The organism is Thermoflexus sp. (assembly GCF_042408815.1).
Classification (GTDB): domain Bacteria; phylum Chloroflexota; class Anaerolineae; order Thermoflexales; family Thermoflexaceae; genus Thermoflexus.
This window is the reverse complement of the sequence record NZ_JBHOQR010000002.1, coordinates 230,446-345,788: the sequence shown is the minus strand read 5'-3', so window position 1 is coordinate 345,788 and position 115,343 is coordinate 230,446. Positions and strand designations below refer to the sequence as shown.

Genomic DNA, 115,343 nt, shown 5'->3' with positions numbered 1-115,343 from the left:
CACTCGGCGACCATTGTGTCAAAGGCCAGGCCCTCGACTTCTACTCCATGGCGGGCGAGGACCAGCATGTCGAACTTAGCGTGATGGCCGACTTTCGGCCGCCCCGGATTCCGCAGCACAGGCCCCAGGGCCTCCAGGACGCGGGGGAGGGGCAGCTGGGGGGATCCATCCCGATGGCCCACCGGGACGTAATAGCCACGGCCTTCCTCCACAGCGAAGGAGAGCCCAACCAGGCCGGCGGACATCGGCGATAAGGCGTCGGTCTCCACGTCGAAAGCGAAGCGGGGCGCCCGTTCCAGCGCCTCCCGGAGCGCGGCCAGCCCCCTCTCATCCGTGACCACCGTTGCCGCGGTCGGGCAGGGGAGATGTTCGATCCGCAGCGGAGGCACTGCGAGGGGCTGGATCACCGCCTGCCCCATGGGCTCCGGGAAGAGGGTGGGCTGGCTGGCTGGCCACGATGCCTCCTCAGCGGCCGATGTGGCTCCCGGAGAGGCCGCCCCGTTGGGGAGCCGGTTCATCAGGCTCCGGAACTCCAGCTCATGGAAGAGAGCCAGCACCGCCTCCCGATCGTATCGCCCGACCCGACAGGCCTCCCAATCCACCGTGATGGGGACATCCACGCGGATCCGGACCAGCTGCTGGCTCAGGAACGCCTGCTCCCGCCCCGCTTCCAACAGGCGGCGAATCCGCTCCGGCTGGATCTCCTCCAGATGCGCGTAGATGTTCTCCAGCGAACCGTAGCGCTTTAGCAGCTCTGTGGCCGTCCGCTCCCCGATCCCCCGCACCCCGGGGATGTTGTCGCTCGGATCGCCCGTGAGGGCCTTGAGATCCACCAGCTGGTGGGGCTCCAGGCCGTAGCGCTCGCGGATCGCTTCCACATCATAGATCACGATGTCGTCGAAATGGCGGCGCGAGGTGAGCACCCGAATGCCCGGCCGGATCAGCTGGAAAGCGTCGGTATCGCCAGTGACGATCAGGACCTCCATGCCGCGCTGGAGGGCCTGGTGCGCCACGGTGCCGATCACATCATCCGCTTCGTAGCCCTCGGCGGTCAATTTCGGGATCGCGAACGCATCGATGATCTGATGGATCCGGGCCATCTGGGTGTCGAAATCCGAAGGGCGCTCCGCCCGGGTCGCCTTGTATTCTCCGAAGGCCTCGTGGCGGAACGTCCGTCCGACGTCGAAGGCTACCGCCATATAATCCGGGCGGTGCTCCCGCCAGACCTTCAGGAGCATCGATGTGAAGCCATAGACTGCATACGTGGGTTCCCCCTGGCGGGTCTGAAGCCCCTGACGGAGCAGCGCGTAATAGGCCCGGTAGGCCAGGGAATGCCCGTCGATCAGCACCACCAGCGGAGCCATCGTCTCCTTATCCCATTCAGAATCCGATCCCTTCCCCGGCGGAGTCCCCCCGGAGGGATCGGCCATGCCGTTCCTGAGGGATTCCCCAGGCCGGGACATCCGCCTTGGGTGGCCATTCCACCTCGAAATCCTCAAGAGGAAGTCCGCTGCGTAATTCCTATGAGGTTATTATAAAACTCCCGGGGCCTGTGCGACGGGGCAAAGTTGAGGTCCACGCCCCTTCTCCTACCGGTAGGAGCCGCCTGAGCGATAAGTCGGGGCGGAAGCTTCTTAGCGGTCGTTGGCGGGTTGCTCCCACGGGCCGACGGGAACCGGCGCGAAAGGCGGTGGAGAAAACCGCCTGCTTGTAGCGATGATCGCGCGAGGTCGCAGACGGAACGAACGGATCCCTCCTCCTAACCGATTTTGGCATCTGGATCCACATCGAGATCCAGGGATGCAAAGTGACCGGCCCGGGCATGCAGCGCCGCTGCCGCGCCGATCATCGCCGCGTTGTCGGTGCAGAGCCAAGGAGGTGGGGCGTAAACCGGAACCGGGGCGCGGCAGGCCATCTCCTCCCGGAGCCGACGGTTGGCGGAGACACCACCGGAGATCAGGATGGCCCGGGCTTCATAATGGCGCAGGGCCTCCAAGGTTTTCACGACCAGCTGCTCGATAACGGCTGCTTGGAAAGAGGCGGCCAGATCCGCCACCGGAAGCGGTTGCCCTCCGAACCGCTCCACGATCCGGAGGATCGCGGTTTTCAGGCCGCTGAAGCTGAACCAGAGGGGATGATCCACCCGGGGGAGCGCCGGAAGGGGAAATGCCTGTGGATCGCCTTGCTGGGCCATGCGCTCGATAGCGGGCCCGCCCGGGAATCCCAGGCCCAGGAGGCGCGCCACTTTATCGAAGGCCTCCCCGGCAGCGTCATCGATGGTCCAGCCCACCCGACGGTGATCCAGAAGATCTCGCACCCAGATCAGCTCCGTGTGGCCCCCGGAGACGATGAGCGCCAGGAAGGGAAGGGGGAGATCTTCGGTGGGGTTTCCTTCCACCCGAAGGCGATGGGCGTAGAGATGGCCTTCCAGGTGATGGACGGCGATCAGGGGCTTATGGCGGGCGAAGGCCAGGGCCTTGGCGAAACTCACCCCCACGACCAGGGAACCCGGCAATCCTGGCCCGTAGGTCACCGCGATCGCATCGATATCCTCCCATGAGCGGCCGGCCTGGGCCATGGCCTCCCGGGTTACCGGCACGATCGCCTCCACATGCATGCGGGCGGCGATCTCCGGGAAAATGCCGCCGTATTTCGCGTGAAAGGCGGCCTGAGAAGCCACCACGTGGCTGAGCAGGATACGGCCGTCTTCCACCACTGCGGCCGCCGTTTCATCGCACGACGTTTCAATGGCCAGAATCCGCATCGGTCGGGATCCCTCCGCGCGATCGATCTGCCAACGGGGCGTTCCTCCTGCTCCCTCTCCGCGCGACGGAGAGGTGGGGGAAGAGGATACCGGTCAGGAGTTCTCCGGTTTCCGGGCCTCCTCTCCCGGCGTTGCTTCCACGGTGAATTCGGCCACCCGGCCGCCGGTGATGCGCACCAGATCCTGAAAAGAGATGGGGAACAGGGCGTTGCGGGCGCCCGCTGCCGCCCAGAGGGTTTCATAACGGGCGAGCGAGGCATCGATCCAGACCTTTAGGGGCATTGCATGGGCGACGGGAGGCACCCCGCCGACCTCATAGCCGGTCACCCGCAACACGGTCTCCGAGTCCGCAATCCGAATGCGTTTGCGGGAGATCCCCCACAGGGCGGCCAGGAGACGCTGATCGGCCTTTCGATCCCCGGCCACCAGCACCAGTCGGGGATCTTCCCCCGCGATGAACAGCAACGACTTGACGATTGCCCCCAGTGGGCATCCCACCGCCGCTGCCGCTTCTACTGCGGTCGCGGTGCTTTGATCCAGAATCCGCACCAGGGTTCCGGGAAGATGTTGTTCCAGAAACGCCTGCACATCCTGAGGGCCACGGGCGGACACGGATGGCCTCCTGGAGCCTCGAATATCCCTGCGGCAGCTCCGGGCTGCTGCTCCGCTATTCTAACGCAGGGCTCACCCCGAGGAGAAAATGGATGTCCAAACCTCAGCTCGGAATGTCCTTGACGGGCTTTTATAATTAAGCAAGCTCTGGGAAGTCGCCCAGAACCCAGCGTCCTTCCAAGGTCTCCTTGCGGGGCATGTATTGACCTCCGCGCACTTCGAGTTTCGGGGGTAGTCCGGGATGCCATCCGAGCATCGAATGGAAGAAGCCAGCGAGGCCCGGGCGGTTCAGCTCGCGGGCGTCCGCCTGGAATCCTTGATCGCGAACGAGGCGATTTGTGCAGGCACGGCGGTCTCCCATCTGGCGGCCAATCGGATCCAGGCTCAGCGCTCCGCGTTTGGGATCGCTCGCGGTGTGCATGCGGATCTCTGGCGGAGTGCGGTCGGCCTGGCCTCCTCCCGGGAGGCGACGCTGAGGGAAAGCCAAGTGGGGGTGGTGTGGGCACGGATCGTCCGAATGGAGGGAGGACGAGCGGGTTTCATCCTGGCTCACACCATAGAGGGGAAACCGATGGGGATCCTGACCTCCTGGGTCGGGTTGCTGATCGGGGTGATCCTGGGTATGCTTTTAAGCTGGTGGATCCGGCGATTGCAGCGCTGATCCTCAGCAAGGGGCTTTGGGAGGCTGGGGATGGTCGGAAGTGGCGCGGCTGGCCCTCGAGGTTCTCTTCCTCCTGCAACGCGGTGGGCCGCGCAGAGAAGCAAGAAGGTGGAAGGGATCTTGTCTCCATCGATTTCAGATCGCGAGAGGTGGAACGATGGCGGAGCTGGTGTTAAACGCGAGGCTGAGGACAGTAACAGGAAAGCAGGTGAAAACCCTTCGCCGCCAGGGGTGGATCCCGGCGGTGCTTTACGGCCGGCATATCCAGCCGATGCCCATTCAAGTTGAAGGCAAGGAGCTTCAGCGGGTCCTGGCCCAGGCTCGCGGTGGCGCCCATCTGATCACCCTCCACGTGGATGGCGAGACCCACCTGGCCCTGATCCGGGAGGTGCAGCGGGAGCCGATCCATCGGGAGGTCCTTCATGTCGATTTCCAGGCGGTGGAGATGACGGAGAAGATCCGCGTGGAAGTCCCCGTGGTGTTTGTGGGGGCTTCCCCCGTGGTGGAACGCGGGGAGGGCATTCTGGTGCATGGGCTCACCCATGTGGAGATCGAATGTCTCCCGAAGGATCTCATCGAGGCCATCACGGTGGATCTGAGCCGCCTGGATCGTGGGGATGCGGCGATCTATGTGCGAGATCTCCAGGTGCCGCCTGGGATCACGGTGGTGAGCGATCCGAACGAGCTGATCGCCCTGGTGACGGCGCCGGCCGCGGAAGCTCTGGAAGAGGCAGCGCTGCCGGCTGAAACCCCTGAGGTGGAAGTCATCGGCCGTGGGAAGAAGGAGGAAGAGGAAGAAGAGTGAAGGCCTTGTCCTGAGGCATTTAGGACATGGATGGGCCAGAACCTGGGGGAGCTCTGGCTCCTCCCGCTACGGCTCTCTGGTCGGGGGGAAGGCGAACGATCCTTTCCCGGGCTGCGAGGGGTATCGAAGGGGCCCCCGCAGCCCGGGCACTCTCTATACGTTCCCTTATTCTCCTCGCACGATACGCCGTGCGATCTGATTGTGCCGCTCGATGAGACGCCCCTCTTCCACCGGCAGCAGCGCGCCATCCTCAATGATCACCTTCCCATGGACCACCACGAGGTCCGCTGGGCGGGGCTGGCAGAACACCAGGGCAGCCACTGGATCATGGAGGGCGCCCGCGTAATCCAAGCGATCCAGCCGCCATCCGGCGAAATCCGCGGCTTTCCCGGGGGATAGCTGCCCGATGTCGTCTCGCCCCAGGACCGCTGCGCCGCCTCGGGTGGCCAGCCAGAGGGCTTCCTCCGCCGTGAGGGCATCGGGCCGTTCCAGGGCAACCCGTTGGAGGAGCATGGCCTGTCGCGCCTCCGCCAGCATATGGGAAGCATCATTGCTGGCGCTGCCGTCCACCCCAAGCCCCACCTTCACCCCGCGGTCCAGCATGGCGCGGATCGGAGCGATGCCGGAGGCCAGGCGCATATTGGAGCTGGGGCAATGGGCAACGCCGGCGCCTGCCTGGGCGAGGGAGGCGATTTCCTCGGCGCGGACGTGCACCACGTGTGCGAACCAGACATGGGGGCCCTCCCAGCCCAGCTCCATGGCATAAGCCACCGGCCGCTTGCCGAAACGCGCCAGGCAGTATTTCTCCTCGTCCCGGGTCTCTGCCAGATGGGTGTGGAGCATCACGCCATACTGGCGGGCCATCGCCGCCGCCTCCCGCATGAGGTTGGGGGTAACGGAGAAGGGGGAACATGGGGCCAGGGCCACGCGGCACATCGCATAGGGCCGGGGATCATGATAGGCTTCGATAACCCGCTGCATGTCCTTCAGGATGGCCTCCTCTTCCTCCACCACCGCATCCGGCGGGAGGCCGCCTTTCGATTCGCCCAAGGACATGGCACCGCGGGTGGCGTGAAACCGGATTCCGATCTCCTGGGCGGCCCGGATCTCATCGTCGAGCCGCGCGCCGTTCGGGAAGAGATACAGGTGATCGCTGGTGGTGGTACATCCGGAGTGGAGGAGCTCAGCCATCCCCACCATGGAGCTGATATAAACCGCCTCCGCATCCATGCGTGCCCAAATGGGATAGAGGGTACGCAGCCAGTCGAACAATTTCGCGTTCTGAGCGATCACCCGAGTGAGGGTCTGGTAGAGGTGATGATGGGTGTTCACCAGGCCCGGGATCACCACCATCCCGCGAGCGTCGACGATGAGATCTGCGTCGGGGGGAAGCGTATGGGTGGGGCCCACCTGTTCGATCACGCCATCTCGAGCGAAGAGGCCGCCGTCGGGGATGCGGCGCCGTGCATCATCCATGGTGACCAGCACCTCTGCATTGCGCAGCAGCAAGGTCGGCATCCACAGGCCTCCGGCAAGGGAGTCGTTAAGAGGTTCCAGCGTCGGGACCGAAACCCGAGCGGATTGTATACGGGCTAGGCATCGGACTGCAATCGGGCGGGAGATGGCGGCATCGATCCGGTTCCTTTCCCTTTGCGTATCATTTTTAGGGTTGACATCCCTCGCAGGGAAAGGAGGCTCAAGATGCTGCGCCCGTTATGGTTCTCCCGAGTGCTCCTGTTTCTGGGGATCACGGCCTGTGCGGCGCCGGCGGCACCTTCCACCCCGACCTCCCTGCCTCCGACGCCGGCTCCGAGGCCGACCGTCTCGCCCACCCCGGTCAGCGGCCCTCCGCAGGTCATCCTCAAGAACTTCGCCTTTCGGCCGGCGGAGCTGGAAGTCGCGGTGGGGACTACCGTGGAATGGATCAACCAGGAGGAGTCCGCCTCGCATACGGTGACCAGCGGGACGCCGGATTACCCCAGCGGGGTTTTCGATTCGGGTCGGTTGCGCCCGGGGGATTCGTTCCGCTTCACGTTTCAGCAGCCAGGAACCTATGAATATTTCTGCGCGATCCATTCGCGCATGCGCGGGCGGATCATCGTGAAACCGGCGCCATGAGCGATCAGGGGAGGGGCTCTATCCCGTCTCCCGTGCGCCGATGCCGGGACTGCCGGTGAGCCGTAGCGCTTCCCAGACCTCCAGCTTGCGGGTCACCCGACGGATCACCTCATCCGTGAACTCGGTGGTGGTCGCCGATCCGCCCAGATCTGCCGTGGCGATTCCATCGTAGACGCTTTCGAAGACCGCCTCATAGATGGCGCGGCTGGCCCGCTGGGCGGATTCGTCTTCAATGAATGAAAGCAGGGCGGCTCCTGCCAGGATCATCGCCATCGGGTTGGCGATGTTCTTCCGGTAAAGGGCGGGGGCGGTGCCGTGGGGGGCTTCCGCCATCACGACCCGGATCTGGAGGCGATCGTCGAAGGAGAGCAGCAGCGACTCGCTCCCTGCGATAGAGCCGAACATCTGGAGGATCAGATCGCTGAGTAGATCTCCGTCGCGGTTGAGGCATGGGATCACGAGAGGCTCGGCTGCCCGGGTGAAAAGCAGAGCCAGTGTGGCATCGATCAGCTGGGACTCGTAGCGCACGTCCGGGTAGCGACGGGCCGCCGCATCCAGCTCCTCCTTGAACATTCCCTCATATACCCGGCTCACCGTCCACTTGGGCCCTCCGAAAACCTTCGCTCCGATGCGCCGGGCGTACCAGAAGGCGAACTCGGCCACCGCCCGGCATGTCCCCCGGGTGATGCGATCCAGCCGATAGGCGACCTCCTCCAGCCCTTCGCCTTCCCGCCATTCCTGCGCGTTGTAGGCGTCCTCCACCGCCATGCGCACAATGGCCACCGGCCCCACCACCCCGCCGATCGGCCGCACCCCTGAGATGCGGCGGCCAACCCGGAGGATCACTTTCCCATCGATGTGCTCCCGAAGGAGGGCATTGGGGCTGCCCACATCGGAAGGATCCTCCGGCGTGATGGTGGCGGCCTTCAGGCCCAATCCCGTCTCCTTCATGGCCTCCGCCGCTTCGATCACTACTCCGTTGCGGGTGCGCCGCCGGTTTTCCAGGCTCAGGTCGAACCGGAGAAACCGCAGGGGCACGCGGACGACCCCGGGATCCAGCACCCGCAGCGCTTCCTCCAGGAGCTCCTGCCCCGTCTGATCTCCTTCCATCACTACAATCGTCCATGGGCTCTGCCGGTTCCAATGCATCGATGGGCTCTCCGGATTCACGAAGGAAGAAGTTCTCCGAATCAGATGCCATTATGCGGCCGAATCCTCCGCGCCTCCAGGCGCCCCCGGCCCTGAAAGGCGACCGCCACGCGATACACTCCGGGCCCTGCCGCGGTCGCTATGATCGGCCGTCCTTCCCAGCGCAGGTCGAAATCCGACGCTGGGCTGTAGATCCAGATCTCTCCCTCTGTCCATGGCCTCCGAAGGAGCTCCCAGTATCCTCCTTCCTCTCCCTCCTCCAGCTCAATGATCTCTTCCCCCGGCGGCAGACGGAGGGTGGATCCGATCCACTGGAACCCCGGCCGGATGGGCCGCAGGGTCCAGAGGGCCGCGCTGTGCGGAGACAACACCATGGAAAGTTGTCCATCCAGCCGTTGCATCCTTCGGGACCAGCATTCGAATCCCCACACAGCCTCCGGAAGCCCTAGAGCCTGGAGAGGGATCTCCGCCCGCCACGGACGATCTTCCGGATTCAGCAGGCCGATCCATACCACCGGCGCTCCGGCGAGTTCCCGGCGCAGGAGAAGGACGCGGGGGAGCTCCCGCTCCAGCAGATCGATCACCTCCGGCCGCTGTCCATGGGGGGGGAGCATGGCGGACCACCATGCCAGGCGATCCTCCTTCAGTTTGAAGACCGGATCGCTGTCGATCACCATCCCACCGCTCATCGCGATGGCGGTGATCAGCAGGCAGACTTCCTCTTCAGAAAGGCGCGTGGGTTCCGAACGCAACAGCAGGCAATCGGGATCGTTCCACCACCAGCGGCGATGCATCCAGGCCCGCGTGAGGGTGTTGCGGACAGCGTTGCGAACGGCGGGGAGGCTGCGTTCGTGGCGGAAAGGGAAGCTCAGGCCAAACATCCGGGGCGCCCAGTGGGGAGCGACATCCGGACCGATCCGCATGCCGTCGACCAGACCGATGGCCGGGCCCAGGGGGCATCCGCATCCCAGCAGGAAGGCTTCCTCGCCGGCCGCCTCCCGGATGGCCTTCAGGCCCCGCCGGAGGGCCTGGGCCCGCGTGGCTCTGGGATCATAGCGACGCCCGGGCAGTGCGGCCGCATAGAGGAAGTCCAGCTTGAGATAGGGAAACCCCCACCGGTGGACCACTGTGTGGATGAGCTCCCGGAGCCATTCCTCGACGCCCGGATGGGTGGGATCCAGAGCGCGAAGCCAGCGATACCAGTTGAAGCCGGCGGAGATCAGCCGTCCACGGGCATCCCGCAACAACCAGTCCGGATGCTCCTGGGTGACCCGGGCCTCCGGCCAGGCGAGGAAGGGAGCCAGCCACAGCCCCGGGGTGAAGCCAGCCTCCTGGATCGCATGGGCCAGGGGAGCCACTCCCTCCGAGAAGCGAGGGCTGAACTGCGTCCAATCCCCTACCGCCGCCTGGAATCCATCGTCGATCTGGATCAGATCTACGGGAAGTCGATTGCGATGCTCAATCAGCATCTTCAGATTCTCCAGAATATCTTGAGCCTGCACGCCGGTGTAGTAAAAATACCAGGAGCACCATCCGGAGGGCGCCTGCGCCCGCGCCCGGGGGCGCATCTCGCGGGCGACCGCCTCCGCATAGCTCCCGAACGGGTCCGGGTCCGTGGCGTCCCGCCATTCCACCCAGATCCACTCCGAGGCGATCTCCTCATCTGGGCCGATCGGGATCCCATCCAGCTCGGCGTAAACGCGGAGACGGGGAGCGCCTCGCAGATCCAGCTCGATCTTTACGAACTGGTCCGCCGTGGTGATTTGACCGAGAATGAGTACGCGCTCGCCGATGATCAGGGCAGCCACCAAATCGCTCCGGCGGACCCCTCGAGGTCCTGGGGGGAGGGCGACATCAAAGGCCATCGGCGCACCCAAAGGTCCCCATCGCGTACCGAAGTCTGAGGCGGCCGCGGGGGTGGTCCCGCTGAAGCTCCAGGAGTGGAATCCGTTCTGATAGAACCGCCAGCGGGGAGGGGGGAGGGGAGCCTGGAGATCGCCGGTTAAAATCACCAAGCGGCGCATAAAGACATGGGACCTCTCCGTTCGACGGATCTGCACTCGGACACCCGTGGCCCCCGCGTAACGACGCACGATCCGCACCGCTTCCCATCCGTCCGCCTGAAGGATCTCCTGCTGTTCCTGAAATGCCCCATGAAGATCCTGCCCGGCGGTGGAAGACCCCCCGATCATGCGCCATGCTGAAGGAGGCCACGTAGCGCCATCGGTCGCTTCCAGGGCCATCCCAGTGGACCAGTGGATGCCAGAAGGGTCTGTGAAGATGAGCATTCTTTATCTCCGTGGCTCGAAGGGCCCGGGAAGGGGAAAGAAGAAGGAGGAAGGATCCCGGTCTTCCCCCTTCGTGACCGGCCGTGCAAGTTCTATGGGATCAAGAGCACCTTGCCCACGGTCTGGCGGGATACCAGCCGGCGATGGGCGTCTGCAGCCTGTTCCAGCGGGAACGTGGAGTCGATGAAGACCTTCAACTGTCCTGTGGCCACCAGATCGAGCACCTCTCCAGCCCGCCAGAGAAGCTCCTCGCGGGTGAGCAGATAATGCCACATAGAGGGCCGGGTCAGGAAGAGCGAGCCTTTCTGGTTCAGGATCTGCGGGTCTATCGGGGGAACAGGGCCGCTGGATTGTCCGAAGAGCACCATATAACCCCGTGGTCGGAGACAGTTCAGGCTCTTCTCGAAGGTGTCTTTGCCCACCGAATCGTAAACAACATCAACCCCGCGGCCCTCAGTGAGGCGTTTGACCTCCGCTTCGAAATCCTGTTCGGTGTAGATGATCACTGCGTCGGCGCCTAGGGAACGGACGATCTCGGCTTTGGTGGGAGAGGAGACGGTGCCAATCACCCGGGCGCCTCGGCGCTTGGCCATCTGAACCAGCAGCGTCCCCACCCCGCCGGCGGCGGCGTGGATGAGACAGGTCTCGCCCGGTTTCAGGGGGTAGGTGCTCTGGGTCAGGAACTGGGCCGTGATCCCCTGCAGAAGGACGGCGGCGGCCTGAGGGAAATCCATGGCTGGGGGAAGTTTCACGAGGCGTTCCGCAGGGACAACGATGTATTCCGCATAGGATCCGGAGACGCCGGCATAAGCGACTCGATCGCCTTCCCGGAACTCCGTGACCCCCGGGCCCACCGCGACCACCTCGCCCGCTCCTTCCTGGCCGGGGATGAAGGGAAGGGAGATCCGGTAAAGGCCGGTTCGGTGATACGTGTCGATGAAATTCACCCCAATGGCGCGCAATCGGACCAGCACTTGGCCAGGGCCGGGGGCAGGGGTAGGGATTTCATCGACCTGAAGGACCTCGGGACCACCGAATTGGTGAATGCGGACGGCGCGCATGGTCTTCAGCCTCCAGGGTAGGGGTCCGAAGGGCTGGGATGCGGAGCATCCCGACTCCTCCAGACGGGAGCGGATGGGAATCGAACCCACCCCGGGCCGTCCCGCGACCCGACACCGGTTTTGAAGACCGGGGGCCTCACCAGAGGCCAACCGCCCCCTCACCCATAGAGATTATACCGGCTCAAAGCCCTGAGGGAAGCGCGCCTGCTGCCATCCGGGGAGAAGAAGATACAAGCCTGAATAAAAATCGGGGCGGGAAAGGATCTCCCGCCCCGATGATGCCCTGGCCCAACGGATCGCCCCGCATCTCACTGCGGCTTCGCCGGCGGAACGTTGGTCTTGATCGTGCCGTCCTTCAGCCCTTTCTCGATCTCCGCCAGCTTCTGACGGACCTCCTGGGGCACCTGGCTCTCGAGATCATGGAAGGGTGCGAGGCGGACTGGCCCGATAACGTTTCCGCCCTGCCAATTCCCTTCGTAAGCCGCCTTGATCAGATTGAAGGTCCCCTCGGTGAGATCCTTCATCGCGCTGGTGAGCAGGACGCTCTTGGCTTCGGGGACGGTGTAATACTGATCGACATCCACACCGATGGCCAGACACTTCTTGGTCTCTGCGCAGGCGATCAGGGCGCCGTTGCCGGTCTTGCCGCCTGCCCCGAAGATCACATCCACGCCTTTATCCACCAGGGAGAGGGCGGTGGACTTCCCCCATTCGGGGTCGGTGAACGTCTTATCTAGGCCAACGTCGTTGTGATAGACCACCAGCACCTCGACGTTCGGGCGAGCATACTTGGCGCCCGCTCGGTAACCTTCGCCGAACCGCCAGACGGGCGGCACAGCGTCCGTGCCCAGCACAGCGCCGATCTTGCCTGTCTTGCTCATCATGGCGGCCAGGGCCCCGGCCATGAAACCAGCCTTATCCTCCTCGAAGATCAACCCGGCCACATTCGGAATGGGAGTCTCCTGGAACTGATCCACGCCGATGAATTTGACGTTGGGATACTTCTTGGCTGACTCGCGGGTGGCCTCTCCGAGGGCGAACCCAACGGTGACGATCACATCAAAGCCGGCGTCGGCGAATTGGGCGATATTCTTCATATAGTCGTTGGGATCTTGGGTCTCGATATATTTCGCCTCCACGCCCAGCTCCTTCACCGCTTTCTGGACGCCTTCCCAGGTGCCTTGGTTGAAGGATTTGTCATCGATCTTCCCAACATCCGTCACCAGGCCGACCCGAAAAGCTTTCTTGGCCGGTTGGGTGGGAGCTGGTCCGGCCGGCTGCGCGCAGGCGGCCAGCAACAAAGATAGGACAACCGGGATCAGCATCAGGATCTGTGTTCTTTTCGACATGGGAGCCTCCTCTCCTCCTGCTTGAGGTCGAAGGGCCAGGGCTCATGCGGGATTATAGTGGAGGCATCAGAGCCCGGCAAGCCTCCCAGCATCCCCAAAAGTCCATGGGGCAAAAAGCCCGCCCGATTTTCAATATCCTCGGTAACCCGGGAATGAGGGGATGTTGTGATTTTAGGCGTGAGAAGAGGTGGCGGTGGCCATGCTGGAGGAGCCCCGGATCATCCTGCGGGCGGTCGTTCCGGATTTCCAGGCGATGACCCCTATATGCTGGACGTGAAGCGGGATCTCACCCCATGCCGAACCGGCGGCGGAGGAATTCCCAGGCCACCCGGTCGAGGCGATCCCCTGGCTGCCAGCGTTCCTCCAGGTTTTCGATCCCGAACAGGGTCTCCAGGGCGCGCCGTGTGGCTTCATCGTAAACCCCCGTGATCTCGCCAGAATAGTGGCCAGTGTGTCGCAGCAAACGCTGGATCTCCCGGGCCAGGGCCTCGTCGATGGGGAGGAGGTCTTCCGGCCGGGGGGTCCCGAAATAGAGATGATGCAGCTCCACCAGATCCCTTAGCTTCACCACCGGATCCGGGTCATCATCGACGCGCAGATCCATGTAGCGATCGTTGAAGCCGCCGTAACCGCCCCCCTCGCGGACCACCAAGATGGCGGCGGACTGGCGGCCACGCCGGTCGCCGCCAGCGCGGTCTCCGGCCAGCAGGGCGGCCACCAGGCGATCGGCGAGCTCCCCGGAAGCTTTCACGAAGGCCTCGGCCATCGCCTCCAGGGTGCGTTCATCCACCAGTAGGTTCCCCTGACAGCAGAACCCCTCGCCGATCCGATGGCCGGCCCACGGCAGGCACTCGGAGCCGGTGAAGGCCGCGGCACGCCCTTGGCGATCCACCAGGCCCACCTGACGCTTCTCCCGCTCGGGATCTTCCGCCAGAAGGGCGGCCAGTGTCTCCTCGGCGGAGAGCCCCTGGGCCATCCGCGTGAGCCCCTCCGGCCCAAAGCGGGTGTTGGCGTAAGACTGCGTGGCGATGGCCCCGGCGCCGGCGCGGGCCCAGGGCACCACCGCTCCGGCTGCCAGGAACTTGGAAGCCACGGCCACGCCCCACTCCTGGCGGGCAGGATCAAAGGCGACAATGGAGAAGGTCGTACAAGCGCGCATCCGCACCTCCGGCAGGGGAGCTGCTCTTCGTATTTTAGCGCATGGCGTGTTGGATCCCGTGGAGATCGGGCAACCCAGGTTCAGAGGAAGATCATGGGGATGCGGAGCTGAGCCAGATACCGGGTGAGGCGGAACATCGGGAGCTCTGTTGCGGAGGGAAATGGATAGGTGCGTTAAAATGGATATGGGATCTTCGTGATTGGGGGAGACCCTCAATGTTTTCTGCGCTCGTTGAAGCAGCCATGGAAAGGGCGCGTTACCGCCAACTGGAAGATGGCACCTACTATGGGGAGATCGAGGTTTACCCGGAGGTCTACGCCACGGGGCGGACCCTCGAGGAGTGCCGTCAGGAGCTGGAGGAAATCCTGATCGAATGGTTGCAGGATCGCCTGTCCCGACCGTGAGCTTCCCGACCGCCTGCTGGCGCTTGCTCTGGTCGCCCCCCGCGGATGGGGCGACGAACATGGCCATCGATGTGGCGATCGTGGAGGCGGTGGCGGAAGGCGAGGCGCCGCCCACCCTGCGGTTCTATCGCTGGGATCTGCCCTGCCTGAGCCTGGGGCGTCGCCAGCCGATCGATGAAGTGGATATCGCCCGCTGCCGGATGGATGGCGTGGAGGTGGTCCGGCGGCCCACCGGCGGACGGGCGATCCTTCACGCGGGCGAGCTGACCTATAGCGTCGTTTTCCCCGAGACGGATCCCCGCGCGGCGGGTGGGGTGCTGGAGACGTTCCGCCGGTTTGCGGAGGCCTTCGTTCAGGCCCTGTGCGATCTGGGGATCTCGGGGGTCGCCTTAGCTCCCCGCCTCGATCCAGCCGCCCGGGGGGATGGCTTTGTGTGTTTCGAGGTGCCCACGGATTATGAGCTCATGGTGGAGGGGCGGAAGATCATGGGAAGCGCCCAGTGGCGTCACCGCGGCGTGGTCCTTCAGCACGGCTCGCTTCCTCTGGAAGGGGATCCCGGCGCGATCGCGGTCTATCTCAAGAACGGGCCGGATCCCGAGCGACTTCGACGCCGAGCCATCACCCTTCGGGAGGCCGCTGGCCGTCCTGTGACCTTCGAGGAGGCGGCGGCGGCGATCGTGGCGGCGTTCCGACGCCTCCTCGCCATCGAGGCGCAGCCCGGGGCTCTAACCCCCGAGGAGCGACGCCGGATCCCGGAATGGCGGGAGCGCCTCAGCATTCTCCGGTAGGCTGGGGTCCGGTTCCCTGCACCATATTTGAGGATAGGTCCCATGGTCGTCGGCACGTGCACCGTGGATCTGCATCTACCGAGCGCGCTGTCCCTGAAGGACAAGCGCAGCGTGATGAAGTCCCTGATCGCTCATCTGCGTCAGGCCTTCAACGTGGCGGCCGCTGAGATCGACCATCAGGACTTCCCACAGTCGGCTCGCCTGGGCCTGGCGACGATCTCCACAGATGCTGGGCATACCCACGCGATCCTGGAAAGCGCGGTCCGCTGGATCGAAACCAACCGGCCGGATGTGATGGTGGTGGATTGGGAGATCGCGATCATGTAGAGGGCATTCCCCGCGAAGGGGGAGCCCTGAAGGCATAGGCTTCCCGATGAGCTTGCATGGGCTAGAAAGGGAACGGACATGGCGCGCGGTAAGATGGAGATCCGGGAACCCGCCGTGGCGGGAGCCTTCTATCCAGCGGATCCGGAGGCACTGGCTGAGATGGTGGATCGCCTGCTCGCGGAGGCTCCGCGCTACGACCCAGAGCCCGCGGCCCTGATCGTCCCCCACGCCGGCTACATTTATTCGGGCCATGTGGCTGCGTGGGGATTCAAACAGCTCGCGGGCCGATCCTACAATGGGGTGGTGGTTCTGGGCACCAATCACGTGGAGCCCTTTTTCCACGAGATCTCCGTCTGGGCCCGGGGGGCATGGCGGACCCCCCTGGGGGAGATCCCCATCGATGAGGAGCTGGCCCATGCCCTGCTGGCCGCCGGCCCGCCCCTTCGTTTCGTCCCCGAGGTGCACCTCGAGGAGCATTCGATTGAGGTCGAGCTTCCCTTCCTCCAGCGCCTGTTCCCTGATCTTCGCTTCGTCCCGGTGATGATCGGGGAGCCTTCTCTGGAGAACATCGAGGCCCTGGCGGAGGCCTTGGCCCGGGCCCTCGCGGGGCGTCGCGCAATCGTCATCGCCAGCAGCGATCTCTCCCACTACCCGCGGGATGAGCATGCCCGCCAAGTGGATCTCAACGCCATCGGCGCTATTCTCTCCCTGGACGACGATCTGCTCCGTCACACCATTGCGGAATGGATGGCCCGCCGGATCCCTGGGCTGGCGACGCTGATGTGCGGCGAGGGGCCCGTGCGCACCGCCATGGCCTACGCCCAGCGCACAGGCGCGGTTCACGCCAGCCTGCTGAAGTACGCCAACTCCAGCGATGTTCCCTACGGACGGAAGGATCACGTGGTGGGCTACGCGGCCATCCGCTTCGCCCGCGTGCCGGATCCCTCGCTGGGGGAAGAGGATCGACAGACGCTTCTGGAGATCGCGCGGGAGGCGGTGGCCCATGCCGTACAGGGGAAGCCGCTTCCCGATCTTCAAGTGGACTCCCCATGGCTATGGCTGCCCCGGGCCTGCTTTGTGACCCTCACGAAGGGCGGCCACCTCCGGGGATGCCGGGGGGAGATCTGGCCGCGCTCGGACCTGGCCCATGCCGTGCAGCGGGTGGCGGTGCTCTCCGCCCTGGATGATCCACGTTTCCCTCCCGTGACCGCTGAGGAATTGCCCCATCTGAAGTATGAGATCAGCATCCTCTCCCCGCTGCGGCCAGTGACTGATCCCGCAGAGATCGAGATCGGGCGGGATGGCCTCTTCATCTTGGCCGGAGGGCGCACCGGGCTGCTGCTTCCCCAGGTCCCGGTGGAGCAGGGGTGGGATCGGGAGACCTTCCTGCGGGCCCTCTGTCTCAAAGCCGGCCTTCCAGAGGATGCCTATCGCTGGCCGGACGCTCGCCTCTTCCGCTTCGAGGCCGAGGTGTTCGGGGAATCTTAGGGTGTGTACGCTGGAGGTGATTCCGCCCATTCGATACCCCTCCAGCTTGGCGTGAACAATGCCTGGGGATTCTCTGTGGTTGCCTATCTTTCAGAGACCGAATTATACTCATTCCCTGTATCCCATCGAGGGATGAGGAGGCGGCGCCATGCGATGGGGCAGATGGCTGATCCTGACCCTGGTCTGGGTTCTCAGCGGGCTTCCGGGTGCTGGCTTGTGGCCTCCTGCGCCCGACGCTTCGGCAGCGCCGGATTGCTTTCTCCCCCTGGAAGATGGCCGGTGTCTTCCCCCACCGACCCCGGCGGTTTCGGCGGCGCGGTCCGCCGCACAGCCCCGGGCCGCTCTGGCTTCTCGCGGCCCCTACGTCCTGGTGAAGCGCAAAAGCGATGTTCCCCCCGGCGCTTTCCGCGCGGGCCTCATGGCAGCCGGCTTCCCCGGCGCCGAGGCCCTCGCTGTCCCCCGCTGGTGGCGGATCCCGGTGCCACCGGGGCAGGAGCCGGAGGCGGTGGTGGAACGGCTGCGCCAGCGTCCTGACGTCGAAACCGCCGAGGTGGACCGGGAGGTCCGCATTGCCCTCACCCCCAACGATCCCTACTATTACGAATACCAGTGGAATCTGCCCAAAATCCGCGCTCCACAGGCCTGGGATGTGAGCACTGGATCCTCGTCCGTGGTGATTGCCATCGTGGATACAGGGGTGGATTACACCCATCCCGATCTCACCTCGATGCGGCTGAGATTAGGATGGGATTTCGTACATAACGACAGTGATCCCATGGATGACGAAGGCCACGGCACGCATGTGGCGGGGATCGCCGGGGCGAACACGAACAACGGGGTCGGTATCGCTGGCGTGTGCTGGGGATGCGATCTGCTTGCGGTGAAGGTTCTGGCTGCGACAGGAAGGGGCTGGGACAGCTGGGTCGCTCAGGGGATCCGATATGCCGCCGACTGGGGGGCGGCCTCTGGGAAGCGCACAGTCATCAACCTGAGCCTGGGAGGACGGGATCCCAGTCGCATCCTCGCGGATGCCGTCGCCTACGCCCAGGGCAAGGGCGCGCTGATCATCGCGGCGGTGGGGAACGATGGCCAGAACCAGCTGGTCTACCCAGCGGCCTATCCCGGGGTGATCGGCGTCGCCGCCACGGATTCCGACGATCAGCAGGCGAGCTTCTCGAACTCCGGCGCGCACGTGGATCTGGCGGCGCCGGGGGTAGATATTCTGTCCACGTTTTGGGGGGGTACGGGATATATTTTTGCAGACGGCACCTCGATGGCCACGCCCCACGTGGCCGGGGTGGCGGGGCTGGTATGGTCCGCCCGCCCGGCGCTGACGGCGGACCAGGTGTGCGGGATCCTGCTCCGCACCGCCGTGGATCTGGGGAGCCCTGGCCGGGACGATATCTACGGATACGGTCGGGTGAATGCGGAAGCGGCGGTCCGCAGCCTCGTTCCATCCCCCGGACCCCCTCCGGGGCCATATCGAGTATATTTGCCGCTCGTCCTCTCCGGACCGTTCCGCTGCCCGTAGGGAGGACTCCGCCGGGGGATCCTTGGGATCGCTGGCTTCTAAGGGGGAGGGGCGTGGGCTCCGGCGATCCGTGGAGAAGCGGGCGGAGGATGGCTCGAGCGGCTTCGGCGCCGATGTCCCCGTCCATCTCATTCCAGGCCGATGCAGAGGATGTCCCAGGTCTCTCGGATGCCACGACCGGTTCTCGTCGTTCATGGCGGTGCAGGGACCATCCCCGAGGAGCGTCAGGCGGCGGCGATCGAGGGATGCCGCCGCGCGGCCCGGGCGGGATGGGCCGTGCTGGCCGCCGGCGGCTCCGCTCTGGATGCGGTGGAGGCCGCCGTGCGCGTCCTGGAGGATGATCCCACCTTCAACGCCGGGCGGGGCAGCGTCATGACCCGTGCGGGAACGGTAGAGATGGATGCCCTGATCATGGACGGCGCCACGCTGCGGGCCGGAGCTGTGGCCGCCGTCCGCCGGGTCCGCAACCCCATCACGCTGGCCCGGGCGGTGATGGAGCGCACGCCCCATGTCTTGCTGGTGGGGGCCGGCGCCGAGGCCCTCGCGGAGCTGCTTGGGCTGCCGATGGCCGACGAGGCGGAGCTGGTCGCCCCCCGAGACCGCGAGCGATGGGAGGCCTTGCAGCGGAACGGCCCCCCGGACCTCCGGGAGATCCTGAGCCATGCCCTGGCCGAGCCGATGGATACAGTGGGCGCGGTGGCGATGGATGCGGCGGGCCATGGGGCGGCAGCGGTCTCCACCGGCGGGATCTCCAACCAGTGGCCCGGTCGGGTAGGGGATTCGGCGCTCATCGGCTGTGGTGCCTATGCGGACGATCGGGTAGGGGCGGTGGTCGCAACCGGATGGGGGGAGACCCTCATGCGGGTGGTGATCTCGAAGACCGCCTGCGATTTCATGGCCCTGGGGCTCACGGCCCAAGCAGCGGTGGAAGCCGCGATCCGTCTGCTCGAGGAGCGGGTGCAGGGCCGCGGCGGCCTGATCGGTGTGGATCGGATGGGGCGGATCGGGATCGCCCACAACACGCCGCACATGGCCTGGGCGTGGACGAATGGCGAGGACGAAGCCGCCGGAATTCGGGGGTAGTCCCTACCGATCAAGCCCCATGGAGGCGACCGCTCCGGCGCCAGCGTCGTTCCATCTCCACGCTCAGGCGCAGGGCAACGCCGCTGAGGACTCCGGTGAGGTGCGCGGCGAGGTAGGGGAAGATCTCGACCTCATGCCCCAATACCCGGGTTTGATAGAAATAGGGCGCCCAGGCCAGCACGCCCAGATAGATCAGGAGGCGGCTGAGCCACCGCCGCCGACGGCCGATCTCCCAGGCCGTCGACGCGCTCCCCTCCATTGTGGCCGCCCGGGCCCGCAACTGCCATCCCCCCAGCACCCCTGTGAGATGCGCGGCCAGAAAAGGCAGGAATGGCCAGTCCTCCCCCATCGCCATAGCGATCAGGAAAGGGGCCCAGACCAGCACTCCCAGCAGGATCAACCCGTTGCCCAGCCAGCGCCACTCCGAAGGGGTCAGAGCGATCCGCATTCAACCTCCACATTCTTCTGCGATTTTCGCAATGATTATAACATGCCGTTTTGCCCATGATGGATCCCAGCCTCCCAGCCACAGGCCGGCCTTCGGGAAGCGAGGGAATAGTCGCTTCGTCTCTCCCCGCTCCTGGAGATCCCCGGATGGGTTCAGGAGGCTGCGCTCCATGGCGGGTTCTTCCGGATCCGCCTTCTCATTCTCCCCGTATAATGGGTAACCGCTGGGCGTGGCTTCCCGGCCGGCCTCGGCCCGTTGCTGCTTCCGTGCGGGAAGAGGGATTCCCGTCGGGAGCGGGAACGCTCGCTCATCGTCGGAAGCCGTTCATCCCGAATGGGGGAAGAGAGATCATTGATGCGGCGATGGAAGGGCATCCTTGCAGCGATCGGCCCGATCCTGGTGTTCATCGGGCTGCCGGTGTTACTCCTGGGCCCGACGCTGACGGGGGCCAGGACGTTGGTCCCGGCGGACAACCTTTACGAGTGGCAACCCTGGCGGGCGGCCGCGGAGCGTTTCGGGATCACCATCCCTCATAATGCGTTGCTTTCCGACCTGGTGCTGGAGAATTACGCCTGGAAGCGGTTTCTGGTGTCCGCCTTTCGGCGCGGGGAGCTCCCCCTGTGGAACCCCTATCTCTTCGCCGGGGCGCCCTTCCTGGCGAACGGCCAGCATTCCGCGCTCTACCCGTTCACCCTCCTCTTTCTGATCTTCCCGATCCCTCAGGCCTATAGCCTCTTCAATGCCCTGCAGCTTTTCCTGGCTGGGCTGGGGATGTATGGGCTGGCCCGGGCGTGGGGGCTGGGCCGGGCGGCCGCCACGTTTGCAGGAGTGGCTTATGAGCTGAGCGCCTTCATGGTGGTCAGCCTGGTGTTCCCGATGATCGTCGCCGGCGCGGCATGGCTCCCTTATCTGCTTGCGGCGCTCCACGCGATGATCGAGCGGCGCCCTCTGTTCGGTCGCCCCGCAGCGCTGCCGTGGGCGCTTCTATCAGCCATGGCCCTGGGGATGAACATCCTGGCCGGCCATGGGGAGATCACTTACTACACCGTCCTGATCGGCCTCGGCTATGGCCTGTGGGGGGCATGGCGTGCCCGGGCCCGGATCCGGGCCGCGCTGGAGACCCTGGGATGGATCGGCCTGGCGGTGGGCCTGGGGTTCGCCCTGGGTGCTGCCCAGTGGATGCCTTTCTATGAAGTGGTGCGGGAGAACTTCCGCGAGGGAACTGCGACGCTGCAGCAAGTGCTGGGCTGGGCGTATCCCTGGCGGCATCTGCTGGTCTTTCTGATCCCGGATTTTTACGGCAACCCGAGCCACCACGGAGTGCGGGATGTGTTCAGTGGAGCCTGGGTGCCCTTCACCGTGAACGCCTATGGCCAGCCCAACCCTAACGGAGCCTTCACCAGCCACTGGGGGATCAAGAACTACGTGGAGGGAGGAGCCTATCTGGGGCTGCTGCCTTGGAGCTTTGCGCTCCTGGCGCTGCTCCGCTGGCGATCCCTCACCCGCTCCCGCGTTCCCATCCCGTTCCTGGCGCTCCTCGCGGCCCTCTCCTTCTCCTTCGCCTTCGGACTGCCCACCTACGCACTGCTGTATTACGGCCTGCCGGGCATCAACCAGCTGCATTCCCCCTTCCGCTGGATCTGGCCCTTCACCTTGGCGATGGCCGGCCTGGCAGGGGCTGGGTTCGAGGCGGCGCTACGGGAAGCGGGGAAACTGGTGCGGGGGATGGCTCTGGGATGGATGGGTGTGGGATTGTTCACCCTGTCCGCCCTAGCTCTGGCCCGTTGGGGGATGCCGGAAGCTGCCCTGACCCTTTCGGAGCGTGCCCTCCATGTGCTCGCCAAGGCGCCGGAGGCCTTCCCGGATGGCCGGACCTTTTTCTCTTATCAGTTTTGGAACCTGCTTCGCTTCGCCGGGGCGGCGCTGGGGAGCGGCTTCGCCCTCTGGCTGTTCCGGTCCCGCCCGGTTCGCAGCGCCTTGCCCATCGCAGTGCTGGCCCTGGATCTGCTCCAGGCGGGGGCAGGCTTTAACCCGGCGGCCGATCCCCGCTGGCTGGCTTACGAACCGCCGGTGGTGCGCTTTCTAAAGCAGGATGCCCGTCTGTGGCGGTTGACCACCTTCGATCCCCATGGGCGGAAAACTTTCAACGCCAACGGGCCCTGGCTGTATGATCTCCAGGACATCCGCGGCTATGACTCCATCATCCTGAAGCGCTATGTGGCCTATCTCTCGGCCATCCAGCCCCAGCATGAGCTTCCGTTCAATCGCATCGCCCCGATCACCGATCCGGGTGCGCTGGATTCCCCCTTGCTGGACGCCATGAACGTGAAATATGTGATCACTGAGGAAACCATCTCCTCGCCGCGATACACCCTGGTTTATGAAGGGGAAGTGCGGGTCTACCGCAACGAGGGCGCCATGCCCCGGGCGTGGACGTTGCCCTTGACGGCCACCGTCTTCCACCGAGATCCCTTCACGGCACTGCAGCAGTTCGATCCCCGCTTCTATGTCGTGGTGGATCGCCCGGTCCCAGGAGTGGAGCGATTTGGGGAGCGGGGATCGCCGCGACCGGCCACGGTCACCGTTTATGGGATCAACGAGGTGTGGGTGGACGTGGCGGTGGAGGAACCCTCCTGGCTGGTGCTGGCGGACACTTTCTTCCCAGGCTGGGTGGCATATCGGCGGCCGATCGGTGGAGGCGAAAGAGAAGAGCAGCCGCTGGAGATCTACGCGGCCAACGGCCTGTTCCGAGCGGTGGTCCTTCCCCCAGGCCGTTGGACAGTGCGGTTCCGCTACAGCCCTCTTTCAGTGAAGTTGGGATTTTTCACTACCTTCGTCGGTGGGATGGGAATGATCTTCCTGGCGGCCCTCTGGCTATGGGGGCGTCTGTATCGGGAGGAGCTGGAGCGCTCCACCGCCCGCCGCGTCCTCAAGAACAGCCTCACCGCCATGGCCCTTAACCTTTTCACCCGCTCCATCGACTTCGGTTTCGCCGCCCTGATGCTGCGTGTCTTAGGCCCGGAGGCGGCCGGGAAGTATTACTTCGCTATCGTCCTGGTCAGCTGGTATGAGATCCTCTCGAACTTCGGCCTGAACGTTTGGCTCACGCGGGAAGGGGCAAAGCGCCGCGATCAGGTGAACCGTTATTTCGTCAACAGTTCTGTCCTGCGCCTCCTCCTGCTTGTGGCCTGGCTGCCGTTGCTGCTTATGGTCACTGGCCTCTGGATGGGCGTGTTCCGGCTCACCGGCGATACCGCCCTGGCGATCCTCCTCCTGGCCCTGGCCCAGGTGCCCGCCAGCCTCGCCACGGGGGTCACCGCCCTCTTTTACGTGTATGAGAAGGCAGAGATCCCTGCTGCCCTCACGGTGGTAACCGTCCTCATGAAGGCGAGCTTCGGGGTGCCCATCCTCCTGCTGGGGGGCGGGTTCGTCGGGCTCGCGGCCGCTTCGGTGTTCATCAATGGGATCACCCTGGCTCTCCTCAGCGCCATTGCTTTCCGAACCTTCTTCCGCCCACGTTGGGAGGACGATCCGGCCCTGCGCCGGGAGATGATCCGCGAATCCACCCCCTTGATGCTCAACCATCTCCTGGCCACATTGTTTTTCAAGATCGATGTGCCCATCCTCCAGGCGTTGAAAGGGGATGTGCAGGTAGGATGGTATAGCACGGCCTACAAGTGGCTGGATGCGTTGAACATCATCCCCGCCTATACCACTTTCGCTGTGTTCCCGGTGATCTCCCGGCAGGCGGCGGATTCGAGGGAGGCCATGCGGCGGTCGGTGGTCCTTACCCTGAAGGGACTGGCGGCGGCCGCCGTCTTCACCGCGGTGCTCTTCACCTTCCTGGCCGAGCCTCTCTCGTATCTCCTGGGGGGCGCCCAGTATCTCCCCCACGCGGCCATCGCCCTGCGCATCATGATCTGGTCCATCCCCGTCGGGTGGATGAACAGCTTGATCAACTACGTTCTGGTGGCCCTGGGTCGACAGCGTTACCAGACCCGAGCGTTTCTCATCGCCCTGGGGTTCAATGCTTTATCGAACCTGTTGGCGATCCCTCTTTTCGGGTATGTGGCGGCGGCGGTGATCACCATCCTGTCCGAGATCGTCGAAGGGCTCGCCTTCTATTACGATCTGCGGCGCACAATGGGGCCGTTGCCTTGGGGAGCGATTTTGGGGCGGCCGCTCATCGCCGGGGCTGTCATGGGCGGCCTGATGACGGCCTTCTGGGGGGGCGCCCCGGCTCTCGCCCTGCTGCTCGGGGCCATCGGCTACGGGCTGGCATGGTGGGTGCTGCGTCCCTTCACCGCGGAGGAGTTGGACCGCCTCCGCGAGATGCTCCCCCCATCATGGCCGCAATCCAGGGCGCGTGTCCATGAATCCGGTCCCCCCTCGCGACGCTGATGCCTCCAGGACGCCGGAGCGGTCATGCGTCTTCGAAGGGATCCCGTGCGGGGTTGGTATACGCCCACCGGCAATGGATGTGGTCGTTCGCGTTGCAGATCAGATCGTGAGAGCACCGACGGGCGAGGACCCGATAGGCCATGTCGGAGATGTGGTCGCTCCGCGGATAGATCCGCTGTTCGAACAGCTCCACTTCGGTCTTTAGAATCGGGCAGTGATAGGTTGCCACCAAATACCAGGGCATGGAAGCCTTCCCTCGTCCAAGTCCTCCGCTCTGATCCTAATCCAGGGGGCTCGATGGCTGGAGTGCTTTCCCTCCTGTTTGTGAGATGAGGTCCTTCCGGGTCCCCAAGCCAAGAACGGGGTCTTCGATCCGTAACATCGTCGCCGAATCCTCCACTGGGAACCCATCGCGATCAGCCCCTCTGTCGCGGCCATCCCCAGGCCGATCTGCCGGCTTCCCGCCAGCCGGAGTAGGCAGGGTGGGAACGTTCGTCTCCGCATCCACGATGATCTCGTTCGGGTTGTAATGAACGACCTCGATATCCCCTCGGCCTTCCCCGTGGAGCAGGAGGCCGTTCTCCACGACGGCGACTTCCTCCGGGCGGAAGCGGTGGTCCAATACCCGTTCCAGTGTCTCTCTGGAGGGGCGCACACCCTCGGTCCGGTAGACCAGCCCGGTGCGGAGCAGGACACGAGGGTGGAGGTGGAGGTCAAGGGTCGGGTCCTCCGCAAAGACCGGCCGCATCCCCTTGCTGCCGGGAGGAATTCCCATTGGGCGCTCCCTATGGGAGGTGCGCCAGGGCCTGCTCCAGATCGGCCAGCAAATCGTCTGGGTCCTCGATGCCCAACGAGAGACGGACCAGGTTGTCTGTGATGCCGATGGCGGCGCGATCCTCGGGGTCCATTTCGTAATAGGACATGAGGGCGGGTTGCTCCACCAGACTCTCCACCCCGCCCAAGCTGGGCGCGATGTAGGGGAGGCGCAGAGCGTCGATGAAGCGGGAGGTCCCCTCGCGGTCCGCTGCCACCTCGAAGGTGACCACACCGCCGAACCCACGCATCAAGCGGCGGGCGATGGTGTGATCGGGATGGGAGGGCAGCCCCGGATACCAGACCCGACGGATGCGGGGATGGGTGCTGAGGAACTCCGCCACCCGCATGCCGTTCTCGTTCTGTCGTTGCACCCGCAGGGCCAGAGTCTTCAGGCCCCGCAGGACCAGATAAGCGGCATGGGGATCCAGGATGCCACCGATCATCGCCTGCATCTCCCGCAGCCCGGCGATCAGGTCGGCCGATCCGGCTACCACCCCTGCCATCACATCGTTGTGACCCGAGAGATATTTCGTGGCGCTGTGGACCACGAGGTCGATCCCGTAATCCAGGGGGCGCAGGTTGATGGGGGTCGCGAAAGTAGCGTCCACCACGGTGCGGATGCGGCGCCGATAGGCGATCTCCGCCAGCCGCTCCAGGTCCATCACCCGAAGATAAGGGTTGGTCGGGGTTTCCGTGAAGATGAGCCGGGTGTTCGGCCGGATCGCGGCCTCGAGGGCTTCGAAGTCTCCGATGGGCACGACCGTGGTCTCCACCCCGAAGCGCCGCAGGAACTGGAGCACGAACTGGCGGGTGCGTCGGTAAGCATCTTCGGTGATGATCAAATGGGCTCCGCTGCGCAGGGAGGCGAAGAGGATGGCGGTCACCGCGGCCATGCCAGTGGAGAAAGCCGCGGCGGCCTCCGCCCCCTCCAGAGCCGCCACCCGGGCCTCGAGGGCTGCCACCGTGGGATTCCCGTAGCGGCCGTAATCCACCCGGTCACGGGCTTCCCCCCACAGCCGGGACTCCTGGAAAGCGATCAGATCGGCCGTGTCCCGAAAGGCGTAGGTGGCCGTCTGGACGATGGGGGGGACCACCGCATGGTAGGGGTTATGGCGTGTTTTCCCTCCGTGGACGGCGAGCGTGGACGGCCCGCGTGTCTCGATCCGGGCATCGCATCCGGTTTCGGTCTGCACGTCCATCGCCGGCACCTCCTGGACTCTTTTTCGGGAATCCCTCCCTGGGGTTTTGAAAGCCATCGATTTCCGCTCATTTCCCTCCCGCAGCCCTCAGGGCCCTAGCGGGGGCGGTGGAGCAAGGAGAGGCCTGGAAGATAAACAAAAAGGCCCCTTCTGGGAAAAGGGGCCTTGGGATCAGGCCACCCTTATCTCCCAGAAGCGCGGCGAACGCTTCTGCCGGACTTGGCACCTTACCCGCGCGACCGTTCGCCGATCGGCCGCGGACTTCGGCGGGCAGGTTGCCGGGGCTTCATCGGGCCGGGTCCCTCCACCCACTCTGGATAAGAGCGGCGCTCTTATTCAGTTGTCGAGGCAGCTCCAGGGCTCCGCGCAGCGAAGGCAAAGCGCTACCCTGAGCTTTTCTCCCAAGTATAACAAGGGAAATTCATTCGCGCAACCATGAGGCTGAGGAGAATATGCGCTCTTTTCTCTTCCCCGCGCCGCGGGACGATGCAGAGGGGGAGGTGCGTTTCCTGGGCTTTTTCGCAATCCCCTGAGCCGTCCGTGGGATGTCGTCCCACCCGTCAGGAGGGCAGTTCTTCATGGAGAAGATCATCCATGGCATCCTCGAAGGCGACTTCTTCCTTCCCCTGAAGCTTTTCCATCACCTTATCCACGATCAGGCGCAGATGGCGGGGATGCTGAACGAAATCCAGCCGGTCAGCCGGGATGGTGAGGACCGGGCACAGATCGAAGCGCCGGATCCATTCCTCGTAGAGATCGTTCAGGCGCGCCAGGTAATCCGCTGAGATCGCCCGCTCGAAGGCGCGGCCCCGCAGGGCGATGCGGCGCTGGAGGGTCGGAACAGAGGCCCGGAGATAGAGCACGAGGTCAGGAGGTGGGAGGAACATCAACAGCGTTTCATAGAGCTCCCGGTAGACCCGCCAGTCGCGCTCGCTCAGATCCCCCCGTTCATACAGGTTTCTGGCGAAGACCTCGGCATCCTCGTAGATCGTGCGATCCTGGATCACCGAGTGAGGCCGTTGCAGGAGAAGGAGATGGTGCCGGAGCCGACGTCCCAGGAAGAAGATCTGGGAGTGAAACCCCCAGCGGGCCATGTCCTGATAGAAATCCGCGAGGTAAGGATTGTCGTCCACCGCCTCGAAGAACGGCTCCCATCCGAGCGCCGCGGCGAGCCGTTCGGTCAGCGCGGATTTTCCCACCCCGATGTTCCCCGCAATGGCAATGAACTTTTTTCCAGGGATCGAAGGGTCAGGCACCCTCTTGCTCCATTCAGGTGGATTTCATCAGCGAGCGCTTGTTGCCGATTCGGGCGGGATCCGGCGTGGCGCCTCCCCCCGGTCCCTTCGCCCCCCGGGCGGAGCGTTCCCCGTGGCGCTCCTTGCCCTCACCTCCAACCACGCCCTTATCTCCCGCTGGGGTCAAGCCTGGTCATCCAGATAATAGGTCATTTGCTGGAGATGGATAGCGGGATCGATATATTGCACCAGGATCCCGTGTGGGACTTTCAGGTGGATCGGGGCGTAGTTCAGGATCGCACGGATGCCGGCCTCCACGCAGAGATCGGCCACCTGCTGGGCGGCGGAGGCCGGAACAGCGATCATGGCGATCTGAATGCCATACTCCCGCACGAAGGCGGGGAGCTCCTGCACATCCCGAATGATGTGGGGCCCGATCGGCCGTCCGATCTTCTCCGGATCGTTGTCGAAGATCGCCACCAGCCGGAACCCCCGAGGGGTGAAGCCCTGATACTGGGCCAGGGCGTGCCCCAGGTTGCCCGCTCCGATCAGGATCATATCCCACGTTCGATCTACTTTCAGAATGCGCTTCAGGTGTTCAATCAGATCCGGGATACGATATCCGGTTCCCTGCTTGCCGAAGGTGCCAAAATACGAGAGGTCCTTCCGGATTTGCGCCGAGCTGATCCCCAGGCGTTCCCCCAGCTCCTGGGATGAGGTGATCTCCCGACCCTCGGCGGCCATCACCTGAAGGGCCCGCAGATACACGGGCAGCCGCCCCACCACAATATCTGGAACCTTTTGCACGGTAGCCATTTCACCGACCCCCGCCTCTATGCTGTTTCCTCATTTCTAATATATCCACAATTTTGTGAAAAAGGGAATTTGGACTTTGGAAAGCCATGAGGGGGGCAAGGGGATGTTTTGCGGGACTCGATCCGGATGAGATCACCCCGGCGAATCCATCCGCTTTCCACCACTCGGGCGAGCATGCCGCGGCGGCCGCGGAGAGCCTCCTGCAGCCCGGGCCGGATCTCCTCCATACGCGAACAGGGCGTGCAGGGTTGGGTGATCTCCAGCAAAGCCTCGCCGACCCGGAGGTGCTCTCCAGACTGAAGGTCGTGAAGAGGGAGGCCCCGCACGGTGATGTTCTCCCGCACCGCTCCTGGCGGAAGATCCAGGGCGTCCAGGGTTTCCTGGTCCATCAGCAGGATCTGACGGAGGGATCCCTCCCGGGCATGGGAGTCGCCCACGATGCCATAGCCGGCTTCCACGCGAAGAGCGGAAACGGATTCCATGGGGATCCGGTGGCCTGGGCATCGGAACAATGCAACCACAACCCCATAGTCCATAGGGTTCGCTCCTTCTTTCCTGCGGGATTGGGAAAGCGATGCGCTTCCCAGCCCTCATCGAGCAAAAGGCCGGAGGGCGGCTGGGCCCCCCGGCCCTCACGGATATGGCGTCAGAGATTGGCCACGACAGCGTCGGCGAACTCGCTGGTGCGGACCTGGCGGGCGCCTTCCATCAAGCGGGCCAGGTCATAAGTGACGATTTTCTGCTGGATGGTCCGGGTGAAGGCTGCCTCGATGGCGTCGGCCGCTTCGTTCCATCCGATGTAGCGGAACATCATCACCCCGGAGAGCAGCAGCGAGCCCGGGTTCACTTTGTCCAGCCCCGCATATTTGGGCGCGGAGCCGTGGGTGGCCTCGAAGACGGCCAGGGCATCCCCGATGTTGGCGCCGGGGGCGATACCCACCCCACCTACCATGGCCGCCAGAGCCTCGGAGAGATAATCGCCGTTGAGGTTGGGGGTGGCGATCACGTCGTATTCCTCGGGTCGGAGCAAGACCTGCTGGAACATGGCATCGGCGATACGATCCTTAATGATGATCTTTCCATCAGCGGGCTTGCCTTCGGCGATCTCGGCTTCGGTGATGGTCATGTCGCCGAACTCTTCCTTGGCTACCTCGTAACCCCAGCGGATGAAGGCGCCCTCCGTGTATTTCATGATGTTGCCTTTGCCGACCAGAGTGACGCTGCGCCGGCCGTTCTCCAGGGCGTAGCGGATGGCCTTGCGCACCAACCGCTTGGTGGCCCCCTCGCTGATGGGTTTGACCCCAATGCCGGTGTTGGGCGGGAGGGTGATCCGGAAGGTCCGCTTCAGATAGGCGGCCACTCGCTTAGCCTCCGGAGAGCCGGCTTCCCATTCGATCCCGGCGTAAACGTCTTCTGTGTTCTCGCGGAACACCACCATGTTGACCTTATGAGGTTCCTTCAGGGGAGAGGGGACCCCCGGATACCACTTGACCGGGCGCACACATGCGTAGAGATCCAGTTTCTGGCGGAGCTGCACGTTGACACTCCGCCAGCCGTAGCCCACCGGGGTGGTGAGAGGACCTTTGATGGCCACGACAAACTCCTGGATCGCGCGCAGGGTTTCCTCGGGGAGGCGTTCCCCATACAGCTCCTCGGCATCCTCGCCGGCATAGAGGCGGACCCATGCGATCTTCCGCTGCCCCCCATAAACCTTTTGCACGGCGGCGTTCCAGACCTTCATCGCCGCCGGCATGATGTCCCGCCCCGTCCCATCGCCCACGATGTAGCCGATGATCGGGTGATCCGGGACCACCAGCTGACCGTTCCGTACCTCGATCTTCTTCCCATCTTCCGGGACACGCACGTGAGTGAACATGGCTGCACCCTCATGCGAATCTTTTCACGGACATTATATCTGAAGAAGGGAAAAGCCAGCCCGGTTCCTCGTTATGGATCCCAGGTTGTAAGAGATGATCACCGCAGGCTGTTGGAATGCGGATCCTGCTCAGAAGCAGGGAATCTCGTCCATCCGGAAGACGGAGTCGTTCGCCTGTGTCTGGCCGGTAGAGGCCGGTCCCAATCTCGTAGAGACCCGGCGTCTCCGGCTTCATCCGCAACGGGTAGGTCTCCGGATACACCGCTTCCACCAACTCAACGCGATCGCCGAAACGATCAGAGACAGGGTTTAGATATGGGCCGGAGCTGGATGGCTCCGAAGGAGACCGCGCGCTCGCTGTTGGTCTGCCCGATAACGGGCATGCGCTCCTACGTGCGCAGGTCGGAAAAGCCCATCTTCAAGAAAAGGCGAGCCGGGGCCACGGCGGTCTCGGGCACCCATAAGCGGTACAGCACCGGTTGACACGGGCTTCCGGCCGGGCCTATAATCCCCACGCAACCATGTGCGCCGAGGGGGCCCTCATGTTGGTCCGGAACTATATTAATGGGAAATGGGTGGAATCCCATTCGGAGGCTCGCTATCTGGACATTAACCCGGCTACGGAGGAGCCGGTCGCCGAGGTGGTGAAATCCGATGAGCGGGATGTGGAGGCGGCCGTGGAGGCGGCTGCGGCAGCCTTCGAGAAGTGGCGGAAGGTCCCCGCGCCCAAGCGGGCGGAGATCCTCTATCGCGTGGGGCAATTGCTCGTCGAGCGGAAGGAGGAGATCGCCCGGCTGCTGACTCAGGAGATGGGGAAGGTGCTCCCGGAGGCCCGGGGCGATGTCCAGGAGGCCATCGACATGGCCTTCTACATTGGAGGGGAAGGCCGCCGGCTTCTGGGTTATACCGCCCCCGTGGAGCTGCCGAACAAGTTCGGCATGGCCATCCGGGATCCGATCGGGGTCGTCGCCTGCATCACCCCCTGGAACTTCCCCATCGCCATCCCCTCCTGGAAGATCTTCCCCGCCCTGGTCGCCGGCAACACCGTGATCTTCAAACCCGCCACGGACACGCCCGCCACCGCTGCGGCGTTCGTGCGGATCTTCGAGGAGGCAGGGCTTCCTCCGGGTGTCCTGAACTTGGTCATCGGCCCTGGCCCCACGGTGGGCAATGCCTTGGTGGAGCATCCCATTGTGAAAGCCGTTTCCTTCACCGGCTCCACCGAGGTCGGCCGGGACCTCTACGCCCGGGCGGCCCGACACCTCAAGCGGGTGTCCCTGGAGATGGGCGGCAAGAACGCCATCATTGTGATGGAGGATGCCAACCTGGAGCTGGCCCTCGAGGCCACCCTGTGGGCGGCCTTCGGGACCACTGGACAGCGCTGCACGGCCTGTTCCCGGTTGATCCTCCACAAGCCCATCAAGGAGAAATTCACCGAGATGCTAGTGGAGCGGGCGAAGGGGTTGCGGCTGGGGAATGGCCTGGAGCCAACCACGGACGTGGGGCCGCTGATCAACGAGGCGGCGGTGCGGAAGGTCCACTCCTATGTGGAGATCGGGAAGGCCGAAGGGGCCCGGTTGCTATGCGGCGGCAACCCGGTGAAGGTGAACGGAAAAGGGTTCTTCTACGAGCCGACGATCTTCGATCAGGTTCGGCCTGACATGCGGATCGCCCAGGAGGAGATCTTCGGCCCGGTGCTCTCCATCATCGAGACGGAGAGCCTGGAGGAAGCCATCCGCATCAACAACACGGTGAACTACGGCCTCTCCAGCAGCCTCTTCACCCAGGATGTCAATAAGGCCTTCCAGGCGATCCGGGACATCACCACGGGCATCGTCTACATCAACCACGGCACCACGGGGGCGGAGATCCAATTCCCCTTCGGCGGCACCCGGGGCACGGGCAATGGCCATCGGGAAGCTGGGCTGACGGCCATCGAGTTCTTCACGGAGTGGAAGGCTGTCTATGTGGATTACAGCGGCCGGCTCCAGCGGGCCCAAATCGACACAACCGCCTTCGGCCAGGTCCCGAGCCAGTAGGGAGCGCTTCCGGTGTTGTGCCAGGGCTTCTCGCCTGGGGCTTTTTCAAGGGACCTCCGGCCTCTCTCAGGCCCAATGGCCTCCATCCGATTCGCGAGCAGCCCGTAGGCCGCCGGGAGCGCGCGGAAAGGGATCCCCCTCATCGCTAGGATGCCCCCTCGGGGGTTCCGATGGGGATGCCAAGAATTCGCCAAATCCTCCCACATTGTGCTAAGATTCACATGATGCCGCTTTACTGGGAAGACGCCTATCCGATTGCCCTGGCCCTGCGGGCCGCCCATCCCGAGGTAGATCCCCTTTCTGTGGATTGGGAGACGTTGCATCAGTGGGTAGTGGCCCTGCCAGAGTTCGCGGACGATCCGCGCCTGAAAGATCCTCTGCGGCTGGAGGAAATCCAGCGGGAATGGCTGGAGGAGGTGCTCGCCCATGGATGAGCTACGCGATCTGAACACCATGCCGGTTCCTTCCGAGCTCCGCAACAATGTCTTCGTCACCACCATCGATCGGTTCGTGAGCTATCTTTACAACTGGGGGCGCAAGCGCTCGGTCTGGCCGATGATGTTCGGCTTGGCCTGTTGCGCCATCGAGATGATCTGCGCGGCGGCCAGCCGTTTCGATATCGCCCGGTTCGGCTCGGAGCTGATGCGCCCCAGCCCCCGTCAGGCGGACCTCATGATTGTCTCCGGGACGGTCACCAAGAAGATGGTTCCCCAGATCGTTCGCCTCTACAACCAGATGCCGGAGCCCAAATATGTGATCTCGATGGGGGCATGCGCTACGGGTGGCGGTCCCTTTAAGGAGGGGTATAACGTGGTCTCCGGCATTGACAAGTTCATCCCCGTGGATGTCTACGTGCCGGGCTGCCCGCCGCGGCCGGAGGCCCTCTTGCACGGCCTCCTCAAGCTCTACGCCAAGATCGAACGCCAGTCCGTGCGGGAGGTTCCCTGGTATCAAAAAGGGGAGGCCGAGGCCATCCCGGTGCCCATTCTGGGGCCAGACCTCATCGATCCGCGTCGCCTGCCGGAGATCCGGGCCCGTCTGGCGGAATTACGGGCCCAACAGAAGGCATCCGCGGAGGCCGCCTCGTAACCCTCTCTGGGGGTGAATGAGTGGGGGCTGGGAGGACCTTCCGCCCCTTTTTCCATAATCCCGAGGGCGCAGGTTCTGCCTGAGCCAGCGTTTTTCCAGGAGGAGGGAAGGGATGACCACGCCGACCAAAACCAAAGCGGCGCCGCTGGCGGAATTGAAAGGCGATCTCGCTGTGCTGAAGGAGAAATTCGGCGATGCGGTTCAGCCCGCCGAATATGAGGGCGTAGTGATCGCCAATGACGTCTTGGTGGAAGCGGCCCGCTTCATCCGGGACGAGCTGGGTTATCGCTATCTGTCTAGCGTGACGGCCGTTGATTACATCCAGGCAGGCTATTTCGAGGTCGTCTACCACGCCTATCGCCTGGAGGGAGGCGGCCCGCTGGTCTTCAAAGCCCGCACCCCCCGGGATGTGGCTACGGTCCCCTCGCTGGTCTCGGTGTGGCCGGGTGCGGACTTCCAGGAGCGGGAAGCGTGGGATCTCATGGGGATCCGTTTCGCGGGCCACCCGAACCTCAAGCGGATCCTGTTATGGGAGGGTTTTTACGGGCATCCCTTACGAAAGGACTGGAAGGAGCCTTATTACGAGGAGGAGCACAAACCCTTCAGCAGCCGCTGGCCCTCGGGCCATCACATCCGGGCGGAGGATCGGGTCTTCTGGCACGATAACGTGCAGTATCCCCTGGACTGGGATCCGGACCAGGCGGAAGACGCCTCGGACGAGCTGCTTTACATCGGCATGGGACAGTTCGCCCGGGCCGATACGGGAGAGCGGGTGGAGCCGAAGAGCCTGCGCACTGAGCGGCTGGTGGTGAATATGGGCCCCCAGCATCCCAGCACCCATGGGGTCTTCCGCATGGTGGTCACCCTGGATGGCGAGACCATCGTGCGCCTGGAGCCGGTCATGGGTTACCTCCACCGCAACCACGAGAAGATCGGCGAGCGCAATATGTATCTCCAAAACATGCCCTACACCGACCGCCTTGATTACATCTGCTCGATGAGCAATAACCTGGGATATGCCATCGCGGTGGAGAAGCTCCTGGGGATCAAGCCGCCGGAGCGGGCGGAGTATCTGCGGGTGATCATGGCCGAGTTCACCCGAATTGTGAACCACTTGTGGGCCATCGGTTTCCTCCTCAACGACCTGGGCGCCTTCTTCACCCCGGCCCTCTATGCCATCGAGGAGCGAGAGCTGATCCTGGATCTCTTCGAGGAGGCTTCGGGCTCCCGGATGATGTGCAATTACATGCGCTTCGGCGGCGTGGCCCACGATGTCTCCGATGACTGGATCGCCCGGGCAAAGGAGCTGGTCTACAACCGTCTCCCCCGGGCCATTGAGGAGCTGGATCGTTACCTCACCCACAACGAGCTGATCAAGGCGCGCTGTCAGGGGGTGGGGGTGCTTCCGCCGGACCTCGCGGTGGCTTACAGCACGGCGGGGCCGGTGCTGCGCGCCTCGGGCATCCCCTACGATGTGCGCCGGGCGGAGCCTTACAGCATCTACGATCGCTTCGATTTCGATGTGGCGGTCCGCTACAACGGGGACGTTTATGATCGCTATCTGATCCGCATCGATGAAATGTGGCAGTCCCTGCGCATCCTCCGCCAGGCGTTGGATCAGATCCCGAAGGGGGAGATCCAGGCGGGCAAGAAGCAATACATGATCCGCGTGCCTGCCGGACAGGCCTATGGGCGGGTGGAGAACCCGAAGGGGGAGCTGGGCTTCTACATCGTCAGCGACGGCAGTCCCAACCCCTACCGCTACCACATCCGGGCGCCGTCCTTCATCAACCTGACGGCCCTGAACGAGATGTGCAAGGGCCACAAGGTGGCCGACGTGGTGGTCATCTTGGGCAGCATCGACATCGTGCTAGGCGAGGTCGACCGTTAGCCTGGGAGCGGGAGGCGATCGGCGATGATCTACGGTCTTGGAATTCTTAAGGGCCTCGGCGTCACGCTGAAGCATTTCATCTACTCTTACATCGAGGATGTCCGCTACCTGTTCGAGGGCGGGCGCTATCAGCCTCAACATCTCCCGGCCCGCCAGGGCCCGCGAGCCCGCGGCGTGTTTACGGTGCAGTATCCGAAGGAGAAGCTGCCGCTGCCTGAGAACTTCCGCTACATCCCCTTCCTGGTCTATGACACCCAGGAGAACAAGATCAAGTGCACCTCCTGCGGGATCTGCGCCAAGGTCTGCCCGCCCCAGTGCATCTGGATCGTGCGGGGCACGGACCCCCAAACGGGCCGCCCGAAGCCGGAGCCCGAGGCCTTTTACATCGATGCCACGATTTGCATGTCCTGTGGCTTCTGCGCAGAGTTCTGCCCCTTTGACGCCATCAAGATGGACCACGACTACGAGCTCTCCGCCTACGAACGCTATGAATCCTTGCTCTTCGACCTGCCGCGTCTGCTGAAGCCGGACACCTACCATGCGCAGATCCACCCTTCGGATTGGGCCCGGGAGCTGGCGGAGAAAGAGGCGGAAAAGGCGAAGAAGGGGGAGAAGTCGGCAGTCCGCTCATAGGTCCGGTCCGGCAAGGGAGGAGGCTCGGATGCCAACTGTTGAACAGATCATGCAGGCGCTGCGCCGGGTGATCGATCCAGAGCTGGGGCGGGACATTGTCTCCCTGGGAATGGTGCGGGATGTTCAGGTGGAGGGGGATCGGGTCTCCCTGACCGTGGTGCTCACTACTCCAGCCTGCCCCCTCACCGAGCGCATCGAAGCGGATATCCGCGCTGCTCTGCAGGCCCTGCCCGGGGTGCGGGCGGTGGACCTGCGGCTGTCCGCCCAGGTGCCTGCCCATGCCCGTTTGCAGACGATCGAGGGATTATCCATCAAGAACATCGTGGCGGTGGGCAGCGGTAAAGGCGGGGTGGGCAAGAGCACGGTAGCGGCCAATCTGGCGGTGGCCCTGGCGGGGATGGGAGCGGTGGTGGGATTGATGGACGCCGATGTCTACGGGCCGAATATCCCGGAGATGCTGGGGGTGAGCCGCATCCCGGCGCCGAGGGACAACAAAATCCTCCCGGCGGTGGCCTATGGGGTGCGGGTGATGTCGTTGGGGTTCCTGCTGCCGCCAGATCAGCCGGTGATCTGGCGGGGGCCGATGCTGCACAGCGCGGTGCGGCAGTTCCTGACCGATGTGGACTGGGGGCTGCTGGATTACCTGGTGGTGGACTTGCCGCCGGGGACGGGGGATGCGGCCATCTCCCTGGCCCAGCTGGCACCGGTGACCGGGGCGGTGGTGGTGACCACGCCCCAGGGGGTGGCCTTGAGCGATGTGGGGCGGGCGGTGCGGATGTTTGAGCGGCTGGAGGTGCCCGTGCTGGGGGTGGTGGAGAACATGAGCGGGTTTGTGTGCCCCCACTGCGGGAACGTAACAGAGATCTTCGGGAAAGATGGTGGGCGACGGTTGGCGGAGCGGATGGGGGTGCCCTTCCTGGGGAGTGTGCCCCTGGACCCGCGGGTGGTGGAGGGGGGCGAGAAGGGCCGGCCCATTGTCATCGCCGCGCCCGACAGCCCGGCCGCCCAGGCCCTGCGGGCCATCGCCCAGCAGGTCGCTGCCCGCATCAGCGTCCTCCATTTCGGCGAGCCTGTCTCCTCGCGGATCTCCCCCGCTGGCTGATAAGGGATGTCCGGTTCGGGAAGCCCAATCGCGGGGAGGGCAACGGCTGCCCTCCCCGCCGTCTTTTCTGGGGCCATCGCCCAGGGGCTACGCCTGCACCCGGGGCCCTTTGTTCTGGAGCACGGCGTAGGTGTTGAGGAGGGCGGCCCCCATCCGGAGTATGAGGCAGGCAAACTCCCGAGGTTGGCCAGGGAGCGCGGGGCCTCGCTGCCCGAGGCGCCGGAGATGAGCATAAACAAGTACCGGAGAGGCCTTCGGCCGGTGGCCGGCCTGCGGTCGGCGGAGGCCGAGCGGGGCGCGGAGCGCCTTCCGAGGCCGATTTCAATCGGCATCATAAACGCGAACCCGAATTTTTGACGACCTCTCCTCCCGCGCATAGACTCAAAACGGTTCTTCCCTTCAAGAGCCATCATCTTCCTCCCAGGAGGCATCCTCGATGAGTGAGCATGAGATCGTGATCACCGCGCAGAATTTCGAGCAGGAAGTTTTGAAATCCGAGAAGCCGGTCCTGGTAGATTTCTGGGCGGAGTGGTGCGGGCCGTGCAAGGCCCTGGAGCCCATCGTGGCCCAGATCGCCCGGGAATACGCTCAGGTTCTCAAGGTCGGCAAGCTGAACGTGGACGATCACCCGGAGCTGGCCATGCAATATGGGGTGATGGGCATTCCGACCCTCATCCTGTTTAAGAACGGCCAAGAGGTGGCCCGCATCATCGGCTATCAGCCCCGAGAGCGCTTGCTCCGTCAAATCCTTCCCCATCTCCAGCCCCAGCCTCAGCGATAACGGGCAGAGCCTGCCTGGGGACTCCCGAACTTCCTGTGCGGGTGGGCATACTCCCGGCGCGCCCGCCCGCACAGGAAACTGTTTCCCTCCTGGATCCCCCCGATCCTCACCCTGCCGCCCGCTGGGGATGTATGCTCCTCTTGAATTCGCCGCATGGGTTCGCATAATAGGCCATAGAAGGCTCCGGCCGGGAACGGGGACCGGCCGCGGATCTCACGATCGAAACTCCATTTCCGGCAGCGGAAGGAACGTCCGTGGAGCATCCCGTGAAGGAACCCCCCCTGGCCTATCGGGCGGTCTGGGGAGGGATCTGGGTGGCGCTGAGCGCCTACTGGACCCTGGCCGTTGGCTTTGTCGCTAACATCCTCCTCACACGGATGCTGTCCCCAGAAGCCTTTGGGACTTTCGCCCTGGCGATGTTCTTTGCCCAGCTGCTGCGGCTTCAGACCAAGCTGGGGTTGGGCTATGCGTTCGGGCAGTATAAAGAGACCACGGGGGCATCTGTTGGAACCTATGTGGCTTTGGAAGGGATCGCCGCCCTCAGCGGCGTGATCCTGATGGGGCTTGCCTTTCCCGGGTTGCGCCTTCTGGGATATGACGAATCGATGTTGCGGGCCGCCCTGGTGCTCTCGGTCGCTGCCTGCCTGGAGGGGATCGCCAGCATTGCGGGCACATTATTAGAAAAGCACCTGCGCTTCGAGCTGACCAGCCTTTACCAGAGCCTGATCTTCCCGATCTCTTATATTCCCGCCTTCTGGCTGGCGATGCATGGAGGTGGGGTATGGAGCTTGGTGGCGCAGACCACCGTTTACAGCTTCCTCGGGCTCGGCCTGTGGTGGGTTCTCTGGCGTCATGGATCCACGCTGTGGCGGGATCCATGGCGGTTCCGTTTCGATCTGGCGGCTCATTTCCTGCGGTTCGGAACGGCCACCGGCCTGGGGCAGATGGCCGGGATGCTCTTCGCCCAGCTGGACAATTTCCTGATCGGCACCTTCGCCGGGGTGACGGCCCTGGGCTACTATGACCGGGCCTACCGGATGGCCCAGTGGCCGGGGTTGTTGTTCAACGCCGTGCTGGCGCGGCCGGCCTTTTACACCTACGCTCGTCTGCAGGACGACCGGCCCCGGCTGGAGAAGACCGTGACAATGGTGACCTGGGCCATCGGGATGATCGCGATCCCGTCGGCGATCGCCGTCTTCATCGCCGCGCCGGAGATCGTTGTCTTGCTCTACGGGGAGCGGTGGCGGCCCAGCGTGCTCTTTCTGCAAATCCTCATCGCCTTTTTTGTAGTGCGGCCCCATCTGGAGAACGCAGGGGTGTTGTTGAACGCGATGGGGCGGCCTGTCCGTGCGGCAACCCTGCTTTGGAGCCAGGTAGGGGTGTTGGGGATTGCCGGAATCCCCCTGACCATGCGCTGGGGCGCCCTGGGCACCTGTGCAGCCGTAGGGCTGGCGCTGCTGGTGGGCATCGGATGGGCCTACCGATACATCCGCCAGGAAGTATCGGTGAACCCTGGCTCCGTGCTGGGGATGCCCTTGCTGGCCGGTGTAACGGTTCTGGCCGGCTATGCTTTTCTCCTGCAGTTTGCCCCGGTGGACCGTCTGGGGCTGCTGGCGCGGCTTCTGATTAAAACCGCATGGACCTTTCTGGCCTTCTATGCGCTGTCCTTTGCCCTGCAACCCCGGGGAGCATGGGGGCGAGCGAGGTATGTGTGGAAGCTGATGAGGAAAGCATGATCATGAAGCATGGGCCCCGTATTCCGTCGCGAAGGTTATTTCTCAGACTGCTCCTCGCCGGATGGGCGTTGCTTGGAATAATCCGCATGGCATATTTCCTTCGCCGGTTCGGAGAGGAAAGTTTGCAAATGGACTTCGCGGCTTTCTACACCGCCGGTGAAGCTCTCAACAACGGACTCTCGCCTTATGTGAACTATATAACCCGTGATCCTCCGATCTGGGACGGCGTGGATGTTTTCCAGCACAGCCGATTCTTGTATCCGCCTCTTGCTGCAGCCCTGTTTCAGCCCATCGCTTTGCTCCCTTACGCCGTGGCGAAGTACCTTTGGATGCTCCTAAATCTGATATCTATTGGATGCTCCTTGTTCATTACAGTGAAAACGATAAATTTCGAAATTGATCTAGAATCCATGCTGATTCTGGTCGCTTTTTCGATCACATTTCATCCTTTGCTCGCTCTTCTCGAACGAGGGCAAATTGATGGTCTTACATTGCTCATGGTTACACTGGCTATCGGGTTAATGGTTACAAGGAACAGCTCTCATGCTGATGTAGTCGCAGGATTCCTTTGGGGAATGGCCACTCTGATCAAATTGCATTGCGTTTACATCGTCCCATTCCTGCTGGTGCGGAGGAGGTGGGCAGTCGCTGGAGGTTACGCTCTTGGCTTATCAGGCATAGCGCTGCTTTCGTTGATCATGAGCCCTTATCTCTCCCTGGAGTATCTACAGAAAGAATTGCCCAGAATTGCCCGATTTGGGGAAGGTGGGACGGAAGCGATGAAATTGCCTGCCGAGGTCATACAGGCCCGACGTGCTTGGCTTCCGGAGGGATATACCCAAAAAGATGGAGTGGTGTATCGGGTTGAATCCCTTCGCGCGATCTCCAACGCAAGTCTTGCTCGTGGGCTGGGTGCCGCCCTGCGGAGGATAGGGTTGGAGCTCCACCTTTCTGTTCTCTCCGCGCTGATCTTCCTGGGTTTCTTTACTGGAATATGGAGGTGGCAAATCTGCCGTCGCCTTCCTTCGAGGCTGGAAATCCTTGGGGAAGGGATGTATTGGCAAAACGCCTTGGTGCTGATTCTTTTGTCTGCGCCGCTGACTTGGGTTATGAATACAGTATGGCTATTGCCCATCGCAGCCAGCATCTTGTGTGCATATGCTGCCTCAAGAGACAGAACATCCGATGCTGGGAGAGACCTCGCCCTGATCCTCGGTGCCCTGGGGCTCCTGATGGCTTGGGCGCCCGATTTTATTCCGTCGCTTCTAATGGGCACACAACTGGCTCAGGCCAAATACCTGATTTCAGAGGCTCTTGTGGTCGTGTCACTGATCTTGATGATTGAGACGGGTTTGAACCGCACCATCGATTGCCATGGGCAAGCGAATGCGCCTGCTTTTCCTCAACCATAACTATCGCTACCTGGGCACTTACGAGCGGGCCTGGAATCTGGCGAGGGGCCTAGCCCGTCGTGGGCACCAGGTCACCCTGATGACGGTCTCCCGGCAGCATCGCTGGAAACCCACCTGGTCCGTCGCCAGCGGCGTCCGGGTAGCTGAGATGCCCAACCTGGGCCAGAGCTACAGCGGGGAAGGGTATGGGCCGCTGGATAATCTGCTCCGGTGCCTGCATGCCCTGGCTCATCGTTACGAGATCATCCATATGTTTGACCACAAGCCCAACGCCTCCTTCCCCGGTTTCGTCGGACGGTTGCGGGGCGCGAGGCTGGTGGCCGACTGGGCGGATTGGTGGGGTGGACCGGGAGGCATCAACGACGTCCCCAAACGCCGTGTGCCTGCTATTGGCAGGTTCGAGGAATGGTGGGAAGTGCGGTCCAAATTGTGGGCCGATGGGGTGGTGACGATCAGCACGGTCCTCCGGCAGCGGGCGCTGGATGTGGGTGTCCAGCCGGACCGTGTGGTCCACATCCCGAATGGCGCAGCCACCGACCTGATCCGCTGCATCCCCGTCCATGAGGCCCGCCAGCGTTTGGGCGTCCCCCTGGATCGCAAGATCATCGGCTTTTTGGGCATGGGGCAGGGAGATCTGGAGATCGTGATGCCGGCGATCTGTCAGTTGCCCGATGTGTGGTTTATGGTCATCGGCCCCAAAAACCCGCGGGTTTTCCATCAGGCCCAATCTTTCGGCATCGCAGATCGCCTCTGGCAGACTGACTTCGTCCCCGATGAAGAGCTGAGCTGGTATCTGGCATGTGCGGATGTGATGTGCCTGCCCCTGACCGATCGAGCTGCGAACCGGGGGCGTTTGCCGGGCAAAGTGATGTATTACATGGCGGCTGGCCGCCCTACCGTGGCAAGCCCGGTTGGCGATGTGGCGGATCTGATCCGGAAATATCAAGCGGGTCTCCTGGCTACGGATAGCGATCAATTTGCGGAAGCTCTCCGGCTTTTGTTGAACGATGCGACGTTGCGAGAAGAGCTCGGGCGCAATGCGCGTCGGGCCGCTGAGACCGATCTGAACTGGGAGCGCCGGGTGGAGGAGTTGGAGGCTTTCTATTGGCGCATATTACATATAAGCCGGGAATGACATGGCCGGTCTCCTTCTCCAGGGTCCACAGTGCCCTGAGAAGAGGGGAACATCCTGTACTTCCTGGTGAAAGCTTCACCGCGTAAGCGCTGATTTCGCACATAAGGGGAGGCAGGAAATGACTTTCTGGGTGAATCGCAGGGTTTTAATCACGGGCGGGGCTTCTTTTATCGGCTCCCATCTCACCGACGCCCTGGTGGAACGTGGAGCCAGGGTGCGCATTGTGGATGACCTCTCCAGCGGTAAACTGGAGAACATCCAGCACCATCTCGCCCGGGGAACGGTGGAATTTATCCAGGCTGATCTTCGGGAGCCCGGGGTCGCCCGGATGGCCATGCGGGATATCGAGATCGTGTTCCACCTGGCCGCCGATCACGGCGGGCGCGGCTATGTGGATCTGCATCAGGCCGGGCCCGCTTCCAACCTCTTCTTGGATGGTTTGATTTTCTGGGAGGCCCTGAAAGCGGGGGTAGAGAAGGTCGTCTTCGCCTCTTCGGGCTGCGTCTACCCCAATTACTTGCAGGGCGATCCTCATCAGGAGATCTACCTCACTGAGGATCTGGTGAAGCCGCCCTACGATGCGGACAACATGTATGGGTGGGCCAAGCTCATGGCGGAGCTGACCCTGAAGGCCTACCATCGGGAATACGGGCTGAAGTCTGTCTCCTGTCGCTATTTTACGGTTTATGGGCCTCGCGGGGTGGAAAACCACGCCATTATCGCGCTGATTGCCAAGGCGTTCATCGGCCAGAACCCGATTGAGGTCTGGGGAGATGGCACCCAGGTTCGCAACTGGACTTACATTGACGATATCGTGCGGGGGACGATCCTGGCGGCGGAGAAAATTGACGACGCCACAGCGATCAACCTGGGGACGATGGAACGGATCCGGGTGATCGATGCGGTGAAGATGATCCTGGAATACACGGGGCATAAGGCGGAAATCGTTTTCCGGACCGATATGCCTGTAGGTCCCCTGAACCGGGTGGCCGATAACTCTTTGGCCAAGAAGCTCCTGGGCTGGGAACCCCAGGTGCCTTTCCGGGAAGGGTTGAAGCGCACCATTGACTGGTACTTTGCCACCAAGGATCGGGAACAGGTGCGAAAGATTCTGGGCCGGATGCTCACGGAGCGATGAGCCGTCGGTGGTGGGGCCTGGGAGCCAAGCGATGGCCGTCCGCTACATCCGACCAACCCGTTACAAGTTCGAGGTTCTGGGGCGGCATGGCTTCCTCGTGGCCGAACAACAGGTCATTGGGGTTCTGATGAAACCGGATCGGGTGAGACCCCAGCCGGGAAACCGATACATTGCTCAGAAACATGTTACAGAAGGACCCGTGTTGCGAATGATTTACCGGCAGGAGGGCGAGGACCTGGTGGTCATTACTATCCCATGAGGAGGGAGCGGTGTGGATGTTGCAAGACATCAAGGATCATGCGGGATATGGGGATGCCCTCATCGCGCACCGGACGGCGGAGGGGCGGCTGGTGGTCCTGGAAATCCTGGATGCCAGTCGCTTTCTGGGCGTGGTCTTTCAGGCGGCATTACGCGGAGAAGGGGGATCGATATAGAGCGATGCGCGTCGCCCTGGGCTACCGCTGGTTTCCCACCGCTGCCGGCTACCATATGGAGCGGGCCCTCCAGGCCCTGGGCCATGAGGTCATCTATGTGGGCCTTCCCGGCGCCCAGCGCGCCGGCTATGACACCACGGTCCCTGTGGATGAGCTCATGGCCGCCCTCCCTCAGAAACCCGACCTTTACCTATGGATCGATCCAGCTGGCCGCTACTTCCCACCTGGGATCGAGCGCTTGCCCATCCCCACCGCTTGCTACCTGATCGATGTCCATTTAGGGCGCTGGCGGGAACAGGCTGCCCGCTTCTTCGATGCAGTCTTCATCGCTCAGAAGGATTACCTGGAGCGCTTCCGACGCGCCATGGGTCACGATCAGGTCTACTGGCTGCCGCTGGCAGCCGCCCCCGACGTCCATTACGATCATCAGCTTCCTCGCATCTATGAGGTGGGCTTTGTGGGCAACATTGCCCGGGCCCATCGCAGGACCGCCCGCGCCCGGAGGCTCAAACGGATCGCTGAACGGTTCCACACCAATGACTTCGATCGGACCTATGTGCCGGAGGAGGTAGGGCGCATTTACAGCCAGTCCCGCATCGTCTTCAACTGCAGCATCGCGGGCGATGTGACCATGCGCATCTTTGAGGGGACCGCATGCGGGGCGCTGGTTCTGACCGATGCCATCGCCAATGGATTGGATGAATTGTTCGAGATCGGGCGGGAGATCGTGGTGTATCAGGACGACGAGGACCTGTTGAGAAAAATCGCTTACTACCTGACCCATGACGAGGAGCGGGAAGCCATCGCCCGGGCCGGCCAGCGGCGAACGCTGCGCGAGCACACGTATCTTCATCGGATGCAGAAGTTGATTGAGATCGTCTCCGCACCGGGCTTCCGCCGCCTGGCTCCCATGCGCGCAGCGTCGGAGGAGGAGCGCTGGCGGGCCCGACGGGAGGTCTTCATCCACCTCCATATGTTGGATGCCCTGCTGGATCAAGCACGGGACCTGGGGTTCAGCCCGCTCCGTCGGATGTGGTCGGCTTTCCCATGCCTGGTTCGGAGGTTGATCCTGTGAATGAGCGTGCCGCCTGTCCCATCTGTGAATGGTCTGAAGGGAACACTTGGATGATCCGTCGACGGGAGTTTTCATATGTGCGTTGCCGTCGCTGTGGGACGATCTATCTCACCCCGGTGCCTCCGGTCGAGCAAATCAGGGCCATGTACCAGAACCCGGGCTATTTCGCAGGGGACGAAGATACGGGTTACCGGAATTACGAGGCGATGCATAAAGCCCTGGCCCCTCACTTTCGCCGGCGCCTGAGGGTTTTGTCAAAGCGCTTGCCTCAGCGGGGGCGTTTGCTGGATATCGGCTGCGCCGATGGATATTTCCTGGAACTGGCCCGGGCCGGTGGGTGGGAGGTGATGGGCGTGGAGATCTCGGAGGAGATGGCCGCAAAAACATCGGACAGACTGAGTATCCCCATTGCGACTTCCGTGGATGGGCTGCCGCCGGTCGAGTTGGATGCCATCACGATGTGGGAGGTGCTGGAACATCTTCCCGATCCGGTTACACAACTCCAGCGCCTGGTCCAGCGCCTGCGGCCGGGAGGTTTCCTGATGCTCTCCACCCCGAATGCCGGTCACTGGCAGGCCCTGCGGGAACCGGAGACATGGACGGCGTACCGCCCTCCAGCCCACCTGGTTCTTTTTACGGCCGATTCCCTCCGGCTTGCGCTGGAGAAAGCAGGCCTTGTTCCAATCCGTGTTTGGAAAGTTTCCCCGCTTCCACCGTTGCCCAGGTGGATCCAGCAGGCTACTCGCTCTCTTGCGCGCGCCCTGGCCGATGGCAGCGCCCGCCCCTGGACACTGGCGCTGATGCTCTGGCGGGGCGTTCGCCTGCTGGGGTGGGCTTGGCAGAAAGCGACTCATCCCCAGGATGATATTTTCGCAACCCTGGAGGCCATGGCGTGTCGGCCAGCGTGATCCGGGTTCTCCATATTGCCCGCTACCGCGCTTCTTCTATGGAGCGTAAGCTGGAGTTGATGGCCGCCCAGCCCGGCCTAGCTTTCTGGCTGGTCCGTCCCACCGTCTGGCAGGATGAGTATGGGAAAATAACTGTGAATCCGGTGGTGCCAGGCTGTTCGGTCCTCCGGGTGCCCATGTGGGGCCGGGCGAACGACCCTCACCGCGCGCTCTACCGGACCTTGACCTTTGGCATGCGGGCGATTCAACCCCATATCATCCATGCCGAAGAGGAGCCGGATAGCTTGGCGGCTCTGCAAATCATCCTGGCCCGCCGGTGGTTCGCTCCCCGGGCGAAGCTCATTCTGCACACCTGGCAAAACATCCATCGTCCCCAAAAGTGGTATGTCCGGCTGGTTGCCCGGATTGCTCTGCGGGAGGCCGACGCCATCCTTTGCGCCAGCCAAGGGGCTGTCCGGGTGCTCCGGGGGATGGGATACCAGGGGCCGGCCGAAGTCATTCCCCCTCTTGGGGTAGATACACGGATTTTCCGCCCCATGGAACGCCGCACCGATCCCACCACCTTTCGGGTGGCTTATGCCGGGCGGTTTGTGCCGGAGAAGGGTCTGGACGTCTTGCTCCAGGCCGTGGCGCTTCTGGGATCGGGGGTCGAGCTGTGGCTCATCGGGGAGGGCCCTCAACGCGCTGCGCTCCAGGCTCTGGCGCGGGATCTGGGGATCGGTGAGCGGGTGCGCTGGATCCCGCCTCTCGCGCCGGAGCAGATGCCGAAGATCCTGGCTCAGGTGGATGTGATTGTGCTTCCCTCACGAACGACGCGGGTCTGGAAAGAGCAATTTGGGCGCATCCTGGTGGAGGCCATGGCCTGCGGCGTGCCCGTTGTGGGCTCCGACTCCGGCGCGATCCCGGAGGTGGTGGGGGAGGCGGGGCTGATATTTCCAGAGGGGGATGCTCAAGCCCTAGCCGACTGTCTGGAGCGATTGCGACGGTTCCCCGATTTGTGGGCAGAATACCGAACAAAGGGCCTGGAACGGGCCCGCCTATATAGCCAGGAAACCGTGGCCGCTCGGACCGTTGATGTTTACCGAGGGCAATGGGCGAACCTTTTCTGGGCCTCATCGGGTTAACCCAGAACACCTGCGACCGGGTCGTGCAGTGCCTGGCGGGGCTCTACAAGGGGGCTCTCTCATGGGGCTGGCAGCTCATTGTAGTGGATAACGGCCCCACTGACTGACGGGATATCACCAGAATCCGCCCTCTTGCTTTACCAGCGGCTCCAGGTATTCGATCTCTACGGTGTGGCGCGACCAGAGATGTTCCCCTTCGCGGGCCTCGGCGATCACCTGATAGCGGCCCGGCGGCAATTCCTGCAGGATCGCGCTGGCGGTATCCAGCGCCTCCCGCTGCTCCAGCGGCGCTTCGAACAGTTCCATCACGTTGAAGATGCAGCGGGCCTCCTGAGGGGCCAGATCCACGGTCATCTCGCCCAGGGGGAGCGCCACCGGCCCTTCCAGACGGAGCGAGACCCGGAGGGATAACGGGCGATCCAGATCCGAGATGACCCAGATCTCCCGGAAGGGCGGTTGACCTACCCCGGCCCGTTCCACGTAGGGGACGATGGAGACCAGCACCGGGCTGGAAGCCTGCTGCAGGGCGAAATAGCCCCGCTTGGGGACCCGCTCCACGTCCAGCACCGCCCAGGTGATCCCCTCCCATGGCTCGACAAACATAAAGTGAAAGTAGCCGACGATCCGCCCTTTAGCCCGGCGGTAGGTATGGATGGCGAATTCGATCAGACGGGCCTGGTAGCGCTGGCTGTTCTCCACGAAGGCCTCCAGGCTCTCCCCCCTTTCCACGCCGGCCACCCGGAAGGTCTGCTCCGGCTGGAAGTTGTGATACACCCATGTCTCCCATTTCGGCGGCCAGGCGTCGGGACCGAGGACGCGCCGAAGGAGCTCCGCCCGGGGCAGCGCCTGCGCCCCGAACTCTGAGGGCAGCGGCGCGCCGGGCAGCGCCTGGAAGTCCCGGAGGTGTCCCCAATACCAGCCTGGGTACGGGTGCTCCCGGAAGTCCGAAGCTTCCTTAACCGGTCGGATGGGATCGGCAGCGCGGATCGCCGCGGCGACCAGAGGGGCCAGGGTGTGTCGGTTGTGGGTGGGCTCGTTGTGGGCGCACCAGAGGTAGATGCAGGGATGGGCCCCAAAGTGATCCACCATCGCCCGCGCCTGGCGGATGGCCTCCCGGATCAAGGCTTCGTCCTCCGCATAGCCCCACTGGAGAGGGAAATCCTGCCACACCAGGAGCCCTTCCCGATCGCACGCTTCATAAAAGGCCGGGTGGGTCAGATGAGCATGCACCCGGACCGCGTTGAGGTGAGCTTCTTTCAACAGCCGGGCATCGCGGTCGGCGTCCTCCGGGGTGTAAGCGGCCAGCCACTGGGTGGGGATGATGTTCGTCCCCCGCAGGAACACGCGGCGTCCGTTCAGGATTAGCCAGCCATCCTCCTGGGCAAGGGTTCGGAAGCCGATGGGAGCCGTCAGGCGCTGGCCGTCCATGAGCGATTCCAGACGGAAAAGATGGGGGAACCCTCGTTCCCAGATCTCCCAGCGCGGGAGCTCCGGCAGATCCCAGATCAGCGAAAGGGTTTGTCGGCCCGCGGACAGCTCTACCGTTCGGGTCGTTGTATGGGAGGGGCCGTCAAAGTTCTCCGGGTGGAGCGTGAGCGCGATCTCCACGCGGCGGGCCTCGAGGGCGTCCATGGTGAGCATGATCCGCACCCGCCAGCCGGAGGGTCGTCGGAACGCTTGATGGGTGAGGTGAAGCAGGGCCACCGGCCCGGTCTCGAAGATCGTGAGGCCGCCCCACAGCCCGCCGGTCCCCCGCTCCTGACCGCGGGCGGTGGTGCCGCCGGGGCGACAGTCATGCTGACCGAAGATCCCCTTGATCTGGTGCTTCTGGCGAGGCCACACCGTTCCGTAGGGCTCCTTCGGCGCCGCCGCCCGGATCCAGAGGGTGTGGGGTTCCCGAGGAAGCTCCAGAAGCCACGGTTCGAAGTAGCCCTCATGGGCGCCGAGGAACTGACCGTCGGCCCACGCGTGACCGAAGTAATCGACGTAGAGGCGGGCCCAGCGACGGGCCCCTGCCGCCCCCGGCAGCTCCAGCCGATACCAGCCGACCTCCGCCTCCACGCCATCCAGGGTCCACTGGTGGGGAAGGGAAACTTGGCGCCAGCCCTCGGCGGGCAGTTCCAACGGGGTTTCCGCGGGATGAGGAAGGAAATGGGCTCGCATAGGTAGGAATCCTCCGGCTCGGGATATGGGCAGGCTGACCTCCAGTATACGGAGGGCAGCTCGAACGCAACAGCCGCGCGGGCATGGCTCGCCGGGCCGCAAGGCTCATGGTATCCTGAGGCCGATCCCTTCGGATATTTGGAATGATGAGCCTGCGGGCGCGCATCGAGTCCATCGCGCGGCTCCAGCCCAGCGGGCATATCGACGCCCGCTGGTGGGAGCGGCTGGCCGTTCAGTCAGCCCTCTGGGGGATGGCGCTGTTCTGGTCCCGGGTTCTGGGGTTCTTCCAGACGCTGCTGCTGGCCCACTGGTTGGGCCCGGCGGATTTCGGACGTTTCAGCGCTCTCCAGAGCTGGCTGCGCTTTGGCCATGAGAGCGGCGACACAGGCCTTTCGATGCTGATGGTTCGGGATTTGGTCCGACAGGACAGTCCGCGGGCGAGAACCTATCTGTTTCTGCGCGGGGCATGGATCGGTGGCCTGTGGGGGCTCGCTGCGCTGGCCACATGGGGGGCCGTGGCGCCTCCGGCGATCCGACGCGAGCTGCCCCTGGTGACGCCGCTTCTCTGGGTGATGCTAGGGATCTCCTGGGAGGGCGCTCGTCTCGCGGCGGCCGGCCGCCTGGATCGCGCGGCAACGGTGGTGTTCCTGACCCGCACGGTGGGGCTCACCGGGATGACTATGGCGGCACGATGGGGCTGGACCGCTCTGTGGATCGGTTTCGCGGTGGCGATGGCTCTGGATGGGTTTGGGCTCTGGATGGCGGCCCGGCGAATGAGAACGGCCCCCGGATCCCGGCGGGAGCGGATGTGGACGCCCGAAGCCGTGGGGGAGGGGGTGAGGATGCTGGCCTTCGGCCTTCTGGGGGCGCTTTATACCCGCGCCGATAGCCTGCTGCTGCTCAGCCTGCGGGGATCTGCCGAGGCGGGCTTTTATAGCCTGGCCTATCGGTTCTATGAGACCGGGTTGCTGGTCAACAGCGCGGCCACCGTGGCGCTGCTTCCCCGACTGGCCCGGGAGGAGATGCCGGCCTATCGCGCCCGGCGCATCCTGGGGGGATATCTGGTCCTCGCGGCGGGCATGGCCCTGGGGGTTTCCCTCCTGGCCGATCCCCTAATCCGGTTGCCATTCGGAGCGCGCTATCTTCCGGCGATCCCTATGCTACGATGGCTGGCCTGGTCGTGGATTCCAGCGTTCCTCTCCGGTCTGGGGGCCACCGTGTGGATCAGCCAGGGGCAATCCGGGCGTTTGTTGCTTACCTTTGCGCTGGGGGCTACTATGAATCTCGTCTTGAACCTGGTGCTCATTCCCCGATGGGGTGGGGTAGGGGCGGCGATCGCCATGCTGATTTCCACCGCTGGAATGGCCCTGCGCTTTCTGACCGCCTTGCGGATCCGATGAACGGTTCCGCTATCGCATGGGGTGTTCCGGCCCGCGGCCGCTTCGGCACGACCCCCACGCCGTCCCAGGGGCCGGTGAACATGCCCTCCCAGGCGCGCAGCGTCTGGATTGCCTCCGGCCCTGGATCCTCATAATAGCGGCGGTTCAGAAATTCTGCCTCCAGCCTTCTTCGAATCAGGGGGTAACCCTGAGCCCCACCGCACCTTATACGCCGACGGCCGGCACGTGCGGTCCCAATACCCTCAGCACCGATCGCCTGGTGCATCAAGCCCTGTATGAGGGCGCCCTTTACGCGGCCGTGAACCCTTATTGCCTGAACCCGAACAGCCCGTTGCCCCTGGGCGCCGATCCAGACGTGAAGTGCAACGATCCCAACAACGTCCAGTATCGGGCTTACACCCGGGCCCTGAGGGAGACCCGCTGGATTCCTTTCTCCCTGGTGGATCCCAGTCGGATCGTAGTGATCGTCGAGCCGAACCTGTCCTCCCCGACGCCGACGATCTACGAGGGGGATCGGATCACGGTCATCTATGTTCCCCGATCGTGCGAAGGCATGCTGAGTGCCAACCTGATCCTCCGGGCCCAATCGGTTCAGATCGCCCTCGAGGGCAAACCGAAGAACCCGTGAGGATACCCCCGCTTTTCTATCGCGGAACCTCAAAGGCCTCCCGCCCGGCCTTCCCATCCTCCCGGAGCGCCGGATCCGCCCCTTCCTGAAAACGCTGTGCTCCATCCTATAGCCTCTCGACCGATCGAGCGTTAGGGCCTCCCTGCTCTTCCGAGCCGAACGGATCCGGACCTTCGCACCGCTCGAGCGGCGATATGCCCGTCCACGGAAGGTCAAGGCGAAAGCTCCTCCTACCATCCACGAGGGTTGACCGCCTGAGGTCCTCGACTTCCATCGCCTTCAACCAGTTTTCCATCCCCTTGACAATTTCATATTTTCTTTTAGAATGAAAATAAAACAGGGAGCTGGTGGATGCACGCGGGGCGGCCTGAGATTCTGGAGCGGATCAACCGGTCGGCGATTCTGCAGCTGATCCGGGAGCAGCCCGGGATCTCCCGGGTGGAGCTGGGTCGCCAGTTGGGTCTTAGCCCGGCGACCGTCACGCGACTGGTAGGGCAACTCATGGAGGAGGGCCTGGTGATCGAACGGGAGCGAGCGCCTTCCCCAGGGGATCGGCGATTCTCCGGACGGCGCCCCCGCTCGCTTTATTTGAATTATGAAGCCTATCACCTGATCGGCATTGACCTGGGGGGGACCTATCTGGTGGGCGCCGTGGCCAATTTGAACGGGGAAATCCGGGTGGAGATTCGGCGCCCTTCCCAGCCTAATGGAAGGCCAGAGGAGGCCCTGGGGCAGCTCTTCGAGGCCATCGAGGCACTGCTGGAACAGGCCCGCGCGGGCGGATATGCGGTGCGGGGGATTGGGATCGGCGCCCCCGGGGTGACGGATCCGGCCGCCGGTCGGGTGATCTGGGCGCCGGCGTTCCAGTGGCGGAATCTCCCGTTGCGGGATGAAATTGAGCGCCGGTTTCATCTCCCTACGTTCGTAGAGAACGATGTGAACCTAGCCGCCTTTGGGGAACGGTGGTTCGGGATCGGGCGGGGAGCGCAGAGCCTGGTTTGTGTGTTCATCGGGACGGGGATCGGGGCAGGCCTGATCCTCAATGGGGAGCTGTATCGGGGCTATCACTATGCAGCCGGAGAGATCGGATATGTGATCCCGGAGCGCTCGCTTCTTCATCAGACCTATGAGACCTTCGGTTGCTTGGAGACCCTGGCTGCGGGCCCGACCATTGCCCGCCGGGCGATGGAGCGGGCCAGGGAGTTCCCGGAGAGCGCGCTCCGGCCGTTCATCGAGGCAGGCCGCCTTGAGGCCACGGATGTGTTCCGGGCCGCGGAGGCGGGGGATCCCCTGGCCGCTCAGGTTGCTGAGGAGGCGATGGATTATCTGGCGATCATGCTGGCCAGCGTGATCGCGGTGGTCGACCCGGAGATGATCGTGCTGGGAGGCGGCGTGGCCCGGGCTGGCCCCTATCTGGTGAACGGGCTCCGTCGCAGGCTGGAACGGGTGGTCCCGGCTATGCCGGAGATCCATCTCTCCGCCCTGGGGGATCGGGCGGGCGTTCTGGGGGCGGTGGCCTACGCCATCTTCGAGCTCGAAGGCCTGATGCAGGTTCGGAGGGCGTTGCGGTGACGCGGATCAGCCGTTGGGGGATTCGCATCATTGACTTCCACGCTCACTTCCCGGTCCCAGAGGACTATCTGGCCGACTGGGAGGCTCGTTACGCAGCTCGTTTTGGCCTGGAGAAGCTGGCGCGCCTGCGCCAGGACGCCCGCTGGTATCAGGAGCAGTGGTGGCGAGCCTACTCCTTTCCCTTCCCGGAAGAGCCGATGGCCCCGCCGGAGGTGCAGCTGGAGCGCTGGGCCGCCGAGGTGGACCGCTACGGTCTGGACCGGGTGGTCTTTCTCACAGGAGGGGGGAACGATCAGCTGGCCGCGCTGGTGAGCCGCTATCCAGATCGCTTCATCGGCTTTGCCCATCATGACCCCTTCCGCCCCGATGCGGCGTCAGAGCTCCGACGCGCCGTGCAGGAGCTGGGGCTGCGGGGCTATAAGATCCTGGCCCCTGCTCTGCGAGGGCCTATCGATGATGAGGCACTGGATCCAGTCTGGCGGACGTGCGAAGCCCTGGGTATCCCTGTCCTCATCCATTTTGGGATCCTCGGGGGCGGGGGTGGCATTGCCTGGCATGAGAACATCAACCCGTTGCGGCTGCACGATGTGGCCAAGGGCTTCCCCGACGTGCCCTTCGTGATCGCACATTTCGGATGCGGATATCCTCGGGAGCTCCTGCATCTGTGCTGGGTATGTCGAAACATCTATGTGGACACATCCGGGAACAACGAGTGGATCCGCTGGATGCCGTATGAGCTGACCATGAAGGATCTCTTCCGGAGGTTTGTGGAGACCATCGGGCCGGAGCGGATCATCTTCGGAAGCGACTCGGAGTGGTTTCCACGGGGCTTTGCGGTCCGCTACCTGGAGGACCAGCTGCGGATCTGTTATGAGATCGGGCTGCGGGAGGAAGATATCCGGAAGATCTTTGCCGGAAACGCTGTCCGATTGCTGCGATTGGAGGATGGATCATCTTGATTCTCGGGAGGTGAGCCATGGGGCGATGGACATGGTTTTCGCTTTTTATGCTGGCCGCGTTGATCCTCGCTCAGTGCGCACCAGGGGCGCCCGCTTCTCCCACCCCTCCGCCTCAGATCACCATTGTCCACTGGCAGCATCACCATGAGGCCCGGAAGCCGGTGGTGGACGAGCTCATTCAGGAGTTCCAAGCCAAATACCCCAACGTCACCATCAAGTTTGAGAGCATCCCTTATGAGCAATATTTCGATAAGCTGCTGACGGCCCTGGCCAGCAAGACCGGCCCGGATGTTTTCCAAATCCCCATGGAGATGGCAGAACAGCTCATCCAGGCGGGGGCGCTGGCCCCGGTGCCGGAGAGTGTGATGACCACCCAGCAGATCGAAGAAGCCTTCATTCCCGCTGCTGTCCAACGTTTCAAGTCCGGTGGGAAGTATTACGGGCTGCCCACGGATGTCCAGACGCTGATTCTCTTCATCAACGTTGATCTTCTCAAGGAATGTGGAGGGGATCCCAACCGGCCTCCCGCCACATGGGAGGAATTGAAGGAGCAAGCGCGCCGATGCACCAAGCGGGACGCCCAGGGGAACATCATTCAGGCCGGCTTGGACACCCGTTACCGCTGGGCGGTCTATACCCAGGCCATGTATAGCTTCATCGATGGCCCAGTGGTGGACGCCGCTTCCTGCAAGGTGAATTACGCTGGTCCGCAGGGGATCGCGGCCTGGAAGCTGGTTGCCGAGCTGATGACGGGCCCGGAAGCCGTGGACTCGCCGAAGTTCCTCACGGGGCAGCGGAAGTTCGAGCAGGGCAAGGCGGTTTTCTACATCAACCACCCAGTGACGCGAGGCCGGCTGGAGCGAGAGGCCAAGGGGATCAACTGGATCGTGGCCCCGCCCCCCGTCCCAGCAGGAAAGCAACCGGTCACTCCGTTGCACGTGTGGGCGTATGTGGTGAACAAAGACACCAAGAATCCAGAGTGGGCCTGGCGTTGGGTCCAGTTCCTCACCAGCAAGGATGCCCAGATCAAATGGTTCCGGAAAGCCGGCGACCTGCCCTCCTTGAAGGCCCTGGTCTCCGATCCATCCCTGGCCACCGATGAGAAGTTCCGGGTCGCCCTGGAGTCCATGAGCTACTCCCGACCGGTCGAGCAGGTCGGACAGACGGAGGTGGATAACATCCAGTCGGAGCTGTGGGAGAAGATCGTCATCCAGGGCGCGGATGTGGAGATGGCGGTGAAGGAAGCAGCTGCCAAGGAGGAGCAGGTTGTCCGGAAGATCCTGAAGTGCCCGTAAAGGGCATGGAAGGTCTCCTGGAAGATAAAGAGGCGGCCGGAGCGTGAGCTCCGGCCGCCCCCTTTTCATCTTGGTCGGGAGAGGAGCAATGGTCAGCCGGAACTTCGCATGGGCGCTGGAAAGGAGGAGGGCCCTTCGGATCCGACGTCAGGTCCGCATGTGGATCTGGGCTTATGGATTCCTGGCCCCCACTCTGATCCTGTTTGCTCTCATCGTGCTCTATCCCTCCGTGGAGGCTTTCCGGCTCAGCCTGTATCGCTGGAGCCTGTTCGGGGAGAAGGAGTTCGTTGGTCTCGCCAACTACCAGCGCATGGTGCGGGATCCGCTTTTCTGGCAATCCCTTAAGGTGACTTGTATCTGGACCCTCGGGGTGGTCCCCTGGGTGATGGTGCTGGGCATGTTGACGGCCTTGGCCCTGAATCAGCCCTGGCTGCCTGGCCGCGGGGTCTTCCGCACGATCTATTTCGTCCCGGTAATGACCTCCGTGGTGGCCTCTGCTTTCGTCTGGCGCTGGTTGTTCGAACCCACCTTCGGGGTCGTGAACTGGATCCTGCGTCAGGTCGGGATCGTTGACCCGCCCGGTTGGCTGGCCAGCACAACCTGGGCGTTGCCCGCCCTGATGACCGCGGGCATTTGGAAACAGGTCGGTTATGCGATGGTCCTCTTCCTGGCAGGGCTCCAGACCATTCCTCGGGAGATTCGGGAAGCGGCGGAGATCGACGGGGCGAACCCATGGCAGATCTTCTGGCATGTCACGCTACCGCTGCTGAACCCCACCGTGGTCTTCGTGGCCGTCATCCTGGTGATTAATGCCTTCCGGGTATTCAGCATCCCTTACGTGATGACCTCCGGAGGCTTTACCTATCTTACCCCGGGTGGCCCCTTGAACAGCACCCGGGTTTTCGTGTTGCACATCTATGATCTGGCCTGGAAGCAATTCGATTTCGGATATGGCGCGGCCAACGCCATTGTGCTTTTGCTGATGATCATGACGGTCACCCTGATCCAGCTCCGCATCCTCCAGCGTCCGTTCGAATACTGAAATTTAAGGAGGTGAGGAATGGCCCTGGCCGGGCGATGGATTGGCCGCTCTCTGGTGATATTGGCGCTCCTGGCCGGATCCGTCGTGATGCTCCTACCCCTGGCATGGATGACCTCGTCCGCTTTCAAGCCACTGCACGAGGTCATGCGCATCCCTCCCACCTGGATCCCGGAGGAGCCCACCCTGGAGAACTTCCGGGCGGTTTTCTCTCAGTTCCCCTTCGGCCGATATTTCCTGAACAGCCTGCTCACCTCATCTCTCGTTACTCTCAGCGTCCTGGTCACCAGCTCGATGGCCGGCTATGCTTTGGCGCGCTTCCAGTTCCCGGGCCGGGATCTGTTGTTTGTGATGATCCTCGCCAGCCTGATGATCCCTTTCCAGACCCGCATGATCCCGATCTATCAATTGGCCATTGCTCTTCATCTCCAGGATACTCTGCTCGGGGTGATGTTCCCATGGCTGGTGGATGCCTTTGGCATCTTTTTGATGCGCCAGTTCATGCTGACCATCCCCGGGGATCTAATCGACGCGGCCCGCATGGATGGGGCCTCCGAATGGCGGATCTTCTGGGCGATCATGCTGCCCCTAGTGCGTCCGGCCCTGGCTGCCCTGGCGATCTTTACTTTCCTGGGGGCGTGGGAGGAGTTTCTCTGGCCGTTGATCATCACCAGTTCCGACGCCAGCCGCACCATCCCGGTCGGCCTGCAGTTTTTCTCTGAGCAATACGGGACGAATATCCACTGGCAGATGGCCGGGGCGTTGATCGCCGCCCTTCCCATGTTGATCGTGTTCTTCCTACTGCAGCGGCAGATCATCGAGGGCATCACCTTAACGGGAATGAAGGGATGAGCATGCACCCGCTGATCACCCGACCGCCCGTCCTGGAGGAGCCTCCGCCGTTTTTGCCCACCGGGAACCTCTGGATTTCCCTCCCTTTGATCGATCGGCGGGATGGGAGCCTGCATCGTCTGGGCGTGCTTCATGAGCGTCTCAATGGCCTGCTCGAGGCCGATGGCGACCCGCTCCTTCGCCCCTTCCTCATAGTGGACGGCCAGCCGGTGGACTGGAGGGGTCGCCTGGAGTGGTCCCGGGAGGGCTTCTGGATCCCGGTCTGGCGCTTCCGCGCCGGCGATTTGGAGATCGAAGGCCGTCTCTGGGCGCCGGTCGGCGAGCGGGGGATAGTATATTGGATGCGCGCGAATCTCCACAGGAGCTCTCCCTGCCGGATGCTCGTCGGGTTCGAAGGGCGATGGAAGAGAGTGCTCCTTTCCCGTTTCTCTTCCCGACCCCTCGTTGGAGCGTGGACCAGCGGGCGAGATCCATGGACAGGCAGTGGAGTGGCGGAGTTTGGAATCGGGTTCCCAATCCTGGCCCTGGGATGGCAGGTGGAAGCTCCTCTTTCGCTGGAGATCGTCTCCGAACAGCCTTTCGCGTATCGATGCCTTCAGACACGGGACCTCCATCCTGGAGAAACCCTGGAGGCTGTCCTTTATGTGGCAGCGGCGCCGGATGAGGACGGCGCTCGGACAGGGGCGCTGCATCTGCGGCGCCGGGGCGCGGCGGCGCTGCTGCGCGAGACGCGGCAATGGCTGGAAAGCCGAGCCTGCCCCCTGGAAGATCCAGGGCTCGCGGCCCGTCTCAACGAGAACCTGTTCTTCGCATATTTCTTCAGCCAGGGGGACTGCCTGGACACTGGAGCACCGGTGATGGTGACCTCCCGGAGCCCGCTGTATTACGTGAGCGGGGCCTTTTGGAGCCGCGATGCGTTCCTTTGGTCTTTCCCGGCCATCCTGTTGGTGGACGCCGGGCGGGCGCGCCAGCTGTTGTGCCAGTGTCTGCCACGCTATCTCCCCCATATCGCCGATCACGCGCTGTATCTGAACGGCATCCCCCTCTACCCGGGATTCGAGCTGGATCAGGCGGCCGCGCCGCTCCTGGCCCTCTGGCGTTATATCCACGAAACAGGAGATACGGATCTCCTCCGCGAGCCTGCGATCGCCGAAGCCATCCCGACGCTCCTGCGGGAGATCGAGGCCCATCGGGATCCAGAGACCGGGCTGTATGAAACCTTCCTGCTCCCAACCGATGATCCCACGGATTACCCGCTGGTCATCTACGACAACGTCCTGGTCTGGGCCGCTTTCCGGGCGGTGGCGGATCTCCTCCGGCGCCAGGGGGCTGATGAGGAGGCGGCGCGCTGGGAGCGGGAAGCTGAGCGTCTGGAAGGAGCGATCCGCGCGCACGGGATCGTGGAAGGCCCGGAGGGGCTGATGTGGGCCTGGGCGCGGGATCGCCAGGGGCGGTGGGAGCTGCGGGAGGAGCCGCCGGGAAGCCTGCGCTTGCTGGCCTATTATGGGTTCTGTGATCCGGATGACCCAATTTACCGGAACACAGTGCGCTGGCTGGCCTCGCCGATGAACCCCTATTTCTTCCCCGGCCCCTTCGGAGGGCCCGGGTCGCCTCACTTCCCTTTCCCCGGAGTCTTCGATCTGGCCAACCGGCTGCTCACCGATCCGGACCCCGGGGTTCTGGAGACGGTGCGGCGCGCGCCGCTGGACGGTGGCCTGGCCTGCGAGTCCATCGATCCGCACACGGGCATGGTGCGCACAGGGGCGGCGATGGCCAGCCTGGCCGGCTTCCTGGCCTGGGCTCTATGGGGGCGTCTGCGAGGGCACCGCCGGTTCTTCGAGGATCGTCTCCGTTGATCGCTCAGGAGGTTCCCTCGTCCATTCGGCGCAGGAATTCCAGAAAGCCTGGAGGACCTGCCTCCAGCCGCAGCTCCAGACAGAAGGCGTCCTGCCGCGCCCAGGCCACGCGCTCTGGATCCAGGTCGGCGGATTCCCTCGATCTCCCGCCCCCTCCGCTCCCGTAGCAGCCTGTGCCAGCGGGAGGGGTCCGGGATCTCGTTCTCCAAAGTAGCACGATCACTCCGGATGCGGTATCTTGAATTCAAGACCCTGGATTTTGTATCCGGAGGGGGGATGGGGCCCGGGCGTCTATCTGCTTCGGCTTCTGGATTGGAAGGCCGTGCGCGGCCGGGGAAGATCGTGCTGTTCGGGTCGGGGGAAATTGCTCCCAGTGGGCGTCGGGGCCACGCGGTGGCCATGGCGGATTTCGAGCCGCCGGTGAAGGTGGCGGTGCTGGAGACTCCGGCGGGCTTTGAGCTAAACTCCGCGCGGGTGGCCGGGCGGGTGGCCGACTTCATCCGGGAGCGCCTGGGGGAGTTCCGGCCCCGCGTTCTGGTCCTCCCGGCCCGCAAGCGGGGGACTCCCTTCAGCCCGGATGATCCCTATCTGGTGGCTCCATTGCTGGAGGCCGACTATATCTTCATGGGCCCGGGGAGTCCCACCTATGCGATCCGGCAGCTGCAGGGAAGCGTCGCCTGGCGGTATCTCGTGGCCCGCCATCGGCAGGGGGCCGCCCTCGGCCTGGCCAGCGCTGCGGCCATCGCGGTCAGCGCCTGGGCGATCCCGGTCTATGAGATCTATAAGGCCGGCCACGACCCGCACTGGGTGCGAGGGCTGGATCTGTTCGGAGACTTCGGCTTGCAGTTGGCGATCGTCTCCCACTGGAACAACCAGGAAGGCGGGGAGGAGGTGGATACCAGCCGGTGTTTTATGGGCCACGAGCGCTTCGAGGCCATGCGCCGGTTCCTCCCGCCCGAGGTGGTCATCCTGGGGATCGATGAACACACGATGGCGGTTTTCGATTTCCAAAAAGGAGGGGTTGAGGTGCTGGGTCTCGGACGGGTGACGATCGTGCGTGCCGATGGAACCCAGGAGGTGGAAGCGGGAGCGACGTTCCCCATCAACTGGTTGGGGGCGATCCGGATCCCGCCGCCTATCGAAGTGCAACCACCGCCGGGAGCGCTGGGCTTCCCCCAGCCGGTGCTCTCGCCGGAGGCCGCGGCCCTGATCCGGGAGCGGGAGACGGCGCGACAGCGGAAGGACTGGGCGACCGCAGACGCGTTGCGGGAGCGCTTGCGATCTATGGGCTATGAAGTGCAGGACACCCGGGAAGGCCCTCGCTGGCGCCCTCTGGGGGATCCCACCGCCCCCTGGCAACCCCTGTGAGGAGATGGCCGCTCTTTCATTTTCCGGTTGCCTTCCGGATCCGGTCAGTTGAATAATGAAGTGAGGCAGTCGACCTCCTCGCGTATGGTGTGGGGTTGCAAAATACAGCCTGGGGATCGACCGCTTGGGAGGCGCTTATGGTTGGGGCAGCGGCGCCCATCCTGGTGATCACCGAAGGGCAGCTCGCCGGGCAGCGCTGGCCCGTTGACCAGGAGGTCATGCTCATTGGACGCGGCGAGACATGCGATCTGGTGTTGCCGGAGCGGCAGATCTCCCGCCAGCATGCCCGTCTCAAGCGCGAAGCCGATGGTTACTACATTGAAGATCTGGGCAGTAAAAATGGAACCTTTCTCAACGGGCAGCTGCTCGCGCCCTTTACTCCCCAGCGTCTGAAGGATGGCGATGAGATCGCCCTTGCCTTGTGTGTGCGCATCCGGTTCGTCAGCGCCGAGGCGACGCTCCCGCTGGAATCCGTTCCGGTCCCTTCGATGGTCCCGGGTCTGCTGATCGATCGGGCGGCCCGACGGGTGTGGGTGAACGGTCGGGAGGTGGATCCCCCGCTTTCCCCGGCGCAATTCCGGGCGCTGGAGCGTCTGGCCATCGCCCGGGGCGCGGTGGTTTCGCGGGATGAGCTGATCGCTTACATCTGGCCCCAGGAGGATCCCCGGGGGATCACGGAGCAAGCGCTGGACGCCCTCATCCGCCGCCTACGGGAACGGCTGGCCCAGGCGGATCCAAGCCGGGATTATATCCTCACCGTGCGAGGCCATGGCTTCCGGATCGCCGATGTTTCGCTCCATCTCAAAGGCCAGCCGGAGGCCCAATGAGTTCTCGTCGTCCTTCCCGCCGATCTCTGGGAGCCGCAGCAGAGGCCTTCGTGGCGGCTCAGCTCGAGGCCCAGGGATATTCCATCCGGGCTCGGAACTGGCGCTCGCCCTTCGGAGAGATCGATCTGATCGCGGAAGGGCAGGGCTGGTTGCGCTTTATTGAGGTCCGCGCCCGGCGGGATGATCGGTTCGGCACCCCGGAGGAGAGTCTGACTCCCCGCAAACGTCGGTGCTTGCTGCAAACCGCCCTGGCCTACCTGGGGCAGCTGGAAGAGCCAGAGCCCTGCTGGCGGGTGGATCTGGCTTCCGTTGCTCTGGATGCGCAGGGCCGCCCGGTCTCGGTCACGTTTTTTGAGAACATTTTGGAGGCGTGAGGGTTTCTCCTTCTGGAGCGATGTGGGGAGAAGCGGAGAAGGAGCATTCGGTCTCCCGAGCTGGAGCCAGAAGACACCAGTCCCGTTTATATGCTTCCCCGTAAAGGAAGGCGGGCAATGGGGGTGTAGATCGCTCCCTGGGGATGAAGGTCGCTTCGCATCAGGGTGATCTCCGTCACCCGCACCTCCCCCAGCCGCTCTACGGTGGTTCGTTCGATCACCTCCGCGATCCGCCGGCAATCGGCCGAAGTGGCCTCCCGGCCGACCCGCCCCAGCGTCAGATGGGGCTGGTAGGGGCGATCGTCAGGGGGATAGCCCAGCTTCTGCATGCTGGACTCCACCAAACGTTGAAAGGCCGCCAGCGCCCGGGTGGGATCGGAGACCCCCACCCAGATCACCCGGGGATGCCGGAGGTCCGGGAAGCAGCCGATTCCCTCCACCACAAACGCGAAGGGCCCCCGCTCCAGGGTCAGCCCTCGCAGCGCCGCGATGATCTCATCAATATGAGAAGCAGGGATCATCCCGAGGAATTTCAGGGTCAGATGAATGCTCTCCGGCCGGACCCATCGGATCGGCAGGTCCTGGAGCTCCCGGCGCAGGTGGTCCTGCACCTCGGCCAGGCGTTTCTGAATCTCTGGAGGCAGCTCGACGGCAATGAAGGCGCGCACGGCCACCATCCCGAAATCCTCCTTTCCAGGAAAAGGCGATGGTGGTGCGGCTCTTCCCCCGCACCACCATCGCATCCGTTCTCGCCTCTATTTTATTCGATCCGATCGGGTGCTGCTGCAGCCGGGATTGGGAGGGCGCATGGAGGGCTCATCGGCGCGGCGGGATCGCCCCTCGCAGTTAGGTTGGAATGGGGGAGGGGCGGAAGAACAGTTTAGGGACCATGCGGTTGATTTCCACCCGCCTCAATAGGAGCGACTGGATCTCCCGAACCGCGAGAAAGCCGCTGGAGATGCCAGTATCCGGATCCAGGCTCAGGAACTGATTGTCGATCCAGGCGACGAAGCCCAGGGGGCCTGCGGGTGCAAAGGGCGCGCGATGGATTTCCTCCCCATCTACCTCAAAGAGAACCTCTCTGGGCATCCATCGGATGCCATACCTATGCCATTGGGTCAGGTCCATCGGGATCTGGCGCTGCGAGATTAGGATCCAGCGCCGGCCGGCCGTCAGCGTCGCTCGAGCCAGCACTGGGTGATCGAGAAGACGCTGAAGTCTCCGGATCATGGGAGCTGGCCATAGGAGCCGGGGACCGCCCGGGCTGCGCCAGACCATGGCCAGCCATCCCCGACCGGGATCCAGAGGATCAAGGGCCACTCGGGAGGGCGATGAGGCGAAAAAGAACCACACGGCGGAAGGTAACCCGGCGGCCGTCCCAGGCGGTGCCCCGGCGTTCCAGAATCCAAACCCTGCGGTTCCCATCAGCGAGGCCGCGGGATGCGAGAAGCGGGCCTCAATGAGGAGCTGGACCGGGGGCTGCCAGATGAAGCCTGTGCCCCCGTAATCATCGATCTGGGCATCCGCGTAACGATCCCCCGAGTTGGGGAGCAGCGTGAGCCGCAATTCCTCGGCGTCCTCCGCCACCTCCGCCGCCCCCATGGTCATGCGCACCCAGGGTCGATCGGACGGCATAAGCCGCAAAGGCATAGTGGACGATACCCTCTAAGGCCGATCGGCTAGGACTGCGATGCCGGGGAGTGTACGGCCTTCCAGAAACTCCAGGCTGGCTCCCCCCCCGGTCGAGATATGGGTGATTCGATCGGCCACTCCCGCTGCGTGGACGGCCGCCACCGAGTCGCCGCCGCCTACGATGCTCATCGCCCCGCTATCGGCGATTGCACGGGCGATGGCGAAGGTTCCTTCCGCGAAGCGGGGGAACTCAAAGACTCCCAGCGGTCCGTTCCACACAATGAAGGCAGCACGCCGGATCTCCTCCGTATATCGAGCCACGGTCTGCGGGCCAATATCCAGGATCCGCCAGCCGGCCGGCACCTGATCGATGGGCACGACGCGGGCCTGTGCGTCAGGGGCGAAGGCGTCGGCGATCACCACATCCACGGGCAGCCACAGACGATCCCCGCCTCGAGCCAGCAGCTGGCGTGCCGTCTCCAGGGCCTCTTCCTCCACCAGGGAATCCCCCACTTCATAGCCCTGGGCTTTGAGGAAGGTATTGGCCATTCCCCCGCCGATCAGCACACGATCCGCCCGAGCCAGGAAGCTTTCGATCACTCCGATCTTATCCGAGATCTTGGCTCCGCCGAGGATGGCTACAAAGGGCCGCTTCGGGTTCGTCAGGGCTTGGCTCAGGTAACGGATCTCTTTCTCCATTAGGAAGCCGGCCACTACGGGGATGAACCGGGCGATGGCCTCCACCGAAGCGTGTGCCCGATGGGCCGCGCCGAAGGCGTCGTTCACACAGAGATCGCCCAGCCGGGCCAGCTGCCGGGCGAACTCAGGATCATTCTTTTCTTCCTCAGGATGGAAACGGAGATTCTCCAGCATCAGAACCTGGCCGGGCTGAAGCGCCGTGGCCATAGCCTCGACCTCGGGCCCCACACAATCGGGGGCCATCTGGACGGGCCGGGCCAGCAACTCGCTCAGGCGCTCCGCGACCGGCTTCAGGCTGAAAGTTGGATCCGGCTTCTTCGGGCGGCCCAGATGGGACATCACGATGAGGGCTGCTCCCTGATCCAGGAGATACTGAAGCGTGGGCAGCGTGGCCCGGATGCGGGTGTCGTCCGTCACCCGACCTTCAGCGATCGGAACATTGAAATCCACCCGGACCAGCACCCGACGACCGCGGACGTCCACATCGCGCACCGTCATCTTGTTCATTGATATCCTCCTGCTCTGGATCCGTTATGAGAAGGGATGCCTTGCGGTTTTGGCGCTGGGGACACCCTTCCGAAGCAGCCCCCTCGAGAGGGCTTCGTAGTCATCCCGCCTGATCCTCCTGGGCCCCACACCTCCGGCGGGAGGCGCTAGGACTTCGCAGGATGACTCTTGGTCCATTTATTGTAGATCGATCCGAGCAATCTGCGCTCGCTCATCCGCGGGGCTCCCCTTTTGTTTTTCAAGGGGAAAGCTGCGGCATCTTGTCTGTTCTGATTGAAGGGCAGGTGGGCGCTATCGCTCTTGCCTTCCGGCCGATCCCGGGTTAAGATTTGGAGTGAAAAGTCGGATTCCCGAAGGATGGAGGGATAATTCCACCCTGCGGCGATGTTTGATGGGGTCGATGGTTTGTGGAATGTACGTCGCTGAAGGCAATTTATGTCTCGCGAGAGGGTAATGCGCATGCGATTGGAGAAAGCCGCACGATTTGGCTCCTCAGGCATGGATTGGCGATGGAAGTGGGGGCTCGTCTCGATGGCAAAGGGGGGGCGGCGACGCCAGGGATGCCACTCTTCAACCTTTCGGAGGTTGCCATGACTGCAATTACGACCCCCCAGGAAGTAAAATATATTGGGAGGCCTGGCGAGGTCTCTTTCGCCAAGGGATTGGAAGGCGTGATTGTAGCGGAGTCGGTAAAAAGCTATGTGGACGGAGCCGCAGGCCGCCTGATCTATCATGGGATCCCTATCGAGGTCCTGGCTGAGAAGTCCACCTTTGAGGAGACCGCTTTCCTCCTCCTTTACGACAAGCTCCCTACCCAGGACGAGTTAGACGTCTACAAGATGCGCCTCCGACAGTATCGCGAGATCCCCGATGAGGTTTACGACTTCATCTCCCGCGCCGGGCGCCGGTATAACTTCCACCCGATGTCGGTGCTGCGCACTGCCATTTCGATGCTGGCGGCCTTTGACGACTCTGCGGAAGAGGACACCATGATCGCCCATGAGCGGGAGGCCATCAAGCTGACCTCCCGCATCGCCACCGTAGTGGCGGCCATTGGGCGCGCCCGCAAAGGTCTCCCGCCGGTTCATCCCCGCCCGGATCTCAGCCATGCCGCCAACTTCCTCTATATGTTGTTCGAGGAGGAGCCGGATCCCTTCTACGCGCGGGTGATGGATGTGATTCTGATTCTCCATGCGGACCATGAGTGCAATGCCTCCACGTTCACGGTGCGGGCCATCACCTCCACCCTGAGCGATCTATATTCCGCCGTGGTGGGAGGCATTGCCGCTCTCAAGGGGCCGCTTCATGGAGGAGCTAACGAGGAAGTCATGCATATGCTGTATGAGATCGGGGAGGTGGAGAACGCAGAGGCGTGGGTGCTCCGTGCGCTGGCCCGCAAGAAGAAGATCCCCGGCTTCGGCCATCGCGTCTACAAGACCTATGATCCCCGGGCGCACATCCTCAAGCGGTATGCCCTTGAGGTCACCCGACGGGCCGGCACGGAGAAGTGGCTGCGGATGGCGGAGGTGATCGAGCGGGTGATGATCGAGCGCCTGGGGCAGAAGGGTGTCCAGCCCAATGTGGACTTCTACTCCGGGATTGTGATGGCCTCCATGGGCATCGAGACGGCCCTCTTCACCCCCATCTTTGCGGTGGGCCGGATCGCCGGATGGGTCGCCCACGCTCTTGAGCAGCGCAAGGACAACCGGATCTACCGGCCGCGCTTCTTCTATGTGGGGCCGGAGCACATGGAATACATCCCCATCGAGGAGCGTGGCTGAGGGGAATCCCTATGGGGTTACGAATCGCGCGGCGCGGCGGGGAGCTCCCCGCCGCGCCGGTTGTTTTGAGGGATGCCATCAGCCGCGGTCGGGTTGCCCCTCACTTGCACATCTTGTTCTCCACGCAGGCCTTCTGGAGAGCTTCCATTGCTGCTTTGGCGTCCCGGCTGGTCACGAAGTTGAAGATGATGTCATTGAAGGCGGTCGCGAAGCCCTCCGGAGCGGCCGATCCATGGACCTCGCTGGGGATCAGCTGATCCCGCGCGAAATCATCCATAGAGGACTGGAGGTAGATATCGAACTTCGTCCGGTCGCAATCCAGGCGGGCACAGATGGAGCCCTTCTTCGGGTTGAAGGCCTCCTGGCCCTCCTTTGAACCGCACACCTTGAGCCAGGCGATGGCCTGCTCCCGATGCGGTGCCTTCTTGGGCAGGCCGAAGGTGTCGGTCACCACCATGAAGAGCCCCTTGTTGTTCGGGGCTGGGACCCATCCGTAGTCCACGCCCGGCTTGGCCCCCTTGGAGAGGAAATACCCGTGGGACCAGTCCCCCATGACGGTCATGGCCGCCTTGCCGTCGAGCACCAGCTGGGTGGCGGAGTCCCAGGTGTGGGCGGCATGGTCGTCGTTCACGTAGTTGAGCATCCGCCCAAAGATCTCGAAAGCCCTCGCCACCTCCGGCCCAGTCCAGGGCGTCTGGCCGGTCCATAGGCCTCGATATTTCTCTGCTCCCAGCACGCCCGCGAGGACCGTCTCGAAGAGGTGGGCCGCCTCCCATTTGAGCTTATCCCCCAGGGCCAGCGGGGTCACCCCCTTCGCCTTGAGGGCCTCGGCCACTTGGAAGAACTCGTCGAAGGTGGTGGGGGGTTGCAGGCCGTATTGATCGAAGATCTTCTTGTTATACCAGAGGACGTTCCCTCGATGAACGTTTACGGGGACGGAGTAGATCTTCCCTTCATGGCTGACGAGATCGATCAGCTGCTTGGGGAACTTATCCGTCCACCCCTCGCTCTTCCACAAATCGGTGATATCCTCCATGTAGCCGGTCTTCACCCAGGTGTCGATCAGCTCGGCCCCGCCATGAACCTGGAAGGAATCCGGCGGGTCGCCACCCAGCATGCGGGTCTTCAGGACTGCTTTGGCCTGGGCGCCGGCGCCGCCAGCGACGGTGGCGTTGATGATCTCTACCCCTGGATATTTCTGGCGGTAAACCGCAAACATGGCCTCCAGCCCTTCCGCCTCCCCGCCGGCTGTCCACCAGGAGAAGATCTCCAGCTTCTTTGCCGGGGCGGGTGTGGCAGGCTGAGCGCAGGCGGCCAGAAGCAAAGCGGGGATGAGAAGCAGAGCAACCAGTAGGAACCATCGCCGGTTGGAAATCATCCCCCACCTCCCTGTCACAGCGGGCGGACATGCAGGTTACCCGGGGAAGGGCCGATGGCATCCCGGATGGAAACATTTCTACTTCGAATTATAGAAAAGGTACTGGAGCTGTCAAGCGCTTTCACGCTTGTTAATAAAATAAGAGAGATCCCATGCGGCGCTTTGCTCGTCTCCAGAAGCCCTTAGGGAAAGAGCGATGGCGTAACTATCGAGAGGGAGGAGGGACATGGATCGGCTGGGGAATCGGTGGAGCGGGTGGCATGATCTGCGACGGATCCGGCGGCTGATGCGGGATCCTCGCACGCCGGGCTGGTTGAGGCTACTCCCCCTTCTGGCCCTGATTTATATCCTTTCTCCGATCGATCTCCTGCCGGACCTGATGATTCCCGGGATCGGCTCTCTGGATGATTTGGTCCTTCTCTTGCTCGTGTGGCGGCTGTTGCTGGATATGGCCCCGGCGGAGAGGCCGCGGACCTCGTCTGGACGAGAGGAGATCATCGAAGCGACCTACCGGGTGCTGGAGGAAAATCAGTAGGGGGTTCATCGGAGGGAGGGAACGTCATTGAAAGGCCGGGTGGATCACCCGGAGAATGAGGTACAGATCGAGGGCGAAGGCACCGAGGCAGGCCGTCAGGGCCAGGAGGGGACGGAGCGCGGGGAATCGGACGGCCATCTGCGCGGTCATCCCGGTTCCCAGGAGCAATCCCATCGGGAAGACCGGGAGATCCCCACCGATCCATCCGGCGAGCCCCTGAGCCAGTATCCCCAGGCCACACGCCTTTGCGAGTCCATCCGCTGCTGGCCGCTTCAGCCATTCCAGCCAGCCGATGGTGAAGCCCACAGCGATGGGAAGCAGGGCGGGGAAGAGATAGCGTCCCTGGTGCTGCACGAAGGAAAGGTTATATCCGATGTAGGCGGCGACGGTAAGCGTCAGGCTGAGCGTCAGCAGCAGCCCGGGCCATCCCCAGAGGGGCGAGCGCGCGCGTTCCCGGCTTACGTGCAGGGCTAAGCCCAGAAGCCCTAGCACGGTCAACCAGGCGAAGAAGAGATACCAGCGGGCCTCCAACACCACCCCCATCCAGCCGAATTGCCCCCAGAAGCTCTGGAAGGTGAAGGCTCGGAAGCGATCCAGGGTGGCCGCCAGACCATAGCGGGCGATCCATTCTGCCGTCCGCGGCTGACCGACTACCACCCGATCGTGTTGCTGCAGTCCCAGGAAGTCCGGCCATCCGTAGGTGAGGAGATTGCGGGCCCACCAGATTCCTCCCAGGAGGAGAGCCGGGAGCAGCCAGCGCATGAGGCGCCGCATCGCCTCGGCCCTTGGAGCGTGGTCCCAGTGGATCCGTGCTCCGACGGCTGTGAGGACTATGAGGGCCATCGGGTAGACGGTGGTCTTGGTCAGGAAGCCGGCTCCCAGGAGCGCTCCTCCGATCCATGCGTTGCGAGGGGAGTGGCCACGTAGTTCCTCCGCCAAGGGCACCCAGAGCCCCAGGATGAGGGCCTCCGCTAAGGCGTCGTTGTTCACCCCACTGTTCATCGCCACATGCTGGGGCAGGAAAGCGAAGACCGCCGCGGTTCCCAGCGCCCAGGCCGGGCGCTCCGGGAACATCCGACGGATCGCCGTGAAGGCGAGGAGGATCTGTAGGAGGCCCAGGGAGGCGGAGAACAGGCGAAGGGGAAGCAGCTGGCCCTGGAACACCATGAACACGGGAGCCGCCAGCAGATAATACAGCGGAGGCTGATGGAATTCGTATCGTAGGGGATCAATGGATAGCTCCGGCGGGAAGCCTCTGGAGACCATCTGGCTCAAGTATTCCTGATCATAGTCCCCTGGCTGGAGGATGGGCAGGCGGCCCCTGGTGGCAATGAAGCGGATGTAATTGTAGTGTGCTGGCTCGTCGGGCACCTGCCATGCCGGCGTCCAGCGAGCGAAGTGCCATGCCAGGATCATATAGAGCCCACAGACCAGCGCGAGAAACCATCGGGTCATCGAAGAGGATCCTCCATTTGGTCCGCTGAGAATAGCCGATCATGGACCCTCATATGCGGACCCGCGAGCGCCTCGGGCTTTTTTCGTGATTCCGAAAGGCGGCGAGGTCAATTCCATAACGCTTTAGGCGGCGCCAGAGGGTGGTGCGGCTGAGGCCGAGGGCGGAGGCCATCTCGCTGAGGCGGCCTCGATACTGCACCGCTGCCCGCAGGATGGCCTCCCGCTCCAGCTCCTCTACCGGCCGGATGGGCTCCGGGGGCTCTTCCACAGTCAGCCCCCGCACGATCCGCTCTGGGAGATGCAGGAGATCGATCCACCCGTTCTCGCTCAGCGCGGCCGCCCGCTCCAGGGCGTTCTCCAGCTCCCGCACGTTCCCTGGCCACGGATAGGCTTTGAGCTGTTGCAGCGCCGCTTCGGTGAGCCGATAGGTTCGCCCGGAAGCCCGGCGCAGGCGCCGGAACACCGCTTCCGCAATGAGAGGGATATCCTCCGGCCGCTCCCGCAGCGCAGGGATCCGGATCGCTGTGCTGGCCAGAAGATGATACAGATCCGCCCGGAAATGTCCCTCCGCAACCAGTCGCTCCAGATCGGCCGCCGAGGAGGCAATCAACCGCACATCGACATGGATGGGGCGCCAGCCACCCAGGCGCATGACCTCCCCGGTTTCCAGGATCCGCAGGATCGCAGCCTGGACTTCCAGCGGTAGCGCCTCGATCTCGTCCAGGTAGAGAGTGCCGCCGTGAGCCAGCTCGAATTTCCCCGGCCGTCCTTCCGCCGGGCCGTTTCGGAACGTTCCCCCCTCGACACCCAGCAGCTCGATCATCAACAGCTCCCGGGGGATCGCCCGACACGAGACGGCGATGAAAGGTCCACTGGCCCGGGTGCTGGCGTTGTGAATCGCACGGGCGAGCACCCCTTTGCCTGTCCCCGCTTCCCCCAGCAAGAGGACAGGGAGGCTGGTTCGGGCCGCTGCCCGGGCCTGTTGGCGGACCTGCTGGATGGCCCGGGAGCGGCCTGGGATATCCGCCAGGGTCATCAGCGCCTGAGCGCCGACCAGCCGGGCCACCATCTGATGCACCTGCTCGCTCCGCCGGAACGTCAGGACAAATCCCAGGTGCCGTCGTCCTTCGGTTACGGCATGTAGACCGATCCATCCCTCCATCGGATCGCCATCCACCATGAGGGCCCCTGTGGCTTCCCGATGGGCCATCGGATCGGATAGGGCTTCGTGAAAGGTGGGAGGCAAGCGGATATGATCGTCCAGTGGACGTCCCAGGATCCCGGAGGGCTCCAGGCCCAGGACGCGAGCTGCTGTCCGGTTCAGGCGGATCACCTGTCCCTGGGCGTTCAGGACCAGGACCACCTGATCGATGGCCTCCAGGATGGCCTGAAGCTCAGCCAGGAGCTGGTGGTTTTCCTGCAAGTTCGCCTCTGCCTGCAGCTGGTTCTCGATGGCCCGGGCAGCGGCCATTACCATCCCCAGGGTGTCCGGATGAGCCCGCTCCGCGGGCGCCATAACCCCGATCGCCCCCAGCGGCTGTCCATCCAGGCCGTAGATCGGAGCGGCCGTGGTGGCCCATGGGTGATAGAGGGCAAGGAAATGTTCCGCGCCGACCACCTGAGCGGGGGTTCGTTCTAGGAGGGCGAGGGCGAAAGCGTTGGTGCCCACATGGCCTTCGCCCCAATAAACTCCGGGCCGAAGCCCAACGGCCTCCACCGCACGGACGATCTCCAGATCCCCCAGGACATCCAGGACGCATGCAGCGCTATCCAAGAGCACGATCGCCAGGCCGGAACCTTCGGTGAACTGGTGGAGGTCCTCCATCATGGGGCGAGCCGTGGCGATCAGATCGAAGAGGGTGAGCCGCACCCGCTCCAGGGTCTGTTCCTCCAGGCAAGGCAGGGCCGGGGGGGCCATAGGATTCAACCGTAGGAAGCATCGTTCCCATGAAGCGGCCACCAGCGGGTCCAGATCAGGATCCAGCCGTCGCCAGGTGATAAACTGCTCCCAGCGTGCCCGGATCCTTAAGAGATCCACCGGATAGGCCCAGGGCTGCATCGGAGCCTCCTCTATGGGAGCGGGAAAGGACCGGACTTCTCACACCAAGCCCAGCGCTCGCAATCGATCATTCCAGAGGGTGGCTCGGTCTGCTTTGCCATCCGACCCATCGTCTCTTTTTGCAGGGTGGAGGATGGAGAAGAGAAGCAAACCCTCGAAAGGCGATGGGAGTTGCGCTAAGAATATTGTCGGATATTATGGGAAAAATCAAGCCGGAGGCCCTGTCCATGAGGTATGGCATTCGCTGGGGCGGTAGGAAGCTTTCGATCGCTGTCTGGATCGCTTTGCTCGTGATCGCCGGATGTCGTCTCTCCCCAGGGCCATCCGCTCCGGCCTTCCCGTTTGCGAACCTTCCGCTCCAGCAGATGTGGAGCGAATCCTTCTCCGTCGCGTGGTCTAGCTGGGCGCCCCAGGCCCTTCGGTGTGCCCGGGCCGGCCCCGATGCGCGGAGGTGTTTGCAGGATATCCATCCCACCCTGACGGAGCGGGTGCTGGAGGAAGCGGCCCATCGGAAGGAAGCGCTGGGGATCGATGCCCCTTATGTGGCCAGCATTTTGGGCGGCTATGCCCAGCGGCCGGAGCAGGCGGCCTTCCTGATCGTCCTCGCGATGTCGGAATCGACCGGGGAGGACCGCCGGGCGCGTTTGCAGACAGCCTTCGAAGCGATCCCCCAGCGGTTTGAGCGCTTTTCCTTTCCATTTCGCAGCGTCGTGTTCCCGCTTCCCCATCCGGAGGCGGGGGCGGATGCACGGCGCTGGGCCCGGTATTATCTCTCCCAGGAATGGGCCCTGCTGCGGGCGGCGGTGGCCGCATGGCGACCGCCCGCGGAGGAGGAGATCGGGTGTGCCCATCTGGCCTCCGAGGACAATCTCTGCCCCTTCATCTCGCGGATTCGATCGCCGGATCATCTGCCTGCCCTGGATGCCCGGCTGGAGGAGTTTTTCCGGGGAGCTTTCGATTACGCGGATGCCTTCGCCCGTTCGGAGCGTTTCCTCCAGGGGGATCCAGCGCAGGTCCGGGGGCTGTTGTCGGAGATGCTCCGGGAAGCGCGGGAGAAGCTAATCCCTCTGGAACACGAGGCGGCCCGCCGACGCCTAACGGGAGAATCGGCATCGATAGAGGCGCTGGAAGCGGCATGGGATCAAATGGAACAGGTCCTCTTTCGCTCTCCATAAAATAGAGATGGGGATCTTTCTCGGATCGTATACATTGGGGAGACGGTGCGGGGCGCCAAGGGCGCCCGTGCCTCCCAAAGCCACCGGGGGATCAATCGCGTGGTTCTTCGGACTGGGGTTGGCCGCGGGGGATGCTGGCGAGGGTTCTAGAAGGCGTATGCGCGGGGTGCCATTAAGGGAATTGCTGGAGAATCTGTTGCCGCCGGGGACGCAGGTGATCGGCGGCCGGGGCGGGCTGGATCACGAGGTGACGTGGGCCACCCTTCTTCGAACCATCCCTGCGCGGACCGCGATCCAGCGCGGGGACCTTTTGCTGTTCTCCGTTGATCTGCTCTCTATGCGGGAACCCCCTCTTGTCTTTCCTGCCCTCCTTGAGCTCGCCCTGGAACGGGAGGCAGCGGGATTGGCGGTGATCGGTCCGGTGCCCGAGGATTGGGGCTTGCTGGCGGATGAAGCCGGCCTCCCGCTGCTCGCGCTGCCGGAAGGGACAGGCCTGGCCGACCTGGCCAATCAGATCGCCCGGTTCATCGTCGCCCGTCGGGAGGCCTGGTATGAGATCGAGCGGGAGCTCCAGCGCCGGTTCCAGCAGGCGGCGCTGGCCGGGGAGGGTCTCCCGGCCATCCTGCGCGTGCTGGAGGAGGTCACGGGGAAACGGGCATGGCTGGAGGACGCTCAGGGAAGCCCCTGGCCGGATCTCCCCGGTCCTCCGGAGCCTCCACCGGGCCTGGCGGAACGTCGCGCTTGGCTGCGACGCCTGCCGCTGCGCGAGGAAGGGGGAGAGTCTCCGGTGGCCCTTTTCGGACCCGATGCGGCGGGGCGGATGTGTCTGGCCGGGGCAATGCTCCTGGAGCGGCGTCCGATCGGAGTGGTTTGCCTCCTGAACCCTTCCGGTGAGATCCCAGAGCGGGATCGCCTGGCGGTGGCCCAGGCAGCGGCGGCATGCGTGCTGGTGTTGCTCCGGGAGCGGTCATTGTGGACGGCAGAGGCCCGGGTGCGTGGGGAGTTCCTCGCGCAGGTGCTGCGCGGGGAGCTGCCCGAGGCAGAGGCGCGCCGTCGGGCCCGGATCCTGAACGAGCCCATCGAGGAGCCCATGGCCGTAGCGGTATTCCGAGCGCCGGACGCGGAGGAGAGCCCAGAGCGCCTCATCGAGGCCATTCGTCGCCTCACCGCCCGCTTCCCCCGCTGTCGCGTCCAGCTGATGGCGGAAGGGATTGCCTTCGTGTTCCCGCCTCCGGGAGGGGGGACAGATCCGGAGGCCGTGGTGGAGGGCCTGCGGGCCGAGCTGGTGCGGGCCCTGGGCCTGCCCCGCTTGGCGGCCGGGGTGGGAGGAGTCTACGCCGGGCCTGCCGGCCTGGCTCGCTCCTTCCGGGAGGCGGTCCAGTCCCTGCAGATGGTGGAGGCCTTGCTAGGGGGAGACCGCACCCTGGCCTATTCACGGCTGGATATCTATCGTGTCCTTTATCCCCTGCGGGAGAGTGAGGTCCTGGAGGAATTCTACGAGCAGACCCTCGGGCCCCTGGAGCGGTATGATCAGGAACATCACGCTGAGCTGATCCCCACTCTGGAGGCCTTCTTCGCTTGTGATGGAAATCTGCAGCGCACAGCCCAGCGTCTGTTCCTACATCGCAACTCCCTGGCCTATCGTCTCCGGCGGATTCAGGAGATCACTGGGGTGGATCTGAGGCGCTGGGAGGATTGCTTCCGACTGCAGCTGGCCCTGAAAATCCGACCGATCCTGAGGAGGTCCCATGCACAGCCCGGCAGTGGATCCGAACCGCGTGCTTGAGGAAGCCCGCCAGGCGGGCGTCCGGTTTGTCATTCTGCGTTTCACCGATATCCTCGGGGCGCCGAAGGGGGTGACGATCCCCCTGGAAGATCTTCCTGAGGCCATCGAGACCGGGAAATGGTTTGATGGATCAGCCATCGAGGGATTTGCCCGAGTGGCCGAGTCGGATTTGTATCTGAAGCCGGATCTCAGCACGTTCACGGTTCTGCCCTGGACGCGGGGAGAGGGGACGACCGCACATGTAATCTGCTGGGTGGTGAACCGGCGGGGGGAGCGCTTCGCCGGAGATCCTCGGGCGGTGCTGGCTCGGGTGATGGAGCGGGCGGCCCGTATGGGCTACGCCTATGTGGTGAGCCCCGAGCTGGAGTTCTATCTCTTCCGGGCCGAAGGGGAGCGGTTCGCTCCGGCTCCCCACGATGAGATCGGTTACTTCGATTTGGCAACGGATCTGGCCTATCAGGTCCGTTGCGAGATGGTGGAGACCCTGCGGGCCCTGGGGATCCCGGCCGGGCCGAGTCATCACGAGATCTCCCCCGGCCAGCATGAGATCGACTTTCAGCCGGCCGATGCCCTGCGCATGGCCGATTACATCGTCACCGCCCGGCTGGTCATCAAGCACATCGCCCAGGCCCATGGACTCCATGCCACTTTCATGCCCAAGCCCCTGGAAGGGCGGGCGGGATCCGGCATGCATACCCACCAGAGTTTGCTCCGCCTGGAGGGTGGAGGGAATGCCTTCGCGGATCCCGAGGATGATTACGGCCTGTCCGCGCTGGCGAAGTCCTTCCTTGCGGGGCAGATCGCCCACGCCCGAGGGATGTGTGCGGTGCTCTGCCCGCTGGTGAACTCTTACAAGCGGTTGCTGGGCGGTTTCGAGGCGCCTCTTTATGTCAGCTGGGCCCGGATCAATCGGTCCGCCCTGATCCGGATCCCGGCCATCAAGCCCGGGCGTTATCAATCCACCCGCCTCGAGCTGCGTAGCCTCGATCCGGCGTGCAACCCCTATCTCGCCTTTGCGGCGATGCTAGCGGCCGGCTTGGATGGGATTGAGCGGCGACTGCCGCTTCCCCCTCCGGTAGAGGAGGAGCTGTTCCCCATGGAGAGCGCGGAGCTGGAGGCGCGGGGGATCCAGCGCCTGCCCGCCACCCTGGGAGAAGCCCTGGAAGCCCTGGAAGCCGACGAGGTGATCCAGGAAGCCCTGGGCCCGTTGGCGGCCGAGCGCTTCCTTGAGGCCAAGCGGCTGGAGTGGGATGCCTATTGCCGCCATGTCAGCGCCTGGGAGATCGATCGCTATTTCCATCTGTATTAAGCGAAGGCCGAACAGTTTCTATCCCCGAAGGATTAGGAGCCTTTATTTCACGGCATCTCGTTCTGCAACGATGCCTGGATCCTCCGGATTTCCCCAGCGCGCTTCATCCGGTCGACCCGCGCGAGTTGGGGAGGGAACGAGCTATCCTCCCCATCCCCTGTTCCGGACCCGATTTGTGCATCATGCCTAACCTCCCATATCCACTTTTCGTTCGCTCCACCTGTAGCCGCGCCTTCTATAGGTTTCTACAATACTGGCCAAACCGTAGCGGATCTCCTTCATCGGTGGTGGAGATTTTTCCGAAGACGCGGTGAGGGTTGGGGAGGATAGCCGGATGACCTCGGTGGAGCTGGAGCAGGCGTTACATGCCCTGGCGGAGGGTCGGGCAGCAGAAGCGGAGGCGATGTTTCAACAGATCGCCTGTGCAGAGTCAGGGGTGGTGGGCGGGCTGGCCTGGGCGTATCTGGGTCGCCTGCGCATGCTGCGGTTCGACGTGGAGGGAGCACGGGAGGCCCTGGAGCGAGCGCTGCATCAGGCCTCGGATCACTTCGTGGTTCGGCTGGAACGAGGAGCCTTCTTCCTGCGGTTGGGGTTCTATCCTGAGGCGATGGTGGAGCTGGAGGCCGCCCTACGAAGTGCTCCAGAGGGGGTGGCCCGAGAACACATCTATCGGCTCCTGCAACGGGCATGGGAGCAGGGAAAAGGGTCCTTCGTTCGGCGCGCCGTCCTGCCGGATCTGAGGCGCTGGCTGCGGTCTCTTCGAGGGAGCCAGGGAGGGAAATCGGCATGCTCATCCTCGTCCTCGTGAGCATGGCCATGATGTGGACCTTGTGGCGGGCCTGGCTGCCCATTGGGGTGACGGCTCCGGGCCGTTTGCTCCTGGAGGTGCCCCTGGGATGGCGAGAGCGCTGGCGATGGCACCGAAAGAATCTATATGCACTCGCCATCCTGATCCTTTTGGGGTCCCTTGGAGGATGGCTGCCGCTTTTGGGGCAGGGGATGATCGCAGGCTTTGCCCTTCTCGTTCTTCTCTTGCCGCTGCGTTATCGCTTCACGGAGGAAGGGGTGGCCCTCAACAACGTGTTCTTCCGGCAGTGGGAGGAGTTCCGGGCTTATCGGGCAGAGCCGTGGGGGATCCGGCTAGAAGGCAACGGACCCATGCTCTCTCTCTATCTGCCCCCGGAGGCCCGCGATCGGGTCCGAGCGCTGGTAGGCGCCCGGCTGCGGCATACCCTTCGCAGTACCCCATCTGCTTCGTGAAAGGAGGCCCAATGATCCGCAAGCGCATGGGGAGGGTGACCGTCCTGCTCCTGGGGATGCTTGGACTGCTTCTGGCCGTCCGCCCGAGCTACGCCGACCAGGCGCCGCCCGCTCCGACACCGGACCCCGCCGGGACGGCCACAGGGTCCGGTCAGGATCTGGTCGGGGTTGTCCCCGGCACGATCCGCACGGAGGACTTCGAGCGGGCGAAGGCCCATGAGCCGTTCGCTGTGCAGCTCGCGGATCTGGTCAACCAGAATCGCCTGGCCATCAACTTCATCTGGACTCTGATCACGGGATATCTGGTGATGTTCATGCAGGCGGGATTCGCCCTGGTGGAGACGGGGTTCACCCGGGCGAAGAACGCCGCCCACACCATGGCGATGAACTTCATCATTTATGTGCTGGGGATGGCGGGCTACTTCGCCACCGGATTTGCCCTTCAGTTTGGAGGCATTGGTTTGGTTGGAATCCCGAACCTGGGTGGGCTGAAGGTTCTGGATGGCGAGTTCACGGTGCGCATAGGGGGGCTGGATTGGGGTCTTTTCGGAACCAAAGGTTTCTTCATGCGGGATACGTATGATGTGGCCGTGGCGGTCATGTTCCTGTTCCAGATGGTGTTCATGGACACCGCCGCCACGATCCCGACGGGGGCAATGGCGGAGCGGTTCAAGTGGACGGCCTTCTGTCTCTATGGTCTCTTCATGGGGGCTTTCCTCTATCCGATCTACGGCAACTGGGCCTGGGGCGGAGGCTGGCTCTCGCAGCTGAGCCGTCTGGGCCTGGGAGCTGGTTACATCGACTTCGCGGGCAGCGGAGTGGTCCATGCGATCGGTGGATGGACCGCTCTGGCAGGGGCGATGGTTCTGGGTCCTCGCCTGGGCAAATACAACCGGGATGGAACGCCGAACCCGATCCCGGGCCACAACCTCGTTATGGCCTTGCTGGGGGTTTTCATCCTGGCCTTCGGCTGGTTCGGTTTCAACCCAGGCAGCACCCTGGGGGCTTCCGGCAATGGAAACCTGCGCATCAGCCTGGTAGCTGTGGCCACCATGTTAGCCTCCGCCTCTGGCGCCCTATCCGCCATGCTCTACACCTGGGCTATGACAGGCAAGCCGGACCCAGCGATGGCGGCAAACGGCATGCTGGCCGGTCTGGTGGCGATCACCGCGCCCAGCGGTTATGTCAGCCCGATGAATGCCTTCCTGATCGGAGCGATCGCCGGAGTGCTGGTATGTCTCAGCGTGGCTTTCTTCGAACGAGTGGTCAGGGTGGACGATCCGGTGGGAGCGATCTCTGTGCATGGCACGTGCGGGGCCTTCGGACAGCTGGCGGTGGGCCTGTTCGCCGATGGCACAGCGAATTACGGCGGCCTCACGGTGCGGGGCCTGTTCTACGGGGATGCGGGACAGCTAGCCGCTCAAGGCATTGGAGTGGTCGTGGCCTTCCTGTGGGCCTTCGGGATCTCCTGGGTCTTCTTCAAGATCCTCGATGCCCTGGTGGGCCTCCGGGTCTCCCCTGAGGTCGAGCTGCAGGGGCTGGATTTCCCCGAGTTGGGCGTGTTCGCCTATCCCGACGGACGCCTGGTGCCGATCCCGGGCGCGGCACGCTTGCCGGTCATCCCGCCGGCTCCCACGGAAGCCACAGCCGGTTGACCTGTGGAAAGGAGGCTTCCCCATGACCGGGATTCTCTCACCAACCTGGATCGCGGTTTCGGTTTTCCTCACCACTTATATCGCCCTGGGGCTGGAACGCATCCCGCGGGTTCTGGCGGCTGGGATCGGGGTGATCCTCCTCCTGTTGTTTAAAGTGCTCACCGTGGAGGAGGCGGTGGCTTATGTGCACTGGGAGACCCTCGGGTTGCTCTTCGGGATGTTCGTCCTGATCGCGGTGCTCTCGGAGGCGGGTTTCTTCAGCGCTCTGGCCATCGAGACGGCCCATCGAGTGAACGGTGAGCCCCGGCGTTTGCTGGTGGTGTTCCCCCTGCTCACGGGCTTCCTGGCCGCCTTCATGGATTCGATCACGGTGATGCTCTTTTTCTCCACCCTGACGGTTGAGCTGAGCCGGCTGTTGCGCTTCGACCCCGTTCCGGTAGTGGTGGCGGAGGTGGTGGCCGCCAACATCGGCGGCGCAGCCACCCTGATGGGAGACCCGCCCAATGTGATCCTCGGGCTCACCTTGGGCTTTGGATTGAACGATTTCATCACGCACAACGGGCCGATCGTTGTGTTCGGATTGCTTGGCGCCGTGGCGATGGTTTACCGACAAGCCGCGCGAGATTTGCGGAAGGGTCCTCCTCTGGGGCGGCTGGAGTTGCCTCGGTCTGCGGAGATGGTTCGGGATCCCACGCTGCTTCGACTTGGGTTGTTGGCTCTCGCCCTCGCCGTGGTTCTCTTAAGCACACATCGATGGATCGAGCAACGGCTGGCTATCCCCCTGACGACCCCGCTGGCCACATTAATCCCTGCGATCCTTCTCCTGCTCTTGGGAGGCCCGCGGGTGGAAGGGATCCTGCGTCGGATCGACTATGAAGTGCTGCTTTTCCTGATCGGTCTGTTTGCCATTGTGGGAGCGTTGGAGAAGACCCAGGCCATCGAGATGTTGACCGGGGCGGTTTCTTCGTGGTTGGGCGGGCATCCGCTGGGCCTGGCTTCAGCGTTGTTATGGTTCTCTGCCCTCTGCTCGGCTGTTATAGATAACGTGCCCTTTGCCCTCAGTATGGCCTATGCCCTTCGACATTTCGCGAATTCCCCACAAGCGCCAGCGCTTTCCCTGCTGACCTGGGCAGTCTCCCTGGGGACGGATCTGGGGGGAAATTTCACGCCCATCGGGGCCTCGGCCAATGTGGTCGCCTGTGCGGCGCTGGAGGGCCACGGCGTGCGGGTGGGATGGAGACGCTGGATGCAGCTGGCTACCCGACCCACCCTGATCGCCCTGGGGCTGGCTCAAATGGGACTCCTGGTCAAAGCATGGCTGGGTTTCTTTTAGCCACAGCGCCGGCTGACATGAAAAACTCGACTCGTCTAGGGGGAATGAGCGGATGGTTGTCGATCATGATTTCCACTTACATCTGCGGCCGCTTTCTGCCGGTGAACGCCGCCAGTTCGGAGCAGCTGAATATGTGCTGGAGGGCTGGGTAGGAGGGCAACGGATCGCTATCCCGGTTTATTCGATGGCCGATCCCGGAAAGACATCGGCAGGGGGGTATGCGTTCGAGGCCATGGGCCTTACGATCACGGAGGGCCGGCTAGCGGATCTAACGCATGCGGCGCGCCAGCTTTTGCATGCTCTCGCTTATGGAGGCCGATTCCCGTGTTACGCAATGGAGATCCCATCGGCTGGAGTGGCGCTTCCAGTCTATCCCTGGGGGGAGGGATGGCGCGTTCATGCGCCGGATGGTCCAATCCTAGAGGCGATGGATCTGGGGATTTTGCGCCAGCGCGTGGCGGATGCCCACGGCCTGCCGGTGGAGGCCATCCAGGTGCGGGTGCTGTCGGAGCGCCTCGCCTGGGTCCCGCCAGCTGCTGTCTTCCGGCCCGCAATCGGATCAACACCATGGCTGCCGGTGGCCTGGAGCGAATCCGGCTGGCGCCTCCATCTCATGGGGACGCTCCTTTCCGCTCCTGGGAGCGGAGCCGGGATCTGGTCGTTGTGGAAGGCAGTGGCTGAGTGGGGCGCGCGTCAGGGATGGCTTCGCACTCCCGAGGGCTTGACGCTGGAGGTGTGGTCGGAAGCCGCTTGGGAGGCCATACGGAGCGCCATGCCGGAGGCCGTCGCTTGGCTTCGGTTCTATGAAACGGGGCCGCGGCTTCGCGTCGCCCTTCTTCCGGCCTTCCGGCACGAGGGAAGGTGGTTCGCTGTTTATGCCGCGTCGGGCCGGCAGACCGTGTTCACCGGCTGTGACCTGAGCGATCTGCGACAACGGGTCGGGGAAGCACTCCACGCGGCCGGCTGTCTGACGGATCCGCAGGCGCTGCGCATGGAGATCCGTGGAATGGAGCGACCCTCTGGAGTCGAGCATGCATTTCTGGATTCCGGGAGGTGAGCAATGGTGATAGCCATCGGCATATGGGCTATGCTCGCAGCGGGCGGGCTTATCGCCCTGTGGGCGTGGCGTTACACCAAGGCCGGCCCAAACGAGGTGTTGATCATCTCCGGCCGTAAGCGCAGGGTGGTCGACCCTGATGGGCGAAAGCGGGTGGTGGGCTACCGGTTGGTGCGGGGAGGTGCCTTCGTCTGGCCGATCCTGGAGCGAGTGCAACGGCTCTCCCTGGAGCTGCTCACCATCGAGATCCAGACCGCGGATGCTTACACCGCTCAGGGTGTGCGCATGGTGGTGGATGCTGTCGCCCAGGTGAAGGTGAAAGGCGACGAGGCCTCCATCGCCCTGGCCGCGGAGCAGTTTCTCTCCAAGTCCAAGGACGACATCCGGCGGGTGGCCCTGCAGGTGATCGAGGGGCATCTGCGGGCGGTGCTGGGGACGATGAGCGTGGAGGACCTTTACCTGCGGCGGGCGGAGTTCGCCCGGCAAGTGCGCGAGGCCGCCCGGCAGGACCTGGAACGGATGGGTCTGGATATCCTCTCCCTTACCGTGCGGCACATCGCCGACGAGCAGGGTTATCTGGAGGCCATCGGGCGGCCGCGGATTGCCCAGGTACGTCAGCAGGCGGCTGTCGCTGAGGCCGAGGCCGACCGAGTCGCTCGCATTGCCCGCCTGGAGGCCGATCGGGCGGTGGAGGAAGCCCGCCGGGAGCTGGAGGCCCGGCGGGCCGAGGCGGATATGGCGTATGAGCTCCAGCGGCACCGAGTGGCTCAGGCTGTTAAGCGGGAGGAGATGATCGTCCACCGGGTGGAGAAGGAGTTGGCCATCGAGATTGAAGAGAAAGAGATCGAGCGCCGGCAGCGGGAGCTCGCGGCGACGGTCGAGCTGCCGGCGGAGGCGGAGAAGCGGCGCATCATGACCCTGGCCGACGCCGAGCGCTACCGGCTGGAGGCGGAGGCGACGGGCCGGGCGGAGGGCCTGCGGGCAACCGGCCGCGCGGAGGCGGAGGCCATGCGGGCCAAGGCGGCGGCGTGGCGGGAGTATAACGAGGCAGCGATGGCCCAGATGGTGGTGGATATCCTTCCCGCGCTGGCGAAGGCCCTGGCGGAGCCGTTGTCCCGTGCGGAGCGGATCATTCTCATCGGGGATGGGCATGGAGGGGTCAGCCGCTTCACCGGAGACCTTGCCCAGGCGATGGCCCAGCTCCCTGCCCTGGTGGAGGCCCTCACGGGCGTGCGCTTGCCTTCTCGCTTGTCTCAGGGTCTCTCCGAGCGGACTGTCGAACATTCCGATTGAACGTCAGCTTTCCGAGGGATGCACTCACGGTTGGGAGGAGTGGGTGACTTCCCCATCCGCCCTGACTTGGGGGTGTCCGGATTGGGCGCGTGGGGGTGGAGGTGATCTCCTACCCCCACCCGGAGCTTCGGCGGTCCTGGGGCAGATCGCGAGTTCGTGGATTTCTTGACCGCATGGATCGAGCGGATTAAAATTTTGGATCAAACCCTCAGTGAACAGATGTGAGGGCCAACCTGGACGAAGAACGCCCCAGACCGCTCGGGAGGTTCCCTCGATGGAACGGGAGGCAGCTCCCACGGATGAAGTTCCGCCGCTGCCCCCGGGTCCAATCCGAAGATGCTTCCGGGTAGAGATCCGGAGTCGATCGCCGGAGGACCCGGAGGGCAGCCGGCTGGTGCAAGCGGCCCGCGCCCAGGGCCTTGAGCGCCTGCGGGCCTGCCGCCGTGACCGCGTGTGCTTCTTGCAGGGCACCCTTTCCTCTGCCGAAGTTGAACGCCTCGCTCGCCTTCTCCTGACGGATCCAATTCTGGAAACTTTTCGGGTTTTGTCGGTGGAAGACCTGCTCGGGCCTTTTGATTTCCTCCGTGAGGAAGGGAGCACCCATCGCATCGAAGTCACCTTGCTCCCTGGTCTGCGAGATCCCTCGGTGGAGAATCTGATCCGCGCAGCTCATCGCCTCGGCTTCACTGGCCTGGAGCGCGCTGCCTGGGGTTGGGTCTTTCATCTATGGGGGGAATTGGAGGAGCCCGATCTGCAGCGATTCGCGGTGGAGCATTGTGCGAACCCCCTAATCCATCGTTATGCGATCGATCGTTGCATCGACCCACCCTTTGATAACGATGTTCTCGCACCTGCCGTGGTGGAGGTCATCCCGATTCGGGAGGCCGATGAGGAGGTGCTTCGCACTCTGAACGCGCGCCGTCGGTTATCCTTGAGCGTAGAGGAGCTGCGGGCGATCCAGGATCACTTCCGCGCCCAAGGACGAGATCCTACTGACGTCGAGTTGGAGACCATTGCCCAGACGTGGAGCGAGCACTGTGCGCATAAGACCTTTAAGGCGCGCATTCGCTACACCGGCCCCTCTCCTGATGCTCCCCCGGACGCTCCTCCTGCGACTGTGGAGATCAACGGTCTGCTGGACACCTTCATTCGGTCGGTGACCGCGCAGGTTCGTCGGCCATGGCTGCGCTCAGCCCTTGTGGATCACGCGGGGATCATCGCCCTGGATGAGCGTTGGGATCTCGCCCTGAAAGTGGAGACCCATAATCATCCCTCCGCTGTGGAGCCTTTCGGCGGGGCCAGCACCGGAGTGGGAGGGGTGATCCGAGACATCCTCGCGGTGGGCGCGCGCCCTATCGCGTTGCTGGATGTCCTGTGCTTCGGCCCGCCGGATCTGCCCTCTTCAGCGCTGCCAAGTGGGACTCTCCACCCACAGCGGATCGCCGAAGGGGTTATTCATGGCATCGAAGATTATGGCAACAAGATGGGAATCCCAACTGTGTCTGGGGCCGTGTTCTACCATCCTGGATATGCAGCCAACCCCTTGGTGTTCTGCGGCTGTCTTGGGTTGCTTCCCCATCGAACGGTTGCCGCCGCGCCTCAGCCCGGGGACCTCATTGTGGTGATCGGCAACCGGACAGGGCGCGATGGATTAGGAGGGGCCACCTTCTCCAGCGCAGGCTTAGAGCCCGAGGCACCCTCTTCCGCCCGTGGGGCCGTTCAGATCCCCCATCCGATTCTGGAAAAGCAGATCCTGGAGGTCATCCTCCAGGCTCGCGAGGAGGGCCTCTATCACGCGGTGTGGGATTGCGGAGCTGGCGGGCTTTCCTCTGCTGTCGGGGAGATGGCGCACGGCCTGGGCGCCTGTGTCGACCTGGACCGTGTGCCCCTGCGGGATGTCCGTCTGCAGCCCTGGGAGATCTGGTTAAGCGAATCCCAGGAGCGCATGGTGCTGGCCATCCCGCCGGCGTGCTGGCCGCGCTTTGAAGAGCTTTGCGATCAACATGGCGTGGAGGCAGCGGTCATCGGCGTCTTCGAGAGCACGGGGAAGCTGCGCCTGCGGTACCGTGGCCGGATTATCGGTGACCTCGACCTGGATTTTCTCCACAACGGACGTCCACAACGGATCTTGGAGGCCCGATGGGCTCCTGTGGCCTCGTCCGGCTGTGCTTCTCCGAAATCCCCGCCCGAGGATTTAGGGAGGATCCTGCTCGCGTTGCTCAGCCATCCGAACATTCGAAGCCGGGAGGAGATCCTCCGTCGCTATGATCACGAGGTGCAGGGCGCGACGGTGGTCAAGCCCCTGGTGGGCGTTGCTTCCCATGGGCCGGGGGATGCACCAGTTCTGGCGCCTCTGGTGTGTGGGGAGGGCGCTACCCCCCGACCCGGGGTGGCCGTGAGCGTGGGGCTGGCCCCGCTGTATGGCGAACGGGATCCTTACGGGATGGCGTGGGCGGCAGTGGATGAAGCCTTCCGGAATCTGGTGGCGGTCGGCGTGGATCCGGATCGGGTGGCCCTGCTGGATAACTTCTGCTGGGGGGATCCCGCGGATCCGGAGCAGCTCGGGGCCCTGGTGCGCTGCGCTCAAGGATGCCGGGATGCCGCCCTCGCCTACCGCGCGCCGTTTATCTCCGGTAAGGACAGCCTGAACAATTTCTATGTGGACCCGGAAGGGAAGCGGCATTCCGTCCCGGGCACGTTGCTGATCACCGGCCTGGGGATCGTGCCCGATATCTCTCGTACCGTCACCATGGATCTGAAGGCGCCGGGATCCTGGATCTACCTGGTCGGGGAGACACGGGCGGAGCTGGGAGGAAGCCATTATCAGCAAGTCCTACGTGGAACGCGGCCGGGCGCGGAGCGGGTGCCCCAATCGGTTCCTGGAGCGCTGGACCGGCTGCGCGCCCTCCACCGGGCCATCGCCTCTGGTTGCGTTCAGGCATGCCACGATCTCTCGGAGGGAGGTCTGGGAGTTGCCCTCGCGGAGATGTGTCTTGCTGGCCGGCTGGGCGCGGAAGTCGACCTGCGCAAGGTCCCCTGCCCAGAGACGGATATCGAGGATGATGTCCTGCTGTTCTCGGAATCCCTTTGCCGGTTCCTTGTCGAGGTGCGCCCGGAGGATGCGCCTGCTTTCGAGGCCATGCTGGAGGGCCATCCCTTCGCGCGCATCGGTCAGGTGACCGCCGATGGCCTTCTCCGGGTGGTGGGCCGGGACGGCCAGGAGAGAATCCGGCTGCCGGTGGAAGAGCTGGAGCGGGCCTGGCGGGGAACCCCGGCGCCTGCGATCACGAATCGTGCCCCTCGGTCATCGCCCCGACCGATGCTTTCGCCCCCCCGCCTCCGACGTCCCCGCGTGCTGATCCTCCAAGCTCCTGGAACCAATCGGGATCGGGAGGCAGCGTGGGCCTGTATGCAAGCTGGGGGAGAGCCGGAAATCGTTCCCATGTCCGTTTTGCTGCGGGGGGAGCGCGATCTCCTGGATTACGCCATGCTGGTGCTGCCCGGGGGGTTCTCCTATGGGGATGATCTGGGAGCAGGAACACTGTGGGCGCTGGAATTGATGGAGGGCCTTAGGGAGAAGCTGGAGCGGTTCATTGAAAGCGGGCGGCCCGTGCTGGGGATCTGCAACGGGTTTCAAGCCCTGGTTCGGGCCGGCTTGCTCCCCGGTTCGGAGTTCCTCGAGCCGGATGGCCGACGGATGGTCACTCTAGCCCCCAATGCATCAGGGCGTTTCGAGTGCCGCTGGGTGTATCTGCGCGTGGATCCACGCAGCCCGTGTTTGTTCACCGAGGGGATTGAGGATCTTCTGTATTGCCCCGTTGCCCATGGGGAAGGGCGATTCATGGCGCGGGATGAGTCCGTACTGCAGGCTCTGGAGGCCAGGAGGTTGATTGTCCTCACTTATGTGGATCCCTCTGGCTGTCCGGCTGGCTATCCCTTCAATCCCAACGGGTCACAGCGCAACATCGCTGGGATCTGCAACCCAGCCGGCAATGTCTTGGGGTTGATGCCCCATCCCGAAGATCACATCTTCCCTTGGCAGCATCCCCGCTGGCATCGCGGGGAACAAGGCGGGCTGTGTCGGATTCTGTTCCAAAACGCGATCCAGAGGTGCTGAGATGAGCATACCGGAGGCTCTGTTGCAGGAGGCCATGGCGCATGCGGTGTCCGCCGTGGAGCTCCCGGAGCTGGGAGCTCGGCGCGCTGGAAAAGTGCGGGATATCTATGAGGTTGGGGGTCATCTGGTCCTGATCGCCACAGACCGCATCTCGGCCTTCGACCGGGTCCTGGGGGTGATTCCTTTCAAGGGCCAAGTGCTGAACCAGCTCAGCGCCTGGTGGTTCGAGCGGACCCGCGATCTCATCCCCAACCATCTTGTGGCGGTCCCCGATCCCAATGGGATGGTGGTCCGCCGGGCGCAGGCGTTGCCTGTCGAAGTCGTGGTGCGGGGATATATCACCGGGGTGACGCGCACCTCTCTCTGGACCCTGTATGCACAGGGGGAGCGGCGTCCCTATGGGATCCCACTGCCGGAGGGCCTGCGAAAGAATGATCCGCTGCCGTACCCTGTCCTCACGCCCACCACGAAAGCGCCTTCGGGAGCACACGATGAGGTCCTGAGCCGGGATGAGATCCTGCAGCGGGGCCTGGTGTCGGTGGAGCTATGGGAACGGATCGAGGCCATCGCCCTGGCTCTTTTCGCGCGCGGCCAGGAGATCGCGCGGCAAGCAGGCTTGATCCTGGTCGACACCAAGTATGAGTTCGGTCTGATCGATGGGGAGTTGGTCCTCATTGATGAGCTGCACACGCCGGATTCCAGTCGCTACTGGCTGGCGGAGAGCTACCGCCCTGGGCAGGAACCAGAGCCCATGGACAAGGAGTTCGTCCGGGCTTGGTTCGCCGCCCGGGGCTACCGCGGGGATGGCGAACCTCCTCAGATGCCGGCGGATCTGATCCGCGAGGCGGCCGCTCGCTATATCGCCGTTTACGAGCGGCTGACAGGGGAACCCTTCCGCCCAGGGGAGCAACCCGCTGTTGAGCGGATCCGCCGTAATCTTCGGGCTTTCCTGAACATCTCTGGATGATCGGGGGCAGCCGTGGCGAGGCCGCTGGTGGTCATCCTGATGGGGTCGCGATCGGATCTGGAACACGCGCGGGCGGTGATCCGCGCCCTGGAGGAGTTGGGGATAGATTGGGAGCTTCGTGTTGCCTCCGCCCACAAAGTGCCGGATTATCTGCTGGGCATGCTTCGACAGTATGAGGCTGATCCCCGCCCTAAGGTTTACATCACCATCGCTGGGCGTTCGAACGCCCTGAGCGGGCTGGTGGATGGCCAGGTGCTGGCGCCGGTGATCGCCTGCCCGCCGATCTCTGAATCCTTTGGGGGGGCAGATATCTTCTCCTCGTTGCGCATGCCCGGCGGCATCGCCCCAGCGGTGGTGCTGGATCCGGCGGGGGCAGCTCTTCTGGCAGCAAAGATCCTGGGCCTACATGACGCCTCGATCCGCGAGCGGGTTGCTGCCATGCAAGCACAAAGTCGACAACGGCTGCTCGCGGATGATGAGGCAGTCCGCGCCCTTCGTCCCGCGGCTCAGGAGGCCTGAGGAGAGGAAGAAAACAAGGAGGGAGCCATGAGGGTCTGGATGGCCCAGCGCGAGGGGGATGATCCGCGGGAGGCGTGCGGGATCGTGGGGCTGTGTTCGGAGGATCGCCCAGCGGCGCCGCTGGTGATGATGGCGTTGTGTGCCCTCCAGCACCGTGGCCAGGAGAGCGCCGGCATCGCCACCAGCGATGGCCATGTGGCGTATCTACACAAAGGGATGGGTTTGGTTTCGCAGATCTTCCATGAGGGGATCCTGCGTTCGCTCCGGGGCCATCTGGCCATCGGTCACACCCGTTACTCCACAACGGGGGTTGCTCATCTCCAGAACGCTCAACCCTTTCTCAGTGAGACTCTCCTTGGCCCCCTGGGCATTGCTCACAACGGTAACTTGGTGAATGCGCTCTCTCTCCGCCGGCGCCTCCTGGAGCGGGGTGTGGGCCTCTCCTCCGGCAGCGATAGCGAGCTGATTCTGCAGATCCTGGCCTCCCCACCCGAGGCCTGGGGATTTGCGATGGCCTTGGAGCCCGACGGGGATCCGTGGGTCCTCCGCCTTCGGAGCCTGTTGCGGTTAAGCCCGGGGGCCTACGCTCTGGTCGTTCTCACTCGTGATGCCATCTATGCCGTTCGGGATCCTTACGGGTTCCGTCCTCTGTGCCTGGGGGAATGGGAGGGAGGATACGTCGTGGCGTCGGAATCTTGTGCCCTCTCGATGATTGGGGCGCGCTATGTGCGGGAGATCGCCCCAGGGGAGATCGTGCGGCTCAATCCGCGGGGGGTGACCTCTTTCGCCGGAGGCATCCCCCCTTCCCCCGCCTTTTGCATTTTTGAATATGTCTACTTCATGCGCCCGGACTCCGAGCGGGAAGGGGGCACTGTGTATGCGGCACGCCTGGCCCTGGGGCGTCAGCTGGCCCGAGAGGCGCCCGCGGAGGCAGATCTGGTCATCGGAGTGCCGGATTCCGCCACCGCTCACGCGATCGGCTACAGTCTGGAGAGCGGGATCCCCTTCGTAGAGGGATTGTTGAAGAACCGTTACGTGGGCCGCACCTTTATCCAGCCCGATGATCGAACTCGAAAATGGGGGGTTCGTTTGAAATACAGCCCTCTGCGCGAGGTGCTCCAAGGCCGTCGGGTGGTCCTGGTCGACGACTCGATCGTTCGTGGGCACACCACTCGCCAGTTGGTCCAACTCCTCCGGGAAGGAGGGGCCTCAGAAGTTCATCTGCGTATTGCTTCTCCTCCGATCCGCCACCCTTGCTTCATGGGAATCGATATGGCGACTTATGAGGAGCTGATCGCCCATCGCCTGGACGAGGAGGGGATCCGCCGTTTCGCGGGTGCGGACAGCCTGGCCTTTCTCAGCCTGGAGGGGATGCGCCAGGCCATCCAGGAGACAATGCCGGTTCCCGAGGGGGGATACTGCACCGCTTGCTTCTCGGGCCGATATCCCGCGCCTCTTCCGGAGGAGATCCAGAGCCATCCTTTCCCTAAGCTGGCCTTTGAGGGAATCCGGAGCGTGCGATGAGGAAGGGGAAACGGGTCCTGGTGGTGGGGTCGGGTGGCCGGGAACACGCCCTGGCATGGGCGCTGGCCCGTGCGGCGGAAGTCGAAGTGGTTTATGTGGCCCCAGGCAATGGGGGGACGAGCTGGCCGCCGGCTCTAGGGGCTGGCGGCCTCCAACCTCGGGCTCCGGCTCTCCGAGTGCCCATTGGCGCGGAGGCCATTGGCACGTTGCTGGACTTCGCCCGAACGGAAGGGATCGATCTCACCGTGGTGGGCCCAGAGACCCCATTGGCGCGGGGGATTGTAGATGCCTTCCAGGCAGCGGGCCTCCGGATCTTCGGGCCCACCCGTGCCGCCGCCCGCATCGAGACCTCAAAGGCCTTTGCCAAAGACCTCATGCGCTCATGGGGTATCCCCACCCCCGACTATGCCGTATTCCATGACTTCGAGAAGGCACGAGCTTACTTGCGTGCCCGGCCAGGTCCGGTAGTGGTCAAGGCCAGCGGTCTGGCAGGCGGCAAAGGCGCTTTTGTGTGCGAAAGCTTAGAGGAAGCCGAAGAGGCACTGTTTCGTCTCATGCGCGAACGTATCTTTGGAGAAGCCGGGGACACCGTGGTTATCGAAGAGCGGTTGTATGGATCCGAGGTCTCTCTGCTGGCTCTCAGCGATGGATGGACCGTGCGGCCGCTGCTTCCGGCTCGGGACCACAAGCGGCTGCTGGACGGAGATCAAGGTCCCAACACGGGAGGGATGGGGGCCTATGCTCCAGTGCCCGATATAGGACCCGACGCCGTGGAGCGAGTGGTTCGAGAGATTGTTGAGCCTGTGCTGGAGGCACTGGCCCGACAGGGAACCCCCTTTGTGGGGGTCCTCTACGCTGGCTTGATATGGACGGACCGTGGACCTTTCGTGCTGGAGTTCAACGCCCGCTTCGGCGATCCAGAGGCTCAAGCCCTCCTCCCGCTATTGGAGACAGACCTGCTGGAGGTGCTGGAGGCATGTGTGGAGGGCCGTCTTGGAGATGTGGACTTGCGCTGGCACCCAGGTGCCTGCGTCACCGTGGTCCTGGCAGCCCCCGGATATCCCGGGCCGGTCCCAGAGGGGCTCCCCATAACGGGTTTGGAAGACGCGGCGGCCCAGGAGGGCGTGTTGATCTTCCACGCTGGCACCCGGCGGGAGGGGAATCGAGTGCTCACCGCCGGCGGGCGGGTCCTGGCCGTCAGTGCCATCGGCGCGGATCTACCTGGGGCAGCTGCCCGCGCCTACGCGGCTGTGGAACGTATCCACTTTGAGGGGATGCATTATCGCCGAGACATCGGCCGATCGCACGTTGCCCTCTCATAAGGAGATGGGGAAGATGAGAGCAAAGGTCTACGCACAGGCCGGGGTGCACCAGGACGTCGCCCGGGAGATCCGAAGGCGGATCGCAGACACCGTCCGCTCCACTTACGGATCGGAGGTGATCGCCGGGATAGGAGCCTTCGCGGGTCTCTATGAGGCAAAGGCCCTTCGGGGAATGGAGGATCCTATCCTGGTGGCCTCCACCGATGGGGTGGGCACCAAGTTGAAGGTCGCGGCCCGCTTGAACCGATGGGAAACCATCGGCCATGACCTGGTCCATCATTGCGTGAACGATATCCTGGTGTATGGAGCCCGGCCCCTATTTTTCCTGGATTACATCGCCGCGGATCGTCTCGATCCCGATGTGATCGTCCGCATTGTGGAGAGTGTGGCGGCTGCATGTCGGGGGGTAGGTTGCGCGCTGCTGGGAGGGGAAACCGCCGAGCTTCCGGGGGTTTATGCGCCGGGGGAGCTGGACCTGGCCGGCACCATCATCGGCGTGGTGGAACGCCAGCGGATTCGGGAGGGCTCTCGCATCCGACCGGGGGACCGCCTGCTCGCTCTCCCTTCGAGCGGCCTTCACACCAATGGCTACAGCCTGGCCCGCATGGTGCTGGCCGAGCTGGATTGGGAGCAACCCCTTCCGGAGCTCGGGACCTCTATTGGTGAGGCGCTCCTCGCTCCTCATCGCTGTTATCTGGAACCGATCCGGCGCCTCGAGTCAGCGGGCGTCGATCTGAAAGGGTTGTGTCATATCACGGGAGGAGGCGTGTATGAGAACCTGCCGCGCGTCCTGCCCCGCGGCGCTGCAGCGGTTCTGCATCGGGGGACATGGCCGGAGCCGCCTATCTTCGGGCTCATTCAGCGCAAGGGGGGGATCTCCGACCAGGAGATGTTTCACGTATTCAACATGGGCCTGGGCATGCTGCTGGTGGTTCCCCCTCAGGATGTGGAGCTCGCGCTGGCCACATTGCCGGGGGAGCTTCGAGTGGTGGGGGAGATCGTAGCCGGAGAGCAGGAGGTTCAAATCCAAATGTGAGGACGGCGATGGTTGTCCCGCTTCTCAACGAGGGGGGTGGAGCCTCTGAATGGAGCCGCGAGGTCGGCTGGTGGTGATGATTTCCGGGTTCGGAAGCAACCTGCAGGCGATCCTCGATGCCTGCAGGGAGGGCCGTCTGTGGGCCGAGGTGGTGCTGGTGGTCTCCAATCGGAAGGACGCCTATGGCCTGATCCGCGCGGCCCGGGCGGGTGTGCCCACGCTGTATTTCCCGCTTCGACCGTATCGGGAGCGGGGGCTGGACCGGATCGCCTATGATCGGGATCTCGCGGATCAGATCGCCTCTTACCGGCCGGATCTCATCGTCCTGGCCGGGTGGATGCACATCCTGAGCTCGGCCTTTCTGGATCGGTTCCCCGGCCGGGTGATTAACCTTCACCCAGCCTTGCCAGGCATGTTCCCCGGTCGCGACGCCATCCGACGGGCCTTCGAGGCCTACCGGCGGGGGGAGATCTCCTGTAGCGGCTGCATGGTGCATTATGTCACTCCGGAGGTCGATGTCGGGCCGGTGCTGGTTCAGGCGGTGGTCCCCCTTTACCCAGAGGACACCCTAGAGCGTTTCGAAGCCCGCATGCATGAGGCGGAGCACCGGATCCTCCTGGAAGGGATTCAGCGTGCTTTGGAGCGCATTCGAACGGTCTCTTCTTAGTTAAAACCAGCCATTTGTAGCCCATCATAAGCCATTCTATGGATGGAAACGTTCATCATCCGGAGTCCCCTCCTTCGGTTGCTTGGACCCCCCCTTCAGAGGGGCATTGTGCATGATGCACAAACAGGGGTTTTCGGATTTTGGCCTCTGCGCCCGTAGCCGGAGCTCGTGCCTCCTTTTACAATTGGGGAAAATTTCCGAGCCGTGAAGGAGGTGGCGATGGCCCGGCAGACCATCACCGAAGTCGCCCGTGAGGTCCTGGAGCGCAGCAATGGGAAGGCCCCGAAGCCGCTCACCAAACCGAAGGACGTCATCGAGTTCGCCCGCGCTCAGGGCGTGGCGATCGTGGATCTCAAGTTCGTGGATCTGCTGGGGACCTGGCAGCATTTCAGTATCCCCGTCACCGAGCTCTCCGAGGAGGTTTTCCAAGAAGGGCTGGGCTTCGACGGTTCCAGCATCCGGGGCTTCCAGTCCATCGATGAGAGCGACATGATCCTGATCCCGGACCCCACCACAGCGGTGGTGGATCCGGTCTGCGAGGTGCCCACGCTCAGCCTGATCTGCGATGTGTATGATCCGGTGACCCGTGAGCCCTACACCCGGGATCCCCGTTACATCGCCCGCAAGGCGGAGGCGTATCTGAAGCAGAGCGGCATCGCCGACGTCAGCTACTGGGGTCCGGAGGTGGAGTTCTTCATCTTCGATCACATCCGCTTCGACCAGGGGGCCCATTACGGGTTCTACTTCATTGACTCCGAGGAAGGGATCTGGAACAGCGGGCGGGACGAGGGGCAGCCGAACTTGGGCCACCGCCCGCGCTGGAAGGAGGGCTATTTCCCGGTGCCCCCGGCGGATTCCCTCCAGGACCTGCGCTCGGAGATCGTGCTCCGCCTGATCCAGGCTGGCATCGAGGTGGAGACCCATCATCACGAGGTGGCGACCGGCGGCCAGTGCGAGATCGATATGCGTTTCAAGACGCTTACCTGCATGGCCGATCAGGTGATGATGTATAAATACATCATCAAGAACGTGGCCCGGGCCCATGGGAAGACGGCCACCTTCATGCCCAAGCCGCTCTTCGGGGACAACGGATCGGGGATGCACGTGCATCAGAGCCTGTGGAAGGAGGGTCGTAATCTCTTCTGGGATGAGCGGGGTTATGCGGGTCTCTCAGAGTTGGCCCGCTATTACATCGGTGGGATCCTTTACCACACGCCGGCCCTGCTGGCCTTTTGCGCCCCCACCACCAATTCCTACCGCCGGCTGGTCCCCGGGTATGAAGCACCGGTGAACCTGGTCTACTCCCGGCGCAACCGCAGCGCCGGCATCCGCATCCCAATGTATTCGGATTCCCCCAAGGCCAAGCGAATCGAGTATCGCTGCCCGGATCCCTCGGCGAATCCCTATCTGGCCTTCGCCGCCATTCTGATGGCCGGGCTGGATGGCATCCAGAAACGCATCGATCCGGGAGACCCGGTGGATGTGGATCTCTATGAGCTGCCGCCGGAGGAGGCGCGCCGGATCAAACAGGTGCCGGGCTCTCTGGATGAAGCCTTGAGGGCCCTGGAGCAGGATCATGAGTTCCTGCTCCAAGGCGGTGTTTTCACCCCCGATGTGATCGAGACCTGGATCGAGCTCAAACGCAAAGAGGTGGACGCCATCCGCCTCCGGCCGCATCCGTATGAGTTCTACCTCTACTATAGCGCCTGAACCAGGTCTCCTGTCGGATGGGGGGCGGGAGGACATGCCCTCCCGCCCCCCGTGCATTTTCCTGTTCCCATCTTCTCATCGGAGGGCTTCATGGAGTGGATCTTCCTTCGCGGGTTGCTGCTCAGCCTTTCCCTCTCCATCCCCTTGGGGCCGGGGAATCTGGCCATGCTGCGGGCGGGGCTCCGCAGCGGGTGGAGAGGGGCAATCCTCACCGGCCTGGGGACGGTGGCGGGGGATCTCACCTACTTCACCCTGGGCCTGCTGGGGGCAGCAACCCTTCTTTCGCAATGGCCGGCTCTGGGAACGGGCCTCGCGGCAGCCGGAGCCGTCCTGCTGATCGGATTGGGGGGGCTGACCCTTCGGGAGGCATGGCGGGGAGTGACGGTTTCCCTGAAACCGATGGCCTCATCCTCCCGGCTGTTCCTTACCGGGATGGCGATCACCTTGACGAATCCAATGGTCCTCCTCTGGTTCGCGGCCATCGCCTCCACGATGCTCCGCCTGGGGATCCCAGAGGTCACGCCTTCGACGGTGGCGGTGTTCTATGGAGGCTTCATGACGGGAAGCCTTCTGTGGGTGGGGGTGCTGGGTCTGATAACCCAAAGGAGCATCCAGCGGCTCTCCCCCCGGGTTCTGCGCGTCCTGACCTTGTTATGCGGTCTGACCATGCTCACGCTGGGGGGATGGAGCGGAGCTCGGCTGCTCGGAGGATTGGGTTCCTTCGCGGGTTGACCGTGCGCCAGGGTCAAGGGGAGGAGCGGATCCTTATAAGGGTTCGCCCTCCCCCTTACGCTGTTAACAGATTCGCCTGCCTCCCACACCTCTATGGTTCTCCAACCCCTCACCGGTTGCCTGTCGCGAAAAACCCCCTGCCTTTCTCGAATATCCCCTGCGGATCCCTCCGTCGGCATGGCGCTATCCTTGCCGTCCCGGGATTGTCAGGATGGATCTCAGGACCAACCTGCATTATGATTTTCTATAAGCCTGTGGTTGGGGTTTCGATGAAGACAGGGGACAACTTCGCCCTCTGACCTCAGAAATCCGCTCCACCTTAGGAGGTGCGCCGTGCAGCCACAGCTCGAAATGGAGCTCGCTCAAACCCGACAAACGGTCCTTTGGCTGGAGCAGGAGCGTCGCAAGGATAAAGAGACCATCGCGCTCCTCCAGCAACGGGTCGATCAGTTGTCGGCTCTCCTGGATCAGGCCCGGGAGCAGATCCGTCAGCTCACCGATGCGCTGAGGTCCGTCCAGGCTCAGGCCGCTCGCCCCATCTCGATGGAGTCCGTTTCCCCTCGCCTCCGGGAGGAGATGACCGCTATCCTGGATCGACGCCTGGGGGAGCTGGAGCGACAGTTTCGCGAAAGCCATGCCATCCTTCAGCTTCAGATCCAGGATCTTCAGCGCTCCGTCCATACCCTTCAGGAAGACGCGCCCCGCCTGGAGCGAGTGGAACAGGAGCTGGCCTCCCGCCGCGCCGAGCACGACCGCCTACTGCAGCAGGTTCAGGCTCAATCCCGCCGCATCGAGGAAATCGGCCGCGCCCTGGAGGAAACACGGCCTCGCTTGACCTACCTCGAGGAGCAGGCCCGACAGACCGCCAAACGGGTGACCGATGTGGAGCAGGGGCAGGTGGATCAGCGCAAGCGGATCGAGGGGCTGGCCCAGCGTTTTTCGTCCCTGGAAGAAGAGATGCGCAAGGATTCCCGTCGTCTGGAGCCCATAGAGGTTCGTCTGGAGGAGCTGGAAGGTTCTATCGAAGCTCTGCGTCTGGCGGATCTGCAACACGGCCAGGCCTTCCGCCGATTGGAGCAGCATGTGGAGGAGCGCCTGGCTCGCATCGAGGATTACCATGCGACCCTCCATCAGCTCCGGGATCTGGCGCGGGAGAGCCGGCAGGCTCTGGAGGAGCTGGGAACGCTGCGCGAGGGATGGGAGCATCGCCTGAAGGAGATGACGGAGCTCATGCGGTTGAATGAGACGCGGTGGAAGCAGGAGTGGGAGGAATGGCAGACGGCGCAGGAGAAACGCTTCCATCAGCTGAATCGCCTGCAGGAGGAGCGCTGGGCCGAGCACAGTCGGGAGCATCGGGATCTGGAAGGCCGGGTGGAGCGTCTGGAGCGCCAGTGGCCGCGCCTGGAGCAGGTCCTCCGCGGGCTGCTGGAGGAGCAGGAGGAATGGGCCCGTCACCTGTGGGATGGAGCCCGTTCGTGGAGTCAGAACCACGAACAGCGGATGAGTCGTTTGAAGCAGAGCCTGAGGGAAATCCCCCCAAGCAAGCCTCCTGCGCCATGATCCCTTTTCAAGGGAGAACAGCAGACCACCGCGATGGATGATGGCCCGAATGGGAGGAGCGGGCATGCCTGTAATCGCCACGGCTGGCCACGTCGACCATGGGAAATCGGCTCTGGTGGAGGCCCTCACCGGTATCCATCCGGATCGTCTGAAGGAAGAACAGATCCGGGAGATGACAATCGACCTGGGCTTCGCCTGGCTGACCCTGCCGGATGGGGAGACAGTGGGGATCGTGGATGTGCCGGGTCATATGGACTTCATCGAGAACATGCTGGCCGGGGTGGGAAGCATCGATGCCGCTCTCCTGGTGATCGCGGCCGACGAGGGCGTGATGCCGCAAACCCGAGAGCATTTCGCTATCCTCACCCTGCTCGAGATCTGCAGCGGCGTGGTGGCCCTGAATAAGATCGACCTCGTGGATGAGGAATGGCGGGCCCTGGTGGAAGAAGACATCCGCGCCATGCTCCAAGGGACCTGCTGGGCGAGCGCCCCGGTGATCCCAGTGTCCGCCCGAACTCGAGAGGGTCTGGAACGACTGGTGGAAGCCCTCCAGGAGATCCTGTGGCGCTGCCCCCCACGCCCCGATTTGGGACGGGCGCGCCTCTCCATCGATCGGGCGTTCACGATGCCGGGCTTCGGGACGGTCGTGACCGGGACGCTGTTGGATGGTTGCTTTCGGATCGGGGAGGAGGTGGAGATCTGGCCCTCGGGGCTTCGGGCTCGCATCCGGGGTTTGCAATCCTATCGCCGTCGAGTAGAGCAGGCTCGCCCGGGCTCCCGGACGGCCATCAATCTCAGCGGGATCGCTCCGGAAGATCTCCGTCGGGGCGATTGGGTGACGGTCTTAGGAGTGTTCCAGCCAACCCAGCTTCTGGATGTGTATTTGATCCACTGGGCAGGATCCCCTCGCCCTCTTTCTCATTTCGCCGAGGTGAAATTCTTCCACGGAGCGGCCCAGATCCTGGCCCGGGTCCGGTTGCTGGATCGGGAGGAGCTGCGGCCGGGGGAATCCGGGTTGGCCCAGATTGCCCTGAGCCGTCCGACGATCGCCGCCCCCGGAGATCGCTTCCTCCTCCGCTGGCCCTCTCCCTCGATGACCCTGGGAGGCGGCGAGATCCTGGATGTGCATCCAGAGCGACGCCACCGTCGGTTCCGTTCGGAGGTTCTCTCGATGCTGCGCACCCTTCACCAGGCGGATCCGATCACCCGGTTGCGGGTCTGGCTGGAAAGCGCGGGGCTCCTCTCGCTTCCAGAGGCTTCCCGACGGCTGGCGTTGCCCCTCGGGCGGGCCCGTGAGCTCCTGGAGCGTCTGACGGCGGAGGGCGCGGCGGTTCCCCTCGGAGAGGGCCTCTGGGCGGCGCCCAACTGGCCGGAGCGGGCGATCCGGCAGCTCATCGAACAGGTGGAGGCTTATCATCGGCAGAACCCCTTGCGTCCGGGCATGCCGCGCGAGGAAGCGCGGAGCCGGTTGGGATGGCCGCCGGCGTTGTTCGAGGCGGCGGTGCGGGCCGCGGTGATGGAAGGCCTCCTGGAGGAAGCTGGGCCGTTGATCCGGCGGTCCGGCTTTCAGGTTCGACTGAATGAGGCGCAAGCCCGGCAGGTAGAGGCCTGTCTCGCCAGGATCCGACAGGATCCATGGCATCCGCCCACCCCCCGGGAGATTGAAACCATGCTGGGCCGGGATCTTGTCCAGGTCCTGCTGGACGAAGGCCGTCTGGTCCGCCTGAGCGATGAGGTCATCATGCTCATGGAAACCTGGCAGGAAGCCGTCGAGCGCATCCGGGCCTATCTCCAGGCCCGCGGGACGATTTCCGCAGCGGAGGCGCGGGATTGGCTGAGGACCAGTCGCAAGATCGCGGTGGCTATACTGGAAAAGATGGATGCGATGGGGATCACCCGGCGGGTGGGGGACGTGCGGGTGTTGGCCCAGGGCCCTGAGGTGGGCATGGAGACCCGAACTCCTGGGTCAGGTTAACGGCGCAGGAATCGGCGCTCGATCTCCTCCCGGCTCAGGAGGAACCAGGCCGGGCGGCCGTGGGGGCAGGTGGACGGGGACCAGGCTTCGAACAGGGCATCGAGGAGCGCCTGCATTTCCTCAGGGGAAAGGCGGTCACCGGCCTTGACAGCGGCGGCGCATGCCAGACGCATGGCGATCCGCTCTCGAGGATCGCCGCCCCCTCGCCGGAGTGCCGGGATTTCCTCCAGCACGGCGTTCAGCAAGATGTGGACGGATACGCTTGCCAGCGGAGCAGGCAGGGCCCGGACCACGAAGGTGTTCCCTCCAAAGGGTTCGATGTCGACCCCCAGGCTTCGCAGGGTCTCCAGCTCCATCTCCAGCTGCTCGGCTTCCCGAGGGGAGAAAGCAAGGACCGCGGGGGAAGGCAGGGAGGTGGAATGGCTTCCGGACCATAGCTGCTCGAAAATCACCTGCTCATGGGCGGCGTGCTGATCCACCACAATAAGTCCCTCTTCGCTCTGAGCCAAGATATAGCTCTGGAGCAGCTGGCCCAGCGCCCGCCATCGGGGTGGCCGGCTGTATTCCATAGTCGGCTCTCCCAGCCGCCGCATCGGCGGCGGTTCCTCAACCGGCCACAGCGTGGGGAGTCCTTCTGGATAGGGGAAGCTGGCCAGGGCGGTCTGCACTGCCTGGCTCACTCCCCAGTAAACCGAGCGCTCCTGAGAGAACCGCACCTCCGCTTTCTGCGGATGGACGTTCACGTCCACAAAGGAAGGGGGGAGCTCGATGTGGAGGATCGCCAGGGGATAGCGGCCGGCGGGCAGCCGCCCGGCGTAGGGTCGCTCCAGCGCCACCGCCAGCAATCCGCTGCGCACCGGCCGCCCGTTGACATAGAAATTCTGGAAGGCCCGGGAAGCCCGTCCCAAGGTGGGCCGAGAGATCAGACCGTGGATGTGGAGATCCGCCGCCTCCCAGGACACCGGGATCAGCTCGTCGGCGACCTCTCGCCCCCAGATGATCGCCGCCCGTTCCAGCAGGGTCCCGGGCGGCGTCATCAGGACCTCCCGGCCATCGATGATCAGCCGGAACGCGACCTGTGGGTAGCCCAGGGCGTAGCGGTAAACGGTTTCCCGAATCCGTTCGGCTTCCCGGAAGGGGGATTTGAGAAAGCGACGTCGGGCTGGGGTGTTATAGAAAAGGTCCCGGACTGTTACCACGGTCCCTGGGGGACTGGCGGCCGGATGCACGGCGCACTGGCCTTCCTCCGCGATCAGGCGGGTGCCCTCCGTTTCCCCGGGGGTGCGGGTGAGGATCTCCACCCGCGCCACGGCGGCGATGCTGGGCAGTGCTTCCCCGCGAAAGCCCAGGGTGCGCACGCGGCCCAGGTCCTCGGCCGTCTGGATCTTACTGGTAGCGAAGCGGGCCAGGGCCAGCGGCGCCTGATCCCGGGGGATGCCATGGCCGTTGTCGGCCACGCGGATCAGCGCAAAGCCCCCTTCCCAGGCCTCAACCTGGATAATAGTGGCCCCTGCGTCCAGCGCGTTCTCGATCAGCTCCTTCACCACTGAGGCGGGCCGTTCGATGACCTCCCCCGCCGCGATCCGCGCCGCCACGTCTGGATCCAGAACCCGGATCACCGGAAGTTCATTTGAGGATCGCATCTCTCCAGCTATTACCAATGCACCTCGCGGATCGTTAAGGGTTTGAGGACGACGAGATAGGCGATTTCACCGCCTATCCCAACTATTCTTACCCCTATCGGCGCATGACCACCAGGTAGAGGGGCATTCGGACGAACGCTGGGGCCTCCGTCCATGGCCGCACCGGCAGGAGTCCCTGAATTGCCTCATGGAAGGACGGGGTGAGCAGGATTTCACCTTCCGGGGCCAGGGCGGCCAGCCGCCGGGCAGTTTCCACGACCTCGCCGATCGGCGTGTAATGCCGATAGGTCGATCCCCCCAGCAGTCCAATCAGTGCAAGCCCCCGGTGAAGCGCGAAACGGGGGATCAGCTGCAGCGGCGGGGGAAGCTCCCGATGCAGTCGACGGATCCGCTCCCGAAGGACCAGGGCCGCCCGCAGGGCCCGAACCGGGTGATCCGGGCAAGGGATCGGCGCGTTGAACCAGGCCATGGTTCCCCCATCCCCCATTGGAGCAGGCGTTCCACCTTCCGCCTGAACGCTCTCATAGAAGAGGCTGAGATGTCGATTCAGCGCCTGATGAAGGGTCCCTGCAGGAAGCCCCTCTCGACGGGTCGCTTCCTGAATTCGCTCCCGGAGCCCGCTCCATGACACGGCCAGGATACTGAGGGGTTGTATTCGGGCCGGACCGATGATCTCGTGAGGGGCCTTTTGCAGAGCCTGCATGATCGGGGAAGGGATGAAGGATCGCAACAGGTTCCACCAGCGGAGGGGGTAGGTCTTGAGCGAGGCGATGCGCCGGCCCAGGCGCAGCCGCGTGTGGAGCCGGGCTAGGAGCTCGCGGGGATCGTAGGGCTTGGTCACGTAATCCTCCGCACCGATCCGGAGTCCCTCCAACAGTTCTCCGATGGCCGTCCGCCCGGTGAGGATCAGCACCGGGATGTCACGGAGCTGCGCATCCGCCTTCATCGCCCGGCATACCATCAGCCCATCGGCATCTGGCAAGCCGAGGTCGAGGATCACCACATCAGGGCGCCAGGAGCGAAGCCGGCTCCATCCGTGGCGGGCTGTTGCAGCAACTACCACCTCGAAGCCATTCCAGACTAACAGGTCGTGAAGCGCCTTCGCCTCGTTGGGATTATCCTCGATGACCAGCACGCGAGGCGGGTGTCCCCTGCCTTCCCCTGGCTGTTGGGTTGCCATTTGAACGGCCCCTCTCTCGAGGCGGATCAGCGTCTCCTGTTCGGCGTTCCGCTTCTAGGTCTTCGGTGTCCGGTTGCCCGTTTCGTCGGTGAGTTTCTCCTTGGGGCTCTTCTACCTGCTGGGGAGCGGTGGGACGCTTTCTGATGTCGGGATGTCTGAAGTCCGGTTGAATGTCCAGACCCACTCTAAGTGTATACTGATAAGCGTTGCGCGGTGGATTCCCTTTGAAGGGCTCTGAGAAGGGGTGGATGCCATAGACGCCCTGCCCGGGCTATCGAACCGTAAGGCTTCTCCCTTTCCGGCCTTGACCCATGACGACGCGGGTCCGGATGGATCCAGGATCACGGATATAAGTCCTGCGGAAAACGGTGGAGGATTGCGGAATGGAGGACCTCACGCCTATCCGCCGCCAGTATCTGGAGCTCAAACGACAATATCCGGATGCGATCCTGTTCTTCCGGCTGGGCGATTTCTATGAGGCTTTTGATGAAGATGCGGAAATCGTAGCCCGGGAGCTCGATCTCATGCTGACCTCCCGGCCGGTGGGGAAGGGACAGCGGGTCCCGATGGCGGGCATCCCCTATCACGCCCTGGAGCCTTACTTAGCCCGCCTGGTGGAGGGAGGCTATCGGGTGGCCATTGCGGAACAGGTCGGCGATCCGGTGAACGGGTTGATGCCCCGCCGGGTGGTCCGGGTGGTGACCCCTGGGACCGCTCTGGAGCCTGCCTTGCTGGATGAACGGAGGCCGAACTATCTGGCAGCGTGGATCGAAACCGAAGAGGGGATTGGGCTCGCGTATTGCGAGGCCAGCACCGGGCGTTTCGCCGCAACCCAGTGGAGCGGCCCGGAGGCTCGACGCGAGGCGGAGGCGGAGCTGCTGCGGCTGGATCCCCGGGAATGTCTTTATCCGGCCGCTCCCGGCGAGCCAGCCGCGCCGCCGCTGGCCCTACCCGCGGATCGTCTCTCGATTCATTTCACACCCTTTCCCGCCTATCGCTTTGAGCTCGGGGCGGCTCGAACTGCCCTGCAGGAGCATTTTCAAGTGGTTTCCCTGCACGCCTTCGGGCTGGAAGATCGACCGCTGGCCCTGCGGGCTGCTGGGGCGATCCTCCACTACCTGCGGGAAACCCGCCCGGAAGCTCTCTCGATCCTGACCTCCCTGGAATCCTACACCACGGCCGGATATATGGTCCTGGATCCGGCCACCCGGCGCAATCTCGAGCTGATCGAGAGCACGACCGGAGATTCCCGCAAAGGATCGTTGCTTGCTGTGCTGGATTTCACCCGCACTCCCATGGGTGGCCGGCTGCTGCGGTCGTGGATCTCCCAGCCGCTGCGAGATCGAGCGGCCATAGAGGCCCGGCTCGATCAGGTGGAAGCGTTTGTAGAGGATCCCATCGCCCGGGAGCGGATCGCGGAGCGACTGCGGGGGTTCCCTGACCTGGAGCGGCTGGCTGGTCGGGCCCGCAGCGGCCTGGCCTCCCCCCGGGATCTGGCTGCGTTGCGCCGGGCATTGGGGATGATGCCGGAGATCCGGATGCTGCTCCATCGGATGGAGGGACCGCGGGCAGAAGCCCTTCGGCCGCTCATGGCTCGCCTCGATCCCATCCCCGAGCTGCTGGATTGGCTCACCCGGGCGCTGGTGGAGGACCCTCCGGCCACGCTGCAGGAAGGGGGGGTGATCCGGCCTGGTTTCTCGGAGGAGCTGGATCACTGGCGGGCGATGGCGAAGGAGGCGCAGGCCTGGCTTGCGGATCTGGAGCAGCGGGAGCGGGAGCGGACCGGCATTCGTACCCTGAAGGTGGGTTACAACAAAGTCTTCGGATATTACATCGAGATCTCGAAGGCGGCGGCCCGACAGGTGCCCCCGGATTACATCCGCAAGCAGACCCTGGTGAACGCCGAGCGATTCATCACCCCGGAGTTGAAAGAATATGAAACGCTGGTCCTAAACGCGGAAGCTCGTCAGGCGGAGCTGGAGGCGGAACTGTTCCGGGAGCTTTGTCGTCGGGTCGGGGAGGCGGCGCCCCAGCTGCGGGAGATGGCCGGGGCCATCGCGCACCTGGACGGGATCATCGCGCTGGCGGAGGCTGCGGTTCGCCACCGCTATGTGCGCCCGGAGTTGGTGGAGGAAGACGTCCTGGAGATCCAAGGGGGACGGCATCCGGTGGTCGAACGGGCCTTGGCCGGCCGCTTCGTTGCGAATGATGTCCGGCTGGATGAGGAGGGGCGGATCCTCATCCTGACCGGGCCGAACATGGCGGGGAAGAGCACCCTGCTGCGCCAGGTCGCCCTCATCGTGTTAATGGCTCAGATCGGCTCCTTTGTCCCTGCCGATCGGGCCCGGCTGCGACCGGTGGATCGGATCTTCACCCGGATCGGGGCTCACGATGAGCTGGCGGCCGGCCGCTCCACGTTTATGGTGGAGATGAGTGAAACAGCCTACATTCTGCATCAGGCCACGGCGGAAAGCCTGGTGATCCTGGATGAGATCGGGCGGGGAACCAGCACGTATGATGGCCTGGCGATCGCCTGGGCGGTCGTGGAATATCTGCACAACCATCCGAAGCGGCGGCCGAAGGTGCTTTTCGCCACCCACTACCACGAGCTGACCGCCCTGGCGGCGTATCTACCGAGGGTCCGCAACGCCCATATGGCCGTGGCGGAGGTAGAAGGACACATCGTTTTTCTGTATCAGATCCGGCCGGGCGGTGCGGATCGAAGCTACGGGATCCATGTGGCGGAGCTGGCCGGATTGCCCCGGCCGGTCATTCGGCGGGCCCGGGAGCTGCTCCGCCGTCTGGAGCGCGGCGAGCCGGCCGTGCGGCCCCAAGCCCCTCCGCCGGCCGCGCCCCTGCCCCTCTTCGCTGAGCATCCGGTGATCCATGCCCTGCGCCATCTGGATCCCGAAAGCCTCTCCCCGCTGGAGGCCCTTCACAAGCTGTATGAGTTGAAAGGATTGCTTAATCAGGCTTCCCCCCCATCGGGTTAGAAGCTGGGGGATCGGTTCCTCCTCTGTGTTCAAGGATCGGGCCTCTTCGCTCTTCTCGCAGCGCGCTTTGAGCGGTGAGGGGGAGAGGAGACGAGCTCGATTAGTACTGAACCGAATAGGCTGGAGGCTTCCATGAGCAAGGTTCGTGTGCCGCGTCGCCACATCGCTTATCGGGACCATGGCGTGGTGATTGAGATCGCCCCGGATTACCAACAGCTCGCCAGCCGGGCGGACGCTGTCATCCGGGAGATTGTGGATCGCTATCCCAAGACCGCGCGGATGTATGATTCTCTCACCCATGATCCGAAGGTCTCCGCCTGCTGGGATCTGGCTAACTATATGGCGGTCTACAAGTTGAACTACAACGACCACGGCCCGGTCCATGCTCGCATCGCCACTGCGGCCGCGATGCAGATGATGCAGTTGTTGGCCCGGCATGGGGTCGCCTTCGATGTGGTGACTTCGGGGGCTGGGGATCTGGACGATGCCTTCTTGGTGGTTCTGGCCGCGGAGCTCCTGCATGACATCGGGAACATGGTTCACCGGGTCGGGCATATCGAATACAGCGTGGTGCTGGCCGCCCAGCTGCTGCCGCGCTGGCTGGGGGAGATCTACCCGGATCCTGAGCAAGAGCAGCTGATCTTGGGCTTCATCCTGTCCTGCATCGCCAGCCATGATGGTTCCCCACCCCCGCTGACCGTGGAGGCGGCGGTGGTGGCCATCGCCGATGGGACCGATATGACCAAGGGGCGGGGGCGGGCGGCCTTCGACCTGGGCAAGGTCGACATCCACTCCGTATCCGCCCTGGCGGTGGACGAGGTGGAGATCCGGGATGGGAAAGATGTGCCCATTGAGATCGCCGTTTACCTCAGCAACTCCGCCGGGATCTTCCAGGTCCAGGAGATCCTGGCCCGCAAAGTCGTGGTCACTCCCTTAAAGGACCAGGTGCGTATTGTGGTATCGGCCCGACCGGAGACCCCGCTGGCGGATCAGCGGATCATCCAGAAGGTCGTGTTCGAGAACGGACGCTTTCAGGTCGCCCGGGATGAATAGGGACATCCGCCCGCCTCACGATGCGCGCTCTCCTTCACGTCCCCTTCGCGTTCAGGGAAATCCCTCAGAGCGATCTCGCACAGAGCATCATAGCGAGGGGCCAGCGCGGGCCACATCCACGCCGCAAGGGCCTGACGGATCTCCCGGGACCCCAGCGGGGGATCTATCAGGAGGATCCGCAGTCGTTCGGCAAGATCTTCCGATTGGTGATAGGCGCATCGGGGCCAGAACGCCTCTGGGAGTGTGTCCAGGAGCCCGGAGCTCGCCGGGACCAGCGGCCATGGGCCCTCCGACGTGAGGCGCATCAGATGTATGGGGGAATGGGGACGGATGCTTCCATCCACAATGGCCTGAGCCGCCGATGCCCAGCGTTGTGCCTCGGAGGATTCCGGGCTCAGGATCCCCAGGATGCGAGCGCGGAGCTGAGGAGGAAGCCCCTGGACCCGGGGCGTTTCCATCTCCGGGCGCTCGCTCAGGAGCAGCACCTGGAAGTTCAGGGGCTGAAGAGCCGGGCGATCAAGGGCAGCGATCAACATGGGGATCTCTATCGGCTCGCCTCGCAGGAGCCAGAGCACCAGTGGTTTGTGGAAAGACAGGGCTTCAGACCGTGAAGGGAAGGGATCGAAACCGGGAGGCACCACAGCTGCGCGTTTTTCCACCTGAAGGGCGAGTGCCGGCTCATACCGGGAGAGGACGCGGAGGAAGTGCTCGCGCTGCCTCTTTCCGTGAAATAAACAGCGCTCGGCAACCCGGACCGTGCGAAGCTCGACAGCGATTTCCTCCGGCGTGGCAGCTTCCGGGTCGGCCATCCTGCTGGTGTGCCAGTAGATCCAGAGAGGGATCCCAGCCAGCAGATCGCCGATCTCTTCAACAAAGGCCTCCCCGTCCAGGCCATCGGTCAGAAGGACTAGATCGGGCAAGCCGGCGGGATGACGGGAAGGGTCCCGAACGGCGGAGCCGGTCAGGTATCGTCGGATCCGCCGGGCCAGCTGCCTCGCCCGCTCCCGGGCGAGGCAGGAAGTGCCCCCAGAAGGCGTTCGAAGCGAAGGGGGAAGCGTGAACGCGAGGATCTGATGGCGGCTGTGGCGAGCCCAACCTTCGATCCACAACCGGCGTTCGGCCGTCAGCCGGGGATCCACTATCCAGATCTTCATCGTTCATCTCGGGAAGGCGAGATCGTCCCCTGCGACCTATCCGGCGGCCTTGATCTTCCCTGCAGCGCATGATATAATCATTTCGTGTTTGTGACACCTGCCACAAAGGAGGCGGGCCGTGCTTCATGGGTATGCCGTGGTCGGCCTGTATCTTCTGATGTCCTTCGCCCTGCTGGGGGTGACGTTGCTCCTCTGGTGGTTGCTGCGCCCGAAGAAACCCAATCCCCTCAAGCTGGAAGCCTACGAGTGTGGCGTTCAGACCGTAGGGGATACCTGGGTTCAGTTCCGCGCCCAATACTATATTTTCGCCCTTATCTTTGTGTTGTTCGATGTGGAGGCGGTTTTCCTCTTCCCCTGGGCGGTCGCCTATAATCGATTGGGCCTGTATGCGGTCATCGAGATGGCCCTGTTCCTGCTTCTCCTTCTGGGAGGGCTGCTTTACGCGTGGCGCAAGGGTGCGCTGGAATGGGTGTAAATGAGGAGAGGGTGGGCGTGTTTTCGGCGCGCTTATCCCCCAAAGGGCAAGCCCCCTTTTCTCCAGAGTCCTGTTGAATTTTTCAGGCGCATGCTGGGAGATCGAGCGGTTCATTTCCTTGGGCGAGGTTGAATATGGGGCAGCTTTACGATTTCATTTATAACTTGCTTCCGTATTTGGGGGCCTGGCTCCGCGGCCTGCTTCAAAGCTGGGGGCTCCCGGATTGGGCGATCAGCCTGACGATGGGGTTGATCAAAGCCTTTCTTCTGGCCAACTTCGGCCTGATCGGGTTCGCCATTTTAACTTACGTGGAACGTAAGATTGTTGCCCGTTTTCAGGACCGTTTGGGCCCCAATGTGGCGGGCCCCTATGGGGTTCTGCAGCCGGTAGCGGATGGGATCAAGCTGCTCACGAAAGAAGACACTATGCCGGCGGGAGCAGATCGCTGGGTCTATAACCTGGCGCCACTGATCATCGCCACGTGTGCCCTGGCGCCGCTGGTGGTGATCCCCTTTGGGCCCGGGGTGATTGGAGCGGATCTCCATATTGGTGTCCTGTATGCCCTGGCCGTGGGGGCGGGAGCCCTGGTAGGGGTGCTCATGGCTGGATGGGGCAGCAACAATAAATACGCACTGCTGGGGGCCTTCCGGGCAGTGGCTCAGCTGATCAGTTACGAGATCCCCTCCGTCCTCAGCGTCGTCATCGTGGTGATGGTCGCCGGCACCATGTCCACCGTAGGCATTGTGCTCGCCCAGGATGTCCCTTATCTGTTTGTCCTCCCCCTGGCCGCCCTGGTTTTCCTGGTGTCCGGGGTGGCGGAGGTGGGGCGAACCCCCTTCGATCTGCTGGAAGCGGAATCGGAGATCGTAGCGGGCTTCCATATCGAATACAGCGGCATGAAGTTCGCTCTGGTCTTCCTGGGAGAGTTCGTCCACGCGCTGGTGGTCTCCGCGCTTTTTGCTGTTCTCTTCCTGGGTGGGTGGCGCGGGCCCTGGCTGCCGCCGTATCTGTGGATGCTGATCAAGATGAGCCTGGGGATCTTCCTGTTCTTCTGGCTGCGGGCGACGCTTCCTCGCATTCGGATCGATCAGATGCTGAATCTGAACTGGAAGTTCCTGACCCCCTTGATGATCCTTAATCTAATCGGGGTGGCTCTGGTGGATAAAGGCCTGCGGGCGGCTGGGGTGAGCAGCGGGCTCTGGGCAGCAGGGATGTTCGTCTTTAACATGGCGATGCTGATCGGCGCCCTGGCCCTTCCGGGCTATCTGGGGCATCGGGCGCGGATGGCAGCGATGGTTCCGGCCTCCGAAGGGGAGGAAGGGGAGGCGCTGGAAGCAGCGGCGGCCCATTCATGACCCATTCCATATCGTGAAGGAGCGCGCGGACAATGACCCTGATTCAGGCCGTTTTCGCCCTGTTCGCCATCCTGACCCTGGGGGCAGGGTTGCTCACCGTTCTCAGCCGTCATCTCTTCCATGCGGTTCTCTACCTGATTCTCTCCTTGGTTGGGGTAGCGGGCTTATTTATCCTGCTGGAAGCAGAATTCCTGGCCGGCGTGCAGGTTCTTATCTACATTGGGGCCATCTCCATTCTCATCATTTTCGCCGTGATGCTCACACGGGGGATGGTCCGCAACCCGGGTCCCCCACTGAATAATCAGAGCCTGGCGGCTGCTGTGATCGCCGGGCTCTTTTTTGTCCTCCTGGCTCCGGTCATCGCCGGGTTCCCCTGGCCGCAGACGATCCAGGGGGTCCCCGCCGACACCATTGAGGCTCTGGGCCGCTCCCTGGTGGATCCGAATCAATTCGCGCTGCCCTTTGAGCTGGCTTCGGTGATGATCCTGGCGGCGCTGATCGGGGCGATCTTCATCGCCCGGGAGAAGCGTTGAGGCCTGGCCTGATCGACCCATGAGACTGTATCCATTCGGAGGCTCTGAATGGTTCCGCTTTCCTGGTATCTGCTGGTGGCCGCTGCGCTGTTTTGCATTGGCGTCTATGGGGTGCTGGCCCGACGCAACGCGATCGCCATCCTGATGGCGATCGAGCTGATGTTGAATGCGGTGAATCTGAGCCTGGTGGCGTTCTGGCGCTATCTCCATCCCACCGCGACCACCGGCCAAGCTTTCGCGCTTTTCGTGCTGGTCGTTGCGGCGGCGGAGGCGGCCGCAGGCCTGGCGCTGATCATCAGCATTTATCGCAATCGTGAAACCGTGGACGTGGAGAACATCGATCTCCTGAAAGGCTAACCCTTCGAGGTGGAGACGGATGGAGATCCATGGAACGCTCCTGCCGTTGCTGGTGGCTCTGATCCCATGGCCGCCCTTTATCGCCTTCGGCCTGATCGCGCTGTTTACAAACCGCTGGAAGCGCCTCAGCCATACCCTCGCCATTCTCTCAGTGGCGATCTCCTTTGTGCTCTCCCAGATCGTATTCTGGACCGCTATTCGCACAGAACATCTGGGGGAGCATCCGATCGCTATTCGGGTTCCATGGCTACCGGTTGGGCCCCGCCCCCTGGAGTTCGGGGTGCTGGTGGATCCGCTGGGTGCCGTGATGCTATTCATGGTCCCCCTGGTCTCGCTGATGATTTTCATCTACAGTGTGGGGTATATGGCGGGGGATCCCCACTACAGCCGCTTCTTTGCGCTGCTCTCCCTCTTCGAAGCGGCGATGTTGCTCCTGGTAGTGGCCGACAACCTCCTGATGCTGTTCATCGGCTGGGAGGTGATGGGCTTCTGCTCATATGCCCTCATTGGCTTCTGGTATCGAAAGCCGTCGGCCTATCGCGCCGCCGTGAAGGCTTTCATGACCACTCGGGTGGGCGATGTGCTGATGCTCCTGGGCATCGCCTATCTCTACGCCCAGACCGGAACCCTGAACTTCCGTGATATCTTGCGGAACCCGGAGACCCTGAAGGCGCTGGCGGAGACGCCCTCCTATGTGGCTGGCCTCTCGGTAGCCGCTCTGGCCTCGCTATTGCTGTTCGCCGGGACGGTGGGGAAGAGCGCCCAGTTCCCGCTCCATGTCTGGCTGCCCGATGCGATGGAAGGCCCCACCCCGGTCAGCGCGATGATCCATGCCGCCACCATGGTCTCGGCCGGCGTCTATACCACCATCCGGATGTTCCCTCTGCTCCAGGCGGGCCAGCATGGCCTGGGCGGGGAGACCGCCTTTTGGGTGGTGGCATTAATCGGGGCCTTCACGGCCTTTATGGCCGCCACCATGGGGGTCGCTCAGAACGACATCAAACGGGTGCTGGCATATTCGACGATCTCCCAGCTGGGCTACATGCTGGCGGCAGTGGGCATCGGCGCTTATGTGGCCGCGGCTTTTCACCTGATCACCCATGCCTTCTTCAAGGCATTGCTCTTCCTGGGGTCCGGCTCCGTGATCCACGCAGTAGAGCATGGGCACCATCATGCTGCCCACAATCACCAGGAGGCCTTTGATCCTAACGACATGTTTAATATGGGCGGTCTGGCCCGGCGCATGCCGGTGACTTTCTGGACCTTCGTGGCGGGCGGGCTGGCTTTAGCGGGCTTCCCGCTGATCACCGCGGGCTTTTGGAGCAAGGATGAGATCCTTGGAGAGGCGTTCCACGGGGCTTTCGAAAAAGGAGAGTGGTTGCCGTTGCTGGTTTTCCTGTTGCTGGCGGCAGCAGCCGTTCTCACCGGATTTTACACGATGCGTCAGATCGCCCTGACGTTCCTCGGCGAGCCCCGCACGCCTGCGGCTGCTCATGCAAAGGAGAGCCCCGGATCGATGATCTTCCCTCTGGTTTTCCTGGCGTTTTTCGCGGTCTTCGGTGGTTTCGTAGGAGTGCCGGAGGGATTTCCAGGCTTGGCCGCGCTGACCGGCGGCAATTGGTTCCACGAGTTCGTTGGGGGAACCTTGCTGGAGCATCCGAAGGCATTGCCCTTTAACCCGGTGCCTGTGATGATTTCCTCCCTCATCGCGTTGACTGGGCTCCTCTTGGGCTGGGTGGTTTACGCCCGCCGCCCCCTGGCAGCCGGGGAACCTGATCCCCTTATCCATCTGGGTCCGCTTTATACCTTCCTGAAGAACCGCTGGTATATCGATGACCTCTATCAAGTTCTGTTCGTCCGCCCAACGTTATGGCTGGCAGAGCGCGCGGTGGCCTTCTTCATGGATCGCGTGGTCATTGATGGGCTTCTCCATGGGATCGCCGATGCGATCTGGTCGATGGGAAGCGCTTTGCGCCTCTTCGATCGGGTGGTGGTCAACGGCATTGGTGATGGGATTGGAGAGGCGGTGAAGGCCGCTGGGCGCGAGCTGCGGACTCTCCAGACTGGCCTAGTTCAGAACTATCTGCTGGTGGTGGTCTTGGGTGTTCTGGGCTTCATCGTTCTCTACACGGTGGCGCCCATATTGCGGGGGTTCTGATGGGGGGAGGCGCCCAGGTTGCTCATTGCATTGTCGTGGTTTCCGGATGGGCCACCATGCGATGTCTCTATTCTGAGTCCTCACGGTGAGGGAAGCGAGCGATGGCGCTTTTCGGGCATACGATCCCGATCCTGACCCTGATCACATTCCTCCCGTTGCTGGGTGCGGGGATTATCGCCATGACCCCGCGGGATAGTGTTCGTCTGCATCGAGGGTTGGCCCTCTTGTTCAGTCTGATTCCCCTTATCCTCTCTGCCTGGCTCTGGCTGAACTTCGACCTCCGTCAGCCCGGCTTCCAGTTCGTGGAGCGCGCGGTATGGTTTCCCCAGGTGAACGCCAGCTATTACCTGGGGGTGGATGGGCTGAGCGTCATGCTGGTCTTCCTGACAGCCCTGCTCACCCCGCTGGGGGTCCTGATCTCCTTCCATATCACAGAAGATCCGCGAACCTACTTCGCGCTCTTCCTGGCTCTGGAGACGGGGATCCTGGGGGTCTTCGTCAGCCTGGACCTCCTGTTGTTCTTCCTGTTCTGGGAGCTGGGGCTGGTGCCGATGTATTTCCTGATCAACAACTGGGGGGCACCGGAGCGGCGACATTACGCTGCGCTGAAGTTCATTCTTTACACCATGGCCGGGTCCCTAGGCCTCTTGCTGGGCATCCAATTGATCTGGGCGGCCCTGGGAGGCACCCAGGGAGGCACTTTCGATTTGCTTGAGGTCAGCCGGCGCTGGCCGGCCCTCCAGGGGGCCCTGGCGGGGGTTCCGATGGAGGTAGTGAAAGCGATTGTCTTCTGGGCTTTCGTCATCGCTTTCGCCATTAAGGTCCCGGTGTGGCCTTTCCACACCTGGTTGCCGGATGCGCACACGGAGGCCCCGACAGCAGGTTCTATGATCCTGGCGGGGATCCTGTTAAAGCTGGGGGCCTATGGTTTCTTGCGCATTGTTTTCCCGCTCTTCCCGGCGGAATCCGCCCGCTTCGCCGTCGCCCTCGCCCTTCTGGCGACGGCCGCCATCATTTTCGGTGCCTATGCTGCGCTGGGCCAGCGGGACTTCAAGCGGCTTGTGGCTTACTCCTCGGTGAACCATATGGGGTTCGTCGTCCTGGGGATCGCCGTAGCGGGCTATGCGCTGGGGAACCCTGCGATCCGCGATCATGCCCGGATCGCCGTGAATGGGGCAGCCCTGCAGCTGTTTGCCCATGGTCTCTCCTCGGCGGCGATGTTCGCGCTGGTGGGGGTGGTTTACGATCGGACCCATACCCGGGACCTGGAGGCCTACGGCGGGCTCTGGACGCGGATGCCAGTATACGGGGGGATCCTGCTTTACTGTGCGATGGCCTCGGTGGGTCTGCCGGGGCTGGCCGGGTTCGTGGCGGAGTATATGGTGGTGCAGGGGGCTTGGCCGGTGTTCACCGCCCTAACGGCCCTGGCCATGCTCGGGCTGCTGATCACCGGGGCGTTTATCCTGAAGGCCATTCAGAAGGTGCTCCATGGGCCGTTGAACCCACAGTGGGCTCGCCTGCCGGAGATGAACGCGCGGGAGATCCTGGCTGTGGCTCCCTTGATGGTGTTCATGTTGCTCACCGGCCTGTGGCCTGCTTGGATCGTGCCCACCCTGGACGCGGCGTTGCGGCGATTGTTGGGATAGCTGGGACCCGACAGGGTTGTGCTTTCGATCTTCCCTCCCTATCTGGAACGATCGACTCTCATCTCTGGAGCGTGAAGGATGACGATCTCGGCGGTGACTCTTCCTCTTCTCAGCCTCATTGTCTTTACGCCCCTCGTGGGGGCGTTGATCCTGCTGCTGATCCCACGTCATCAGAAAGAAGCGGCGCGGGTCTTTGCGGCGACTGTCTCCGGCTTCACGCTGTTGCTGGCCTTCTGGGCGTTCCTGGCTTACGACCGGACGGCCGGGGGATATCAGTTCGTGGAGCGGATGTCGTGGCTTCCCCAGCTCGGCATCCATTATTACGTGGGCGTGGATGGTGTGAGCCTTCCCCTGGTGTTGCTCTCGGCCCTCGTGCTCTTTACGGGCGTGCTGGTATCCTGGAATATTGAGGATCGCCCCCATGAGCTGTTCGCCTTCATGCTGCTTCTGGCCAGTGGCATCATGGGGGTCTTCGTGGCGCGGAACCTGGTGTTGCTGTTCTTCTTTTATGAGATCGCCATCTTCCCCAAATATTTCCTGATCGCCATCTGGGGCTCCACCCGCAAAGAATACGCGGCGATGAAGCTGGTGCTCTACACCCTGGTGGGCTCCATCATCGCCCTGGTGGGTGCGCTGGCCCTCTATTTCGTTTCCCCGATCCGCACCTTCGATATGGATGTGCTTCGAGAGCTGGCTGCCCGGGGTGCGTTTGCCCGGATGGTGGAGGTATTCGGCCAGACGGTGCGCTTTGATTACCTCTGGTTCTTGCCGGTTTTCCTGGGCTTCGCGGTGACGGCAGGCCTTTGGCCCTTCCACAACTGGGTGCCGGATGGCCACTCGGCGGCGCCAACGGCGGGCTCCATGTTTCTGGCCGGGGTGGTGATGAAGGTCGGTGCCTACAGCGCGCTGCGAGTGGGGATCGAGCTGATGCCCGGAGGAGCGGTCTACTGGCTGCCGGTAGTGGTCTTTCTGGCTGTGGTCGCTGCGCTGTATTCCGCTGCGATCTCCTTAGTGCAGGAGGACCTCAAATATGTGATCGCTTTCTCCAGTATCGGCCACATGGCCTTCGTGACCATTGGGTTTGCAGCGATGAACGTGACCGGGCTGACAGGGGCTGTCCTTCAGATGTTCTCTCATGGAGTGATGGCGGCGATCCTGTTCGCAACGGTGGGGATGGTTTACGATCGGGCGCACACTCGTTACCTGGCCCACCTGGGCGGTTTCGCCCGGGCGATGCCGATGGCCACTCTGGGTTTCATCCTGGGCGGGTTGGTGGCGATGGGAATGCCTGGGTTCTCCGGCTTCGTGGCCGAGTTCCAGGTCTTTGCGGGGATCTGGGCCGCCCGGGACATGGCCTGGTGGTATCCCTGGGTGGCGATCCTGGCAGCGCCCAGCATCGCCCTCTCCGCCGCCTACATCCTGCGGGCGCTTCAGGCGACGTTCTTTGGGGAGTTGAATCGGGAACGCTATCCCCATGTGGGGGATATTACGACCTTGGATAAGGTGGCCATCCTTACCCTGGCGGTGTGGTTTGTTCTGATCGGCGTGTTTCCTCGAGTGATGACGGACTTGATTCAGACCGGTGTGGAGCCCATTGCGGCGCTGTTGCAGAGCGCGATGGTCGCTTCCATTCATTAGGGGAGGGATCGACGATGGGGTTGTCCTGGTGGGCGCACGGGTGGTCGGTTCTGCCGGAGATCGTGCTGGTGCTGGCGGCCGCGCTCATGATGGCCGTGGACGCCTGGATGCCAGAGGGGCGCAAGCGGGAGCTGGGCTATTGGGCCATCGGCGGGCTGGCGGTGGCCCTGGTGGTGGCTGCAGCCCAGGCGGCCCAACTCACGATGGGGATCGTAGCCCCTTATGAGGCCTTTGGGGGCTCGGTGCGGGCCGATCTGGCGGCGATGTTGTTTCGGATCATCTTCCTGCTTGCAGGGATCCTCACGGTGGCCATCTCGATGGATTTCCGCCCGCTTCGCCAGAGCGGCGAGTATTATACCCTCCTGCTCATCTCGGTCCTCGGGATGGGGTTGATGGGGGCGGCGGTCAATCTGGTGACCCTGTATCTGGCTCTGGAGACGGTGGGGATCGCCCTGTATTTGCTGGCGGGATATCTGCGAGATACGCCCCGGTCGGCGGAGGCTGGGTTGAAGTATTTCCTGTTCGGCGTCTTTAGTTCCACTATTATGCTTTACGGCCTGGCGTTGATTTATGGCTTTACCGGCGAAATCTCCTATGCTCGCATCGCCCAGGCCCTGGCCGGGCTGCCCACCCCAGCAGTGATGGCGGCTCTCCTGCTGGTTCTGGTAGGTTTCGGATTTAAGGTCTCTGCCGTGCCTTTCCATTTTTGGACCCCCGATGTGTATGAAGGGGCGCCAACGCCGGTGACCGCTTTCATCTCCGTAGCCTCCAAGGCGGCGGGTTTCGCGGTCCTGATCCGGGCGATGATCGAGGCGTTCCCCACGGCTCAGGGGAACTGGATAGCGATCATGGCTGCCCTTGCCTTTGTCACGATGACGGTGGGGAACCTCCTGGCCATCCCGCAGCG

96 protein-coding genes, 1 tRNA gene, 2 pseudogenes and 1 riboswitch (2 of these 100 only partly in view) are annotated in these 115,343 nt (G+C 63.6%); of the genes and pseudogenes, 71 read left to right on the top strand and 28 right to left on the bottom strand.

Features of this window, described 5'->3' with window-relative positions:
• The 3 genes from polA to ACFMO3_RS01690 all read right to left on the bottom strand — a co-directional run.
• Positions 1-1,364 carry the beginning of a DNA polymerase I gene (gene polA / locus ACFMO3_RS01700; RefSeq protein ID WP_376788695.1) on the bottom strand. It extends 1,468 nt beyond the left edge of the window, so only the first 1,364 of its 2,832 coding nucleotides appear in the window; the start codon lies at positions 1,362-1,364; its stop codon lies off the left edge, out of view.
• Between the two features lie 395 nt (positions 1,365-1,759).
• Complete coding sequence (gene tsaD / locus ACFMO3_RS01695) at positions 1,760-2,764, bottom strand: tRNA (adenosine(37)-N6)-threonylcarbamoyltransferase complex transferase subunit TsaD (RefSeq protein ID WP_376788694.1); 1,005 nt, start codon at positions 2,762-2,764, stop codon at positions 1,760-1,762.
• Between the two features lie 93 nt (positions 2,765-2,857).
• A complete protein-coding gene (locus tag ACFMO3_RS01690) occupies positions 2,858-3,376 on the bottom strand; it encodes a YbaK/EbsC family protein (RefSeq protein ID WP_376788693.1) in 519 nt (172 codons plus the stop codon).
• 241 nt (positions 3,377-3,617) lie between these two features.
• Between ACFMO3_RS01690 and ACFMO3_RS01685 the strand changes: the two genes are divergently transcribed.
• Positions 3,618-4,037, top strand: coding sequence for a hypothetical protein (locus ACFMO3_RS01685; RefSeq protein ID WP_376788692.1), 420 nt, complete (start codon positions 3,618-3,620; stop codon positions 4,035-4,037).
• Between the two features lie 157 nt (positions 4,038-4,194).
• Positions 4,195-4,842, top strand: coding sequence for a 50S ribosomal protein L25 (locus ACFMO3_RS01680; RefSeq protein ID WP_376788691.1), 648 nt, complete (start codon positions 4,195-4,197; stop codon positions 4,840-4,842).
• 165 nt (positions 4,843-5,007) lie between these two features.
• Here ACFMO3_RS01680 and ACFMO3_RS01675 read toward each other — a convergent pair whose 3' ends face one another.
• Positions 5,008-6,360 carry an 8-oxoguanine deaminase gene (locus ACFMO3_RS01675; RefSeq protein ID WP_376788690.1) on the bottom strand — a complete coding sequence of 451 codons (1,353 nt, stop codon included), beginning with the start codon at positions 6,358-6,360 and terminating at the stop codon, positions 5,008-5,010.
• A gap of 183 nt (positions 6,361-6,543) precedes the next feature.
• Between ACFMO3_RS01675 and ACFMO3_RS01670 the strand changes: the two genes are divergently transcribed.
• The gene (locus ACFMO3_RS01670; protein WP_376788689.1) at positions 6,544-6,960 is read left to right on the top strand and encodes a plastocyanin/azurin family copper-binding protein; all 417 of its coding nucleotides are present in this window, start codon (positions 6,544-6,546) and stop codon (positions 6,958-6,960) included.
• 18 nt (positions 6,961-6,978) lie between these two features.
• Here the strand turns inward: ACFMO3_RS01670 and ACFMO3_RS01665 are convergent, their stop codons facing one another.
• The 6 genes from ACFMO3_RS01665 to ACFMO3_RS01640 form a co-directional block, all read right to left on the bottom strand.
• Positions 6,979-8,109, bottom strand: coding sequence for an isocitrate/isopropylmalate family dehydrogenase (locus tag ACFMO3_RS01665; RefSeq protein ID WP_376788688.1), 1,131 nt, complete (start codon positions 8,107-8,109; stop codon positions 6,979-6,981).
• Positions 8,110-8,150: 41 nt separating this feature from the next.
• Positions 8,151-10,397, bottom strand: coding sequence for a glycoside hydrolase family 36 protein (locus tag ACFMO3_RS01660; RefSeq protein ID WP_376788687.1), 2,247 nt, complete (start codon positions 10,395-10,397; stop codon positions 8,151-8,153).
• 92 nt (positions 10,398-10,489) lie between these two features.
• On the bottom strand, positions 10,490-11,458 hold the full coding sequence (locus ACFMO3_RS01655) for a quinone oxidoreductase (protein ID WP_376788686.1): 969 nt from the start codon (positions 11,456-11,458) through the stop codon (positions 10,490-10,492).
• A 64-nt stretch (positions 11,459-11,522) separates the two neighbouring features.
• Positions 11,523-11,616 (bottom strand) — tRNA-Sec (locus ACFMO3_RS01650).
• 150 nt (positions 11,617-11,766) lie between these two features.
• Positions 11,767-12,807 (bottom strand): BMP family protein, encoded by a 1,041-nt coding sequence (locus ACFMO3_RS01645; RefSeq protein WP_376788685.1) that lies wholly within the window; start codon positions 12,805-12,807, stop codon positions 11,767-11,769.
• Between the two features lie 286 nt (positions 12,808-13,093).
• Entirely contained in the window at positions 13,094-13,966 is an 873-nt protein-coding gene (locus ACFMO3_RS01640; protein ID WP_376788684.1) for a DUF1028 domain-containing protein, read from the bottom strand.
• A gap of 215 nt (positions 13,967-14,181) precedes the next feature.
• Between ACFMO3_RS01640 and ACFMO3_RS01635 the strand changes: the two genes are divergently transcribed.
• The 6 genes from ACFMO3_RS01635 (at position 14,182) to ACFMO3_RS01610 (ending at position 19,587) form a co-directional block, all read left to right on the top strand.
• On the top strand, positions 14,182-14,370 hold the full coding sequence (locus ACFMO3_RS01635; protein WP_322799873.1) for a type II toxin-antitoxin system HicB family antitoxin: 189 nt from the start codon (positions 14,182-14,184) through the stop codon (positions 14,368-14,370).
• Positions 14,367-15,158, top strand: a complete 792-nt coding sequence (locus tag ACFMO3_RS01630) for a biotin/lipoate A/B protein ligase family protein (protein WP_376788683.1) — start codon at positions 14,367-14,369, stop codon at positions 15,156-15,158. The genes ACFMO3_RS01635 and ACFMO3_RS01630 overlap by 4 nt, the downstream gene beginning before the upstream one ends.
• 42 nt (positions 15,159-15,200) lie before the next feature.
• Positions 15,201-15,485 (top strand): DUF503 domain-containing protein, encoded by a 285-nt coding sequence (locus tag ACFMO3_RS01625; RefSeq protein WP_376788682.1) that lies wholly within the window; start codon positions 15,201-15,203, stop codon positions 15,483-15,485.
• Positions 15,486-15,563: 78 nt separating this feature from the next.
• Entirely contained in the window at positions 15,564-16,973 is a 1,410-nt protein-coding gene (gene amrB, locus ACFMO3_RS01620; protein ID WP_376788681.1) for an AmmeMemoRadiSam system protein B, read from the top strand.
• 148 nt (positions 16,974-17,121) lie between these two features.
• The gene (locus ACFMO3_RS01615) at positions 17,122-18,504 is read left to right on the top strand and encodes a S8 family peptidase (protein ID WP_376788680.1); all 1,383 of its coding nucleotides are present in this window, start codon (positions 17,122-17,124) and stop codon (positions 18,502-18,504) included.
• Between the two features lie 168 nt (positions 18,505-18,672).
• Entirely contained in the window at positions 18,673-19,587 is a 915-nt protein-coding gene (locus ACFMO3_RS01610) for an isoaspartyl peptidase/L-asparaginase family protein (protein WP_376788679.1), read from the top strand.
• A gap of 10 nt (positions 19,588-19,597) precedes the next feature.
• On the opposite strand, the gene ACFMO3_RS01605 is transcribed toward ACFMO3_RS01610, so the two are convergent.
• The gene (locus tag ACFMO3_RS01605; protein WP_376788678.1) at positions 19,598-20,035 is read right to left on the bottom strand and encodes a hypothetical protein; all 438 of its coding nucleotides are present in this window, start codon (positions 20,033-20,035) and stop codon (positions 19,598-19,600) included.
• Between the two features lie 354 nt (positions 20,036-20,389).
• Here ACFMO3_RS01605 and ACFMO3_RS01600 point away from each other — a divergent pair, with 354 nt between their 5' ends.
• Entirely contained in the window at positions 20,390-24,436 is a 4,047-nt protein-coding gene (locus tag ACFMO3_RS01600; protein WP_376788677.1) for an oligosaccharide flippase family protein, read from the top strand.
• Positions 24,437-24,458: 22 nt separating this feature from the next.
• Here ACFMO3_RS01600 and ACFMO3_RS01595 read toward each other — a convergent pair whose 3' ends face one another.
• From ACFMO3_RS01595 to icd, 7 genes are all read right to left on the bottom strand, one after another.
• Positions 24,459-24,680: a hypothetical protein gene (locus tag ACFMO3_RS01595; RefSeq protein WP_376788676.1), complete on the bottom strand. Its 222-nt coding sequence runs from the start codon at positions 24,678-24,680 to the stop codon at positions 24,459-24,461.
• Positions 24,681-24,716: 36 nt separating this feature from the next.
• Complete coding sequence (locus ACFMO3_RS01590) at positions 24,717-25,211, bottom strand: hypothetical protein (RefSeq protein WP_376788675.1); 495 nt, start codon at positions 25,209-25,211, stop codon at positions 24,717-24,719.
• Positions 25,212-25,221: 10 nt separating this feature from the next.
• Positions 25,222-26,451 carry a trans-sulfuration enzyme family protein gene (locus tag ACFMO3_RS01585; protein ID WP_376788674.1) on the bottom strand — a complete coding sequence of 410 codons (1,230 nt, stop codon included), beginning with the start codon at positions 26,449-26,451 and terminating at the stop codon, positions 25,222-25,224.
• A gap of 179 nt (positions 26,452-26,630) precedes the next feature.
• A riboswitch (SAM riboswitch) is annotated at positions 26,631-26,775 on the bottom strand.
• A 236-nt stretch (positions 26,776-27,011) separates the two neighbouring features.
• Complete coding sequence (locus ACFMO3_RS01580; RefSeq protein WP_376788735.1) at positions 27,012-27,692, bottom strand: deoxynucleoside kinase; 681 nt, start codon at positions 27,690-27,692, stop codon at positions 27,012-27,014.
• Positions 27,693-27,869: 177 nt separating this feature from the next.
• Positions 27,870-28,502: a redox-sensing transcriptional repressor Rex gene (locus ACFMO3_RS01575; protein ID WP_376788673.1), complete on the bottom strand. Its 633-nt coding sequence runs from the start codon at positions 28,500-28,502 to the stop codon at positions 27,870-27,872.
• A 17-nt stretch (positions 28,503-28,519) separates the two neighbouring features.
• A complete protein-coding gene (locus ACFMO3_RS01570) occupies positions 28,520-29,038 on the bottom strand; it encodes an MOSC domain-containing protein (protein WP_376788672.1) in 519 nt (172 codons plus the stop codon).
• 110 nt (positions 29,039-29,148) lie between these two features.
• A complete protein-coding gene (gene icd / locus ACFMO3_RS01565; RefSeq protein ID WP_376788671.1) occupies positions 29,149-30,378 on the bottom strand; it encodes an isocitrate dehydrogenase (NADP(+)) in 1,230 nt (409 codons plus the stop codon).
• A 542-nt stretch (positions 30,379-30,920) separates the two neighbouring features.
• Here icd and ACFMO3_RS01560 point away from each other — a divergent pair.
• From ACFMO3_RS01560 to ACFMO3_RS01475, 18 genes and pseudogenes are all read left to right on the top strand, one after another.
• Complete coding sequence (locus tag ACFMO3_RS01560) at positions 30,921-32,417, top strand: aldehyde dehydrogenase family protein (RefSeq protein ID WP_376788670.1); 1,497 nt, start codon at positions 30,921-30,923, stop codon at positions 32,415-32,417.
• Positions 32,418-32,641: 224 nt separating this feature from the next.
• On the top strand, positions 32,642-32,851 hold the full coding sequence (gene iscX / locus ACFMO3_RS01555; RefSeq protein ID WP_376788669.1) for a Fe-S cluster assembly protein IscX: 210 nt from the start codon (positions 32,642-32,644) through the stop codon (positions 32,849-32,851).
• On the top strand, positions 32,844-33,506 hold the full coding sequence (locus ACFMO3_RS01550) for an NADH-quinone oxidoreductase subunit B (protein ID WP_376788668.1): 663 nt from the start codon (positions 32,844-32,846) through the stop codon (positions 33,504-33,506). The genes iscX and ACFMO3_RS01550 overlap by 8 nt, the downstream gene beginning before the upstream one ends.
• Positions 33,507-33,618: 112 nt before the next feature.
• A pseudogene (locus ACFMO3_RS01545) lies at positions 33,619-34,068 on the top strand (NADH-quinone oxidoreductase subunit C); the annotation flags it as partial.
• 174 nt (positions 34,069-34,242) lie between these two features.
• A complete protein-coding gene (locus ACFMO3_RS01540) occupies positions 34,243-35,397 on the top strand; it encodes an NADH-quinone oxidoreductase subunit D (protein ID WP_376788734.1) in 1,155 nt (384 codons plus the stop codon).
• 24 nt (positions 35,398-35,421) lie between these two features.
• Complete coding sequence (locus ACFMO3_RS01535) at positions 35,422-36,030, top strand: 4Fe-4S binding protein (protein WP_376788667.1); 609 nt, start codon at positions 35,422-35,424, stop codon at positions 36,028-36,030.
• 28 nt (positions 36,031-36,058) lie between these two features.
• Entirely contained in the window at positions 36,059-37,132 is a 1,074-nt protein-coding gene (locus ACFMO3_RS01530) for an Mrp/NBP35 family ATP-binding protein (RefSeq protein ID WP_376788666.1), read from the top strand.
• Positions 37,133-37,565: 433 nt separating this feature from the next.
• Positions 37,566-37,913: pseudogene (trxA, locus tag ACFMO3_RS01525) on the top strand (thioredoxin); the annotation flags it as partial.
• A 266-nt stretch (positions 37,914-38,179) separates the two neighbouring features.
• Positions 38,180-39,649, top strand: coding sequence for an oligosaccharide flippase family protein (locus tag ACFMO3_RS01520; protein WP_376788665.1), 1,470 nt, complete (start codon positions 38,180-38,182; stop codon positions 39,647-39,649).
• Entirely contained in the window at positions 39,646-41,061 is a 1,416-nt protein-coding gene (locus ACFMO3_RS01515; RefSeq protein ID WP_376788664.1) for a glycosyltransferase family 87 protein, read from the top strand. The genes ACFMO3_RS01520 and ACFMO3_RS01515 overlap by 4 nt, the downstream gene beginning before the upstream one ends.
• The gene (locus ACFMO3_RS01510; protein ID WP_376788663.1) at positions 41,036-42,196 is read left to right on the top strand and encodes a glycosyltransferase family 4 protein; all 1,161 of its coding nucleotides are present in this window, start codon (positions 41,036-41,038) and stop codon (positions 42,194-42,196) included. Before ACFMO3_RS01515 ends, ACFMO3_RS01510 begins: the two co-directional genes overlap by 26 nt.
• A gap of 118 nt (positions 42,197-42,314) precedes the next feature.
• On the top strand, positions 42,315-43,334 hold the full coding sequence (locus ACFMO3_RS01505) for an NAD-dependent epimerase/dehydratase family protein (RefSeq protein WP_376788662.1): 1,020 nt from the start codon (positions 42,315-42,317) through the stop codon (positions 43,332-43,334).
• A 31-nt stretch (positions 43,335-43,365) separates the two neighbouring features.
• Positions 43,366-43,593, top strand: coding sequence for a hypothetical protein (locus ACFMO3_RS01500; protein ID WP_376788661.1), 228 nt, complete (start codon positions 43,366-43,368; stop codon positions 43,591-43,593).
• Positions 43,594-43,603: 10 nt separating this feature from the next.
• Positions 43,604-43,768, top strand: a complete 165-nt coding sequence (locus ACFMO3_RS01495; protein ID WP_376788660.1) for a hypothetical protein — start codon at positions 43,604-43,606, stop codon at positions 43,766-43,768.
• Positions 43,769-43,772: 4 nt separating this feature from the next.
• Positions 43,773-44,843 (top strand): glycosyltransferase, encoded by a 1,071-nt coding sequence (locus tag ACFMO3_RS01490; RefSeq protein ID WP_376788659.1) that lies wholly within the window; start codon positions 43,773-43,775, stop codon positions 44,841-44,843.
• Between the two features lie 50 nt (positions 44,844-44,893).
• Positions 44,894-45,751 carry a class I SAM-dependent methyltransferase gene (locus ACFMO3_RS01485; protein ID WP_376788658.1) on the top strand — a complete coding sequence of 286 codons (858 nt, stop codon included), beginning with the start codon at positions 44,894-44,896 and terminating at the stop codon, positions 45,749-45,751.
• Entirely contained in the window at positions 45,736-46,875 is a 1,140-nt protein-coding gene (locus ACFMO3_RS01480; protein ID WP_376788657.1) for a glycosyltransferase, read from the top strand. Before ACFMO3_RS01485 ends, ACFMO3_RS01480 begins: the two co-directional genes overlap by 16 nt.
• On the top strand, positions 46,842-46,982 hold the full coding sequence (locus tag ACFMO3_RS01475) for a hypothetical protein (RefSeq protein WP_376788656.1): 141 nt from the start codon (positions 46,842-46,844) through the stop codon (positions 46,980-46,982). The genes ACFMO3_RS01480 and ACFMO3_RS01475 overlap by 34 nt, the downstream gene beginning before the upstream one ends.
• Positions 46,983-46,989: 7 nt before the next feature.
• Here the strand turns inward: ACFMO3_RS01475 and ACFMO3_RS01470 are convergent, their stop codons facing one another.
• Positions 46,990-49,038 (bottom strand): glycoside hydrolase family 2 TIM barrel-domain containing protein, encoded by a 2,049-nt coding sequence (locus tag ACFMO3_RS01470; protein WP_376788655.1) that lies wholly within the window; start codon positions 49,036-49,038, stop codon positions 46,990-46,992.
• A gap of 143 nt (positions 49,039-49,181) precedes the next feature.
• Between ACFMO3_RS01470 and ACFMO3_RS01465 the strand changes: the two genes are divergently transcribed.
• The 11 genes from ACFMO3_RS01465 (at position 49,182) to ACFMO3_RS01415 (ending at position 61,208) form a co-directional block, all read left to right on the top strand.
• Complete coding sequence (locus ACFMO3_RS01465) at positions 49,182-50,438, top strand: polysaccharide biosynthesis C-terminal domain-containing protein (RefSeq protein WP_376788654.1); 1,257 nt, start codon at positions 49,182-49,184, stop codon at positions 50,436-50,438.
• A 16-nt stretch (positions 50,439-50,454) separates the two neighbouring features.
• Entirely contained in the window at positions 50,455-51,066 is a 612-nt protein-coding gene (locus ACFMO3_RS01460; RefSeq protein WP_376788653.1) for a hypothetical protein, read from the top strand.
• Between the two features lie 351 nt (positions 51,067-51,417).
• Complete coding sequence (locus ACFMO3_RS01455; protein ID WP_376788652.1) at positions 51,418-52,638, top strand: ROK family protein; 1,221 nt, start codon at positions 51,418-51,420, stop codon at positions 52,636-52,638.
• The gene (locus tag ACFMO3_RS01450) at positions 52,635-53,597 is read left to right on the top strand and encodes an amidohydrolase family protein (RefSeq protein ID WP_376788651.1); all 963 of its coding nucleotides are present in this window, start codon (positions 52,635-52,637) and stop codon (positions 53,595-53,597) included. Before ACFMO3_RS01455 ends, ACFMO3_RS01450 begins: the two co-directional genes overlap by 4 nt.
• 17 nt (positions 53,598-53,614) lie before the next feature.
• Positions 53,615-54,892 (top strand): ABC transporter substrate-binding protein, encoded by a 1,278-nt coding sequence (locus ACFMO3_RS01445; protein ID WP_376788650.1) that lies wholly within the window; start codon positions 53,615-53,617, stop codon positions 54,890-54,892.
• 88 nt (positions 54,893-54,980) lie between these two features.
• Positions 54,981-55,934 carry a carbohydrate ABC transporter permease gene (locus ACFMO3_RS01440; RefSeq protein ID WP_376788649.1) on the top strand — a complete coding sequence of 318 codons (954 nt, stop codon included), beginning with the start codon at positions 54,981-54,983 and terminating at the stop codon, positions 55,932-55,934.
• Positions 55,935-55,952: 18 nt separating this feature from the next.
• On the top strand, positions 55,953-56,783 hold the full coding sequence (locus ACFMO3_RS01435) for a carbohydrate ABC transporter permease (RefSeq protein ID WP_376788648.1): 831 nt from the start codon (positions 55,953-55,955) through the stop codon (positions 56,781-56,783).
• Positions 56,780-58,639: a glycoside hydrolase family 125 protein gene (locus ACFMO3_RS01430; protein WP_376788647.1), complete on the top strand. Its 1,860-nt coding sequence runs from the start codon at positions 56,780-56,782 to the stop codon at positions 58,637-58,639. Before ACFMO3_RS01435 ends, ACFMO3_RS01430 begins: the two co-directional genes overlap by 4 nt.
• Before the next feature lie 276 nt (positions 58,640-58,915).
• Complete coding sequence (locus tag ACFMO3_RS01425; protein ID WP_376788736.1) at positions 58,916-60,007, top strand: cysteinyl-tRNA synthetase; 1,092 nt, start codon at positions 58,916-58,918, stop codon at positions 60,005-60,007.
• Between the two features lie 137 nt (positions 60,008-60,144).
• Positions 60,145-60,834, top strand: a complete 690-nt coding sequence (locus tag ACFMO3_RS01420) for an FHA domain-containing protein (protein WP_376788646.1) — start codon at positions 60,145-60,147, stop codon at positions 60,832-60,834.
• Positions 60,831-61,208, top strand: coding sequence for a YraN family protein (locus tag ACFMO3_RS01415; RefSeq protein WP_376788645.1), 378 nt, complete (start codon positions 60,831-60,833; stop codon positions 61,206-61,208). Before ACFMO3_RS01420 ends, ACFMO3_RS01415 begins: the two co-directional genes overlap by 4 nt.
• A gap of 86 nt (positions 61,209-61,294) precedes the next feature.
• On the opposite strand, the gene thpR is transcribed toward ACFMO3_RS01415, so the two are convergent.
• The 3 genes from thpR to ACFMO3_RS01400 all read right to left on the bottom strand — a co-directional run bounded on the left by thpR (position 61,295) and on the right by ACFMO3_RS01400 (position 64,046).
• On the bottom strand, positions 61,295-61,885 hold the full coding sequence (gene thpR, locus ACFMO3_RS01410) for an RNA 2',3'-cyclic phosphodiesterase (RefSeq protein ID WP_376788644.1): 591 nt from the start codon (positions 61,883-61,885) through the stop codon (positions 61,295-61,297).
• Positions 61,886-62,054: 169 nt separating this feature from the next.
• Positions 62,055-62,858: a hypothetical protein gene (locus ACFMO3_RS01405; RefSeq protein WP_376788643.1), complete on the bottom strand. Its 804-nt coding sequence runs from the start codon at positions 62,856-62,858 to the stop codon at positions 62,055-62,057.
• A 15-nt stretch (positions 62,859-62,873) separates the two neighbouring features.
• Complete coding sequence (locus ACFMO3_RS01400) at positions 62,874-64,046, bottom strand: phosphoglycerate kinase (RefSeq protein ID WP_376788642.1); 1,173 nt, start codon at positions 64,044-64,046, stop codon at positions 62,874-62,876.
• 590 nt (positions 64,047-64,636) lie between these two features.
• Between ACFMO3_RS01400 and ACFMO3_RS01395 the strand changes: the two genes are divergently transcribed.
• Positions 64,637-65,827, top strand: a complete 1,191-nt coding sequence (locus ACFMO3_RS01395) for a citrate/2-methylcitrate synthase (RefSeq protein WP_376788641.1) — start codon at positions 64,637-64,639, stop codon at positions 65,825-65,827.
• 100 nt (positions 65,828-65,927) lie between these two features.
• On the opposite strand, the gene ACFMO3_RS01390 is transcribed toward ACFMO3_RS01395, so the two are convergent.
• Positions 65,928-67,205 carry an ABC transporter substrate-binding protein gene (locus tag ACFMO3_RS01390; protein ID WP_376788640.1) on the bottom strand — a complete coding sequence of 426 codons (1,278 nt, stop codon included), beginning with the start codon at positions 67,203-67,205 and terminating at the stop codon, positions 65,928-65,930.
• A gap of 226 nt (positions 67,206-67,431) precedes the next feature.
• Here ACFMO3_RS01390 and ACFMO3_RS01385 point away from each other — a divergent pair, with 226 nt between their 5' ends.
• Positions 67,432-67,740, top strand: coding sequence for a DUF1232 domain-containing protein (locus ACFMO3_RS01385; protein WP_376788639.1), 309 nt, complete (start codon positions 67,432-67,434; stop codon positions 67,738-67,740).
• Between the two features lie 24 nt (positions 67,741-67,764).
• Here ACFMO3_RS01385 and ACFMO3_RS01380 read toward each other — a convergent pair whose 3' ends face one another.
• The gene (locus tag ACFMO3_RS01380) at positions 67,765-69,195 is read right to left on the bottom strand and encodes an ArnT family glycosyltransferase (protein ID WP_376788638.1); all 1,431 of its coding nucleotides are present in this window, start codon (positions 69,193-69,195) and stop codon (positions 67,765-67,767) included.
• Positions 69,196-69,244: 49 nt separating this feature from the next.
• Entirely contained in the window at positions 69,245-71,254 is a 2,010-nt protein-coding gene (locus ACFMO3_RS01375) for a sigma-54-dependent Fis family transcriptional regulator (protein ID WP_376788637.1), read from the bottom strand.
• Positions 71,255-71,481: 227 nt separating this feature from the next.
• Here ACFMO3_RS01375 and ACFMO3_RS01370 point away from each other — a divergent pair, with 227 nt between their 5' ends.
• The 20 genes from ACFMO3_RS01370 (at position 71,482) to selB (ending at position 98,251) form a co-directional block, all read left to right on the top strand.
• Positions 71,482-72,429, top strand: coding sequence for a hypothetical protein (locus ACFMO3_RS01370; protein ID WP_376788636.1), 948 nt, complete (start codon positions 71,482-71,484; stop codon positions 72,427-72,429).
• Positions 72,430-72,586: 157 nt separating this feature from the next.
• Positions 72,587-74,215 carry a helix-turn-helix domain-containing protein gene (locus ACFMO3_RS01365; RefSeq protein WP_376788635.1) on the top strand — a complete coding sequence of 543 codons (1,629 nt, stop codon included), beginning with the start codon at positions 72,587-72,589 and terminating at the stop codon, positions 74,213-74,215.
• A complete protein-coding gene (locus ACFMO3_RS01360) occupies positions 74,178-75,524 on the top strand; it encodes a glutamine synthetase family protein (protein ID WP_376788634.1) in 1,347 nt (448 codons plus the stop codon). Before ACFMO3_RS01365 ends, ACFMO3_RS01360 begins: the two co-directional genes overlap by 38 nt.
• A gap of 334 nt (positions 75,525-75,858) precedes the next feature.
• Positions 75,859-76,332: a tetratricopeptide repeat protein gene (locus ACFMO3_RS01355; RefSeq protein ID WP_376788633.1), complete on the top strand. Its 474-nt coding sequence runs from the start codon at positions 75,859-75,861 to the stop codon at positions 76,330-76,332.
• Positions 76,311-76,784, top strand: a complete 474-nt coding sequence (locus ACFMO3_RS01350; protein WP_376788632.1) for a hypothetical protein — start codon at positions 76,311-76,313, stop codon at positions 76,782-76,784. The genes ACFMO3_RS01355 and ACFMO3_RS01350 overlap by 22 nt, the downstream gene beginning before the upstream one ends.
• 11 nt (positions 76,785-76,795) lie before the next feature.
• Complete coding sequence (locus tag ACFMO3_RS01345) at positions 76,796-78,439, top strand: ammonium transporter (RefSeq protein ID WP_376788631.1); 1,644 nt, start codon at positions 76,796-76,798, stop codon at positions 78,437-78,439.
• A gap of 22 nt (positions 78,440-78,461) precedes the next feature.
• The gene (locus ACFMO3_RS01340; RefSeq protein ID WP_376788630.1) at positions 78,462-79,772 is read left to right on the top strand and encodes an SLC13 family permease; all 1,311 of its coding nucleotides are present in this window, start codon (positions 78,462-78,464) and stop codon (positions 79,770-79,772) included.
• A gap of 52 nt (positions 79,773-79,824) precedes the next feature.
• A complete protein-coding gene (locus ACFMO3_RS01335) occupies positions 79,825-80,829 on the top strand; it encodes a hypothetical protein (RefSeq protein WP_376788629.1) in 1,005 nt (334 codons plus the stop codon).
• A 3-nt stretch (positions 80,830-80,832) separates the two neighbouring features.
• Positions 80,833-82,122: a flotillin family protein gene (locus ACFMO3_RS01330; protein ID WP_376788628.1), complete on the top strand. Its 1,290-nt coding sequence runs from the start codon at positions 80,833-80,835 to the stop codon at positions 82,120-82,122.
• A gap of 274 nt (positions 82,123-82,396) precedes the next feature.
• Positions 82,397-86,239: a phosphoribosylformylglycinamidine synthase subunit PurL gene (purL, locus tag ACFMO3_RS01325; RefSeq protein ID WP_376788627.1), complete on the top strand. Its 3,843-nt coding sequence runs from the start codon at positions 82,397-82,399 to the stop codon at positions 86,237-86,239.
• Between the two features lies 1 nt (position 86,240).
• Complete coding sequence (locus tag ACFMO3_RS01320) at positions 86,241-87,206, top strand: phosphoribosylaminoimidazolesuccinocarboxamide synthase (protein ID WP_376788626.1); 966 nt, start codon at positions 86,241-86,243, stop codon at positions 87,204-87,206.
• Between the two features lie 12 nt (positions 87,207-87,218).
• On the top strand, positions 87,219-87,725 hold the full coding sequence (locus ACFMO3_RS01315) for an AIR carboxylase family protein (RefSeq protein ID WP_376788625.1): 507 nt from the start codon (positions 87,219-87,221) through the stop codon (positions 87,723-87,725).
• Positions 87,726-87,752: 27 nt separating this feature from the next.
• Positions 87,753-89,249, top strand: coding sequence for an amidophosphoribosyltransferase (gene purF / locus ACFMO3_RS01310; protein WP_376788624.1), 1,497 nt, complete (start codon positions 87,753-87,755; stop codon positions 89,247-89,249).
• On the top strand, positions 89,246-90,571 hold the full coding sequence (purD, locus tag ACFMO3_RS01305) for a phosphoribosylamine--glycine ligase (RefSeq protein ID WP_376788623.1): 1,326 nt from the start codon (positions 89,246-89,248) through the stop codon (positions 90,569-90,571). The genes purF and purD overlap by 4 nt, the downstream gene beginning before the upstream one ends.
• Positions 90,572-90,584: 13 nt before the next feature.
• Positions 90,585-91,607: a phosphoribosylformylglycinamidine cyclo-ligase gene (gene purM, locus ACFMO3_RS01300; RefSeq protein WP_376788622.1), complete on the top strand. Its 1,023-nt coding sequence runs from the start codon at positions 90,585-90,587 to the stop codon at positions 91,605-91,607.
• A 49-nt stretch (positions 91,608-91,656) separates the two neighbouring features.
• Positions 91,657-92,274, top strand: coding sequence for a phosphoribosylglycinamide formyltransferase (purN, locus tag ACFMO3_RS01295; protein WP_376788621.1), 618 nt, complete (start codon positions 91,657-91,659; stop codon positions 92,272-92,274).
• A gap of 219 nt (positions 92,275-92,493) precedes the next feature.
• On the top strand, positions 92,494-93,984 hold the full coding sequence (gene glnA / locus ACFMO3_RS01290) for a type I glutamate--ammonia ligase (protein WP_376788620.1): 1,491 nt from the start codon (positions 92,494-92,496) through the stop codon (positions 93,982-93,984).
• Positions 93,985-94,074: 90 nt separating this feature from the next.
• Complete coding sequence (locus tag ACFMO3_RS01285) at positions 94,075-94,716, top strand: LysE family transporter (RefSeq protein ID WP_376788619.1); 642 nt, start codon at positions 94,075-94,077, stop codon at positions 94,714-94,716.
• Between the two features lie 333 nt (positions 94,717-95,049).
• Positions 95,050-96,276: a hypothetical protein gene (locus ACFMO3_RS01280; protein WP_376788618.1), complete on the top strand. Its 1,227-nt coding sequence runs from the start codon at positions 95,050-95,052 to the stop codon at positions 96,274-96,276.
• A gap of 64 nt (positions 96,277-96,340) precedes the next feature.
• Positions 96,341-98,251: a selenocysteine-specific translation elongation factor gene (gene selB / locus ACFMO3_RS01275; protein WP_376788617.1), complete on the top strand. Its 1,911-nt coding sequence runs from the start codon at positions 96,341-96,343 to the stop codon at positions 98,249-98,251.
• On the opposite strand, the gene mutL is transcribed toward selB, so the two are convergent.
• A complete protein-coding gene (gene mutL, locus ACFMO3_RS01270) occupies positions 98,248-99,894 on the bottom strand; it encodes a DNA mismatch repair endonuclease MutL (RefSeq protein WP_376788616.1) in 1,647 nt (548 codons plus the stop codon). The two genes, selB and mutL, sit on opposite strands and share 4 nt — an antisense overlap.
• Before the next feature lie 94 nt (positions 99,895-99,988).
• Positions 99,989-101,074, bottom strand: coding sequence for a response regulator (locus ACFMO3_RS01265; RefSeq protein WP_376788615.1), 1,086 nt, complete (start codon positions 101,072-101,074; stop codon positions 99,989-99,991).
• A 383-nt stretch (positions 101,075-101,457) separates the two neighbouring features.
• On the opposite strand from ACFMO3_RS01265, the gene mutS reads away from it, so the two are divergent.
• Both mutS and ACFMO3_RS01255 read left to right on the top strand, forming a co-directional pair.
• Positions 101,458-104,067 carry a DNA mismatch repair protein MutS gene (gene mutS, locus ACFMO3_RS01260; RefSeq protein WP_376788614.1) on the top strand — a complete coding sequence of 870 codons (2,610 nt, stop codon included), beginning with the start codon at positions 101,458-101,460 and terminating at the stop codon, positions 104,065-104,067.
• Positions 104,068-104,199: 132 nt separating this feature from the next.
• Positions 104,200-105,120 (top strand): HD domain-containing protein, encoded by a 921-nt coding sequence (locus ACFMO3_RS01255; RefSeq protein ID WP_376788613.1) that lies wholly within the window; start codon positions 104,200-104,202, stop codon positions 105,118-105,120.
• Here the strand turns inward: ACFMO3_RS01255 and ACFMO3_RS01250 are convergent.
• Positions 105,099-106,274, bottom strand: coding sequence for a hypothetical protein (locus ACFMO3_RS01250; protein ID WP_376788612.1), 1,176 nt, complete (start codon positions 106,272-106,274; stop codon positions 105,099-105,101). The genes ACFMO3_RS01255 and ACFMO3_RS01250 overlap by 22 nt on opposite strands.
• A gap of 118 nt (positions 106,275-106,392) precedes the next feature.
• On the opposite strand from ACFMO3_RS01250, the gene ACFMO3_RS01245 reads away from it, so the two are divergent.
• The 8 genes from ACFMO3_RS01245 to ACFMO3_RS01210 all read left to right on the top strand — a co-directional run.
• Positions 106,393-106,749 (top strand): NADH-quinone oxidoreductase subunit A, encoded by a 357-nt coding sequence (locus ACFMO3_RS01245; protein WP_376788611.1) that lies wholly within the window; start codon positions 106,393-106,395, stop codon positions 106,747-106,749.
• A 134-nt stretch (positions 106,750-106,883) separates the two neighbouring features.
• Entirely contained in the window at positions 106,884-108,104 is a 1,221-nt protein-coding gene (nuoH, locus tag ACFMO3_RS01240; RefSeq protein ID WP_376788610.1) for an NADH-quinone oxidoreductase subunit NuoH, read from the top strand.
• A gap of 32 nt (positions 108,105-108,136) precedes the next feature.
• On the top strand, positions 108,137-108,637 hold the full coding sequence (locus ACFMO3_RS01235; RefSeq protein WP_376788609.1) for an NADH-quinone oxidoreductase subunit J: 501 nt from the start codon (positions 108,137-108,139) through the stop codon (positions 108,635-108,637).
• A gap of 48 nt (positions 108,638-108,685) precedes the next feature.
• Positions 108,686-108,994, top strand: a complete 309-nt coding sequence (nuoK, locus tag ACFMO3_RS01230) for an NADH-quinone oxidoreductase subunit NuoK (protein WP_376788608.1) — start codon at positions 108,686-108,688, stop codon at positions 108,992-108,994.
• Positions 108,995-109,013: 19 nt separating this feature from the next.
• On the top strand, positions 109,014-111,152 hold the full coding sequence (nuoL, locus tag ACFMO3_RS01225) for an NADH-quinone oxidoreductase subunit L (RefSeq protein ID WP_376788607.1): 2,139 nt from the start codon (positions 109,014-109,016) through the stop codon (positions 111,150-111,152).
• Positions 111,153-111,253: 101 nt separating this feature from the next.
• Positions 111,254-112,798: a NuoM family protein gene (locus ACFMO3_RS01220; protein WP_376788606.1), complete on the top strand. Its 1,545-nt coding sequence runs from the start codon at positions 111,254-111,256 to the stop codon at positions 112,796-112,798.
• A gap of 78 nt (positions 112,799-112,876) precedes the next feature.
• Complete coding sequence (locus tag ACFMO3_RS01215; protein WP_376788605.1) at positions 112,877-114,436, top strand: NuoM family protein; 1,560 nt, start codon at positions 112,877-112,879, stop codon at positions 114,434-114,436.
• A gap of 14 nt (positions 114,437-114,450) precedes the next feature.
• A protein-coding gene (locus ACFMO3_RS01210) for an NADH-quinone oxidoreductase subunit N (protein WP_376788604.1) crosses the window boundary here: on the top strand, positions 114,451-115,343 show its 5' portion. It continues 559 nt past the right edge of the window; only the first 893 of its 1,452 coding nucleotides appear in the window; the start codon lies at positions 114,451-114,453; its stop codon lies off the right edge, out of view.

Excerpts from the sequence above, each read along its gene's own strand:
- tsaD (WP_376788694.1), bottom strand. The coding sequence starts at position 2,764 with ATGCGGATTCTGGCCATTGAAACGTCGTGCGATGAAACGGCGGCCGCA.
- ACFMO3_RS01685 (WP_376788692.1), top strand. The coding sequence starts at position 3,618 with ATGCCATCCGAGCATCGAATGGAAGAAGCCAGCGAGGCCCGGGCGGTT.
- ACFMO3_RS01680 (WP_376788691.1), top strand. The coding sequence starts at position 4,195 with ATGGCGGAGCTGGTGTTAAACGCGAGGCTGAGGACAGTAACAGGAAAG.
- ACFMO3_RS01675 (WP_376788690.1), bottom strand. The coding sequence starts at position 6,360 with ATGCCGACCTTGCTGCTGCGCAATGCAGAGGTGCTGGTCACCATGGAT.
- ACFMO3_RS01670 (WP_376788689.1), top strand. The coding sequence starts at position 6,544 with ATGCTGCGCCCGTTATGGTTCTCCCGAGTGCTCCTGTTTCTGGGGATC.
- ACFMO3_RS01665 (WP_376788688.1), bottom strand. The coding sequence starts at position 8,109 with ATGCATTGGAACCGGCAGAGCCCATGGACGATTGTAGTGATGGAAGGA.
- ACFMO3_RS01660 (WP_376788687.1), bottom strand. The coding sequence starts at position 10,397 with ATGCTCATCTTCACAGACCCTTCTGGCATCCACTGGTCCACTGGGATG.
- ACFMO3_RS01655 (WP_376788686.1), bottom strand. The coding sequence starts at position 11,458 with ATGCGCGCCGTCCGCATTCACCAATTCGGTGGTCCCGAGGTCCTTCAG.
- ACFMO3_RS01645 (WP_376788685.1), bottom strand. The coding sequence starts at position 12,807 with ATGTCGAAAAGAACACAGATCCTGATGCTGATCCCGGTTGTCCTATCT.
- ACFMO3_RS01640 (WP_376788684.1), bottom strand. The coding sequence starts at position 13,966 with ATGCGCGCTTGTACGACCTTCTCCATTGTCGCCTTTGATCCTGCCCGC.
- ACFMO3_RS01635 (WP_322799873.1), top strand. The coding sequence starts at position 14,182 with ATGTTTTCTGCGCTCGTTGAAGCAGCCATGGAAAGGGCGCGTTACCGC.
- ACFMO3_RS01625 (WP_376788682.1), top strand. The coding sequence starts at position 15,201 with ATGGTCGTCGGCACGTGCACCGTGGATCTGCATCTACCGAGCGCGCTG.
- amrB (WP_376788681.1), top strand. The coding sequence starts at position 15,564 with ATGGCGCGCGGTAAGATGGAGATCCGGGAACCCGCCGTGGCGGGAGCC.
- ACFMO3_RS01615 (WP_376788680.1), top strand. The coding sequence starts at position 17,122 with ATGCGATGGGGCAGATGGCTGATCCTGACCCTGGTCTGGGTTCTCAGC.
- ACFMO3_RS01610 (WP_376788679.1), top strand. The coding sequence starts at position 18,673 with ATGCCACGACCGGTTCTCGTCGTTCATGGCGGTGCAGGGACCATCCCC.
- ACFMO3_RS01605 (WP_376788678.1), bottom strand. The coding sequence starts at position 20,035 with ATGCGGATCGCTCTGACCCCTTCGGAGTGGCGCTGGCTGGGCAACGGG.
- ACFMO3_RS01600 (WP_376788677.1), top strand. The coding sequence starts at position 20,390 with ATGCGGCGATGGAAGGGCATCCTTGCAGCGATCGGCCCGATCCTGGTG.
- ACFMO3_RS01595 (WP_376788676.1), bottom strand. The coding sequence starts at position 24,680 with ATGCCCTGGTATTTGGTGGCAACCTATCACTGCCCGATTCTAAAGACC.
- ACFMO3_RS01590 (WP_376788675.1), bottom strand. The coding sequence starts at position 25,211 with ATGGGAATTCCTCCCGGCAGCAAGGGGATGCGGCCGGTCTTTGCGGAG.
- ACFMO3_RS01585 (WP_376788674.1), bottom strand. The coding sequence starts at position 26,451 with ATGGACGTGCAGACCGAAACCGGATGCGATGCCCGGATCGAGACACGC.
- ACFMO3_RS01575 (WP_376788673.1), bottom strand. The coding sequence starts at position 28,502 with ATGGCTACCGTGCAAAAGGTTCCAGATATTGTGGTGGGGCGGCTGCCC.
- ACFMO3_RS01570 (WP_376788672.1), bottom strand. The coding sequence starts at position 29,038 with ATGGACTATGGGGTTGTGGTTGCATTGTTCCGATGCCCAGGCCACCGG.
- icd (WP_376788671.1), bottom strand. The coding sequence starts at position 30,378 with ATGTTCACTCACGTGCGTGTCCCGGAAGATGGGAAGAAGATCGAGGTA.
- ACFMO3_RS01560 (WP_376788670.1), top strand. The coding sequence starts at position 30,921 with ATGTTGGTCCGGAACTATATTAATGGGAAATGGGTGGAATCCCATTCG.
- iscX (WP_376788669.1), top strand. The coding sequence starts at position 32,642 with ATGCCGCTTTACTGGGAAGACGCCTATCCGATTGCCCTGGCCCTGCGG.
- ACFMO3_RS01550 (WP_376788668.1), top strand. The coding sequence starts at position 32,844 with ATGGATGAGCTACGCGATCTGAACACCATGCCGGTTCCTTCCGAGCTC.
- ACFMO3_RS01540 (WP_376788734.1), top strand. The coding sequence starts at position 34,243 with ATGGGACAGTTCGCCCGGGCCGATACGGGAGAGCGGGTGGAGCCGAAG.
- ACFMO3_RS01535 (WP_376788667.1), top strand. The coding sequence starts at position 35,422 with ATGATCTACGGTCTTGGAATTCTTAAGGGCCTCGGCGTCACGCTGAAG.
- ACFMO3_RS01530 (WP_376788666.1), top strand. The coding sequence starts at position 36,059 with ATGCCAACTGTTGAACAGATCATGCAGGCGCTGCGCCGGGTGATCGAT.
- ACFMO3_RS01515 (WP_376788664.1), top strand. The coding sequence starts at position 39,646 with ATGATCATGAAGCATGGGCCCCGTATTCCGTCGCGAAGGTTATTTCTC.
- ACFMO3_RS01510 (WP_376788663.1), top strand. The coding sequence starts at position 41,036 with ATGCGCCTGCTTTTCCTCAACCATAACTATCGCTACCTGGGCACTTAC.
- ACFMO3_RS01505 (WP_376788662.1), top strand. The coding sequence starts at position 42,315 with ATGACTTTCTGGGTGAATCGCAGGGTTTTAATCACGGGCGGGGCTTCT.
- ACFMO3_RS01500 (WP_376788661.1), top strand. The coding sequence starts at position 43,366 with ATGGCCGTCCGCTACATCCGACCAACCCGTTACAAGTTCGAGGTTCTG.
- ACFMO3_RS01490 (WP_376788659.1), top strand. The coding sequence starts at position 43,773 with ATGCGCGTCGCCCTGGGCTACCGCTGGTTTCCCACCGCTGCCGGCTAC.
- ACFMO3_RS01485 (WP_376788658.1), top strand. The coding sequence starts at position 44,894 with ATGATCCGTCGACGGGAGTTTTCATATGTGCGTTGCCGTCGCTGTGGG.
- ACFMO3_RS01475 (WP_376788656.1), top strand. The coding sequence starts at position 46,842 with ATGGGCGAACCTTTTCTGGGCCTCATCGGGTTAACCCAGAACACCTGC.
- ACFMO3_RS01470 (WP_376788655.1), bottom strand. The coding sequence starts at position 49,038 with ATGCGAGCCCATTTCCTTCCTCATCCCGCGGAAACCCCGTTGGAACTG.
- ACFMO3_RS01465 (WP_376788654.1), top strand. The coding sequence starts at position 49,182 with ATGATGAGCCTGCGGGCGCGCATCGAGTCCATCGCGCGGCTCCAGCCC.
- ACFMO3_RS01460 (WP_376788653.1), top strand. The coding sequence starts at position 50,455 with ATGGGGTGTTCCGGCCCGCGGCCGCTTCGGCACGACCCCCACGCCGTC.
- ACFMO3_RS01455 (WP_376788652.1), top strand. The coding sequence starts at position 51,418 with ATGCACGCGGGGCGGCCTGAGATTCTGGAGCGGATCAACCGGTCGGCG.
- ACFMO3_RS01445 (WP_376788650.1), top strand. The coding sequence starts at position 53,615 with ATGGGGCGATGGACATGGTTTTCGCTTTTTATGCTGGCCGCGTTGATC.
- ACFMO3_RS01440 (WP_376788649.1), top strand. The coding sequence starts at position 54,981 with ATGGTCAGCCGGAACTTCGCATGGGCGCTGGAAAGGAGGAGGGCCCTT.
- ACFMO3_RS01435 (WP_376788648.1), top strand. The coding sequence starts at position 55,953 with ATGGCCCTGGCCGGGCGATGGATTGGCCGCTCTCTGGTGATATTGGCG.
- ACFMO3_RS01430 (WP_376788647.1), top strand. The coding sequence starts at position 56,780 with ATGAGCATGCACCCGCTGATCACCCGACCGCCCGTCCTGGAGGAGCCT.
- ACFMO3_RS01425 (WP_376788736.1), top strand. The coding sequence starts at position 58,916 with ATGGGGCCCGGGCGTCTATCTGCTTCGGCTTCTGGATTGGAAGGCCGT.
- ACFMO3_RS01420 (WP_376788646.1), top strand. The coding sequence starts at position 60,145 with ATGGTTGGGGCAGCGGCGCCCATCCTGGTGATCACCGAAGGGCAGCTC.
- ACFMO3_RS01415 (WP_376788645.1), top strand. The coding sequence starts at position 60,831 with ATGAGTTCTCGTCGTCCTTCCCGCCGATCTCTGGGAGCCGCAGCAGAG.
- thpR (WP_376788644.1), bottom strand. The coding sequence starts at position 61,885 with ATGGTGGCCGTGCGCGCCTTCATTGCCGTCGAGCTGCCTCCAGAGATT.
- ACFMO3_RS01405 (WP_376788643.1), bottom strand. The coding sequence starts at position 62,858 with ATGCCTTTGCGGCTTATGCCGTCCGATCGACCCTGGGTGCGCATGACC.
- ACFMO3_RS01400 (WP_376788642.1), bottom strand. The coding sequence starts at position 64,046 with ATGAACAAGATGACGGTGCGCGATGTGGACGTCCGCGGTCGTCGGGTG.
- ACFMO3_RS01395 (WP_376788641.1), top strand. The coding sequence starts at position 64,637 with ATGACTGCAATTACGACCCCCCAGGAAGTAAAATATATTGGGAGGCCT.
- ACFMO3_RS01390 (WP_376788640.1), bottom strand. The coding sequence starts at position 67,205 with ATGATTTCCAACCGGCGATGGTTCCTACTGGTTGCTCTGCTTCTCATC.
- ACFMO3_RS01385 (WP_376788639.1), top strand. The coding sequence starts at position 67,432 with ATGGATCGGCTGGGGAATCGGTGGAGCGGGTGGCATGATCTGCGACGG.
- ACFMO3_RS01380 (WP_376788638.1), bottom strand. The coding sequence starts at position 69,195 with ATGACCCGATGGTTTCTCGCGCTGGTCTGTGGGCTCTATATGATCCTG.
- ACFMO3_RS01375 (WP_376788637.1), bottom strand. The coding sequence starts at position 71,254 with ATGCAGCCCTGGGCCTATCCGGTGGATCTCTTAAGGATCCGGGCACGC.
- ACFMO3_RS01370 (WP_376788636.1), top strand. The coding sequence starts at position 71,482 with ATGAGGTATGGCATTCGCTGGGGCGGTAGGAAGCTTTCGATCGCTGTC.
- ACFMO3_RS01365 (WP_376788635.1), top strand. The coding sequence starts at position 72,587 with ATGCGCGGGGTGCCATTAAGGGAATTGCTGGAGAATCTGTTGCCGCCG.
- ACFMO3_RS01360 (WP_376788634.1), top strand. The coding sequence starts at position 74,178 with ATGCACAGCCCGGCAGTGGATCCGAACCGCGTGCTTGAGGAAGCCCGC.
- ACFMO3_RS01355 (WP_376788633.1), top strand. The coding sequence starts at position 75,859 with ATGACCTCGGTGGAGCTGGAGCAGGCGTTACATGCCCTGGCGGAGGGT.
- ACFMO3_RS01350 (WP_376788632.1), top strand. The coding sequence starts at position 76,311 with ATGCTCATCCTCGTCCTCGTGAGCATGGCCATGATGTGGACCTTGTGG.
- ACFMO3_RS01345 (WP_376788631.1), top strand. The coding sequence starts at position 76,796 with ATGATCCGCAAGCGCATGGGGAGGGTGACCGTCCTGCTCCTGGGGATG.
- ACFMO3_RS01340 (WP_376788630.1), top strand. The coding sequence starts at position 78,462 with ATGACCGGGATTCTCTCACCAACCTGGATCGCGGTTTCGGTTTTCCTC.
- ACFMO3_RS01335 (WP_376788629.1), top strand. The coding sequence starts at position 79,825 with ATGGTTGTCGATCATGATTTCCACTTACATCTGCGGCCGCTTTCTGCC.
- ACFMO3_RS01330 (WP_376788628.1), top strand. The coding sequence starts at position 80,833 with ATGGTGATAGCCATCGGCATATGGGCTATGCTCGCAGCGGGCGGGCTT.
- purL (WP_376788627.1), top strand. The coding sequence starts at position 82,397 with ATGGAACGGGAGGCAGCTCCCACGGATGAAGTTCCGCCGCTGCCCCCG.
- ACFMO3_RS01320 (WP_376788626.1), top strand. The coding sequence starts at position 86,241 with ATGAGCATACCGGAGGCTCTGTTGCAGGAGGCCATGGCGCATGCGGTG.
- purF (WP_376788624.1), top strand. The coding sequence starts at position 87,753 with ATGAGGGTCTGGATGGCCCAGCGCGAGGGGGATGATCCGCGGGAGGCG.
- purD (WP_376788623.1), top strand. The coding sequence starts at position 89,246 with ATGAGGAAGGGGAAACGGGTCCTGGTGGTGGGGTCGGGTGGCCGGGAA.
- purM (WP_376788622.1), top strand. The coding sequence starts at position 90,585 with ATGAGAGCAAAGGTCTACGCACAGGCCGGGGTGCACCAGGACGTCGCC.
- purN (WP_376788621.1), top strand. The coding sequence starts at position 91,657 with ATGGAGCCGCGAGGTCGGCTGGTGGTGATGATTTCCGGGTTCGGAAGC.
- glnA (WP_376788620.1), top strand. The coding sequence starts at position 92,494 with ATGGCCCGGCAGACCATCACCGAAGTCGCCCGTGAGGTCCTGGAGCGC.
- ACFMO3_RS01285 (WP_376788619.1), top strand. The coding sequence starts at position 94,075 with ATGGAGTGGATCTTCCTTCGCGGGTTGCTGCTCAGCCTTTCCCTCTCC.
- selB (WP_376788617.1), top strand. The coding sequence starts at position 96,341 with ATGCCTGTAATCGCCACGGCTGGCCACGTCGACCATGGGAAATCGGCT.
- mutL (WP_376788616.1), bottom strand. The coding sequence starts at position 99,894 with ATGCGATCCTCAAATGAACTTCCGGTGATCCGGGTTCTGGATCCAGAC.
- ACFMO3_RS01265 (WP_376788615.1), bottom strand. The coding sequence starts at position 101,074 with ATGGCAACCCAACAGCCAGGGGAAGGCAGGGGACACCCGCCTCGCGTG.
- mutS (WP_376788614.1), top strand. The coding sequence starts at position 101,458 with ATGGAGGACCTCACGCCTATCCGCCGCCAGTATCTGGAGCTCAAACGA.
- ACFMO3_RS01255 (WP_376788613.1), top strand. The coding sequence starts at position 104,200 with ATGAGCAAGGTTCGTGTGCCGCGTCGCCACATCGCTTATCGGGACCAT.
- ACFMO3_RS01250 (WP_376788612.1), bottom strand. The coding sequence starts at position 106,274 with ATGAAGATCTGGATAGTGGATCCCCGGCTGACGGCCGAACGCCGGTTG.
- nuoH (WP_376788610.1), top strand. The coding sequence starts at position 106,884 with ATGGGGCAGCTTTACGATTTCATTTATAACTTGCTTCCGTATTTGGGG.
- ACFMO3_RS01235 (WP_376788609.1), top strand. The coding sequence starts at position 108,137 with ATGACCCTGATTCAGGCCGTTTTCGCCCTGTTCGCCATCCTGACCCTG.
- nuoK (WP_376788608.1), top strand. The coding sequence starts at position 108,686 with ATGGTTCCGCTTTCCTGGTATCTGCTGGTGGCCGCTGCGCTGTTTTGC.
- nuoL (WP_376788607.1), top strand. The coding sequence starts at position 109,014 with ATGGAGATCCATGGAACGCTCCTGCCGTTGCTGGTGGCTCTGATCCCA.
- ACFMO3_RS01220 (WP_376788606.1), top strand. The coding sequence starts at position 111,254 with ATGGCGCTTTTCGGGCATACGATCCCGATCCTGACCCTGATCACATTC.
- ACFMO3_RS01215 (WP_376788605.1), top strand. The coding sequence starts at position 112,877 with ATGACGATCTCGGCGGTGACTCTTCCTCTTCTCAGCCTCATTGTCTTT.